This window comes from Flavobacterium rhamnosi (assembly GCF_048286515.1).
Taxonomy (GTDB): domain Bacteria; phylum Bacteroidota; class Bacteroidia; order Flavobacteriales; family Flavobacteriaceae; genus Flavobacterium.
Map to the genome: position 1 here is coordinate 57,672 of NZ_JBLVPS010000006.1, position 115,343 is coordinate 173,014.

Here is a 115,343-nt window from a genome sequence, read left to right on the forward strand (position 1 = left end):
TTTTATCAAAAATATAATTTTTTACTGAGGTTATTTCTTCCTTTGTACAAATATATACTAACAAGAAAGAGCTGTTGAAAAATCTCTATTAAAAAACGTACTTCTCTTTGACTTATTACATTAAATTTGTCAACTTTGGTCCACTAAACTTTATCACTATGAATATTAAAAAGCATGTTCCCAATAGTATCACTTTGCTTAATCTTTTTTGCGGTTGTATCGCTTTGGTTTTCGCATTTCATCGTAATTTTGAAATGGCTTTTTATTTCGTTAGTTTAGGGATATTTTTGGACTTTTTTGATGGCTTTTTTGCCCGTTTGTTTAAAGTTTCCAGCCCGCTTGGTTTGCAGCTGGATTCTTTGGCCGATATGGTTACCAGTGGTGCAGTGCCTGGTTTAGTGATGTATCAGATGATGGTGGACAATTCAACCGGTGGAGAGACTTATTTACAAGTCTTTCCTTATTTGGGTTTCCTAATCACCTTAGGTTCTTGTTACCGTTTGGCGAATTTTAATATCGATACCCGTCAGACTGATTCTTTTATTGGTTTGCCAACCCCTGCCAATGCCTTGTTTATTTTAAGTTTACCGTTGGTTTTAAGTTATTCCGATTCGCTGATTGTTCTTGAACTTTTGACAAATCAATGGGTGCTGTTGGTGATTGCTTTATTGAGCGCGTATATTTTGAATGCTGAAATCCCGCTATTTTCCTTAAAAATCAAAAAGTTTAATTTTGCTGACAATGCCCTTCAAATTAGCTTTCTGGTCCTTTCTCTTTTGTTATTGATTTTCTTCCACTATTTGGGAATTCCTTTACTGATCATCTCTTATGTTTTACTATCGGTCGTGAATAATAAATGGCTAAAAAAGTAAGTTTTTGAATGAAAAGAAAAACGGTTAGAAAAACCACAGCAGTTCGTAAGCCGAAAAAGAAAGCGTCTATTTTCTCGCGTACCTTCGTGAAGTATTCGATTGTTGCTTTTGTTGTTGTACTGCTTATTGCTCTTGGTTATCATTATCGGGAGGGTCTTGCCTATTATTTTAGTTTTAAATCAGATAAGGTTCTGAAAAAGGAGGCGGAAGCCAAACGCATTTCTGATGTTCGAAATTTTCAGGTTTTAGAAAAACACGAAGGAAAAAGTATCGGTGTGGATGTTTCGGAATACCAGGGAAGAATCCGATGGACGTATGTGGATACCTTAGAGGAAAAATATCCCTTAGATTTTGTGTTCATTCGTGCTACAGTAGGAAGAGACAGAAAAGACCGTCGGTTTGATCGAAACTGGCTTGGCGCCAAAGAAAATAAAATGATTCGTGGGGCCTACCATTATTACCGTCCCAATGAAAATTCGCTCGAACAAGCCGAACTTTTTATCAAAACCGTTACGCTGCAAAAAGGGGATTTACCTCCTGTTTTAGATATCGAAAAACTCCCTAGAAATCAATCGCTTGATAGTTTAAAAGTTGGGCTGAAAAGATGGTTGAAACGCGTAGAGCAGCATTATGGTGTAAAACCTATTATCTATACCGGTGAGCGATATTACGACGATTTTTTGAAAGAGGAATTCAGTGACTACCTTTTTTGGATTGCCAATTATAATTTTTATAGGGAGGAAATAAACGAAGACTGGTTGTTCTGGCAATTCACCGAAAAAGCATCGGTTCCGGGAATCAAAGGGAATGTAGATGTCAATATTTATAATGGCGATCTACAGCAGTTGCAATTTATAACCAAGGAATAAAATAAGTTAGAGGTCTTTTTTGATGATTGAGAAAACAACGAAAGCGAAAAATAAAAGAGATCCAATCAGAAAAAGAATTGATTTCGGATTGGCAAAATTTATCGTGACTCCTATCCCTGGAATTCTTTTAGGTGGTGTAATTCTTTTGTCTTCGGGGTTGAAATAGAAAACACCCCAAATCCAATTGTTAGGATCATTGATCCATTTTTCTTCCGTTTCTTTACTTGGATTCTTCATGATTCTTTAGATTATAATCAGGTAAATATAGTTTTTACAAAAGGGTGCTGCACAAAGTTTTTTTTCAGTTTTAAAACTCTAATTTCTTTTTACGCAATTCAAAGTTTTGACCCAAGTATACTCTTCGTACCATTTCATCTTCAACTAATTCTTCCGGGATTCCGGCTTTTAAGATTCCACCTTCAAACATAAGGTAGGTTTTGTCTGTAATTGCCAAGGTTTCCTGTACGTTGTGATCAGTGATAAGAATACCAATGTTTTTGTTTTTTAATTGCGCTACGATTCGCTGGATGTCTTCTACGGCAACGGGATCGACACCTGCAAAAGGTTCATCCAGTAAGATGAATTTTGGATCTGTGGCAAGACATCGTGCAATTTCGGTACGACGGCGTTCACCACCCGAAAGTAAGTCTCCGCGGTTGGTGCGAATGTGTTCCAGACTAAACTCTTCTATTAAACTTTCCATCTTCGCTTCTTGTTCCGCTTTGGATAGTTTTGTCAGTTGTAATACACTTAAGATATTATCTTCAATACTTAATTTTCTAAAAACAGAAGCTTCTTGTGCCAAATATCCAATTCCCTGCTGTGCTCTTTTGTACATAGGGTAATCGGTAATATTTAAATCATCTAAGAATATGTTGCCTGAATTTGGTTTAACCAATCCTACTATCATATAAAATGAAGTCGTTTTTCCAGCACCGTTCGGTCCTAAAAGTCCCACGATTTCGCCTTGATTCACTTCTACCGAAATGCCTTTTACAACACTGCGTCCTTTATAGGTTTTGATTAGATTTTCGGCTCTTAATTTCATATTCGGATTCTTATATTTTTAGATTCTTGGATTTTAGGCAAATAAACGAATAAACCGATAACCCAATCCTCCCTTTAACAATTATTTAGTTTCTTTCCCTATTCAGCTATGTGCCTAAAGGGAAAGGAATCGCTTTTTTTATTTGGTGTAAATGTTATTTTGAAGTGCCAGTTTCTTCCAGTGCTTCCCAGAATTCATAGGCTCTGCGCAAATGAGGTACTACAATAGTTCCTCCAACAAGCGTTGCTATTCCCATGGCTTCCATCATTTCTTCTTTGGTTACCCCTTCTTTGTAACTGGTTTCCAAATGGTATTTTACACAATCATCACAGCGCAATACTGCTGAAGCCACCAGTCCCAAAAGTTCTTTGGTTTTCACGTCTAGTACACCGGCAGCATAGGCATTGGTGTCCAGATTGAAAATTCGTTTTACAATTTTATTGTTGTCTGCCAATAATTTTTCGTTCATTTTAGAACGGTAGTCGTTGAATTCTTGAATGATATCAGCCATTTATCTTTTTTTGATTTTTTACTACAATTTTTGAAATTAGGATGCTTGCCTCGTAGATCAATAGCATCGGAATAGTTACAATTATTTGACTCACCACATCTGGTGGGGTAACAATTGCGGCAACGATAAGGATGATAATTACGGCATATTTCCAATATTTTCTTAAGAAAACAGGTGTTACTAGTCCTAATTTAGTCAAGAAATAGATAATGATAGGCAACTCAAAAAACAAGCCACAAGCAATCACACTTGTTTTTACCAAGCCAATGTAAGAGTCAATACTAAATTGGTTTTTTACCACCGCACTAATGGTGAAAGTAGCAAAAAAGTTAACCGACATGGGAACGATTACAAAGTAACCAAACAGTACTCCCAAAAAGAATAGCATTGAGGATGAAATCACGAAAAGTCTCGCGTGTTTTTTTTCTGTTTCATAGAGTGCCGGGCTGATGAATTTCCATACTTCCCACAATATGAAAGGGAATCCAAGGATAAATCCAGCGGTTATACAAGTCCAGATCAACACGTTGATCTGTCCTTCCATATTCGTGTTCTGGATGATGAAAGGCATCTCAGTTACGCAAATGCTTTCGGCAAAACCCAGGTGATTTGATAAATCACAAAAGAATCGGTACGTTATGAAATTAGCATTTGTTGGTCCAAAAATGATGACATCAAAAATGTAATCACTAACAAAAAAAGTAACCGTAGCAAGAATTAATATTGCCATTGTACTTCTAACCAATAACCATCTCAATTCTTCAAGATGATCTAAAAACGACATTTCGTTTAAGTTTTTCTTCGCCATTATACTATTCCCTCTTTTAAAATATCATGTAAATGTAATACTCCTTTGTACTCACCGTTGTCTACCACAACTAATTGTGTAATGGAGAAGTCTTCCAGGATGTTCAATGCGTCTGCAACCATGGCTGAAGAAGGTATTAATTTTGGATTTTTAGTCATAATATCTTTGGCGGTCAAATCAGTGAAAGAGTCTCTTTCGTTTAGCATTCTTCGGATGTCACCATCAGTAATGATTCCGACAACTTTATTTTCATCCACAACAGCAGTAACACCAAGGCGTTTCTCTGATATTTCGAAAATAACTTTTTTTATTGGTGTGTCCGGAGTGACCATTGGTTTCAAAGTGTGTTCCAGCATGTCTTTTACACGCAGTAATAACTTTTTGCCTAAAGCGCCACCTGGGTGGTATACCGCAAAATCTTCCGGTTTGAAATCCCGCATTTCCATCAGGCAAACGGCAATGGCATCTCCCATCACTAATTGTGCTGTGGTACTATTTGTTGGTGCCAGATTGTTTGGACAAGCCTCCGCATCTACCGTAGTGTTCAGAACAAAATCGGAACCTTTGGCAAGAAAAGAAGTCATGTTTCCGGTAATGGCAATTAAAGTATTGCCAAAACGTTTTAAAAGTGGTACCAAAACTTTTATTTCCGGGCTATTGCCACTTTTCGAAATGCAAATAATACTATCGTCATTTTGAATCATTCCTAAATCCCCATGAATCGCTTCTGATGCATGTAAAAATAAAGCGGGAGTTCCGGTAGAATTAAAGGTGGCTACCATTTTTTGAGCAATAATGGCGCTTTTTCCAATACCTGTCACCACTAATCTTCCTTTGGAATTATAGATGTTTTGTGTGGCTTCAATGAAATTTTCATCAAGAAATTCGGTTAGTTTGGCAATTGCTTCACTTTCAGATAAAATAGTTTTTTTGGCGCTAGCCAATATATTTTCTTTTGTTATCAAAACAGAATGGTTAAAATTTGTATGTTTAAAAGAATTTTGTATCTTTATGTGATGCAAATTTATACAAAATACCACATAATCAAGAATGAATTCAAACGAAATTGATATCCACAAAGAATTAAAAAAATATTTTGGCTTCAGTCAATTTAAGGGACTACAAGAACAAGTTATTAATAGTCTCCTTAGTAAGCAAAACACATTTGTGATTATGCCAACAGGAGGAGGAAAGTCACTCTGTTACCAATTGCCTGCTTTAATTCAGGAAGGAACTGCCATCGTAGTTTCTCCTTTGATCGCTTTGATGAAAAATCAAGTTGACGCCATTCGTAGTTTGTCTTCTGAAAATGGTGTAGCCCATGTTTTAAACTCTTCACTTACCAAAACCGAAATCACCCAGGTTAAAAAGGATATTACGTCCGGTTTAACCAAATTATTATATGTTGCCCCGGAATCTTTGACCAAAGAAGAGTATGTTGCTTTTCTTCAAACGGTGCCGATTTCCTTTGTGGCGATTGATGAGGCCCATTGTATTTCTGAGTGGGGTCATGATTTCAGGCCGGAATACCGGAATCTAAAGAACATCATTAAGCAATTGGGAGATGTACCAATTATAGGCCTGACCGCTACCGCTACGCCCAAAGTGCAGGAAGATATTCTGAAAAACTTAGACATGACGGATGCGACTACTTTTAAAGCATCATTCAACAGACCTAACTTATATTACGAAGTACGTACCAAAACTAAAAATATTGAATCGGATATTATCCGTTTTATAAAACAGCACAAAGGCAAATCAGGAATTATCTATTGCTTAAGTCGCAAAAAAGTGGAAGCTATTGCCGAAGTTTTGCAAGTAAACGGAATAAGCGCCGTCCCTTATCATGCGGGATTGGATGCTAAAACCCGTGCCAAACACCAGGATATGTTTCTTATGGAAGATGTCGATGTGGTGGTGGCAACCATCGCTTTCGGAATGGGGATTGACAAACCGGATGTTCGTTTTGTAATTCACCACGACATTCCTAAATCATTAGAAAGTTATTATCAGGAAACGGGTCGCGCAGGTCGTGACGGTGGTGAAGGACATTGTCTTGCTTACTATTCCTATAAAGATGTCGAGAAATTAGAAAAATTCATGTCGGGTAAGCCCGTTGCGGAACAGGAAATAGGTTTTGCATTGTTACAGGAGGTTGTGGCTTACGCCGAAACTTCGATGTCCAGAAGAAAATTTTTGCTCCACTATTTCGGAGAAGAATTTGATGATGTCAATGGTGAAGGAGCCGATATGGATGACAATATCAGAAACCCCAAAACAAAAGTAGAAGCCATTGATCAAGTGGTGAAACTATTGGAAGTGGTACGGGATACGAAGCATTTATACAAATCAAAAGAAGTTGTTTTTACGTTGATTGGCCGTGTCAATGCCGTCATAAAAGCGCACAGGACTGATACGCAGTCTTTTTTTGGATGTGGTTCAGATCACGATGAAAAATATTGGATGGCCTTATTGAGACAGGTTCTTGTGGCAGGGTATTTGTCCAAAGACATTGAAACGTATGGTATCGTCAAAATAACCGAAAAAGGATTGCATTTTATTAAAAATAGAGAATCCTTTATGATGTCTGAAGATCATGAATACAATGAATCTGAGGACGAAGCGATTGAAACTGCTGCGAAATCTACTGGAACTGCCGATGCATTATTGATGGGTATGTTGCGGGATTTACGTAAAAAAGTAGCCAAGAAATTAGGTGTTCCTCCATTTGTGGTTTTCCAAGATCCATCACTCGAAGACATGGCTTTGAAATATCCGGTTTCCCAGGACGAATTGATTAATATTCATGGAGTAGGGGAAGGGAAAGCAAAAAAATACGGAAAGGAATTTCTAGAATTAATAAGCCGATATGTAGAAGATAATGATATTATTCGCATAGAAGACCTAGTGGTAAAATCTACCGGAGTTAACTCGGTAAATAAGCTCTATATCATTCAAAATATCGACAGGAAATTATCGCTGGATGATATTGCTTCGGCCAAAGGAATTAACATGGATGCTTTAATTAAAGAAATGGAGCAAATTGTTTATTCCGGAACTAAGCTAAATATAAAATATTGGATTGATGATATGCTGGACGATGATCAGCAAGAAGAAATTCATGGTTATTTTATGGAATCCGAATCCGATAACATAGAAGATGCCCTAAAAGAATTTGATGGGGATTATGATCTTGACGAACTGCGCTTAATGCGAATTAAGTTTATTAGCGAAGTGGCAAATTAGCAGACTGTTCAGTAATCAGTGCTTTACTAGAGGCACTGATTGCTGCCAACTAAAATAACTCTCCTCGATGCGGTTTCAAAGCATCACGTACCTGAATCATGTGCTCGTCTGTCACTACCATAAAAGCGATGGCCTGCATTTCGCCATGAATTTCAAAACCCGTGATATTCAACGGTAATTTTTCAATTGCTATATATTCTTTCAAATGAATTTCGTGGTGCTCGGCAGTTTTTGCAGCAGCAGGTCCACGGAAATCCCAAATCAGTTTTATTCTTCTGGACATTTTTTAGTAGATGTAGTTGACAAATTTAAAGTGCCAAAGTTACAAAGTCTGATTTTAAAATTACCCTAATTTGAAAATTTGAAAATGGATTCTGTATTGAATCACTAATTTCACTTCAAAATACTATTTTTGTACTTTGTTTTTGTTTTTCGAATAAACGATTGAACAAAGCAAGTATTAAACAAGATAAAATGCCTCAAGAACTCCTATTACAAGTAACACCGGAAATCGCTGCGAATGAATCGCTGCTAAAAGAATATTTATCGAAACAGATCAAGGCTTCCGTAAATGAAATTCAGCATGTTTCTATTTTAAAGCGTTCTATTGATGCGCGTCAGAAAGCGATAAAAATCAATTTGAAAGTGGCTATTTATTTGAAAGGAGAACCTTTTCAGGAGCATAAATTCCAACTTCCCAATTATAGTAATGTGGCAACGGCTCAGGAAGTGATTATTGTTGGTGCCGGACCTGCAGGGCTTTTTGCAGCATTGCAACTGATAGAATTGGGTTTGAAACCAATAGTTGTCGAACGTGGAAAAGATGTTCGCGGCAGGAGAAGGGATTTAAAAGCCATCAATGTCGATCATCTGGTGAACGAAGATTCTAATTATTGTTTTGGCGAAGGCGGAGCGGGTACCTATTCGGACGGAAAATTATACACACGCTCTAAAAAAAGAGGTGATGTAACACGAATTCTGGAGCTATTGGTAGCTTTTGGTGCTTCGGAAGATATTTTAATTGAAGCGCATCCGCATATTGGAACCAATAAATTACCTCAGATTATTCAGGATATTCGCGAGAAAATCATCGAATGTGGCGGACAGGTTTTGTTTGAAACACGATTGACTGATATTTTAGTTAAAAACAATGAAGTACAGGGAATTGTTACTCAAAATGGAGACACTATTCTTGCTAACAAAATAATTTTGGCCACTGGACATTCTGCACGAGATATTTTCGAATTATTAGATCGAAAACAGATTTTTATCGAAGCCAAACCTTTTGCCTTGGGTGTAAGAGCCGAGCATCCACAATCGTTAATTGACAGTATTCAATACAGTTGTGATTATCGTGGGGAGCTTTTGCCTCCCGCACCGTATTCTATTGTGAAGCAAGTGGGGGGTAGAGGAATGTATTCGTTTTGTATGTGTCCCGGTGGTGTGATTGCACCATGTGCCACCAGTCCGGGTGAAGTGGTTACCAATGGCTGGTCGCCATCCAAAAGGGATCAGGCTACTGCCAATTCCGGAATTGTAATCGAGTTAAAATTGGAAGATTTTAAACCCTTTGCCAAATTCGGTGCTTTAGCCGGAATGGAATTCCAAAAAAGTATCGAGCAAAAAGCATGGCATTTGGCCGGGGAGACCCAAAAAGTTCCTGCACAACGCATGATCGATTTTACCCAAAATAAAGTATCCTCAGAAATCCCTAAAACATCCTATGTTCCCGGAACTACTTCCGTAGAAATGGGACAGGTGTTCCCTGGATTTTTAACCCAAATATTGCGAGAAGGTTTCTCTGAATTCGGGAAATCCATGCGCGGTTATTTGACTAACGAAGCGATACTTCATGCACCGGAGTCAAGAACTTCTTCGCCAGTGCGTATTCCCAGAGATCCATTAACCTATGAGCACGTCCAGATAAAAGGGCTGTATCCTTGTGGAGAAGGAGCCGGTTATGCCGGTGGAATTATCTCCGCTGCCATTGATGGAGAGAAATGCGCTTTGATGATAAAAGAGAGTATTGGAAAGTAATTTTTTTTTGATATTCCCGCTTTAAAAAAGGAAGCAGCCCGATACAGGCTGCTTCATTGTAATTTTTTGAATAAAAGCTGTTATTTTTTTTTCGGAGCAGGTTTTATTTCTGTCACCACAAGCTTTATTGTGTTCTTTCCAACGTTTTTGCCCTTATGGGTAACCGGAGTAAAATACAGGACATCTCCCATTTTAAATTTGGCAGTTGTCGCGGGTTTACCTTTTTCGGTAATTTCTATAGTCCCGTCAGTTAAAGCATAGACAGTGTGGTGTGGGTGACTGTGCGTAGGCATCATTTGGCCTGGTGCAAATTCAACGGACATGACTCTTACTTTATCATTGTTAAGAAGGATTTTTTTATACACTTTAGGACCTGCTGTCATAGGATCCTGTGCCTGCATCCCTGTACTCATGATCAGGAATAATCCAATAAGTACTGCCGTTGAAATCATTTTAATTGTTCTCATTTTATTTCATTTTTATTGATTAAACATAGGCTGGACAATGGTTAGATTGTCCATTTCTCACTATTATTTTGTTGCGTTTTTTATAAGGCAAATAAAATTTTGTTAATCGTAGAAAATTTAATTTTTAAACAAGTGAATGGTTCTCAATTTGTACAGCAAATAGGTGTTGTTTGAAAAAAACTGAATTGTGGCTTTTAAGTTTTGCTTTTCCAATTGATAAGCACTTAACTATTTGTTTTTATTCGTGTTGTCAACACAAAAACAATTTTTTGGGGACTACTAATGTACAAAAAAATAGTAAAAGGAATACATTTTATTTTCGGTATTTATTATGTAATCCGTTGTTTTGTAGTTTGTTGCGTATTATGTTGCTGCTGTTGTAAAATTAGATCTTCGATAAATATTCCTGAATTATATTTATAAAGAAAGAAAAACAAATAGGATATGCACTAGGCCAATGCAGGTCGCTATTACAAGGGCTACTGCCTTTTGCCCAGGTCATGCCAATAGAAATTGGTTGGGGTTTAGAAATGGAATATTGGTTTTATGGGATCAAGAGGATCTTCCCTGTACTTTTTCTGCTTTCTAAATAGTCATGTGCTTTTTTTCCTTCGGATAGTTTAAAGCGTGTTGGTGCCTGGATTGTAATTTGATTGTTGGTGATCCAGTCAAATAATTGCTGTGCTCTTTTGCTGCGTTCTTCTTTGGATGTCAAGTAGCTCCATAGGTCACCGCCGGTCAATGTTTTGGAAGTATCCATCAACATTCGTGGGTTTACAAAATCAGGATCTCCGCCTGCCATTCCAAAAAAGACTACTTGTCCACGATTTTTAGTCACTTCAAAACTATCGCTTAAAGTACTGCCGATGCTGTCGTAAACCACATCCACTCCATTGGGACATACCGATAAAACATGCGCTTTCCAATCCTCGGAATAAAGGAATACTTTGTCAGCACCATTCTTTAGTGCTGTTTTAGCTTTTTCTTTTGAGGACGTCAAGCCTATAACAGTGGCGCCTAATAATTTGCTTATCTGAGTGAGAAATTGTCCAACTCCTCCAGCCGAAGCATGAATGAGCACGGTTTCTCCAGTTTTTGTTTTATGACTGTCCGTGGCTAAATAATGCGCTGTTAATCCCTGCAACAGTATTGTTGCGGCTGTTTCAAAAGAAATGGTTTCGGGTAATGGAATAACATGCTGAACCGAAACGGCAACAAATTCCGCATTCGCAAAAGGAACATCTGCAAAGGCAACGCGGTCTCCTATTTTAAACGCAGTATGATTATTGGTTTTGACTACAACTCCCGCACCTTCATATCCTGCAATAAAAGGGGGATTCCCCTTCAGATGGTAATTCCCTTTTCGCCGGTATACATCGGCAAAGTTTAATCCTATAGCACGCATTTCGACCAATATTTCATCTTCTTTTAGGATTGGACGTGGAATATCAGTGTATTCCAAAACATCGGAGTTGCCAAAAGTAGAAAAGGTTAGTGCTTTCATTTTGTTATTTAATTTTATTAAAATCCTTTAAGCATTGATTGATTTTATGCTGTAGTAATTTTTCATCAATGGGCTTGGATACATAGTCATTCATCCCAACTGCCTTGCATTTTTCAAGATCCGCAGAAGTGACATCTGCTGTGAGTGCGATAATAGGGATGTTTGATTTCATTACATTGCGAATGTGTGCCGTAGCTTCAAAACCATTCATTTCCGGCATTTGTAAATCCATCAAAATAATATCATGCTTATTTTTTTCGAGCTGTTCAACACCAAGTTTGCCATTATCAGCAATGGTTACATCGTAACCGAAATCCAATAGTATTATTTTTATCAAAAGCTGATTCAGTGCCATATCTTCTACAACTAATACTTTTATGTTTTTAGCTGTTTTTTCTTCACAGGAGTTTTCTTGAATCAGATCTAATTCAGGTGTAGGCGTTATTTCGTTTTCTAGATTTCTTTTTTCAAAGGGTAATACAAAACCAAAAGAAGAACCTTTGCCTTCTATACTCTTAACTATAATTGTTCCTCCCTGAAGTTCTACCAATTGTTTTACAATGGCCAGTCCTAAGCCGGTTCCGCCAAATGAGCTACTAGTGCCTGCGGTGGCTTGTTCAAAATTATTAAAAACAGCAGCTAATTTATCCTCAGGTACTCCTATCCCTGTATCAGTTATCATGAATTCAATTGTTGCTTTTTCAGCATTGTCCTCCACTAAACGAACACGTATGCAAATTTTGCCAGCTGATGTGAACTTAACGGCATTACTCATCAGGTTTAGGATTATTTGACGCAAACGCATCGGATCACCCATCAAATTCGAAGGTATATTCGAATCGTATTCATTGATTAATTCTAAATTTTTTTCCTTCATTTTAGGTTCAAACAAATGTAACATGGTAGCAATGGAAACAGATAAGCTTAAGGGGAGTTTTTCAAAAGTCATCTTGCCCGAATCTACTTTGGCAATGTCAAGAATGTCATTTATTAAAACAATCAGTGCATCGCCTGATTCTTTAATTGCGCTGATGTATTCTTTTTGAGGATCATCTAGTTTTGTCTTTAGTACCACATTCGTAAACCCAATAATTCCATTCATGGGAGTTCTTATTTCGTGGCTCATATTCGACAAAAATTGCTGTTTCGATTTTACAGCTTCTTCCGCTATTTTTGTTTTTTGCTCGGCGTTAATTTTTGCATCAGTCAATTCTTTTTTTGCCATTACCTGAGCCGTGACATCGTAAGCAATAATGGTCACGCCAGAAATGGTTTCGTCAGCCTCCAGATACGGTTGGTATACAAAATTGAAATAGGTTTGCTCTAATTTTCCATTGCGAAACGTAGGGGCAAGAAGCGCATCCCCATAAAAAGCAATGCCTGTCGTGTACACTTCGTCAAGTAGTTTTGGAAACTGTAAATCTTTAAGCTCTGGTAAAATGGATGTGAATTTTTTTCCTTCAATGTTATCCCCTTTTCCCCATATCTCTTTAATACTATCATTAGCAAGTGAAACAATCATGTCTTTCCCTTTTAATATTGCTATCGCAAATGGAGAGGTCATGAGTAGCAGATTGTAGCGCTTTTCACTTTCTTCTATCTTTTTTAGTACTTTTTTTTCTATTTCCAGCTGCTTTTCTAAAGCCTTATTTTCTTTAGTTTTAATTTCAAGTGCTAATTTTCGAACCTCAGTAATATCTTTAATTGCCAGAAGTATTAGTTCTTCTCCATCTGTTTTTTTTAAAAAGCTACAGGCATTAAGTAACATTATTTTTTCACCAAGATTTGGGAATGTACGTTTCACCTCCAGATCTTGAATAGTAGTACTCTTGGCGTCGGCAGTGTTAAGTAATCCATGCAGTTCGGCAATATTCCACTGTCCATCTTCCAATTCAAACAAATGCTTTCCTTCTGTTTCCTTTTTGGTAAGACCGTGTTTCTTGTAAAACGACTTACTGGCAGATTTTACATAGAAGTCTTTGTTGAGTATCAGCATGGTTTCATGAATGGTACCAATGATTGCTTCGGAATATTCATAAGCTTCTGCCAACAATACATTGTTTTTTTTCAATATCTGATTGTTTGAAATAAGCTCTTCATTTTCAGTAATGTCCTCTACTTTTACAATGATAGATTTTACAGTATTGTCTGCATCAAATACGGGAGAATTGATGATTTTCCAAAATCTCAATTCAAAATTTCCGCCTTCGGATTCTGATTTTTTAATGTCGTATTTTTGAAGTGATAACGTATCGGTTACCTTGTTGCTGATGACACGATTTAAAGAAGCACGCATGTTTTTTTCTCCGTCAGCTTCAATGTCATTGGGATTGTCGGGGAATACATCGAAAATGTTTTTACCTAGAATAGCATCTCTTTCTGTCATAGTGACTTTTAAAAAGAAATCAGTAGCGGCAATTACAATAAGGTTTAGATCTATAACTAATAATAGTACCGGGGAGAGATTGAATAGATCTTTGTAATTGTTTTCAACCATAAATATGCTGTTTTAGTTAATAAATCTATTTTGGTTTTTGTAATATTTTGAAAGTATTACAAAAGCCAGTGCGCTTCTATGTTGGTGTTTTACTTTTAAAAGCCTGTATAGTTGAGCATTTCAAATTCAAAATATTCATGCTTTTTCTACTTATTATTTGATGTTAAAAAGATGAAATATAATAAATATTTTGTTATTTACGAATAAAATCATGATTTGGATTTTGTAAACCGGAAGTAACTGCTGCTATTTTCAATCGTTTCTAAAAAGAGTTGCGGATAATGTGGTCTCTATCTTATGAAATAATAACTCATTTTTGAAAATAAAGGATGCTTTTATGATTTCAAGTTGGTCGCTTTCATTGGAATTGATTTCACCGGATTCGATCACTTCTTTTAAATGTTTGATGATTATCTGGTGATCGTGCCATTCTCCTAGCAGTTCAGGTAGAATTTCTTTGCTTGAAGTCGGTTTGTTTTGGGGCTCATAATTAATACTGTTATGGCTGTACTGATATTCTTTAAACTGCTTGCGAAGGGGATGAAGATGTTTGTCTTTTAAAGGGTTTTTAGCAGTCAGTTTTTTAATTTCAGTTCTTTTTTTAGCCACATAACGGGTCGCTTTTTTGGTACTTGTCGCCGTAAGCAGGGGACCGATTTTTTGATACTTTTTGTTTAAAATTTGTGGTAGGTTGTTGCTTTTAATTATGAAAAAAAAATCCAGTTCTCCGGTTAGGAGCTTTTCCAAATGCTCCTTATAGTCCGGAAGTAAATCCAGAGCGAAATATTCTTCAAGTAGTGACTGCTCTATTTGAAGTTCTCTAACTTTTCCTGCCTGACGAAAAATACGTTTAAAGGGTTTGAAATTCTTTTTTTTCTTAAATCCTTTCGAACAGTAGTTTGCTAAATTAAATAGAGCATTCAGCCTTTTAATTTCTACTCGGAGAGTATGAATAGTCTCTGGGGTATAGTATTGTTGCGGTGTCTCCAAAAGACAGTTAATGGTGCATTCTCTTTTTTTTAAATATTTTTTAAGTGCTCTCATCTTTTAAAAATATCTAGTTGAATTTTAGTTAGAATTAAAATAAAAGACCTGGTATTCCAATTTTGGATGTGATCTGGCAGGTTGTCGCAAGGAAGGGCCATTCAGGATTGTTAACCGACATTTGAACAGCTGTATTTTAAATTTGCTTAAAAGAGCAATTCATTAGCAGGTACAAAAAAAGCTCATTTAAAAAGTTTTAAAGGAGCCTGTTCTTAAGAATTACTTTTGAGATTAATTTTCATCAAGAAATTTCTTCTTTTCTTCAAATTCTTCTTTCGTAATCTCTCCTTTGGCAAATCTTTTTTTTAGAATGTCCAATGGGCTTTCATTTTTTGTTCGCTGACCAGGTATGTTATAAGGAGTTGCAAATATCCATAGTATCAGGATCACCCAAAATACCCACCAGACTAAATGCATTCCCCAATAGTGATGTCCGTTATGCATGATATGTTATTAAAAGGGTTGTAAGTAACTATAAATATATGAATTTCAACGCATTAAATCAATTTTTGGCATTGGATTTTTATCTGGAAAGGCAAAAAAAAATCGTCTCAGTTCAGTTTGAGACGATTCCTTTAAGGACTGCTAGTTTTTTTTCTTCAGTCGATTTTTGAATATTTTTTCAAATTTTTCAATTTTGGGTTGAATTACCATTTGACAATAGGGTTGGTTTTTATTGTTTGCATAATAATTCTGATGGTATGACTCTGCTTTATAGAACCTAGTCAACGGTTCCAATGTTGTTACTATGGGACTGTCATACATTTTAGCTTTTTTCAGGTCATTAATAATAGTTTGAGCCGCTACTTTTTGCTGCGGATTTTTATAAAAAATTGCGGAACGGTATTGTGTTCCTACATCAGCACCCTGACGGTTTAGCGTAGTTGGATCGTGAACGGTAAAGAATACTTTGAAAATTTCATCCAGATTCGTCACAGTTTTGTCATACGTGATTTGCACCACTTCGGCATAACCCGATCTTCCGGTGGAAACGTCCTCATAAGTGGGATTTGGAATTTTACCACCGGCATAGCCTGATATTGCTGATTTTACTCCGTTTAGATTCTCATAAACCGCTTCAACGCACCAGTAACAACCACCGGCTAAAGTGATGGTTTCCAGGTTGGATTGTTTTGCGGCCTTGTCAGTAGTATTATTTTGTCCCAACATACTCAGTGTTGTCAGCATACAAATTAAAAATAAATTCTTCATCTTATTTAGTATCAGGTATAAAGTCAAGGGCTATAGAGTTCATGCAGTATCTTTTTCCGGTTGGTGCCGGTCCATCATCAAAAAGATGCCCTAAATGACCACCGCATCTCCCGCAAAGTGCTTCAATTCTTTCCATTCCAAGAGTGTTATCGGTTTTGTAAACCACACTGTTTTTGTTGTCTTGTTCAAAAAAACTCGGCCAGCCGCAATTGCTGGCAAATTTGGCGCCGGAGCGGAATAGCTTATTGCCACAAGAGGCACAATAATAAGTTCCTTTTTCATCCGTGTTCCAATATTTTCCGGTAAATGGTCTTTCGGTGTCCGCATGTCGCATTACAGCATACACATCTTCGGGTAATACCTTTTTCCATTCGGCATCCGTAAGGTTTAGTTTTGTCGTATCTGTATTGGAGTAATACGGATTTCCGGTTTTGTTGATTGGATTTTCCATACTAGTTGATTTTTCTGTACTGTTTTGTTTTTTTACATTTTGTCCGCAGGCAGTAAACATGAATAAAGGAAGCAAAAATAATAAGCTTAAAAAACGGGTTGTTGTTCTCATACGTTGATAGTATTTGTTTTTTATACTACAAATGTAAAGTGTTTTTGGACCATAAAATGCCGCCTACTTTACAAATTAATAGCGATTTAAGTAAGTTTTAACTATTACTATTTACGTAAAAAAATCACTTTTGGATTTGTGATTAATAAAAATGTAGTGCTATAAACCCATTCGCATGTTTAGCAGGTGTTTTTTGAATCCCACTTTTTCGTAGGCTTTTATTGCCGGACTGTTGTCGTCATAAACATCCAGTCGAAGTTCAAGTATTTCCTGAGAACGGCACCAATCCTTAAGCGCATCGATAATTCTGGCGTTTACCCCTTTTCCTCTGTGCTTTTCGGCTGTGTACATAAATCCTAAATAGGCGTACAGTTTATGATTCAAATAGGGCTTTGCGGCTTCTATTCGCGCATATCCGGAACCAATAATCTCCGAATCAATTTGAGCTACCACTACCTCAATATGCGGAGCTGAAATCATTTTTTCTATGTCGTAATAATGGATTTTTCCTTCTTTCAAAGTGGGGTCAAAAGGACGTTCGGCGGTAATGATTCCCTGTTCGAATTCAAGAAGTTTTTCTAAATCGTTCGGATGAGCTTTTCGAATAGTGATATTGTCCATTTTTGTGTTAGTGAGTATTAGTAGTGTAAAGAATGTCTCTTTTGGAAATTTATGAAAATTCTATTGTGTAGTTAATTGAGAGTTCAATTTTAGGGTAAGATTAAATGGTTTGTTAGGAACAGCTATTACTCTTTGTTTTCGGAAATCAATTTTAAAAAATCGGTATACACTTGTTCCATTTGTTTTTTGTTTTCAGGGGTGTTGTATTTCCTTGAGCCTAAATTTTCTGTTAGCTTTTTAGATATTTCAGAATAATCTTTTTTGGAATAGGTAGCAATCCAATGAATATAGGGATTGCCTGCAAGCCAATCGGGCGCTTTAACAGTATGCGCCAGCTTTTTAAGATGCACTAAAAGTTTTACATCATCAATACCGTCTATTAATGCAACCAGACCATAGTCCTGTACTGTAAGTTCGTCTAAACTTATAAAGCAATTGAAGAGGCGCTCTTTCTGACTTTTAGATAGTGATTTTCTATAATCTGTTAACTCCCTGTTTTTAGCATAGTCAAAGCTTTTTAACAGGTCGGCTGTTCCATCATACCTGGTTAAAGTATTTTCTGCGCATTTTACAAGCCACTCTGCTATTTCATAATCCTGGTTGGATCTATCGTTTAATGCTACAATTTTTGAAAATTCATTTATTCTTTTTTCATAGCATTTTTCTGCATCGTCTGAGGTAATTTTTTTTGATGCATAGGAAAGTCCGGGAGCGAAAAAACCACCCACAGTTGTATCACGATTAGCCTCTAAAAAACAGAGTACTTTTGTGTGTTTTTCATAATTGTCTGGCTCTGGACAAATCATACCTGAATCGAAATAAACATAAATATCTTTGGTAATGCTATGGCCTTTAAACGTTTTTAAAATTTTAATTTTAGCTCTGGTTAAAGTTATTGATGTCACTGGATGTTTTGTATACTCCACTTTGGTAACATAGCCTATCACAATATAGGAACTATTCGCTATTAATGACTTTAGCGTTTGTTCTGGAATTGGCCATGATAATGCGTCGGGTACGGATGCTATTAAAAATAGGATCAAAATAATTTTTTTCATAAACGGATAAATAGCATTGTCTTTACCAAAAATACCTAAATTTTATAGACCGTCAACGCGTATTGTGCTTTTGCAAATAGTTTACGGGACATAAAACAATTTCTTTTTTTGTATTTTTGTTCTATCTACACACTTATGAAAGAAGAAAACGTAATATTAGTTAACCAGAATGATGTGCAAATAGGATTGATGCCAAAGCTTGAAGCCCACGAGAAAGCCATTTTACACCGCGCTTTTTCGGTTTTTATTTTGAACAGTAAAAATGAGGTCATGCTGCAACAAAGAGCCCATCAAAAATACCATTCCCCTTTATTGTGGACCAATACCTGCTGCAGTCATCAACGGGAAGGAGAATCTAATATTGAGGCGGGAAGCCGAAGATTATATGAAGAAATGGGTTTTAAAACGGAACTCAAAGAGCTTTTTCATTTTATATACAAAGCCCCTTTTGATAATGGCTTGACCGAACACGAACTCGATCATGTTATGATAGGGTACTATAATGAAAGTCCGGAAATAAATACCGAAGAAGTAGAAGACTGGAAATGGATGAAAATTGAGGATGTAAAAATCGATATGGAAATTCATCCGGAACTGTATACCGTTTGGTTTAAAATAATTTTCGACGAATTTTATCATTTTCTGGAAGAACATAAAGCGTAAGATTGCAGTTATAAGATGTACGATTGCAGTATTCTGAAATGTAAATTAAAAATCTAATTGTCACCCGAAGCACAGCTAAAGGTTAATACCATAAATTAACATGAAAGTTACTATTTCACGAAAAGCCCATTTCAATGCGGCCCATAGACTATTTAGAAAAGACTGGACTCTCGAGCAAAACGATGCTGTTTTTGGTAAATGCAATAATCCGAATTATCATGGACACAACTACGAATTGATTGTTGGTGTAACCGGAGAAATTGATCCCGAAACGGGATTCGTTATGGATGTGAAATTTCTGAGTGAAATCATTAAAGAAGAAGTTGAAGATCGATTCGATCATAAAAATCTTAATCTTGATGTTTTGGAGTTTCAGGATTTGAATCCAACAGCTGAAAATATTGTCGTGGTCATTTGGGACAGAATCAGAAAAAGAATCAAGCCACAATTTGAACTGGAAGTTGTTCTTTACGAAACGCCTCGCAATTTTGTAACTTATAGAGGGGAATAATGGAACTACAAGTAGGAGATAAAATCCCAAATTTCAAAGCGAAAGATGCCAACGGTAATGATTTTGACAGCCAAAATATAATAGGACATAAACCGCTTGTTATTTATTTCTATCCAAAAGACAATACGCCTGGTTGTACTGCTGAAGCCTGTAGTTTTAGAGATCAATACGAAGATTTCAAGGATCTGGGTGCTGAAGTGATAGGTATTAGTAGCGACAGTGTCGCTTCACATCAAAAATTTGCCGAACACTATAAACTGCCTTTCATTCTTTTGTCCGACAGTGACAAAAAAATCAAAAAGCTTTTTGGTGTTTCTTCCGGACTTTTTGGATTGCTTCCGGGACGTGTTACCTATGTAACAGATAAAAACGGAGTTATACAGTTGATTTTCGATAGTATGTGGGCTACTAAGCACATTCCTAAAGCACTGGAAGCTGTTAAGAAATTAGTATCATAGATTGACAAAATTGCAGTAGACATTTCTTTTATTTTTATATTAATTTGCGTCTTGTCTATGCTAAGCTTTGTTAAAAATATTTAAATGCATTTAATTATAATTAGTTGAACAGAAAGCAAGTTTGTTGAAAATAACAATAGACTATGCGAATTTGAAACACAAAGAATATAAAATGAAATTTTATCCATTACAATTTGAGCCCATTTTGAAAGAAAGGATTTGGGGAGGTGAAAAACTAAAAACAGTACTTAACAAACCAATTACATCAAATATAACTGGTGAAAGCTGGGAGCTATCCACAGTAGAAGGTGATGTTAGTGTTGTAGCTAACGGCCAGTGGAAAGGACAGTCCCTGACTGCCTTAATTAATGAAAGCCCAAACGAGATTTTAGGAACGGAAGTTTATGCGAGATTTGGTAAGCAATTCCCACTGCTTTTCAAATATTTAGATGCTCGTGAAGATTTATCCATCCAAGTACACCCTAACGATGCATTAGCCAAAGAACGCCATAATTCTTTTGGTAAGACTGAAATGTGGTACATCATGCAAGCCGATGATGATGCCCGTATCATTGTGGGATTCAAAGAAAAATCAAATGCTGAGGACTATTTAGAGAGTTTAAAAAACAAAACGTTACTTTCTATTCTTGATGATGTAAAAGTGGAATCAGGTGATGTTTTCTTCTTGGAAACAGGGACGGTTCACGCTATTGGTGCAGGATTAGTTGTTGCTGAGATTCAGCAAACATCTGATATTACGTATCGATTGTATGATTTTGACAGGGTAGATGCTAATGGAAATACCAGAGAATTACATGTCGATCAGGCGCTGGATGCTATTAACTATAATAGAGTAGAAACTAAAAAGGAATATGACAAAAATGTAAACGTTTCCAATGGAATTGTGGATTGTCCTTATTTTACGACTAATTTCCTTCCGTTAGATGGTAAAATTACCGTTTCTAAATCAGGAAAAACCTTTACTGTTTATATGTGTGTAGAAGGAACATTTGAAATAGAGTACGACAATTCAAAAACGCAATATAAAAAAGGGGATACCGTTTTGATCCCTGCTGCAATGAATACATTCATTCTCAATGGAAAAGCTTCAATTTTAGAAATTTACATTTCATAGTCGGTAATAGAAAGATTATGTGTACTTTTGCAGACGCAAATTGAAATTCAAATTTTAAAAAAATAAAAATGGCAAACGTTAAGAATTTAAAGAAAGACATCAACTACGTTTTAGGAGATATTATTGAAGCAGTTTACTTGTTCGAAATTTCTACAACAGGAAAACCAACCACAGAAACGAATGCTTTAATTGACGAAGCTATCGCTGCTTTTGACGGCTTAATCACAAAAGTGAATGCAAAAAAGGTTGAAGATAAAAAAGCTCATTTCAAACAAATCAATGTTGAATTGGAACAAACTGCTAATCAATTGATTGCTAAAATCAACGAATTGTAGTTAAAAAAAAAGCAAAAAAAGTTTGAATTTGTTTTGGAAAATAGAAATTCAGACTTATATTTGCACCCGTAATGAGTCGCCAGCGTAGCTCAGTTGGCTAGAGCAGCTGATTTGTAATCAGCAGGTCGTGGGTTCGAGTCCCTCCGCCGGCTCTTAATAAAACCATCTAATACTCTTAGATGGTTTTTTGTTTTTATTTAAAAAGGCGACATTAAATTTAATTCAAGGTTAAAAAAAACCGTCACGATTTCAATCGCGACGGTTTTTCTGTTTTAGAGTAAAAAGGGACTGATCCATATTCTTCTGATAAAAGTTTCTTAAAAGCACATCAAGAGTTAATGACCGGATTAATCAACAGTGCAGGAAAATATAGAAAGCAGGGAGTTGGAATTGTTAAAGGTACAAAATTGGAACATATTGCGCCACCACATGAAAATGTTCCTTATCTCATGAAAGATTTATTCGAGTATGTTAAGGATTCTGATGAATTGACACTCATCAAAAGTTGTGTGTTTCACTATGAGATGGAGTTCATTCATCCATTTCTTGATGGTAATGGAAGGATGGGAAGATTATGGCAAACTTTGATTCTTATTAATGAATATCCGGTTTTCGAATTTTTGCCATTTGAAACTTTAATTAATCAAACTCAAGATGAATATTATAAATCTCTAGCGTTGAGTGACAAATCAGGAAAGTCAACTCATTTTATTGAGTATATGCTTGGTGTGATTGACAAGTCATTAGGAAGTTTACTAGACTATAATAATAGAGTTTTGAAAGACGTTGATAGGCTGGACTATTTTTTAAAACTAGGTGTAAAAGAATTTACAAGGAAAGATTATATGAATTTATTCAAAGATTTGTCTTCAGCAACTGCCAGCAGAGATTTAAAAAAAGGAATCGAATTGAATCTATTTGAGAGTATTGGAAGTCATAACAAAACAAAGTATATAATTAGGGTAATGTAACTCTTTTTAACATGGATATGCGTTTTGCAGCACAGTTCGAAACCAAAATTGGAAGATATAAACACAAAAAAATTAGGTTAAGGACTATGGAATGAAACATATAAAAATTCAAATAAGTTCTTTAAAATTGACACTATCCCGTAAAGTGTGCTGAAATATTTAAAAGAAGATTTGTTAGAAATAAAATTGAACCTAAAAGGTAATGTTTTCAAAAACCAACGTTTCTATCAGGGGTATTTTTGAGTAAAAATGTATGCAGAACTAGTGTCTAATATTTTTCCAGGTCCCCATTATTACTCCTTACAATATCATCTAAATTAATTTTCCCAGTTTCTGAATCAATTGAAACAACATCTCCAAAAGCTAAGTTGTAAATATTTGTATCCCCTTGAATTTGATATTTGATTACTTTAGGAACAAAAAACCATTGGTACCATTACTTACAAATTCAAAAACAAGGCTATCTGTACTAGCAGATAATTCATATTTTGGATACTCCATTCGCAGATTATTTTTTGGTCCGCAAAATACTATTTATTTCTTAAAGTGTATAGCTTTTAAAAGTGCTTTATTAAAATCTGACAATTCTTCTTTGTATGCTAAACATGTATTAAATCAAATCCATAATTGTAATTGATTTTATTTTTACCTCTCTCATTTTCTATCCAAGCCTTTTCTTTGTGACTAATATCCTTAATTTGAGTTGCGTTACATTGTGCAAACTTAACTGCAATCGTTTTTAATGACTCTAATTCAGTTTCATTAAATAAATCTTGATTAAATGATTTTGTTGGTGGTAAAACAAATTTTTCCCCAACGTAATCACCAAAAGTTTCAATTTGAGTATCAACCATCCTTTTGTTTGTTATATAATCAAATAAGCCACTAAATCTAACAGGAACAGGACCATAATTATGAGCCATGTATCTCGCTCCACTTATAGAATATGCTGATTTCTTATAATTCAAAAAGTCTGCATAAAACAATAACTTATTCATTGTAGTTACTGTTGGTTGCAATTTTTCAGAAAAATAAACTACCATTTCAGAAAACTTCTGAATATTTGGCTTTCTATATCCTGAAAAAGCATCTGGTAACATATTTCCAAATAGCATGCTAACATATTTATTCTCATCTGAATAAGCATGCTCAATGTCTATTGCGGTATCAACTTTAGCCAGTACTTTAGCTTTCTCGCCATCTTCTAAATCAGTACTTCTAAGAACCAAATTTCTAAACACATTTGAGTCTTCCGATATTGCTTGAATCAAATTAGCATTAGCCATACTAGGAACTTCTCCATTCTCATAATTTCTATAACTATTAGCTCCAAAACCTAATATTTGAGACATTTTGCTAGCTGAAAGCCCATATTTCTCTTTAGTACTTTTTATTTCATCTGGAAATACAATATTATGATTACTCCTATACTGATTGTAAACTTGATTTAAATTAAACTCGTCAAGTTCCGTAGTCGTGAGTGATTCTCCACTATCTTCACAATAATAACTCAAATGAACATATTTAAACTCCTCTTTACGGAAAACCACTGTACTCTCATTGGTTTGCAAGGTCATTTCCTTACCTGTAATTGGACTTTTCATGATTTCTCTTCTGTTTGTTCTTCTGTTTGTTCTTTAAAAGGAAATTTCATCGGATGTTCAGCTCTATGAAAAGAAATACAAATAGCTCCACCTGTAATATTCGAAATAGTCAGTTTGATGTAAATTTCCTGTTTTTTGATTATTTTTCCAAAAACCCATAATTCTCTTCCATTGAATTGGGTTTCAGGTTGGGGTCCTTCAGAATAGTCTTCAACTTCTAGCTGAGCGACTATATCTTTTCTTGAATTTGCTGTTATTCCTATATCAGCTAAATCTTGAACATTGTTCTTGGGTCTGTTTATAAAGAATATTTCCCATGTCTTTATTATTTGCTTAAGTTCTTGTAAAAAAGACTTGACAGTTGATTTATCGGACATAATTCTGATTTAACGACTGCGCAAAAGTATTTATTTACAATCAAATATACAACTTTAAAGTGAATCATTTTTATTTAATCAAAAATTATACCACTTTAAAGTAGTATTTGACCAATTAAACAGCTCCTTTAGATGATTGTTTTTCAACTTCATTTTCAAAACATCGATACTTTCCGAATCATACCATCTAACACTGATTGCAAATCAATAAACTCCCAAATGTTGGGCTCGTCAACTAACAAATTTACTAGAAAGCAAAAAACCTAGTACCAGAATCGATCCCATATTAGGTTTTATTTTTTTTCGATATTCGGAATAGGATTAGATATTATCTCATTTCTCATTCGATTGTCATCATCATTTCTTTCTTTACTTACCAAGCCCATGTCTTGAAGTTTACTTGTCCTACGTCCAACCATCTGATGCGTTGTGTCAATTAATGCAGAAATTTCTCCCGCACGCTTTTTTTTATCTTCTTCATTAAGTTGTGCTTATGATCTCTAATTCAATAGGATCAAGCATAATATCTTTATTTAAACGCTCAAATTCATCTTTAAATTCGTCCGAAACATTAACTACAGAACAGCGTCCATCAGAACATTCTCTGCACTTCCAATGATAAAACTCAATAGTTTCTTTATTTTTCAGGGGGATAAACAGTAACCACATGAATTGCATTTGATGGATCAAGTGCAAAAGTTGGGGATTAGGCAAAAAGATTAGATAATCCGAACAGAAAAAATCTATGTTCCTCACTCCTCTAAATTGAGATCTAAATGCTTTTATTTTTGCGTTAAAAGATTCTGCGGAAGCATTTGTACTTCTATTATCAAAATAGTTTAATATTGACGGATAATTAAAAGTGATAGTATTGAGTAGATATTAAATTTTTTAAAACCTGATTCCTCTACGTTTCTAACAAAAACCAACAAAATCGATGTTTATTAAAATCAGTCCTTTTATGATGGGGATTAACTATTGTTTTTTATCTAAAGCAAATGATAATCCAAAAGTACCCGAAATCATGTGTCCACTTGAGTTATTACTTACTTCGGAATGTTTACCATTCCAGGTCAAGTTTTGTCCGTAATTACTAAAGGAACTAAAGTTAAAGTACAAGGAAGTTTTTTTTGAAATTTGTAATGTTGGTGAAATGCCTAAAACAAATCCACCATAACTATCACCGTTACTAACTACTGGACTATAATCAGTTTCTATGGGTTTTAACATTGCAAGATGTAATCCAGCATTAAAGAAAAGATTAAATTTAGACAGCTCATTTTTGGGGGTGATTAAGCTATTGAGGTTAAAGATTGCCTGAATAGAAGTTCTGTATTGAGCAACTTCAAAGGGTTTACTACGACCTTCTTTGTTATTAGTAAACCTGTCAAAAGCAAGATCCATTTTTAAACCTATAATTTTAGAAAAATTATACTTAGCTCCAACGATGAAACAATTTAATTTAAAATCATTGAATAAGTTATTATTATCACTAGAAAAATAGTCCTTAGTATAAGGTCTGGTTCCATTACTAATTCCAGTTCCTATTTCAATTGACCATTTATTGAGTTTTACTTTTGTAAGTGTTGAATCGATTTTTTCTTGTGAAAAAACAGTATTTAATGCGAATAGAAATAGAATAATAAGTTTGTTGCTCGTCATAAAAAAAGATATCAGTTGTAACTATTTCGCAAATGTATTTAATAAATCCCTCAATAAATACGGTACATAGAATATATAACAATTTCAAAACATTCTATAAATTCCCGCTTGTTTTTCATGTTGAGATGAAGGTTTATTTACTCTAAAAACCATGTATTTTTTAATTTAAAATTCTGTTAATAAGTAAGTTGTATTTGTTTTTTGCTTCAAATGACTGTAGGAGAACTTAAATCATAAATTGTTAATTTTAAGTTAACCTTGATTCTTGGTTTTTGCATTTATTTTGCGATTATAATTAAAAAATAGAACATGAAGTTTTTTTACGCCTTTGTTATTTTAATGATTTCGCATTCTTTTTTTGGTCAAAATAGTACTATAAGTGGATCTGTTTTGGATGATTCTAATGGTAGAACTCTGCCTGGAGTAAATGTTATTATTAAAGATTTAAAATTGAGTGTTTCTACAGATTCGGACGGAAAATTTATTTTTAGAAATATTGCTACAGGAATTTATGAAGTTGAACTTTCTTATATAGGATACAAGTCAAAAATTATTTCTGAGGTAGTTACAACAAAAAATGAAATCACTTATTTAAACACAACCCTTGTAGAAAACAAAAATGAACTTAATGAGGTTGTTATTACTAAAACTAGGGCTAAGACAGAATCTGTAAAATCGCTATTGGTGCTGCAAAAAAATAGTGTTAGCGTATCAGACGGTATTTCAGCAGAAACCATTAAAAGAACCCCAGACAAAACCACTTCGGATGTTTTGAAACGTATAAGCGGTGCCAGTATACAAGACAATAAATTTGTTATTATCAGAGGTCTAAATGATAGATATAATGCCGCATTTTTGAATGGCGCTCCTTTACCGAGTTCAGAACCAGATAGAAAAGCATTTTCTTTCGATGTCTTTCCGTCTAATATGTTGGATAATTTAATTATCACAAAAACGGCATCCCCTGATTTACCTGGAGATTTTGCAGGAGGAGTTATCCAAATCAATACAAAAGCAGTTCCAGATAAAAATTTTCAATCCATAACAATTGGTTCAGGATACAATACAATTACTACTTTTAAAGATAAAAAAAGTTATGAAGGCGGTAAAACCGATTGGTTAGGGCTTGATGATGGAACAAGAGCGATAGCATCGACAATTCCTAGTATGGAAGATTTTAATAGTTTAACGCCCCAAGATAAAGCAAAAGTTGCTCAAACTTTCGAGACAGATTGGAAGATTAATGATGAAAAGTTTTTGCCTAATTTGAATTTTCAATACACCTTAGGGCATCATTTTGATTTTAAGGAGAAAGTTTTAGGAGTATTATTTTCGGTTTCCAATAACCAAACCTTTAATTATACTGAAACCACCAGAAATGATTGGGATAATCCAGACCCAAAGGTGCCTTCTGTATTGACAGCAAAATTTTCTGATGATAACTACAGTCAACAGGTGTTAACATCCGCATTGGCAAATTTTTCATTCAAGTTTAACGATAATCATGCTGTAACTTTTAAAAATATTTTTAGTATCAATTCAACCGATTTGGTTGTGGATAGATATGGACAAAAAGATGTCAATGATACAAGGTATATAAGTGCTAACGTTAGATGGTTTACCAGCAATAAAATTTATTCAGGACAATTAAATGGAGAGCATTATTTTTCTAAACCTAAAATTAAATTCAATTGGACTGGATTTTATAGTGATATCAATAGATCGATTCCAAACTTAAGAAGAAATATTTATTCTATTACGGATCCAAACAGTTCTGTTCCTAGTGAGACAATTCCCGTGGCGGAGATTGCTAATGGAAATGGTGGTGCTGATTATGGTGGAGGAATGTTTTTTTCTGAAAATAAAGAATCTATTTCTGGAGGTAAATTTGATATAGCTAAAAAATTTAATATAGGTGAAAAATCGATAAATGAACTAAAAACAGGGTTTTTTTTTCAGAGGAGAGATAGAGATTTTTTTGCTCGTCAATTGCAATATAACACTTATACATTAGGAGGAAATTTTGATTATTCTTTGTTAGAACTCCCTGATGCCACTATTTTTGATCAAGCTAACATGGGGGTTATTTCTCCGGCAGGAGTAACACCTGTTGTAAATGGATTTACATTATATGATGCTTCAAAGTATACGGATGCGTATCAGGCAGGTTCCGATTTGCGTGCAGCATATTTGATGCTAGACAACAGATATATGAGTTTTAGATTGGTTTGGGGAGTTAGGGTAGAAGATTATAATCAAACTTTAGATTTTAAAGATAACAATGGTAAGCCTTCTAAATTGAATAATAAGCAAAAAGATTTTTTACCTTCCGTTAATTTGATTTACTCCATCGATAAAAAACAAAATCTTAGATTTAGCTATTCTAAAACATTGAACCGACCAGAATTTAGAGAATTGGCTCCGTTTGGTTTTTATGATTTTACGAGTCAATTTTTTACGCAAGGTGATTCTTTGAAAATTGCAGAAATACAAAATTTAGATTTTAGATATGAACTGTATCCAGGAAAAGGACAGGTACTTTCATTTTCCTATTTCAATAAAAAATTTAAAAACCCAATCGAAATTATACAAGGCGTAAATAATAAAACAATTACGTATAAAAATGCAATGAGTGCTAAAAATAGTGGTATAGAGCTTGAATTTAGGTTTTTATTGAGTTCTATTTTTAAATCTGAAAACACAACTGTTCTCGATGATATCACTTTGTTTTCAAATGTTGCAGTCATAAAATCTGAAGTGGATGTTTCCAATCTGAAATCTGGAAATCTAGAAAAATCAAGACCATTACAGGGACAATCTCCTTACATTTTTAATGCGGGATTGCAGTATTTGAATGTAGAAAATGGCTGGGCTTTTTCGGCAAATAGTAACAGAGCAGGAAACAGGATTGCGTATGCATCTAGTGAAATAAAGCCCGCAATATGGGAAAAAGGAAGGACTTTTTTAGATATGCAAGTAGCCAAATCATTTTTGAAGAACAAATTAGAATTAAAGTTTAATATTCAAAATATACTGGCTCAGGATTTGATTTTTTATCAAAATAATTATAGAAATAGTGTTGATTATGGTGCATTAGAAACGCTAGCTAACCAAGTCTTTACTGGAGATTATCATTATGAAGATGGCTATAATGCTGCAGACGATGATATTATTTGGGATACCAAATTTGGAAGAAGCTTTTCATTATCTGCGACTTATAATTTTTAAATTATTCATGAATTAAAATGATTGTAGATAATTCAAATAAGAGTTCATTAATGTTTCAGGCATATGATTTTGGCGATAACTTTCTCTGGGGCATGTCTTCGGGTGAAAATCCAGTAGTGAAAAAGGCAGAAGACACCGTTTTTTTAAACACAAAACATCAATTTTCAACTATTGATGTTTCTTTTTATAAGATAGAACTAGAAAAATATAAACAAGATATTGATTTAATAAAGCAATTAGGAATTTCTAATTTTAAGTTTTCTTTATCTTGGTCCAAAATACTTCCCGATGGAGTTGGAAGAATAAATAAGGAAGCCATTAATTTTTATAATGATGTACTTGATATTTGTAAAGAAAATGGAGTCGAATCCTTTGTAACACTGCATGACTCTTGTTTGCCATTAGCCCTCGAGAAAAAAGGCGGCTGGTCTAATCGTGAAATCTTAGATTGGTTTGAAAATTATGTAACTATTTGTGTAACTGCATTTAAAAATAAAGTTAATTATTGGATTGTTTTAAATGAACCTTCCTTTTTTACTGGAGCAGGTCATTTTTTAGGTATAGATTCTTCGGGAAAGAAAGGTTCTAATAATTTTTTACCCGCTTTGCACCATACTTTACTATGTCAATCTGTGGGTTTTAAGACTATAAAAAAAATTACTGCCGAGACTACTCAGGTAGGAACTTTTTTTTCATGTCATTATATTATTTCAAATACTTATAGTGATAAAAATATGAAAGCCGTTGAGCGAATTGATGCGTTGTTAAATCGAATTTTTATTGAGCCTTCGTTGGGATTGGGTTATCCAATAGAATCATTGCCTTTTTTGAAAGGCATAGCTAAATATAAAAGCATTGGCGACGATGATTTAATTCAAGTTGATTTTGATTTTATTGGTCTGCAAAATTGTACTAGAGAAATAGTATCTCACGATTCATTCGTTCCTTATTTGAATGCTAAAATTATAAAAGATGACAAAGCAAGAGTCAAAAAAAATTATTTAAGTTTTCAAATCTATCATGAGTTAATTTACCTTATTATAAAAAAGTATAGTAAATATGAGGGTGTGAAAAAAATATTCATCGTGGAGAATGTAGCTCTGCCTTTTGAAGAAGTAGACTTAGATCCTTCTATAGGTGTTCAAAAAACAAATAACATGCAATCTTTTTTGAATCAAATGTTAAATGCAAAATTAAGCGGAGGCAAAGTTAATGGTTATTTTGTTTCAAGATTAAAAGAATTTGACATCTAAATAGTAAGCCTTTCAAATTTTCCTAAAGAGGTTTACTTTCTCCTATCCTGGTTTAAATAATAATAATATTTTATTTCTTTAAAGGGATTCTATATTACTCTGTATTTACTTAAAAAATATTTTTGCAAGGTGTTTTATAGTAGAGAAATTACCTTTTTTACTTAAAATGAGTTATTTACAATTCGTTAAATTTGATAACAATCAATTTACTCAAATGTTTTGTTTATTTAATTTTTAGTTGGCATTCAGTTTTTTAGTTAAATATAGATTTGTCCTGTTTAACAAAAAAACAAGAAAAATGAAAAAAAACTATTTAATTGCAATTTTGCTGCTTATCGTGAATATGGTAAGTGCTCAAATTGAACAAACCTCTTACAGAGGTGCTTTTGCTCCAGCTCCCACAGCCATGTGGACAGATAGTTGGACAAATTATGATCCGCAGAATACGGTTTATCCGACTGCAACTGTAACTGTTAGTGCTGATATCACGGCTAACACTACTTGGACTGCAGGTAATACTTATTCATTATCGGGTCTTATTAATGTGAGAAACAACGCTATTTTAACGATTCAACCAGGTGTTGTTGTTAGAGGTGCTGGTGCTGGTGCAGCTTTGGTGATTACTAAAGGGGCTAAAATTAATGCTATTGGTACTGCTGCCAGTCCAATTGTATTTACTTCAAACCAAGCTACTGGTTTAAGAAACAAAGGAGATTGGGGAGGAATTATTCTTTTAGGAAAAGGGGCTTTCAACTTGAACAGTGGTGTGAATAATATAGAAGGTCTGACAGCCTCCGTTTATACCGAATATGGTGGAGGATTAACTCCGGATAACAATGACAGTTCGGGTACTTTAAAGTATGTTAGAATTGAATTTGGTGGGTATGTTTATGCTCCAAACAGCGAAATTAACGGATTAACAATGGGTGCCGTTGGTAAAGGAACTACAATTGATTATGTTCAAGTATCTTTCGCTAATGATGATGCTTTCGAATGGTTTGGTGGTTCAGTAAACTGTAAGCACTTAGTGTCTTACAGAAACTTAGATGATGATTTTGATACAGATAATGGGTATAGTGGAACTGTACAATATGCTTTAGCAATTAGAGATCCACAAATTGCTGATAATCCATCTGTCTCTACTTCCGAAGGGTTTGAGTCTGATAATAATGCGGCCGGTTCTACTGTAACTCCTGCAACAAGTGCTATTTTTACAAATTGCACTTTAATAGGTCCATCTTATCGTACAACTTTGACAAACGGAGGTGCTTTAGCTACTGGATATAAAAAAGTAGCTAGAATTAGAAGAGCTTCACAATTGAAAATTTTCAACTCTTTGTTTATGGATTTTTTAGAAGGGCTTCATATTGATGGAGTAGCTGCTGAAAATAATGCTGTTGCAGGAACATTGAAATTCAAAAACAACATTTTGGCCGGTATCGTTACTGCTTCAAAAGTGATACAAGTAACTGCTCCTGGTACTATTACTACAGGTAATAATACTGCCTTCAACATGACGAACTGGTATACTGCGAATTCAAATTCAACAGTGGCTTCAAACTCAGGTTTGTTGACTGCTGCTTATGCTTCTGATGCTACTACTTATACAGGATTGGATTATAGACCAGCTTCTGGATCTATTGTTGAAACAGGTGCGGATTTTTCTGATGCTGTTTTTTCAGGTTTATTATCGGCTACCCCAGTTGTTGTTGGTGAGATAGAGTTTACTTCATACAGAGGTGCTTTTGCTCCCGCTCCTGCAGCAATGTGGACAAACAATTGGACAAACTATGACCCACAAAATGCTGTGTATTCTGCAACTGGAATCACTGTAAGTGGAGAAATCACTGCGAATACTACTTGGACAACAGGTAATACGTACCTTTTACAAGGATTAACGTATGTGAAAAACGGTGCGACTTTAACTATTCAGCCAGGTGTAACTATTAGAGGTGCTGGTGCTGGTTCTGCTTTGATTATTACTAAAGGATCTAAAATAAATGCTGTTGGTACCGCTACAAGTCCAATTGTATTTACTTCTAATAATCCCATTGGTTCAAGAAGTAAAGGAGACTGGGGAGGAATTATCCTTCTTGGAAATGGTTCATTCAACTTGAACAGTGGTGTAAACAATATTGAAGGTATTACTGCTTCAGCAGATACGCAATATGGAGGAGGATTAACTCCAATTGATACAGATAATTCAGGTACATTGAAATACGTTAGAATAGAATTTGGAGGATATGTTTATGCTCCAAATAGTGAAATCAATGGATTAACAATGGGAGCTGTTGGTAGTGGAACTACAATTGATTATGTTCAAGTGTCTTTCGCTAATGACGATGCTTTCGAATGGTTTGGTGGTTCAGTAAACTGTAAACACTTGGTTTCTTACAGAAATTTAGATGACGATTTTGATACGGATAATGGATTTAGCGGTAAAGTGCAATACGCTTTAGCGATTAGAGATCCACAAATTGCTGATGTTCCTGCAGTTTCTACTTCAGAAGGTTTTGAGTCTGATAATAATGCAGGTGGAACAACAGTCTCTCCTTACACAAGTGCAATTTTTACAAACTGTACTTTAATCGGACCATCTTATCGTACAACTTTGACAAACGGTGGTACTTTAGCTTCTGGATATAAAAGAATTGCCAGAATAAGAAGAGCTTCTAAATTGAGTATTTACAATTCAATCTTTATGGATTTCCTGGAAGGACTTCATATTGATGGTGTTGCCGCTGAAAATAATGCTGTAGCAGATGAATTAAGATTCAAAAACAACATTTTAGCAGGTATCGTTACTACTTCAAAATATATACAAGTAACTGCTCCTGGTACTATTACTACAGGTAATAATACTGCCTTCAACATGACATCATGGTTTGCTGCCAATGGTAATACAAATCAAACTGCAAGTGCTGGTTTATTAACTTTGCCATACAACACTTCTGATGCTACTGTATATACAGGATTAGATTACAGACCTGGAACAGGTTCACCTGCATTTTCTGGTTCAAACTTTACAGGTTTGGTTTCTAAAGTGGCTCCAACTGTTGTTACTCCTGTTAATGTATGTAAAGGAACTCTTGCTACTGCTTTAACGGCTACTTTAAATGGTGGTGTTTCTTTAAAATGGTATTCTACTGCAACTATTGCTACTGCTTTAACTGTTGCTCCAGCACCTGCAACTTCAACAGCACCTTCAACAAAATCGTATTTTGTTGCTCAAGTTTATGCTGATGGTACAGTAGGTCCAAGAGCTGAAATTGTTGTTAATGTAAATCCCATATTAGCTACACCAGGTGCAATAACAGGAACTGCTGCCCAAGGTCCTTTAGTGGGAACTACAACTACAGCGACTTATTCTATTGTAGATGTGGCAGGTGCCGTTTCTTACCTTTGGACTGCGCCACTAGGAGTGAATATCATTTCTGGTCAAGGTTCAAATACGGTAACTGTTAATTTCAACAATGTTCCTGCAGCGGCTGGATCAATAGGTACTCTTTCAGTGGTTGCTGTAAATGCTGCTGGTTGTAATAGTCTTGCTAAAACTTTAGTACTTACTAAAGCTTTGCCTGCTGCACCTACTACTATAAAAATGACCGATGCTTTATTGCCATTGCCTCTTACTGGAATACCTACTGCTGTTACAAGTTTTGCTAAATACATGGGGCAACCTACGGTATTAACCATAACTGCAGCTCCTGTTGCAACAGCTACATCTTATGTTTGGGAATTGCCTACTGGTGTTACCTTATTATCAGGTGCTACTACTACATCGGGTGTTACTTCAGGTACTTCAAATGTAATCACGGTTAATTTTGCAGGTGTGACTAATTTGAATAGTTACAATTACAATTCAGTAAATCCTGTATCAGCTGTCGTTACCCCAACAAATGTATTAAGAATAGGTGTAAAAGCTAAAAATGGTACAGGTTCTTCTGTAACTGCCAACACAGCTTTATTAGACCCTACAACTATTTCTACTGCTAAATTGTTGACATTAAAAGCTGTTTTACCGGCTGCTCCGTCAGCAATAAAAGTAACAAATGATGCTGTTAGTACAACTACAGCTGTAACCGTTATCAGTAAATTTATTGGTACAGGAACTGTATTCACATTGACAGCGACTCCTTCATTACTTGCGTCCTCTTACGCATGGGAATTGCCAACTGGTGTTAATCAATTATCTGGTGGTACATCTAATGTAATCACGGTTAATTTTGCAGGTGTTGCTGCTGGTACAACTTCTTTATACTTAGGTGTAAAAGCTGTAAATGGCATGGGTGCTTCTGTAACTAGTACTAATGGTACACTTGTTCCTGCAACTTCATCTACGGCTAAATTGTTGAAATTAACTTCAACCGTTCCTGCTGCTATTACTGCGCTTGCAGGCCAAATAGCTGGTGTATGTGGTAATAGTACTTACGATTATACAATCACTCCTTCTTTACTGGCAAATTCTTATGTAATTACTGCTCCAGCAGGGTCAGTTGTAACATCTGTAAGCAACGCATCTAATGCTACTAATGTATTGGCGACTGCTGACTTGACATTTACAGTTGCTTATCCTGCTGGTTTTGTTGCCACTCTTGCTGCTCCTAAATCTATTGCTGTTGCATCAGTAAACGGAGTTGGATCTAGTCTTACAAACAAATCACTTGCTTTATCAACTTTGATGCCTGCAATAGGTATTGCTACAGGTGGTACTACATTCCAAAGATGTGCTAATCAAACATTTACTATTCCTGCTGTTCTTGGAGCTATAAACTATGTTTGGACGGTAGCTGATGGTGCGGTAATTGTTTCTGGTCAAGGTACAAACTCGGTTGAAATTAATTTTGCTGCGGTTTCGACATTAAAAACTACAAATAAATTAACAGTTGCTGCTGTAAATGCTTGTGGTGTTTCTAGCGCTATTAAGTCAATTACATTAGCTACTACTTCTTGTCCTACTGCTAGAATGTCTTCAACTACTAAAGAGGCTCTTACTGTTAGTACTACCGAGGTTTATCCTAATCCAGCTTCTAGTGATTTCAATATTGACATAACTGCTTCAAAAGCAGGTGTTCTTGAAATTGCAATTTATTCTTTAGATGGTACAATTATGGTTAGTCCTAGGTCAGTACAATTGCAAGAAGGTACTAACACATTCAGCGAAAATATTTCTTCTTTAAATAGTGGAATTTATATCGTTCAATTAGTTAACTCTTCAAACAATGAAGTGATAACTAAAAAATTAATTAAAGAATAATTCAAGTTTTTCTTAAGTTATATTCAGGTCGCCAATTTTGGCGGCCTTTTTATTTAAAAAATTTATTCTTGACGTGTAGTTGATTATGATTTAATGGCTTCTATTACTGGGTTTTTTAGCTGATTTATAGAGTGTTATTAAATGATTAACTTTAAGTTTTACATAATTTTTTTATAAGTATTTATATATTTTTACAGCATCAATTTATTGATGATTTTTTTTTAAAAAATACCATAAATTATTCAAGTTGAAGGATAGAAAAAAAATATATTTATCTTCTCCACATATGAGAGGTAATGAACAAAAGTATATTAGAGAGGCTTTTGATTCTAATTGGGTTGCACCCATGGGTACCAACGTAGATTTATTTGAAAGAGATTTAACAACATATTTAAATAATGTTCATGTGACTACATTATCTTCCGGAACCGCAGCAATTCATTTGGGATTGATACTTCTGGGTGTGAATGCAGGAGATGAAGTTATTTGCCAGTCATTAACATTTGCAGCTTCTGCTAATCCTATTTTATATTTGAAAGCTATTCCTGTTTTTATTGATAGTGAAGAGGATACTTGGAATCTTTGCCCGATAGCACTGGAAGAAGCGATTATTGATAGAATTAAATTAGGTAAAAAGCCAAAGGCTATAATTACAGTCCACTTATATGGTAATCCATATAAAATTGAAATGATACGATCAATTGCCGATAAATATCAAATTCCAATACTTGAAGACGCTGCAGAAGCTTTAGGAAGTTCCTACAAGGGTCAAAAATGTGGTGTTTTTGGAGACATAAGTGTTTTGTCATTTAATGGCAATAAAATTATTACCACTTCTGGTGGTGGCGCTCTGGTAAGTCATTCAGAAGATATTAAGTCTAAAGCCATTTTCTTGGCAACACAATCTAAAGACAATGCAATTCATTATGAACATTCGGAAGTCGGTTATAATTATCGATTGAGTAATATTAGTGCGTCGATAGGTCGTGGCCAAATGGAAGTTTTAGACGAGTTTGTAAATTTGAGAAGAAAAATGCAAGTCTTTTATAAGCAACTATTTGAAGATGTCCCAGGTGTTTATGTATATGACGTGCAAAATAAGGATTGCTTTTCTAATCATTGGCTGTCGGTAATAACAATTAATCCAGCTGAAACTAATGGAATAGATTGTAATGATTTGCGGTTGGCATTTGCGGCTGAAAACATAGATTCCAGACCACTTTGGAAGCCCCTGCATTTGCAACCCTTACACCAAGATTTTCCTTATTATGGCGGCAACGTTGCCGAAAGTTTATTTGCAAAAGGACTATGCCTACCATCTGGATCGAATACTACTGAAGAAGAAAAAGCAAGAATCAAAAATGTTATTGATTGTGTTTTTAAGAAAAAGAAAAAGAAAATTAAAATTAAGTCTCTTTTTTCCAAAAAGAAAAGTCTATTCGAGGACAATCTACTTGTTAATTTTTTTGCAAGAAACAGATTGGAAACCACCTAAATCATTTTTATTGATATATAATTCAATTTCTGATTTGTAAGGTAATTCTTTTTTTAACTGATTAATCCATAGGTTGCTTTGATTAAAATTGGTGTCCAAATGGGACTTACTCAAGCGAAGCAATTTTATGTAACAGACAAAATGAGTTCTTTTTGCAATAAGAAGGAAGTTTTTTTAATTAAGTCTTTTACCATTAATCAGAAATGATAGTTATTACAAACTGCTTATGGGCACAAAAGAATATTTATAGTATTGATTCCCATTATGAATAAAAAAATACTGGTTTTAGGGCTTGGACAAAATAATTTTCTGTCTTTTTTATATGCCTCGTTAAAAAAGTTTGATGCTGAATTTAGTATTACTGCACCGTTTTATGTTGAAATAAATAAAGAATCCAACAATGATTCCTGGATGTATGACAATAAAAATAGTGTCACAAAAATTTCGGCTATATCAATGTTACAGTCCTTTTTCTATTGCTTGTTTTCCAGACATTTTTATGCAACATATTTTTTTATTCTTTTTGTAGAAGGTAAATTTCCAAAAGCATTTCATTTTGTTGTCAAACAGATTCAAGCCAAAGCATTTTTTCTTCAAAATAAAAATTTTAAAGAATTTGACACCTTTCATTTTCATTTTATGCAATACAGTTATTTACGAGAATTATTCTTGGTTCCCAAAAATAAAAAAATAGTATGCTCCTTTTGGGGATCCGATTTGTTGCGAACAACTGATATCCTGAATTTTTATTTTGTAAAAAAAGCACTCCACAAAGCCACCACGATTACTTGTCAATCAATAGAATTAAGAGAAATTATCTTGTCCAAATTTGGAAGAAATCTGTACGATAAAATTCAAATTTTGATGTTTCCAATCGAAGAAAGAATCTATGCTCAAATGGATTTGAATGAGCAAAATGAGCAAAAAACAACTCTTTTTAAAGAAAAATATGGCTATGCATCCGATAAAATAAATGTGTTGATAGGACACAGCGGAAGCCCTTTTAACAATCATTTAAAAATAATTACTGCTTTACAAAATTGCATTCATAAAGACAAATTACATTTAATTATCAACTTAAATTACGCTATAACCGAAACCGGAAAGAAGAAATATAGAAAAGAACTAAACGAAGCTTTACTTGCAATTGGATGTTCTTTTGTGATTTTAGAAAAGTTTTTTGTAAATGAAGAATTAGCCGTTTCTAGATTGGCATCTGACATTTTTATCCATGCTCCCGTTTCGGATGCCTTGAGTAGTACTATGTTGGAATTGTTATACGCTTCAAATGTTGTAATTGCGGGTTCTTGGTTGCCCTACAAAACATTTAGAAAAGCAAAGCTGAAGTATCATGAAATTAATGATTTTTTAGAATTAAAAATTAAATTGGACTTTCTAATTGAAAACCTTCGATCAGAAAAAGAGTTTGCAAAAGAGAATAAATCCCTAATTCAATTTTATTTTTTTAATGATGCTATTATAAAAAAATGGTCTCACATCCTGAATTAATACACTTTTTTTAACGCCTCGAAAAATAGCAATGACTTTAAAGAACAAAGTGAAAAACGGATTGAAATGGACTTTTATAGATCAGATTTTATCGCAAATTATTTTTTTAATTTTTGGTATTTTTTTGGCCAGAATACTGAGCCCGGCTGTTTTTGGTGTAGTTGGAATGATTACAATTTTCTCCAATTTTGCAGTGTTATTTATTGATTTAGGCTTTAGCGCAGCATTAATTCAAAAAGAAAAGATTACCAATGCTCATTATTCCTCCGTATTTTGGCTCAATTTAGGAATTGGATTCCTGATGTATTTGCTTTTTTATTTATGCGCACCATATATTAGTTTGTTTTACAAGCAAGCTGAGTTAACGGCTTTGATTAGGGTTATTAGTTTGTCTTTTATCATAACTTCAGTGGCATCGGTCCAGTCTAATTTACTTATAAAAAACCTGCAGTTCAAGAAAAAAGTAATCATTAATTGGATTGCCATGATTGTGGGCTATGCTATTGCATTTGTAATGGCTTATCGAGGATACGGTGCTTGGGCATTGGTTTGGATGACGCTAGCCACAGCAATTGTGAACACTCTTTTGTATTGGATTACTGCATCCTGGGTACCATTACTTATGTTTGACTGGAATAAAATAAAAGAGTTGTCTCATTTTGGATTGAATTTTCTAGGCGATACCAGCGTAAATTATTGGTCCAGAAATTATGACAATTTTATAATTGGGAAAGTGTTGGGAAGTTATGATTTAGGCTTGTATTCTAGGGCTTATTCCTTAATGCTATTACCGCTTCGAAATGTTACCACAATTGTTACCAAAGTCATGTTTCCTGCATTTTCACAAAAACAAAGTGATTTAGCGTTGTTAAAAAAATATTATTTAAGCATCATTAAATACATAGCACTTCTTACTTTTCCTATGATGATTGGACTTTCATTGGTGGCCAAAGAATTTGTATTACTTTTTTTTGGTAAACAATGGTCAGCTATGATTCCGATACTTTCAATCTTGAGCGGATTGGGCGCATTGCAATCTATTGTTTCTTTAAACGGTTTGATATATAACTCGTTAGGGAAAGTGGCGATTGCTTTTAAAGTGTCTTTATTTACAAATATTATTTTGATTATCGCCTTTACCATTGGTGTCAATTATGGGTTAAAAGGCGTTTCTTGGAGTTATTTAATTGCCAGTTTACTATTGTTTGGACCTATTTATAACACGGCAATAAAACAACTTAATATTACGCTAATCGAAGTTTTTAGGTACTTAAAAGGAGTATTATTCGCCACAGCAGCAATGACTCTTAGTTTGATAATTTTAAATAGTTTTTGCACTATGTCTTTGCTATTTAGTTTGTTGCTGAAAATAGGTTTGGGGAGTAGTGTTTATTTTCTAGTATTAGTGGTATTAGAAAAAAAAATAGTACTGAATTTGAAACAAAAGGTTCTTAATTTAATCTAAAGTATGCCATCATCTATTCAAAAAATTTACGCATCAAATATTCATTTATTAAAGTTTAGAACACTTTTAATAAATGTAAGAACCAAAGGAATTAGAAGCAATATGAGCCGTATTCTCTTATTCGGGAAGTGTAGTTTTTCTATTCACAAAACCGCAAAAATTAATTTGAATTTGGGACATTTAGCGATCAACAGATATATTACCAAAAAAGACCCTTTTATTGGTAATATTGAAATGTATGAAAACTCAGAAATTAATGTTCAAAACACTTTTTTCTTTCATAGTGGTTGTGATATTATGATTTTCAAAAATGCCAAACTTAATTTAGGCAGTGGTTATATCAATAGGTACGCTAAAATAAGGTGCTACGGCGAGTTAACGATTGGACAAGGTGTGGCCATTTCCGAAAATGTTACCATTTGGGATAGTGATACCCACGCTATTGTTGGCAAAGAGCATTTAATGACGCAACCCATTACAATAGGAAACCAAGTTTGGATCGGGGCCAATGTTACTATTCTTAAAGGAGTATCTATTGGCAATGGAGCTATTATTGCTGCCGGTTCCGTAGTTACAACAGCTATTCCTCCCAATTGTTTGGCTGCGGGAATTCCAGCAAAAGTGATAAAAGAAAGTGTCCAATGGAAATAAATTAATGCATAAACAAATCAATACATGTTTTCTGTAATCATTCCATATTATAATAAATCAAAATACATTCAGCGTTGTTTGGATGCTGTTTTGAATCAAACATTTCAAGAATTTGAAATCATTTTGGTCAATGATGGTTCAACCGATAATGGTTTGCATTTTATTTTGGATAATTATCCGAATACTATAACGGTAATCAATCAAGAAAATAAAGGCGTTTCTGCGGCACGAAATACTGGAATCCAACAGGCAAAATATCCTTTTATAGCTTTCCTGGATGCAGACGACTGTTGGCACAATCAATTTCTTGAAAAAATAAAAACAGTCATTGATGCCGAAAAAGACATCAAGATAATCGGTACACATTACTCCAGAAATAAGAAATTTCTAACAATGGATTCGGGTACTTTGGATTATTTTAAATTCGAAAATTATTTTAAATCTGCACTCAAAAACACCTATTTCTCATCCTCTTCTACCATTATCACCACCGACTTTTTTACAAAAGATGTGGGGTTTAACACCTATTTAAAAAAAGGAGAAGATATTGATATTTGGATTCGAGCGGTTCAAAGTGGAGGCAATGCTTTTTATATCAAAAATACTTTAGTTTATTATTCGGATGAAGATGCCAATCAGGCAACTAATTCTAAAGGAAGTCTTCAAACTACTTTGGTGGGAGCCATAAATGAAAAGTATCAAAATTTGCTAAAATCTAGCGAAGACGAGCACTTTAACCGATTTGTGAGTGTTTATGTTTACTTTAATTTATATCCCTATTATTACGGTTCCGAGTCGCATTTGTTTGCTAAAGCAGCGCTCATAAAGAACGAATATCAGTTTTTTTTATTGAATTTGGTTTACACGTTACCATTGCGGGTTGGTATTGTGTTACTGAAATCAAATAGATTTAGCAAATGGATTCGATTGTATATGAAATTTGTAATTCGTTTTATTCTTAATTAATATGAAAATAATACGACTGACAACTTTTCTCGATTTTGGTGGAATTGAATCTAAAATGGCAAATTTAGCCACTTTTTCCGATGCTAATGAATGGCTGTTTTGTGCTATTGGCAAGGGAGGTATTGCCGAAAAAAAGATACTGTCAAATGGTAAACAAGCGGTTTGTTTTCATCTTTCTCATAAAATACCGTCTTTAAAAACAATTTGGAAACTTTATTTTTATTTCAAAAAACAAAAGCCAGACGTAGTACATTCATCCGGTGCAGAAGCCAATTTTCATGGTGTTATAGCAGCAAGACTAGCAAGAATTCCTGTAATTATATCGGAAGAAATAGGTATTCCGAAGCATGGAAAAAAAGCAAAAATACTATTTAGTTATATTTATAAATTATCCGATTATGTAATGGGTGAATCACAAAGTGTGATTGATAATTTAAAAAACAATTACAAAATTGATTCCCATAAATTAAAAGTGGTGTCTAATTTCGCTCTTTTTCCTAAGCTTGAAACGTCAAAAAAGGTTTCTAAAAATAGTACATTCAAATTGTTGTCAGTATCAAGACTTGAACCTGTAAAAAATATTGAAGGAATCATTCGAGTGGTGCTGCGATTAAAAAAAGAGCAATTCAAAATAAAATATACGATTGTTGGTGACGGAAGTTCAAAAGGCAGTTTACTAGCTTTAATCAAAAAATTAGCGCTTCAAAACGAAGTAGATTTGGTAGGTTTTCAGGAGCATACAGCTCATTATTTTTTTCAAACCGATTTGTATGTTTTGAATTCTCTTTCCGAAGGATTTTCTAATTCCCTTCTTGAGGCAATGTATATGCAAAAACCATCGATAACTACCTGTGTCGGCGCAGCACAAGAACTCATTCAAGACGGCGAAAATGGTTGGATAATTAGCATTAATAAGGAAGAAGATTTGTTCGAAAAAATAAAAGAATGTTACTTGTTAGACCAGAATTCAAGAGTTATAATGGGCAAAAAAGCAAATCAAACCGTTATTCAAAAATATTCTTTACAAACACACACAAAGTCTTTAGTAACACTATACCAATCTAAATTATGATTAGAGTATTACACATTATAGACGCAATGGCATCAGGAGGCGTAGAACGTAGGCGGTTATCCTTAGCAAAATTGTTAGATAAATCTAAATTTGAACTCAAAATAATTTGTACCAATGCCGCTGGTCCTTTTCCTGGCGAAGTACGTAAAGAAGGTATTGAAGTTATTGCTATTGGAGATTTAGGTTCTTTTATGGATTATAAACAACATTTAAAAGTGATGGAAATCATTGACGTGTTTAAACCTCATATCATACACGGTGCTGTTTTTGAAGGCGTTACTATGGCGGCAATTAATGGTTATTTGAAGGGTGTTCCTGTAATCATTCTCGAGGAAACTTCCGATCCCCAAAACCGAAGATGGAAAGGCAATCTACTCCTGAAAATTTTGAGTTTTGCTGCCGATAAAGTGGTTGGTGTATCACCCGCGGCTACTGATTATCTTAAAAATAAATTGCACCTTCCTGCTCATAAAGTGCTATTAATTACCAATGGTGTTGCTGTTCCAAAAGCAGTGTCTCAAGCTGTTGTTCAAAATTTAAAAGAAAAATACCAGATTAAGCCAGATGAAATTGTCATAGGCTCCGTGGGACGAATGTCTTCGGATGCGCACAAAAGATTTTCGGATTTAATACGAGCCTTTGCAGTTCTCATCAAAAAAAATCATAAAGCTAAATTAGTTTTAGTAGGTGACGGACACCAAAAAGCAAGTTATGTGCAATTAGTTGCCGAACTTCAAATTCAAGATCAGGTGATTTTTGCAGGTTATCAAAATCAAATTGGGGATTATTATGCGCTGTTTGATGTCTTCTGCTTGGTATCGGCTTATGAGGCATTTGGATTGGTTTTGGCGGAAGCCATGTTCCATAAATTGCCCGTTGTGGCAACAAGAGTAGGTGGGATGCAATATATTGTTGATGATAATAAGACGGGGTTTTTAGTTGATAAATTTGATGTAAAAGCTATTTCAGAAAAACTTGAAATCGTAGGTCTCAATCCTGATTTGCGCGTATTGTTTGGTAAAAATGGTTTTGATAAAGCCATAAAGAACTACACCGAAGAACGCTATGTCAAAGATGTAGCGAACTTATATTTAGAATTGATACAGAAAAAGAAAGTTAAATTAAATAAGCTGAATTTAGGTGACAGATAGAATTTATTTACCAGGATTAAATGGGTTGAGAGCTATTGCTGCTTTGGCGGTTGTAATTACCCATATAAATAACAGATTGGATTATTATGGTTTACCTAAGGCTCAATTGTTGGATTTAGCCAGCTACGGTGTTACCATTTTTTTTACGTTGAGTGGGTTTTTAATTACTTATTTATTACTGAAGGAATTTGAGATAACTGGCACAATAAATATGAAAAAATTCTATATGAGAAGGATTTTGCGTATTTGGCCTTTGTATTACTTGTATTTGTTTATTGTGATTTTATTGAATGGTATTTCGAATATTCAATGGCCCATTTTGTTTTATCTTTTTATCGTTCCAAATTTCAAAAATTCATTTGTAGGGCTAATAAATACAAGTGCGGGTAGTAAAATAATGACTTTTATGATTGGGCATTATTGGTCATTAGGTGTAGAAGAACAATTTTACGCCTTTTGGCCGTGGATTGTTAAAAAGAGCAAAAACGTATTCAAATTTTTAATGGTATTTCCAATTTTATTCGTTTTACTGAAATTGATTCTCAGGATTTTTTATGCACCATACAACATTCTGGTTTTTGTAAATTACACTCGATTTGGTTGTCTTGTAATAGGAGGATTAGGTGCTTATTTGTATTTTAAAAATAGTCATAAACTGGAAATTTTCAATAAGCGTTGGGTTGAGTTATTAGCTTGGGTGTTTTTTGCTATTGTAGCCTTCAATAAATTTCATATTACTTCTATAATTGATCACGAGATAATTGCTGTTTTTACCTTAATTATTATTTTTAATCAAATTAATAATCCTGATAAATGGATTTCTTTAGAAAATAAATTATTTGATTATTTAGGAAAAATTTCCTTCGGGTTGTATGTCTATAACCCTTTAGTAATTTACTTAATGGCGTTTGTTTTTAATTATTACGTAATTGAAAATAAAAGGATAAGACTGTTATTGATTTATCTTTTGGTTATTCCAGGTATCATTATGGTGGCTCACCTATCTTATCACTATTTCGAAAAACGATTTTTAAAATTGAAAAGCAATTATACTACTATTCAAAGCGCAGCAAGTAAATCTGAAATTTAATTATGAAAAACATACTCTTTATCACTTGGGATGGACCGCAGACCAATTATATGGAAGGATTATTTATGCCTATTTTAAGCCAAGTTCAAATGCAATCAGAATATATTTTTCATATCGTACAATTTACTTGGAGTGCACCTGAAAAAATAATGATTACGCAAAAAATAGCCCAAGATTTTCATCTTGTTTATTCTTCAAGAACGATTGATAGAAAGCCCATTGCGGTTTTAGGTAATTTATTTACAGTATACAAAGGCATACAATTCTTGAAAAAGTACATCAAAAATAACAACATCAGTATTGTAATGCCAAGAAGTACAATGCCGGCCATAATGATCAATCGAATACCAAAACGTAATTTCAAAGTGGTATTTGATGCTGATGGATTACCAATAGAAGAGCGGGCTGATTTTTCGGGTTTGTCCCGAAACAGCAAGCAATATCAATTTTTTAAGAAGGAAGAATTTAAAATGTTGTTGAAGGCTGATGTTGTGCTAACACGTTCTCATGAAGCTATAAATATCCATTCTCAAACATTAGAGAATACTAATTTAAATAAATTTTCGGTAGTGCTTAACGGAAGGAATACTGATTTCTTTAAACCGAATCCGTCCGAAAGACAAAAAATACGAAAGGAGTTGTCTCTTTCGGATCAAGCCAAACTTTTGATCTATTGCGGTTCATTGGGGCCACAATATGGCTGGGATGAAATGATGGCTATTTTTAGAAAGTATCAGGAAAAAAATCCGTCTGCACTGTTTTTGATTCTAACCGGAAATGTTGCATTTGCCAATGAAAGAATTTCACCGGCATTTAAGAAAAGTATAATTGTATTGAAAGTCCCTTTTGCTGTTGTTCCCAATTATCTGTCGGTTGCTGATGTGGCATTTGCGATTAGAGAACCCAAATTCAGTATGCAGGGCGTAGCTCCAATCAAGCTTGGCGAATACTTGTTGATGGGAATTCCAACCATTGCATCGGTAGGAATTGGTGATACTGAACAAATTCTCAATGGTGTTCCGAATTGTTTTTTATACCACCATCAAAATCCCAATCGTGTTGATGATGCAGTTTTGTTTATTGACGGTTTAGGCAAAACGAACTTTGAGGAAATACGAAAGTATGCCATTCCTTTTTGTTCGATAGAAAAAAGTGCAGAGAGTTATTGCAACGCTTTAGATAAATTAAGATGAAAGTACTTTATTTAACAAAATACAGTAGAAACGGAGCTAGCAGCAGGTTACGAAGTTACCAATACTTCCCGTTTTTGGAAGCAAAAGGAATCTCTGTTAGTGTTAGTCCTTTTTTTGATGAGGACTATTTAAGTAATCTGTATTCTGGTAAGCGAATAGCAAAACGTAAGCTCCTGAAATTTTATCTAACTCGATTTTTCAAGCTGTTTTCTATTTATAAATACGATAGAATCGTTATCGAAAAAGAACTTTTTCCTTATTTTTTTAGTTGGTTTGAAAAGGTTTTATATCTATTAAAGGTAGAATATATAGTTGATTATGATGATGCTATCTTTCATAATTATGATTTAAGTACCAACAAATTAATCTCGTTTTTATTTAAAAATAAGATTAATAATGTTATGAAATATAGTGGTTGTGTAATAGCGGGAAATAGTTATTTGCGCGTAAGAGCCAAAGAGTCTGGTGCTAAAAAGATAGTAATACTTCCAACAGTAATTGATGTTGATGTGTACAAAGCCAAAAGTAATTATGCCAATTCTAAAATTATTATAGGGTGGATAGGTTCTCCATCAACTTTCAAATATGTAAAAAATAATAAATCTGTTTTCTCGAAATTATTCCAAAAATACAATGCTGAATTGCATATAATAGGTGCAACAGAAGATCTTGGGCTAGGCACGAATGTAAAATACTTGAAATGGACAGAAGAAAGCGAAGTGGATTTGATTTCACAATTTGATATAGGAATCATGCCACTAGAAAATACTCCTTGGGAATTAGGAAAATGTGCCTACAAATTAATTCAATATATGGGCTGTGGTGTTCCTGTAGTTGCTTCATCAGTTGGAATGAATAAGATAGTTGTTGATGAGGGTATTAGTGGTTTTTTGGTACGAGTAGAAGAACAATGGCTGGATAAATTAAGCCAGTTAATTGAAGATAGGGCACTGAGAGAATCGTTAGGGAAAAAAGGCAGAATTAAAGTAGAGTCAGCGTTCAGTATTCAAAATAAACAGGCTGTACTACTATCAGTTTTAGCAAATGAATAGCGCACCTAAAAGTCAATATCTCGATGTTTTACAACTATTTAGAGGAATGGCCGCTTTGATGGTGGTGCTGCATCATACTATTGGCTCCATAAGATATTATCATAAAATGGAATATCCTTTTCTTGATTATGTCGCGTTTATTGGGAAATTTGGGGTTGACTTCTTTTTTGTGCTGTCGGGATTTATAATCACGTATTCGGCTTTTTACAATTATAATGAACCAAATTCATTTAGTAATTATATAAAAAACAGACTCATACGAATTTATGTTCCCTATCTTCCCATAGGGATACTCATGTTAGTTGTCTATACGCTTTTACCTAGTTTTTCTAATGGAAGTAGAGCCATTAGTACACTAACTTCATTAAGTTTAATTCCTCACGGAAATCCAGCGTTATCCGTAGCTTGGACACTTTCTTTTGAACTCTGTTTCTATCTTTTGTTTAGTATTTCTTTTTTTTCAAAAAGAGTTTGGAATTATTTCATTTTGGTATGGTTTACATCCATAATCATCTTTACATATTCGCCATCTTCTTCCTTGCATTTTTTGGATAATCCTGTTGTTAAAATCCTGTTTTCAATCTATAATATCGAATTTATTTTAGGTTTCTTGTTGGCATTAGTGATTGTTAGAAAAATAAAAATAAATATAATTTTAGCATTTTTAATACTTATTTCATCACTTATACCATTCTTGTATTGTACATTTAACCATTTAAAAATCTTTAAATTTGACGTAAACTTGTTGTTTTCTATTGCAGCATTTTTAATTATTTACATAGCTATTAATTATTATAATTTCAAAATTAATGCTACCGCATTGATGATGTTGATAGGTAATGCCACTTATTCTATTTATTTAATTCACAATCCTTTGCAAATGATTTTGGTTCGATTGTTTCCTAAAATAACTTCTGTTGTAAGTTTGATTGCTGCATTGGTGTTGGTATTGATTCTTTCTTGTGTTGTAGGGTATGTGTATTATTATATTTTTGAAAAAAAGGCTATGCAAATTATAAAATCTAAATTGATAAAATAAATATGGATTTCTTTATTACTGTCTTAATTTTTGTATTAGGGTATTCATTCATTCAAAGTTTTGCAGCAAAACTTTCAGAAGAAAATTTGAGTACGCTAAAAAAAATGTTTCTGTTTCATATACTATTCGGAGCTTACTTTTGTTTTTTTGTTCAAGGCGATGCGGTAGGATATTGGAAACAAGCTAAGTTTATGTCTTACGCAGATTTTATCTATTCGTTAACCGAAGATCAAGGGACTTATTTTATACTGGCGTTAAATTATTATCCTTCTAATGTTTTAGACTTGTCTTATTTTACCGGGACTATGCTATATAGTTTAATTGGTTTTATTGGATTGACATATTTTTACGTAATGGCGGTAGAATTGATTCCAAATGACCCGAAATTTAAAGGGTATTATTTATTTCCGCTTTTGTTTTTTCTGCCTAATTTGCATTTTTGGAGTTGTGCTGTGGGTAAAGATGCTTTATTGTTTTTTTGTATTGCTATCTTTACTTATGGTTTAATGCAGCCCATCAAGCGGATGCCCATGATTATTTTGGGATTGTTATTGGCCTATTTTATTAGGCCCCACATAACTCTGTTTATGCTTTTAGGATTCGGAATGGCTTATTTTTCAGGACGAAATATTTCGGTAGTACAGCGAGTGTTATTTTTCGGGGTAATGATTGGAGTTTCGATTGTCATATTACCAATGGTAATGGAATTTGCCAAAATAGAAGAAGCTTCTGTTGATAGTTTTGATAAATTTTCAGTAGGAAAGGCAGCTTTATTGAGTAGATCTCACACGGGTTCTGCCGTTGATATTTCTTCCTATCCCTTTCCTCTAAAGGTTTTTACTTTTCTGTATCGCCCATTCTTTTTTGATATCAATGGAATCCCATCCGTTTTGGCATCATTTGAAAATTTGCTTTTATTGGTATTGTCCTTTACGGTACTTAAAAACAACCCCTTGCAAACTTTTAAAAACGCACCATTTGTTATTCAAGGAATGGTTTATTTTTTAGTCATTGGTACGCTTGCATTTTCACAAACTTTAGGAAATGTTGGTATAATGATTCGGATGCGAAATATGTTTTTACCGGGGTTGATTGTATTTATTTTTTGGCATTTTTCATACCGGCAATCGTTAGAATCCGAGGTGTAATTCATTTGTTGTTTCTTAACAATTTATACGGTTATTAATAGCATAATCCTTCTCCATTTTAAATTATTGTAAAGGTTTTAATTGATTTCACATAGATCAAATTTTGATATTATTTTTATTCAAAAAAGGAGCTATTAATCTTTTTTTTCAGATAAAAATAATAATTTTCTTTAGTTTTTTTAAATCTTATTTAGGTTTAATTCAAGGCAAAGGAGAAAGACGACTATGAATTGGTATGAAAACAATTGAAAATAAATTAATCCGAATCACAACTGTTCCTCTCTCATTAGATAAATTATTGTCGGGTCAATTGAATTACATGAATTCCTTTTACGAAGTAACCGCAGTAGCTTCAGAAGATGAATATTTAAAAAAAATTGGAATCAAAGAAAAGGTAAAAACATTTGCTATAGAAATGTCCCGAAAAATTACCCCAATACATGATTTAGTGGCTGTTGTAAAATTGTTTTTATTTCTAAAAAAAGAAAATCCGTTAATTGTCCATTCACACACGCCAAAAGCTGGAATAGTGGCAATGATTGCGTCAAAATGTGCCGGTGTTCCAATCAGGTTACATACAGTTGCCGGATTACCGCTAATGGAAACAAAAGGGTTGAAACGCATTGTATTAGAAAGTGTTGAAAAACTTACGTATTCTTGTGCCACTACGGTTTATCCAAACTCAAAAGGGTTGTATGATTTTATTTTGGCAAATAAATTTACGGAACATAGAAAATTAAAAATCATTGGTAATGGCAGTTCAAACGGAATCAATACAAAACATTTTTCTTCAGAAGAAGTTTTACAATCCCAACAGCAAAGCTTGAAAACAGAGTTGGGAATTGAAGCAGAAGATTTTGTTTTTGTTTTTGTCGGGCGTTTAGTTGGGGATAAAGGAATTAATGAAGTGGTATTGGCTTTTAAAAAATTAATAAAACAAAATTCGAGTGTAAAATTACTTTTGGTTGGAATGGAAGAAAAGGATTTAGATCCGCTTGATGACTTGACTCAAGAAGAGATAAAAGAAAACAAAAATATTCTTTTTACAGGTTTTAAAGAAGATATTAGACCCTATCTGGCCATTAGTAAAGTATTAGTTTTTGCCAGTTATAGGGAAGGATTTCCAAATGTTGTTTTACAAGCTGGTGCAATGGGGTTGCCGTCAATTGTGAGTGATATAAATGGTTGCAACGAAATTATAATAGATGGGAAAAACGGGATTATTATTCCTGTAAAAAATAGTGAAGCAATTGGAAAAGCTGTTTTGAGAATGATTGATGAAAAAGATTTTTTTCTTTCTCTACAATCGAATGCTAGAAAAATGATAACCTCTCGATATGAACAACAAGTGATTTGGGACTGTATTTTAGAGGAATACAAACAAGCAGAGTACCTATTAGCAAAACCTAAAATGGAATATGTATAAAAAGTGTTTCAAACCTTTTTTGGATTTTAGTTTCGCCTTTTTTGGATTGATTGTTTTGAGTCCACTATTTTGTATCGTTGCTTTGGGGCTGTTTTTTGTTAATAATGGCAACATTTTTTTCTTGCAAAAACGTCCAGGAATTGAAGGGAAATTATTTACCATATTCAAGTTCAAAACGATGAACGATAAAAAAGATGCAGTAGGAAATTTATTGCCAGATGCTGAAAGACTGACGGTAATAGGTAAATGGATTCGCAAGGCTTCAATAGATGAACTTCCACAATTGGTAAATGTATTAAAAGGCGATATGAGCATTGTGGGACCAAGACCTTTATTACCTGAATATTTGGATTTATATTCTGATTTTGAAAAAATAAGGCATAAGATAAAACCAGGTATAACTGGATGGGCACAAATTAATGGTAGGAATGCAATAGATTGGGAAACTAAATTTAGATATGATGTTTGGTATGTTAAACATCTATCTTTTAGGTTAGACTTTAGAATTATTTTTAAAACCCTTCTAAAATTGTTGAAAGTTGAAGATATTAATGCTGCAAACAGCGCAACAATAGAACGATTTGATGGAAAATAGAAAGCTGTATATTTTTGGAGCGAGTGGTCATGGGAAAGTTGTTGCAGAATTGGTAGCAAGTACTTATTCTAAAATAGAAGCAATGATTGACGATGCTCCCAAAACTGCTAGTTTTGGACAATTACCTATTCTCAACACTATGTCGATGCTACCACCTAAATCTGATGTCGCCATGATTATTGCCATTGGGAATAATTTAATAAGAAAAAAAGTTAGCTCGAGATTTAGTAGTTATAATTTTTTTACCAGTATACATAAGACAGCTTTTGTTTCTCCGTCAGCAACTGTGGGGCTAGGAACCGTCGTTATGGTACATGCGATTATTAATTCTGATGCAAAAATAGGAAATCACGTGATTATTAATACTGCAGCTCTAGTAGAACACGATTGCAGTATTGCGGATTTTGTACACATTTCGCCAAAAGTAACATTGTCAGGTAACGTTAGCATTGGTTTAGGCTCTCATATAGGCTCGGGAGTCATTGTAATCCCTGGGGTAAAAATTGGGAAATGGTGCACAGTTGGAGCTGGTTCCGTGGTCATAAACGATATTCCGGACGGAGTGACTGTTGTGGGTAATCCAGGGAAAATTATTGAGAATACTACCGTTCTGGAACCATCAGTAACATGTGAAAAGATTTTTAAAAAGAAGAAAGTAATCAAGATAAATAGCGATTACAGGAAATTTAATATTTACAAAGGCATAAAGTAAGTTGTTTTATTAGCATGAAATATAATGGAGAACACTTCATCTTTAGTTAAGGACTAACCACAGATTTCTTAGAAATCGTTTTGAATTTAATTAAAAAAAGCAACTAATAGTCTTTACTTTTTTCGTTTAATGAATTTAGTTATTTTTTAAATACATTTTTATACCACTTCTTAATTTTATATTGGAATGACGTGTTGGTAACCGGATCATTATCATAGCCGTAACCATATCCGTAGTTATAGGAATAACTATATCCATACCCTTTATTTTGGCCTACATTATTTAAAATAATGCCCATGTTTTTAATAGTGTTTAACGTCTTTAAATTAGAGATAAATTTGAGTAGTCTTTTTTCAGTAAAATTCGCACGAGTAACATAAAGTACAGTATCGGCCAGATGTGTAATTAGAGTTGTATCTGCAACCAATAAGGTGGGAGCAGTATCAACAATAATATAATCATAATCATTTTTTATTTCATTCAATAATAATTCAAATCTACCATTTGATAATAATTCAGAAGGATTTGGGGGAATAGTACCTGAAAAAATGATGTCAAAATTTAAATTGGTATCGGTTAAATGTTTCGCTTTTATATCATCAATTTTTATACTTGTGTCGTATAAATAATTCGTAATTCCTTTTAAGTTAGGTCTTTCTAGGTCAAGTTTTCGGTGTAATTGCGGATTTCTTAAGTCGGCACCTATTAAAATTACTTTTTTACCAAGAGTAGAAAGTGTTATTGCTAAATTCAAAGAAACAAACGTCTTTCCTTCTCCTTTTATGGTTGAAGTAACAAACAAAATGGAGCCTCGCTCTTTTTTTGGGTTAATGTAATTGATGTTATTTCGTAGAATTCTAAACGACTCCGATAATATGGAGCGGTCTAAGAACTGGATCGTCTTACTTTCTGTTTCAATAAAAGGGATCTCTGCTATTACGGGAACATCTGGTATTAATGACTCCAAATCTTCTTTGCTATTTATTTTATTATCAAATAAAAAATAAAAATAAAGTATTCCAATAGGAAATAATATACCCAAAAGCAGTGCTGCCATAAATATTACGTTTCGCTCCGGGGCTATTGGGTGAGCCGGAAAAATAGCATAATCTACTACTTTGATAGATGGATTTGTTATGGCTAAATTAATGGCAGCCTCTTCTCTTTTTTGCAATAGTAAAATGTACAACGATTCTTTTATTGATTGTTGCCTTTCAATTGAGCGAACCCCTTTTTCGTTATAGGGCACTTTGCTGTATGCTACATTATCTAAATTGCTAATTTTGCTTATTTCATTTCTGTTGAATTCTAGTACGTTTTGATATCCAATGATGGAAGCCCTTATGTTATTTTTTATTTGCAAAGCAAGTGCTGCCGTTTCTTTAACCATAGGATTTGATTCTCCTCCACCAGATAACATCAATTTATTGCGTTTTAAAATTTGTTCGTTGTAATTGGCAACTAATCCGTTTACTTCCCCATTTTCAATTCCAATATTTGAAGGTAATAGTTCAAGCCCTTTACTGGTGTTTAGGGCACTCATCATAAGTTTTGTTAATGCTAATTGAGTATTCGCAGTTTCTAATTTTGATTTTGATTCATAGTTGTTTTGCATTAAAACACTGGCATCGGCTTCAACAAAACTTAACCCTTTAGTCCTTTTGAAATTCGCCTTTGAAATCTCGATAGAATCTAATTCGTTAAAAAGAAATTTAAATCGATCATCAACAAATTCGATAGTTTTCTTGGAAACAAGTTGTCGGTCTTGAATACCGTCTTGGTTGAATACTTCAATTAATGTATTGACAATATCATTAATTTTTTCTTGATTAAAACCATTTAAAGTGAGGCTTAAAATGTCACTTTGTTTTACAACATAATCAATGACAATTCTATTTGAAATAGATTGCACGACACTTTTTCTTGTTTTTAAAATTATTTGATATTCATTGCCATTTACTTTCTTTAAAAATTGCTTGTTTTTAATGATTATTTTGAATGGAACAGCAGTGTTAAAATTTGTTTCGCCAAATTTATATTCTTTATTATTTCCTTTAACCTTGTATCCATTTTTTGTCAATTCAATTTGAAAAGAGGTCTGTTGAGTGGTCAAAGAATCCTTTTCTTTTGCCCAAATGACCGTAAATGGGGTGTTTTTCCATAATTCAATAGATTTTATTCTTCCTACACCATAGATTTCAGTAGTTAGATTTAAACTATCCACTACAGCACCTATTATTCGGGAAGATTTCATAATTACGATTTCATTCCCTTTGCTGATCTCATTATTTCCGAAAATGGAAACATTGTCAGTGGGTAATTTAAAGGCCGTATTTGTATTGTCCAGGATTTTAATTTTGGCACTGGTTTGATACACATCACCGGCATATCTCAAATAAAAAAAGCAAATAATCAGCGCAATTGTTACGGACAAAACAATCCATTTCCAATAGGATAGGTATTTTAATATCTCTTGTTTAATATTGAAATTATTTTTTTTACTTTCCAATTGTTTTGGCTATTTTGTTACTAATAAGATTGTTGTAATGGCAATTGAAACTATTGCTAATAAATTACCCAAACTAGGTACGTAGCCTGATGATGTTACTTTTGAACCATTTGGATTGACATAAATCACATCATTTGGCTTGATATAATAAGAAGGAGAATCAAACCACTTTTTTGATGTCAAATCAATAGTCGTATAGGTTCTTTTATGGTCTTCTTCTCTAATTATTAAGATGTTTTGCCTTTTTCCATGAATAGTCAAATCACCTGCGTAGCCTAATGCTTGAAGAATGCTGATGTTTTGTTCATTAAAAGTATAGGTGCCGGGACTTTTTACTTCGCCAAGAATTGTAAACTTTGCATTGGTTAACCTTACAGTAACAATTGGATTTATAAGATGATTTCCATCAATCAATTTTTTGACTAAAAAATTCTCTAATTCAATATTTGTTAAGTCTTTAACTTCTATTTTTCCTAAAACTGGAAGAGTAACAGTATGATCCATTGTAACCAAATAGCCATTAATGGCGGAAGAAGTAGGCTGGTTTGAATTGTACATTGAAGCTAAATCTGCAGAACTTGAAGATACAATTATGCTTAAAATATCATTTGCTTGAATTTTACATTCCGAAAAATTAGTTTTATCTTGTTCATTTAAATTGACATCATTAAAGTATATCAAATCTTTTTTTGAAGCACAGGAGCTGATAATTAAAATTCCTAAAATAAGAAGCAGGATTTTTTTTTGATGTTTAATCATTTTAATGAAATTGTCTTTACGGGTTGCTTTGATTCTAATTAAAATTTAACGTTCAGTAGTCTTATTAAAAATTAATCTGGTTCTTTTTTAAGAGCCATTTCCCCTTTTGTATCAGGAATTAATAGAGGTTTGTTTTGCAAAATATAGCATAGGAGCTTAATTAACTGAGCGAAAAATAAATTTTGTTTTTGTTTGAAATAATCAAAATCCATTTTCTTTAACTTCGGAGGTCTTGTATAAAATGCTTTTGTCTAAACGCGTGGCAATTGTATTGTCCAATTTTTTAAGGGCCAATTTTTTTATAAAGGAGGGGTAAAAAGGATTATACACTTTGTAAAAACCTATTTTATATTTTTGCATTCTGAGAATTCCATATTCAATGTCGTGTAAGGATAAAAGACAATGTGAAAATTTAATCCTTTTTAGTTTAAAAATTTTTTTATTTTGTATTTGCTCATTTACCATAATTAGGAGGTAGGCATTATATATATTTACCCAAAAATTTTTCTTTAATTCATCAGTGTTTATTTTGGATTCTAAACTGCCAATCCTTATATAAAACAATTCTTTTCTAAGGGAAGTGGAATCTTCTTCCAATTTTGCTTTTACGAAAAGACGTTCAGATAAATCGATGTAATAGTTAAACATAGTAAATTTTCTAATCTTTGTTCTTAATAATTAGCATTAATTTTAATCTATTGTCTCTTGAAATTCTATATAATTATTTCAAGGCAAATATTCAATCTTTATTTGTTTTTAATTAGTGTGTATTGTTAATTTTCTCTTCTCAAAATTAAATTTATGTTAACTTAAACTCATAATTGTACTTGACTTTTCTTTGCATAAATATACCCTTAAAGGGTGTCTGACTTTTTTTAGGGAGCAGACCAAATAAGGATTTATCTGATTTTTATTTTGAAATTATTCCTTTATGAATTTAGAAGTTGTACTCCCTTTATCTGAATTTATTTTGATAAAATAAATGCCGGTTTTAAGTTGTGAAACATCTATTACTGTCATATTATTATCAGTATTTATAAAAGTTTGGACTAATTGTCCAAGCGTGTTGTAAATAGTTATAGAACTAATTTCGAGTTGCTTTTTATCCACAATATTCAAAATATTTTTTACTGGGTTAGGATAAATTGTAAAAAAATCTAAAAAAACATAGTTTTGTATTTGCAACGCCTGAATACTTGTTGTTGCTATGTTTGTTGTAACGGGTTGGGAATAATCGAAATAAATACTTGCTGAGTTTGTTAGTTCATCTCCATTTACAAGGGCGGGTACTGTTTTGATTTTGAATGTAATATAACCGTTATTATTGCCTGCGTCAAAAGGTAAATTGATGTTTTGGAAAATAAATTCCACCGTATTATTGGTGATTTTTGTGGTAAATGGATGGCTTCCGTTTAGAGGCACAAGTGTTGTAATATCAAATTTAGAGGTGTTAATGAGGTCTTTTAGTACTATGTTTTGTGCTGTGGCTGAACCAGAATTTTCAAAACGAATCATATAATGCAAATAGTCTCCCACTTTTGTAGGTGAAATGGAACTGCCTTCTAAACATATTTTGTCATTTGAATTTAAGTAAGTCTCTACAATTTGATTTAAATCTGTACTATTGTCATTGGGTGTTTCATCCGCGGTGTTCGTTATGGCTGCGTTATAATGTAATAGATGTCCATTATTTACAGAGGGCTTAACTTTTAAGGTTACTAAAATACTTCGCGTTTCTTGCGGCAGTAAATTTGTAAAATTCCAATTCAAATTACTGGTGCTTTGAGAGGAAACGGGAGGATTCGCAGTTGCTAAATTTAAAGCATTTGCATCTAAACTTAGATTTACTATTCCGGATTGTGTTACTGTTCCTTTGTTTTTGTAGATAATTTTATACGTACTGGCAAAATTGGTTCTAGCGTTGTCTAATGGTAAAAAAGTAATTTCTAAATCAGTGTGACTGCCATTTGGAATAATACAAAAAGAAGCATTAAAAGGACTTGTGACATCAGGGAAGGTAACTGCGCTGCTTGCTGGAGAAATAGTATAATAAGCTGGATTTTCAAGTACAGGCGATATGATGTAAGTTCCTTCTTTTACTCCATGGGAATAAGTGCCTGTCAAATCAGGAACTAAACTTACTGTAGTTGTATCATCAGTAATGGTCAATTTAAGATTTGGAAAGTTACCGTCCAAAGCATCGCAACCATTATTGTTGTAGTCCTGTTTGTTTTTGCCCTCAATAGTGCAATAAATTCCACCTGGAACAAAGGAACAATAGCTATTTACAAAACAATTAGTGTAGCCATTATTGGAAATTTCATTCTGAACATACTCCATTTCCGATTCATCGGCACAGATATAATTTAGATTTGAATTTCCTGAAAGTAGTAGGGAACCCTCATTACTGCCATTTTTTATAAACAGATTGTTGAGTAGATTGTCTGCAACAAATAAAAATTGCAATCCTGTTTGGTTACTTGCATCTAGCGTGACAAGTTTGTTATTGGTGCAATATAAATATTGAAGATTTTTCAATCCGTTGATGTCTAACGTTGCAATTTGATTATTGGTAAAATCTAAAACCTTTAGGTTCATCAGACCATTTACGAGTAATGATTGCAAGCTGTTGGTGTTACAATACAAATAGGTAATAGCTGTCAAACTGGCTGTATTTAAGGTAGTGAGTTGATTATGATTGCAATTTAAACTAGAAAGGTTTGCCAATCCATCAATTGTTAAGGATGCTAATTGATTATTAGTACAGTTTAAGCTGGAGAGATTTGGCAAAGTACTTACATCTAAAGACGAAAGTTGGTTAAAATTGCAATTTAAACTTGTAATATTGGTTAACTTGCTTAAATCAAGTGAAGTAAGTATGTTTCTGCTACATTCAAGTGTTAGCAGACTAATTAAATCATCTAAATATAATGAAGAAATGGTATTGCTATTGCAAGTTAAAGATTGAAGATTATTCAGATTGTTTAAATTTACCGAAGTAAGTTTATTGTCGCTACAATCTATCGTTAGTAGATTTGTTAAATCATTTGCATTTAGAATAGTAAGTTGATTTGATTGACAATATAAATTTTGAAGATTGGTTGCTCCATTTATAGTGAGAGTATTTATTATATTACCATTGCAAATCAAATCCGTTAATATTGTTAAATTACTAATATTCAAATTGCTAATCTGATTGTTACTGCATTGTAAAGAAACAAGATTTGTAAAGTTTTCAATTCCAATTAAGGAGCTTATGGAGGAGCTTTCCAGGTCTAAAATGCTTACTTGTAATGCCTCGGCAATTTCTATTTCTCCATTTTTATTAACATCAATTGCAAAATAATCGTCAGATAAATTTCTTGCAATAGTATTACTAGTATCGGATTGTAATAATTTTGCTTTAAAAACAGCATCAGGAAAAGTTATTGTTTGTGCTGTTAAAGTGCTGCTTACAAGGGCTATAATTAATATAAAGTATTGTTTTATCATCTCTTAAATTTCTAATTTTCAAAGATAAAATTACATATCTGAAGACCTTTTTTTAGATGTTATATAAAGGTTATGTTTTTATACCAAAGACTTTGAAATAAATAAAAAATGTTTTGAATTATGGATAGTAGGAGATATATTCACTAATTCTCTTTTGAATAGCTGTACCTTTATTAACGAATGTTATTAAAAAAATTACTGATTTTTTATCTAAATACCCAATCTTGCCAAATCCTAGCTGGTGCACGAAGAGTATTTAGATACGTTTTTTGAAAACAAAAAAACCGATTTGCAGTCGGGTTTTTATGGTACAATATCAATCGAAGAAGCTGTTTTTTCAACAATAGATGATGCAATAGAGTTGGAAGCAAAAATTAGAAAAATTGCAAAAAATGGAAAATTTAAATCAAAAAATTCATTACAACATTTAGTTTTTTATCCATTACTTAAAATCTGAACTACAATTTTCAATTAATTCAGAAAATAGTGTTGTTGCATGTAGAATGAAATTTCAATTTCTTCATGAAAATCAGACAATCGTTGTATTAACGGTAGTTTGCAATTTTGATATTGAAGAAAATTCCTGGAATAAGAATATAGTTTCAAACAAGAAAATTACTTTACCAAAACATTTTTTAGAGCACATTTGTGTAATTACAGTAGGTACTTCAAGAGGAATATTACATGCAAAAACAGAAAATACTTTTTTCAATAGATTTATTATTCCTACTTTAAATGTGAGTAGTTAGTAGAAAAAGATGTAGTTTTTGAAATAAAATAAATTAAAAAAAGTGATAAATTTCAATCTAGTTTTGATAGATTTTTTTCTTAGGTTTCTCGCAACGTTCCCTTGCTACAATTGATTTCGAATTAAAATAAGCCTATTTTTTGGATTTGCCAAAACAACGGATCAGTCCCAAAACCTCATTTTTGGAATCTTGCATAAAATGGTTCGTAAATATTTCCGGTCAGACTCTTTTTTATGACCCAACCAACAAGCTACTGAGCCAATGCAATTTTCATTTCTTGAACAGCCTTTTCACCTTCTTTAGTAATGCCCATTATTTCCGTAAAAACGCCAATCTCTTTTCGCGTGTCGAAAAAGACAATTTTAGCTATTGTTGTGTCAAAGCTGCTTATTACGGTAAAGCCTTTATTCTCAAATTCTGAAATTACTTTGTCAAGTTTTGCAATGGGCGTGCTGTATGCAATATGTTGAACCCCGCCTGTTGGATTATTGTCTATATAATCCTTAAAAATACTTTTCCCTGTGATTGGTTGAATGAGTTCAATAAACGTTCCACCCGAATAAGCCATTGTAACTAAATTTTCTGCATTAGATGGTTCTCCATAATAGGTTCCGTCATACTCTTCTAAGTGAGTGGTGACTGTCGGGCTAAAATTGGTAACGCCAAGCATTTCCTGAAAAAAAGCTTTTGATTTCACTATATCTTTCACCACCCATGCAATTTGAGTGGGCGTTAATCCAGATCTGTCTTTCTTATTTGCCTTGTCCATAGCTTGAATTTTATTAATAAATTTTGAGAAAAGGTTAACCGGCTTAAGCTCCAATAGTACCTGTCTTGACTTTTCCGGCCCGCTTGTAATTGGCAATAATCACTCCGCTTGGTGTTGCCAAACACTCTGTTAAAGTGAATGCTGCCGGAATCGTGCCATTGTCAAACAACTTTTTTCCATTACCAAGAGTCAGCGGGAAAATTTTTAGCCAGAGTTCGTCAACTAAATCATTTTCAAGCAGTGTCTGGATTAGTTTGCTGCTGCCCCACACTTGAATGTCCGACCCTTTTGAATTTTTGAGTTTTTTAATGTCTGCTAAGCTTTTGAGGAAAACTGAGTTTTTCCAATCTGACTTTTTCATGGTCCTGGACATGATGTATTTTGTAACATCATTAATACCCGGCCATCCTTTTTCATGCTGTGGCCAGTAGTTTTCAAAAATCTCAAATGTTTTTCTGCCCAAAAGAAGATCTGCGGGTTGCATCTGTTTTTCCAATACCTTAGCAAAAACTTCGTCACCATAAGATGCAGTCCAACCGCCATATTTAAAACCGCCTGATGTATCTTCCTCAGGTCCGCCAGGTGCTTGCATTACCCCATCTAAGGTAATGAATGATAAAACAATTATTTTTCTCATTTAATTACAGTTTTTTAATAGTTAGTAATTATTGTTTGAATTAAAATTGAAATCGTATTTGGGTATATGGCAAAATGCAATGAGGCATGTCAAAAATAAAGAATGTTTGTACTGTCCACTGTCAAATTTGAAAGTTGGACTGTGTCATCATACGGTTGGAGGCAAGGTCCCACAGGCTTTAAGCAGTGTCAGATGATGTGTCACTGACGTATACAAATATACCGAAAAGTTGGCAATAGTAATTCTCGAAAAATAGAAGAAATACAGAGACCGGTGCTTTCAAATGCACCTAGTCCTCTAGTGCTTAAAACCGATGTGCTTATTGCAGTGTTAGATTTCATGGTGAGTCGATCGGCCTGCCATACTGCCATCTGCAGATTTCAGACCCTTCTCATGCGTTCTTGTATAGTTCGCTTGATTTACTAGCGGTTGTGTGTTACAGGCAACTGCTAAGAAATGAAATTACGGTTTTAGATTTTGTATAGTCCAGTAATTAAAAAAAAGTTAATTTTGTATAGTTCAGCAAGCAAAAAAATCATTTATTTGTATTCTTAATTAGGCATTATGGAAGAGTTATTTCAGAAATATCAGAGAAAATTACAAAATACGTCTACTCAATTTGTGCGAGGTTTTATTAATGATGTCAATTGGGATGCCCGATTAATTGGGATTAAAGGAGCGAGAGGCGTAGGAAAAACGACTTTGCTTTTGCAGTATATGAAACTCAACTTTAGTAAGGAATTAGAAAGATCATTGTATGTAAGTTTAGATTCTATAGCATTTAACAATAGGACTTTAGTTGATTTGGCAGATGAGTTTGTGAAAAAGGGCGGTAAATATTTGTTTTTGGACGAGGTTCATAAATATGCCAATTGGGCACAGGAACTCAAAAATATTTATGATGATTATCCAGAACTGAAAGTAGTTTTTACAGGTTCATCTCTTTTGGAAATTTTCAACGCTCGATTTGATTTGAGTAGAAGGGCTATTGTATATCATCTTCAAGGACTTTCTTTTAGAGAATATATTTCTTTAGAAACAGGAATACATTTTGAACGGTTGACTTTAGAAAATATTTTGGAAAATCATCTAGCGGAAGCGACTTTGATTAATGCGAGAATTAAACCTTTTCAATATTTTGAAGCCTATTTGAAGAATGGTTATTATCCTTTCTATAAAGAACAGCCTGAATTGTATTGGCAGCGATTGGAAGAAGTTATCAATATGATGCTCGAAATTGAATTGCCTTTGTTGCGAGGTGTTGATTTGGGCTATATTCATAAAATAAAACAGCTGTTGGCTATTATTTCTGAATCCGTTCCGTTTATTCCTAATGTGAGTAATTTGAGTGCTAAAATGGGAATAAACCGAGCGACTTTGATGAACTATTTGCATTACTTAGAGGAAATTGGACTGACAATAAATCTATATAAAGAAGCTAGAGGCAGTAGTAAATTACAAAAGCCAGCTAAAATATATTTAGAAAATACCAATTTGATGTTTGTGCTAGCCTCTTCCAAATTCAATGTTGGGAATGTCAGGGAAACTTTTTTTTCCAATCAATTGGGTTACCATAACAATTTAAAGTACCATGAAGCTACTGATTTTTTAGTAAATGAAAAATATGCTTTTGAGATAGGAGGAAAGGACAAGTCGGGGAAGCAAATCAAGAACTTGGAAAATGCTTTTATTGCAACTGATGATATTGAATATGGGTTTCAAAATAAAATACCATTGTGGATGTTTGGTTTTTTGTATTAAAGTAGTGGAACGATCAGATGCCTAAAAGGAGGTATTTATAATCGTAGATTTAATATCCAGATTAATGTCATTTATTACCAAAGAAATGGCTGGTATAATGATGTCAAACCACTACCTGACGTTGAGTCTCAACTCTGGTTACAAGTGCTAATGTTTTCTTGAGTAAAATTTTAATTATGGAACTACGTGTGCTTAAACCTGTTTACTTTATTGATAAGATTTATGGCTTTGATAAATTAATTAGGAGAGCATTAAAAGCATCCATTCTAAAAAAAAGCATTTAAATGTGATTTTTTCACTACATTTGTATAAAATAAACAAAATATCATGCTACTTAGATTCACATTAGAGAATTTTTTGTCGTTTAGAGACAGGCAAATTTTTTCCTTACTGCCAGGAAAAGGGACTTTAAAATCTCATCATAAATCAAAACCAGTTAAAGGGACATCGGCATTAAAAACGGCTGTTATTTATGGCGCTAATGCTTCTGGTAAATCAAATTTAATTAAGGCGATAGAGTTTGGGAAGAATTTAGTTTTAAAAGGAACAAATACCGAGCAACCTATAAAATATAGTGGTTTTAAACTAGACAAAAATCTTCTAAAGCAAAATTCTCGAATAGAATATGAGATCCAGCATAAAAATAAAAATTATGCGTATGGCTTTATTTTTAATAGCAAAGAAATAGTTGAAGAATGGTTATATGAAATTTCAAAAAAATCAGAAAATAAAATATTTATAAGAAATAAGAATTCTGAAAAAGAATTTGACCTAGAGCAATTATTAAATAAGAATAAAAGCAAAGATGAGAAGCAGTTTCTGGAGTTTACTGCCAAAGGCACGCAAAAAAATCAATTATTTCTTACAGAAATAAGAAATAGAAAAGTAAAGGATAATGTTTCAAACATTGATGATTTAATAAACGTCATTGACTGGTTTCAAAATTCTTTGACAGTTATTTATCCTAATTCGAAAAATATTGGTAAAAAATTTGAATTATTAGAGGATACTAATCTAATTCAATTATTTACTGAAATGCTTAGCTATTTTGATACCGGAATTGATGGGATTGAATTTGAAGATGTTGAAATTGATAAGATTGATATTCCAAATGAAATTTTAAAAGATATTGAGGTTGATTTACTTAGTGAAAAGTCAGAAAAAACTAATGCTTTTTTGTCAAATGTAAAAGACGACAAATACTACATTATATCAATAAATAAAGAGCGTTTATTGGAAGCTAAAGTGCTTAAAACAAAACATAAAATAATAAATGGTGATTATGAATTATTTGATTTAAAAGATGAATCAGATGGAACTAGAAGAATAATGGACTTAATCCCTTTAATAATAGATTTCTTTAAAGGAGGTAATGTATTTATTATAGATGAAATGGAAAGAAGTCTTCACCCAAATTTGATTTACGATTTATTTGATTTCTTTTTGTCTAAGTGTGAAAATACAGATAGCCAATTCATAGTTGCTAGTCATGAATCTACATTATTGACACAGAAACTACTAAGAAAAGATGAAATCTGGTTTGTTCTAAAAGACAAAGTTGGAGCAAGTAAATTGCATTCTTTAGAGGATTATACTATTAGATTCGATAAAGAAGTTAGAAGAGATTATTTGCTTGGCAGGTACAAAGGAGTTCCTAAATTTGGGAATAGAGACAATTTGACCGTTTTACCAACCAGTAAATTAAAGTAAGATGCCCAGAGAACCCATACCATTAATAAGAGTTGGAGGATTTTTAGAAGCAGAAAAGCTTTATATTTTATCGTATGAAGGCGAGAAAACAGAAGTCAACTATTTTAATAATCTACGAGAATCAGAACTATTTAACGATAGTGGGATTATTGAAATAATTCCACTAATTAGAGAGCCAAATACAGGTACAGATCCGCTAAGTGTAAAAAAATTATTAAAAAAGGCAAAAGACAATTATCCTTTCAAAAAAACAGATGAATTTTGGCTGATTGTCGATAGAGACCATTGGGAAACCATACATAAAATTAACTTTGACCAATTAGTAATTGATTGTAATAAAGAGAAAAATTTTTTCTTAGCAATGAGCAATCCTTGTTTTGAAATATGGTTGATTTTACACTTAAAAGATGTTAATAATTATACGATTGGAGAACGCTTAAAAATTCTAGAGAATAAATCAGTCAGCAATAAAAAAAACCACATAGATGTAGTTTTGGGTGATTTACAAGGAGCTGGATATAGTAAAAACCCAAATCCAGAGATATTCCTACCATTAACTAGAACTGCAGTTGCAAGAGCTAAAGGATTAGATATTCTAAATGATGATTATCCTAAAGATTTAGGATCTCACTTATATAAGCTTATTGAGAAACTAATTAAAGACTAATCGCACAGTAAAGATTTTGTTGAGAATCCAATGAAATCCGCTGCTTTTCATATGCTTCTTATAAAAAATGGGTTACATACTCTTCAAATATATTTGCAATATACCACGTAATAGCTTAGAATAAAAGGAATGTGGGGACAACAAAATAAAAAATCCTTTAAACGTTTCAATAAACGATTAAAGGATTCTTAAAGTGCGAATAATAGTTTACGATTTATTTTTGTTTTTTGATATCGGAAACATATTTGGTCAATTTTTTTCCATAAAGTGATTGTGCTACTTTTGGAGACATTGATTTTTGAATCGTATCTAAGTATTTAATATTGATATCGTAGATCTCTGACAAGGCAATATAAGGCGCTATCTCGTAGTTTTTGTTGTTTATGGCAAAGTTGGTAGCAAATAAATACTTTCGTTTTATATTGGACTCCTGTTTTGCACCTATACTGTCAATCGCTTTTAGGTTGTTGCTTTTAATAGCATTGAATTTCTTTTCAATTAAAGTAAGTTCTTCATCTCTGAAACGGGAATTTATTTTTTTGTACTCTTCATACAAATCATTGTTCTTTGATCCCGTAATTTTTGCACCGGAAAGGTATCCGTCTAAACTGGTCTCAATATTTATGTTTCCAGGTTCAGCAAAAAATAAAATATTAGTATCTAATGAATTGCTTACGCCTCTGTCCAGAAATAAATAAAGCATTTCAGGAGATTTTAATTCTAAATCACTTTCAAATGTAGAACTGCCATCGATGTTTATAGTGTCAATAGCTACTAAAGTAGTGTCAACTACTCTTTGAATGTATAAGGTTCCTTTTTTTAATCCTTTAATATTTCCAGTAATATGTAAGTTTGTTTTTGATTCCTTTTCAGTACATGATGACAAAATTAAAAGGGAAACCAATGCAATAATAGATTTTTTCATTTGTGTTTATATTTTGGCGCAAAATAAAGAAAATTGTTGGAATGATTTGGGAACGCATTCAAATTTTACAAAAAAAAATCCCAATCTATTTCTAAATTGGGACTTTGCTAATTGTTTTTCAGATTATCCTTTCAACCAAGCTTCTTTTACTTTGTTTGCGGAAGAATTGATTGCTTTAAGACCATCTGTATCTGTGTAAGGAAATTTTACTTTTCCTTTCAGTAGTTGGTCTTTACCGTCGCGTTTTATTTTGATAGTAATAGCATCATTTTCTTTCCAGCTTTGACTTTCTGTAATCATTTCAATTATATTGTCAAGATTGTACGGTTTTTCGTTAATTGCCACTATGACATCACCTCCTCTAAGATCTACGTTTTTGTAAAATTCAATCAGTTCCATATTTGGAAGAACAATAATTTCTTTGGTTTGAGGATTTACCGTGATGTAAGGTACCTGTTCTTTTAAGAAAACATTCCCTGGCGTTTTTTCGGTAGATTTTGTAACCCCGACTTTTGCTAAATAAGTTTCATATGGGATTGGAGTTGATCCCGATACATATGTAGTTAAAAAAGCACCTACTTCCGGATAGGTTAAACTTGTGATTTTTGCGAAAAGTTCTTCGTCATTGAATGGTTTTGTCGGACCGTATTCATTCGATAGTTTTTGCATCAAATCAAGAATTCCTTTTTCACCATTACTTTTTTCTCGAATTATGATGTCCAGACACATTCCAATAAGTGCTCCTTTTTCATATACATTCAAGTATTGATCTTTGTAAGGCGGTGTCAGTACATTAGCACTCATGGTTGTAAACGGCATCGTGTCATTCATGGTGTTGGCACGCGTTATTTTTTGCGCCATACGCGTGTAAAATTCTTTCTCATCAATTAAACCTTGATTGACTTGAAAAAGGTTGGCGAAATATTCTGTTACACCTTCATACATCCATAAGTGTTGCGACATTTTTGGAGCATTGTAGTCAAAATATTGAATTTCTTTAGAATGAATGGATAAAGGAGTTACAATATGGAAGAACTCATGCGAAACTACATCTTTCATCGCTGTTATTAATTCTTCTTTTGGCATCATCTCCGGAAAGACTACCGTCGTTGCCGTAGGATGCTCTAAAGCACCAAATCCTTTTGCATCATCTTCTGTCATGCTTGACATATACAACAAGATCGTATATTTTTTAGTGGCATTTATGGTGCCTAAAAAGTTCTTTTGGGCTGTCATCATCGTTTTCATTTCCCCAGTGATGCTTTCAGCAGTAACTTTTCCAGTTGGAGAATATACTCCAATCAATATTTCCATACCGTCAACGGTAAAAGTAGTGTAGTCGGGCTTAGCATACATGATAGGGTTTTCTACCAAATCAGCATAATGTGGTGTTATGAATTTATCAGCTGTATTGCTTGCATCCAGATCCGTCATTGAAGTAGCTCCCCAAAGTGCTGCAGGATGTGTTATAGTAACGTCGTATGGCAGTTCTTTCTTGTCTTGAAAATAGCCCACAAAACCATGCATGTTTAGCATAAAGTTTTTGTTGGCATCAATATTTGTACCCGCTGGCGAAAAAATTTCATGTGTTTTTTCGATATCAAAAGTGTCATTTACCAGATAGGTTATTTTTACTAATGATTTTGCATTTTTGATTTTCCACGTGTTATCATCAGTCTTAGAAACAGGAAGCAGATTTCCTTTTGCATCGTATGCTTTTAAATCGTCGATGTATTTTCCGTAATCATCAACAGAGTAAGTTCCGGGAACAGTTTTAGGAATGCTGTAGGTCACTTCATCAGTGAGGATTTTTGGTGATAGAATGGTAACAGGGACTTTGTCCTCTTTTACAGCATCCAGGTTGATAATAACCTGAACATTTTGTTTTGCAGTGGCAGTAACTGAGGGACTGGTGGTTTTGCAGCTCCAAAGAATAGAGGCAAAGGCCAGTGAAAAAAATATTCTTTTCATTTTAGTGTTTTTATTTTTGGTATAAGTCCTTTGGTGCCTGAAAATGTTACAGTTTTTGATTTAAAAAAACAGCTTTTTCTGCTACGGATGGAAAAAAGGAAAGGACGCTATGTAATTTGGGTATTTAGCAGCTGCAGGGTTGCTTCTGGATTTTCAACTTCAATAATTAGTTTTTTGTACTATTGATTTTCCAATTCTACAATTATAGCCTTGTTTTTGTGGATCACATCCCAAAAATTCCTTCCTTTTTTATAAAATGTTCCTGCGGCTATCAAGCCAGGAATTTCTGTTCCAGGCATTCTGAAACCTTTCCAAAACGTAAATTCTTCTTGGTTTTGACAGGCTCTGATAATTCTTGCTTTGGAAACAACAATTGTACTTCTCATTGCCCAAATTTTGTGGAGCCCTTTAATTTCAAAAATAGAGGTGTCGTCTTTTGATGCTACTGAAACCATAATTTTAGATTTATAAATGCTTGTTTTTAAAAACAAAAAAACTCCCGAATATCAGGAGTTTCATTTTTAATCCAATTTGTTTTTTATGTAATATTTACCATCCAAGTCTTCATCAAAATCATCTATTTTAACAGGTTTTGGTTTTGGTTTATTTGCAGTAGCTTTCTTTTTCCACATTTCAAATTTTTCTGCTGGCATCTTCTTTTTCATGATCTCAAGAACCTCTTTTTCAGCCAGACCAAATTCTTTTTTGATAATTTCAAAAGGATTTTTTTCCTCTAAGGCCAGTGTAACAAGTTTTTCTGTTTGTTCCCAGTTCAATTCTTTGCGGTTACTCTTTTTCATCACGTGAAAATTAATTCAAATAAGTTGTTAATGATTAATAAATGTCATTTCTAATTATATTCCAATATTAAGAAAAAAAATAATTACTTCTTACCAAAAGATCATTTTTTTTATTCTTTTTTAGTTGTTTTCCGTTGAACGGGGTTTTTGAAACGGTATTTTAAGTAAATTCTTAAGTTGGTTGTGTTCTTCGGGCTTTGTATGGGTATCGATGCCGTAAATAATTTCTTCTTTTGGTAACGCCATAAATGTACCAAAAAGGCGATCCCAAATCGAAAAGATATTCCCATAATTGCTATCCGTATAGGGTAACACATGATGATGGTGCACTTTGTGCATATCAGGTGAGACGATTATATAGCTCAAAAAGGTATCTAGTTTTTTTGGAAGCGAAATGTTAGCGTGATTGAATTGTGTAGCGACAACTGATAAAGTTTGGTATAGGAAAACCATCCACATGGGGCTTCCCACAATTAAAACACCAAGAGTGGTAAATACAAATCGGATTAGACTTTCTCCTGGATGATGTCTGTTCGCTGATGTGGTGTCAATCCAGGTATCTGTATGATGTATCAGGTGAAAACGCCATAGCCATTTTGTTTTATGTTCTACTAAATGCACCAGATAAGCGCCTATTAAGTCCAGTAAAAGCAATCCAAGAAGTGCGTAAAGTCCTAAAGGCATTTGTGGAAGCCATTGTAAAATTCCAAAATCGTTTGCGATGGCCCAATCGGCTGATTTTAATAAAATAAAAGCAAGGCAGAAATTGACAACTATAGTCGTAAAGGTCAGAAAAATATTAATACTCGCATGCTGCCATTTTTTATAGGTGAAATTAAAAAGTGGAAAAGCATTTTCTATTAACCAAAAAATGGTGATCCCGCCAACAAGGATTAAACTCCTGTGCGAAGAGGGAATAGTAGAAAAATAAGCAATAATTTCATTCATAATTATAGTATTTATTTCAAATCTAATACTTTTTTTAGAAATATCTATTTGATTACCCGAAAGGTAAGATTTATTCGGGGCCCTGTTGGCTTAGTGGTTTTTGGAATCTGATGTTTCCAGAAGTGCTGTGTGGTTCCTTTCATCAGCAATAAACTCCCGTGTTCCAGAACGATACTTTTTTTCTGGTCTTTATCGGTATTGTGCTTCAGTTGAAAGGTGCGTTCGGCACCAAAACTCACCGAGGCAATTATCGGGTTTGTTCCCAATTCTTTTTCATTATCGGCGTGCCAGCCGTTACTGTCTCTTCCATCACGATAGTAATTTAGTAAAACGGTGGTGAAATCCGTATCAGAAACACTTTCGATTTTTGATTTTATCTTTTGTAAAAGCAAGTTCCAAGGATGCGGCTGCATTTTTATGTTGGAATAAGAATACGCTTTTCCCTGGTTTCCAAACAAAGCCGTCAATCGAGGCTGCGGATGAATTTTACCAAAAACCCGAATTTCATCCTGTTGCCATGGAATTTTATCTACCAGTTCAGCATAAATGCTGTCGGCTTCTTCTTTGTCAAAAAAAGCAGGATAGTAAACAATGGCTGCATCCGGCAAATGGAAATTTATAGGTTCCGATTGAAATAGTGAATTCATAGTACAAAAATAAAGAGAAAAACGGAACGCTGCGGCTTCATTTTTCTCTTTGGATTAAATATAATTTTGATAACTATCCTTCTGACTTGTCCTGCAATAGATTTTTATAAATAAATCCTGCTGCAACAGCACCTAATAGTGGTGCAGCCCAAAACAACCATACTTGCAAAAAAGGTTCTCCTCCTGCAAATAACGCTTGAGACAACGATCGTGCCGGATTTACGGAAGTATTGGTGATAGGGATACTAATTAAGTGAATTAAGGTTAATGCCAGACCGATAGCAATTCCTGCAAATCTTCCATTTGCAAATTTATCGGTTGCCCCGAGAATGACCAATACGAAAAACAAGGTCAAGACGAATTCGGCTAGAAATGCACCTTGCATTGAATAGCCATCTGGTGAAAAAGCGCCAAATCCATTCGAAGCAAAAGCACCTGCCTTAGTGTTGTCGATCCTAAAACCTGCTTTGGTGGAAGCAATTGTGTATAGTGTACCTGCTGCGGTAATAGCGCCAAAACATTGTGCAATGATATACGGCAGTAATTCTTTGGCAGCAAATCGACCACCCGCCCATAATCCAAGGGAAACCGCGGGATTAAAATGGCCGCCTGAAATATGACCTACAGCGTACGCCATAGTCAAAACCGTCAAGCCAAAAGCGAGAGAAACACCCACAAATCCAATCCCTAAATCAGGAATTCCGGCTGCAAAAAGTGCGCTGCCACAACCTCCAAAAACCAACCAGTACGTTCCAAAAAATTCTGCAAATAGTTTTTTCATGATAGATTTAATTTAAAATTAAAGTTAATTGTTGAAAAAGGTATATTGAAAGGCCCAGTAGATCAGGCCAAACTGCAAAGGTATTCGTAAAAGTAAAATCCATTTGGGCAGACCCATAGCTGCTTTTTCATTGGTATACATATAAATATTTGCTGGAAAAACAGCAAGTAGCAGGCCGATAATTCCCCATGCAGCAAGTTTTGAAATGGGAGCAATGCAGAGCAATATTCCCAATAGTATTTCAGCAAAACCGCTTGCGTAATTTAATAGTTTTGGATTTGGAAAATAAGGAGGAATGATTTTTAGATAGAGGCGGGGGTTTCTGAAATGATTTAATCCTGCTAAAATATAAACAAAAGCCATTGCGTATAAATGCCAGGGTAAATTCATAATGAGTTGTTTTATACGAATTTAATGAAATTATTAATCTAATTAATACAATTGTAATACTAATTTTGGCTTATTGGGAAATTATGCTTTTTTCTTGAAGTTTACATTCATAAGAACAATAGCCAAAATAATTAAAACAATTCCAAACCATTGAAGTGTGTTTACCTTTTCACTCAAAAGAAAATAAGCCATTAGTACGGAAACCGGAAGCTCCAGTGCCGAAACAATACTTCCCAGTCCAATTCCGGTAAGTGGGAAACCAGCATTAAACAATAAGGGCGGAATGATTGTGCCGAAAAGAGCCAGTACAATTCCCCATTTCATGAAGATCGCAAAATTAAAAGCGGTAGTTTGTGTTGCAACGGCAAAACCAAAAACAATTATGGCTCCGCCAAATAACATGAACAGGCTGCGTTGCGCTGACGAAACATTCGTCGCCACTCGATTCGCGGTAAACATTGTTAGCGTAAAGGAAGTTGCTGATAAAAGTCCAAAAACGACGCCTCTCCAATCCAATTCTACTTTGCTCTGAATTAGATTAGTAGCAAGGGCGGTTCCAATTAATACAATAATTACAGCTATAATTTTTTGTCTGGAAGGTCTCTTCTTTTCTAAAACCATTTCGAATAAAACGCCCATCCAAACGGTTTGCATCAGCAAAATAATAGCAATGGAAACAGGGATGTATCTGATGGCCAAATAATAAAAAACACTGGTCATTCCAAGAGAAGTTCCGGCAAGCATCAGTTGAAAAATGTTTTTCTTTGAAGCTTTTACAACAGCGTCTCTTTTTTTAGCTTTTTGAAAGATATTGATAATCAGCATTCCTAAAATTCCATATGTAAACTGGGCAATTGTTACTTCGGGAGTGGTAAAACCTTCTCCATACGCTATTTTTACAAACGTAGCTAACATTCCATAGCTCGTTGCACCAAGGCCCACTAAGAAAACTCCTTTTAATACACTATTCTTTATCATTTATTCCAGTTTAAAAAGCGGGCAAAGATAGGGTTTAATGCCAGCTATGAATTACAAATTGCTAAGATTTGAATCTTCGATTTTTTTTTTTAAGGATACTGTAAAAGTTTCCTGCAAGAGTACGTGCTTAATAGGTCATTTTGTCTCCTTATCGACCAGGTCACTCAAATGCAACCGCAGTGCATCAACTGAAATATTTATTTCCCAAAATGATAATCCCAATGAAATAAGCAAACCTAGTAAGCTCAATCCGAAAAAATAAATACCAAATAATTGTTGTTCCAAAAATAACATCATCATGGCAAAAACGGATAGGAATAAGCTCATGACTCCTGACATTTGCATATAACGAATGAGTGTTAAGCGTAAGTTTAGGTTTTTGATTTCCAATAGAATCATTTTATTTTCTTTCTCCTTGTATGTTTTTTTTAATCCTCTAACTATGGTTGCTACTGTCAAAAACCGGTTTGTGTAAGCCAGTAAAATTAAGGAAGTTGCTGAAAAAAGCAAGGCAGGAGTTTCTATGTGTAACGTCATTTTTTAGTATATTAAAATTGATTTTAAAAAATTCATTGCTTTAAAGAAGCAATAATCAAATAGGGATTGTATGCTGAATATTGTTGAACAAAAGTAAATAACATGCCAGTAATAAAAGGCTACTAATCCATAAACTTTTAATAATCGATTTAAGTAAGATCGTGGTCGATTTTTATAGAAAATAGCCATGATAAAGTATATGAAAATAGTAATTGGAAATCAAGATTAAAATTATAGGCCTATAATGAAGGATTCCAACTTGCAATATTTGCTGCAAAAGCGTTAATCTTAAATCTTTTTTAATACTTAAGATTTAGGAATATTAAAATTTAGATGAGGGAGCGAAGTCAGAGATATTCGTACCGTATTTCACAAGAAATCTTCGCACAGCGAAGTTTTGTTATTTGAAAAATTCATCATAACTTTCTTTTTTTGATTTTTGATACTTTTCAATATATGCATCTAAAAAACCACTTTGTTTTAGAAATTGCATTGGTTCTTTTATATTTAGTATTTCTTCAATTGCTTTTTGTTTGTCTATCTGTTTATTGAAATAAGATTCTGTTATTTTATAGCCAATCCAATATCCTAAATCATTTGGTCTGTCATCTTTCTTAGAAGTTCCATATAACCAATCTTGATAATCAGTATTTTTTAATCTCGTTACAAATTCCTGACATAATTTGTCAAGGTTTTGCTCTCCATATTTGTATGAAAATTGATTTAGTGATTCTCCTGAAATAAGTTCACCGATAAAGTCTGCACCTCCTTCAAGCAAACACCATTTCAACAGCATATTTTGACCTGTTATATTTTGTTGATAGTGAATAAGTTCATGTGCAACTAAACCTGAAACTCCATCCAGATTTTTAAGCATTTCAGTTCCAATAATAATTCCATCAGAAGAAGAAGTTCCCCCTGAATTAAATCTTCCGTAAACAAAATAAACTGGAGGAAATTTTGCATTTGGATACCAATATTTTAATGCACTATAAATTGCTCTAACTCTCTTTTCCTTAAAAGAAATACCGTCCAAAACATTTCTTGAAAGTTCATAATCTGCTTTTCTTTTCTTCACAACAGCAAAAAGAGAGTCTGCATTGATTATTCTATTTTCAGTAAAGCCTTTAATACCGAGGGTACCTTTTTGCATATATTCAATAAATGGATTTTGTTTTGATTTTTCCATTTTGTCAAATGCTTCCCAAAAATTTTTTGAATCTTTTGTTTCCAAAACAGCATCTAAAGGATTGTCCGAGAAATTACTTTGTGCAAAAAGGGAATTAGAAAAAACAATAAAAAATGTTGTGACAATAAGGTTCAACTTCATATCTGATAATTTTTAAAGCATTTTTTTTAGTTAGATTGTGGGAAAATTGACTTTCCTTTAAGCGAATATAAGAAATTTTTGTAATACAATTTATTAGCCTTTTCAAGATAAAATAGGAAATATTCTTCATCCTTCTCTTATTGAAATTTTCTTTAAATCATGAAAAAAAATGTTCGTAGAAAGTTCGTGAGGACCACGAAAATCAATAATTAAATGGAGGTCCTTACGGACCTGTTTACGAACCATTTTATGCATGATCTAAAAAAGCTTGCCACAAAGTAATTACTTAAAATTGCAGTAATGCGCTCTCGAAATAAAATCGAAATTCATTTCCCAATACGGGAACTTTTATTTATCTTTGTCAAAAAAAATAAACCTTGAGAGTAATTGCGAAGAAAATATTGCGGGATTTTTGGGAAGCTCATGCTGATTCTGAGCAACAATTAAAATCATGGTTCCAGGAAACTAGTAAAGCCGAATGGAAAAATCCAAATAAAATAAAACAAGAATATCCAAGCGCAAGTATTTTGACTGACAATCGTGTTGTATTTAATGTCAAAGGAAATAATTACAGGTTGATAGTGAAAATAAATTATGATTATCAAATGGTTTGGATTCGATTTATTGGAACGCATGCAGAATATGATAAGATTAACGCTAATAAAATTTAATCATTATGGAAATTAAACCTATAAAAACAGAAAAAGATTATAATCAAGCTCTCGAAAGACTTGAAAAAATATTTGATGCAAAAAATGGTTCGCCTGAAGGCGATGAACTTGAAGTGCTTGGGATTTTAATTAACCAATACGAAAATGAACACTTCCCTATCGGTTTGCCTGACCCAATTGAAGCAATTAAATTCAGAATGGAACAAATGGGTTATAATCAAACTGACCTTGCAAATATTGTAGGTTTGAAAAGTCGAGCAAGTGAAATATTGAATCGTAAAAGAAAACTTTCACTGGAAATGATTCGTCAATTACATGATAAATTAAATATTCCTACTGATGTACTTGTCCAAATATATTAAGTATTACCACTAATAGAAGCTAATTCCATAGCTAGTTCTTCGGTGATTTTTGTTCCAACGCTACAGTTTGAATTATTAAAAGTAAATCAATCTGGTTTCAAATCCTTAATACTATCTGACGATCTATAGTGAATCGGTATCAAACTATTTTGAACTATTTTAATAATAGAAGTACGTATCTTCTGTAGAATCCTTCAATGCCAAAATAAAAGAATTTAGAGCACAATTTAGAGGCGTTAGAAATGTTGCATTTTTCCTTTTTAGGCTGACCAATATTTATGCTTAATTTTTGCTCCTCCACAGGTTTTGGGATAGATCCCCTATTTGTGTTAAATTTACCTATTAGAAATTTAAATTATGGTACGAAAACTGCGACATCAGATCAAAAATATATTTGAACATCAGGTAAAATATGTAGCAACATTTACCAGTGGTCTTTTTGCGTTTATTATTGGCTCCGTTTTACTGACTGTTGATTATTATATTGATTTTGGATTAAAATTTAAAATCAATGAAGTTGAAATTTTCAATCGGTTGATTTCTGTTTCCAATGTTTTAATCTCTATTCTTATTGGGATTTCGCTAACTACTTTTTCAGTTGTTTTTGTTGTGATGCAACTGGCATCTTCTCAGTTTTCACCGCGAATTTTGAGACATTTTTTAGTAAATGATAGTAAAATGCAAAAATTTATCGGATTATTCGTTGGCACAATTTCATTGTGTCTATTACCACAATTAGCATCCGTTTTTTTTTACCAGACATCTTTTCTTTTGACACTTTCTGTAGGTTCTTTTTTTGCTTTTTATTGTTTGATATGGTCTTATCCTAATATGATTACCTATTTAAGTGTAAACATGAATGTCTCCTCCATAACTAACCGAATAAAAACGGAAATGATTGAAGAGATAAGGGAGTTGTATCAGGAAAATTGGAGTATTGGAAAAAATTTGCTTTATAAACGATCAAAAATAAACCCGGATAAATTTCAAATAAAAATTATAAGTCGATTTGAGACCGGTTATCTGGATAGTGTGAATTACAAAAAACTAGGTGAATTAACGGAATATATTAATAATTCGAAGATTGGATTGTTTTTTGAAAATGCGTACCAAAAGCCTATTGTAGGGGAGTTTATTATGAAAGATACCACCGTGCTTTTGGGATTAGTTTTTAGTGAAGAAGTCACCCAGGAGTATATAAATAGTTTAAAGGAAAAATTAGAAGAGATCGTCAAAAATTCTTTTAAAGTTAAGCAGTTCAGAAGTCATACTCAAGATATTAATTTTGGCGTGAGAAAACTGGTAGATATTGCGATAAAAGCCATCTCACCTGCGGTTAATGATCCCACAACATGTTTGAACTGTATAGACCAAATTGGAGAAATAGCAAAAGAACTCGCATTGCGAGAATTTCCCTCTACTGATTCAAGAACTTTAGGGGCAAAAAAAATTCAAATAAATGAATTTAATTTTGATGAATTTATTGACTTTTGTTTTGATCAGATTTTTCAGTGGGGGAAAGAAGATCCTACTGTGGTTAAAAGAATCATCAGATCTATTAGGGCGATTCTGCCGTTAGTTGAGAACCCTTTCAATTTAAAAATTTTAATACAACAAGTGGAAGAGATGGATTTACTTGAAATTTATAACTTGTCGCAATACAAAAACGGAAAGCTGAAAATATCTAAAGAAAAATTAAGTACTGTCGAAAAGGAGTTATCTAAGTTCAGACAAAAAGCAAAATTGCAAATTAAAACGCTAGCGCTAAAAGGAGTCCTTGATCATTATGAAACGAATCATTACTCCGATAATTTAGAAATTATAGGTGATGAAACAGAAGCAATTAAGTATCTTAAAACGTATGCGATTTCTAATAAATTGCTATAGGAAAATGGAAATGAAATACTATAAGAAACCCTGCAAGTTTTGCACTCGCAGGGTTACTATAAAAAAGGTTGTATCGTAATAGTCTACTGAGCTATTTTATCATGTCAAAACTTCTTTTAACGAAAGCCGTTAGCGCCTCTCCTTTTAATAGGTTTTGTGAAAGTTTAGCTAAGTCCAGTGCTTGTTTTACCAAACTTTCCTGAGCTGATTTGTCTTCGGTAGCCAGAATGGTTGTAGCCAAATCTGAATTGGTATTTACCACCAAATTGTACATTTCTGGCATATTACCCATTCCGAACATTCCACCACCGCCAGACTGACTCATTTCTTTCATTCTACGCATGAATTCTGGTTGCGTAATAATGAATGGAGCCGCTTGACTGTCCATTGCCTCCAATTGTACAGAATAGTTTTGTTTAGGAACTATAGTCTCTAAAACTGTTTTCAAATTGGTTTGTTCTTCTTCAGATAATTTAGAAATGGTTGCTTCCTCTTTCTTGATTAAATTGTCAATATGATCTGAATCCACGCGTACGAAAGTCATGCCGCTATTGTCACCTTCGATTTTCTGAATTAAATGAGAGATAATCGGTGAATCAAGTAATAAAACCTCATATCCTTTGTCTTTCGCAATTTCGATATAAGAGTGTTGCGCTTCTTTATTTCCAGCATACAAAACAACCAATTTTCCGTCTTTATCGGTTTGATTGGCAGCCAGTTTTTCTTTTAGTTCTTCAAGGGTGTAGTACTTGTCATCAACGCTAGGGTACAGCACAAAAGTGCCTGCTTTTTCATAGAACTTATCCTCAGAAAGCATTCCGTATTCTAAAACGATTTTAATGTCGTTCCATTTTTTTTCGAAATCTTCACGGTTTTCGTTGAATAAAGATTTTAGTTTATCGGCAACTTTACGGGTGATGTAATTCGATATTTTTTTAACGGCAGCATCAGCTTGTAATCCCGAACGCGATACATTCAATGGGATATCCGGTGAATCAATTACACCTTTAAGCATTGTCAAAAATTCAGGTACAATTCCTTCTACATTATCCGTTACGTAGACCTGATTTTGGTACAATTGAATTTTATCTTTCTGAATTTGTAAATCAGAACCCAGTTTTGGGAAGTATAAAATACCGGTTAAATTAAATGGGTAGTCAACATTTAAATGAATGTGAAATAACGGCTCTTCAAATTGCATTGGATACAATTCATGGTAAAAGTTTTTATAATCCTCATCCGATAATTCCGTTGGCTGTTTTGTCCAGGCTGGAGTAGGGTTGTTGATAATGTTGTCAACTTCTACTTCCGTAAAAACTTCTTCTTTGTTTTCAGATTCAACAAACTCACCCTTTTTTTGTTCAATTTTCTCCGTTTTAGTTCCAAATTTAATTGGAATAGGCATGAACTTATTGTACTTGTTTAATAACTGATTGATTTTAGAATCTTCTAAAAACTCTAAAGAATCTTCCGCTATATGTAAAATAATTTCGGTTCCACGAGAGGTCTTGTCAGCAGGCTCTAATGTGAACTCAGGACTTCCGTCGCAAGTCCAGTGTGCAGCAGGCTCATCTTTGAAAGATTTAGTGATAATTTCCACTTTTTCAGCAACCATAAAGGCAGAATAGAAACCAAGACCAAAATGACCGATAATACCAGAATCTTTTGCAGAATCTTTGTATTTGTCTAAAAATTCTTCAGCACCAGAAAAAGCTACCTGATTGATGTATTTTTCTACTTCATCGGCTGTCATTCCTAAACCCTGATCGATAATGTGCAGTTTTTTACCTTCTTTGTCGATTTTTACTTCGATAATGGGGTTGCCATATTCTACTTTGGCTTCGCCAATGCTTGTTAAATGTTTTAATTTTAAAGTAGCGTCAGTCCCATTTGAAATCAATTCACGCAAGAAAATTTCGTGATCACTGTATAAGAATTTCTTGATTAGGGGAAAGATGTTTTCTACCGAAACATTAATTTTTCCAGTTGTCATATTTTGAATTTTTAAGTTTGAATTTGGAACTAGTTAGTCAAATAAGATACCAATTAAGAGAGAAGTGACAAATTGTCGGAACTGTTAATTTTGAAATAAAATAATTTAATTCTGAAACAAATTTGGCTTGTTTGCTTTGTATCTTTGTGTAAGTATTAATTCATTAAATTTTAGAAAATGAAAAAAGTTATTTTAATATGCATATTAGCTGTTTCGATGTTTGCCTGTAAGTCAAAATCGGTAACAGGTACAAATACAGATAACAAAGCGCAAGTTGCAATGAAAGGAAACTGGGAAATCAGCTCTGTGACTTATCCAGGTTCACAATATATTAAAGTGAATTCTTTTCAAATTGCCGATTCAGAATGTTTTGTTGGAAGTACATGGAAATTTGTTTCAAATAATAACAAAGGAAATATGGCTTTGACAAGAGCAAATTGTACTGCATTTAACTCACCAATTACTTGGTTTGTAAATAAAGATGGTCAGTTTATTCTAAAAGTGCTGTACGCCGGAGAAAAAGCCAGAAAAGTTAGAGAAGGTTACATCCTTACCGTTGCAAACCAAACAGAGTCTTCTTTTCAATTGATCGATAAAATTGATGTAGGTGGAAAAATGACCAATGTTGTTTACCAATTTAATAAAGTTAACTAATAATAAAGACAGATATGAAAAAGATTTCAATAGTTGCAATAGCAGCAATAATGATTATAGGTTCAATGTTTACAAGTTGTGAAGCATTAAAAAACACCAATAAAACGCAAAGAGGAGCTGCAATAGGAGCTGCTGGTGGAGCAGTATTAGGAGGAATTCTAGGGAATAACCTAGGAAAAGGAGGAAAAGGTGCACTTGGAGCGGTATTAGGAGGAGTTGTTGGTGGAGTTGCCGGTGGAGTTATTGGTAACAAAATGGATAAACAAGCAAGAGAAATCGATGCTGCGCTTCCAGGAGCTGAAGTAGTTCGTGTAGGAGAAGGTATCAAATTAGTTTTGAATGAAAATGCAGTGCGTTTTGATACAAATAAATCTTCTTTGACTACCCAGGCTAAAACAAACTTAGATAAGTTGGTTCCTGTTTTTGCAGAGTATCCTGATACAAATATTACTATTTACGGGTATACAGATATTACTGGTACAGCGAAATATAATTTAAAACTTTCTGGAGAGAGAGCGGCATCTGTTAGAAATTATTTAGTGAACAAAGGTGTTTCTTCAAGCAGATTTCAAGTTACCGGTTTAGGTATAGCTGATCCAGTTGCTTCAAATGATACAGCGGAAGGTAGAAGCCAAAACCGTCGTGTTGAATTTGCTATTACTGCAAATGAAAAAATGATTAAAGAGGCAGAAGCTGAAGTGAAAAACTAAGCATCGCAATACTATATATAATGGGCTGTTTCTTCACGAAGCAGCCTTTTTTTGTGTCCGAATTTGTAAACTTGGGGCAAAGACTATTTTAGGACACTATAATAATTTACAGCGTATCAGATTTAGGCCCGTTGAGTTGAAATATCCTTTTTTGCTTCCCACATTACTTCAATCCTAAACTTCCTGGTATGTCATTCGGATCATCTGTTATTTATACTTTTAGATTTTCCGCTTTTGTAATCGGCTTCTCTATTTTTTTATCATTTCAACAAACTCAGCTGTAGAACTTAAGTTCCACTTATTGTTCTTATGGCTGATACAAATACTTTAAATAATGTCCCATACACATCATCCCTCTATAAAACGATGGTCTTGTTCAATTTCGAGATGTCATAAACATATTTTTTTTTTTTCATTTTAGGTTAATATTGTGTTTAATTTTTACTCCTCCACAGATGGACTTAATCCCTAAACATTGTAAATTTGCGCTCTTAAATAAAAATGATGCTCGAGATAAAAAACATATCCTTTACCTATATCGACAAACCCGTTATTGAAGCTGTTAGTTTTACCATTGCCAAAGGTCACAATACGGCTATTATTGGTGAAAGTGGCTGCGGTAAAAGCACTTTATTGAAATTGATATACGGATTATACGATTTGGATGAAGGAGAAATAACCTATAACAATAAACACATACTTGGCCCGAAACACAATCTTATTCCAGGTGAAGAGTACATTAAATATTTAGCTCAGGATTTCGATTTAATGCCTTACATAAGCGTTGAAGAAAATGTAGGGAAGTTTTTGTCTAATATTTATAAAGATAAAAAAAGGGCTAGAGTTCAGGAGCTTTTGGAAATGGTCGAAATGACAGAATTTGCAAAAGTAAAAGCCAAATACCTAAGTGGCGGGCAGCAACAAAGAGTCGCTTTGGCAAGAGTGTTGGCACTGGAGCCAGAAATAATTTTGCTGGATGAACCATTTAGTCAAATTGATTCGTTTAGGAAAAATTCCTTGCGCAGGAATTTGTTCAGTTACTTAAAACAAAAAGGAATTACCTGTATTATTGCCACGCATGACAGTACTGATGCTTTGTCTTTTTCAGATGAAACGATTGTGATTCAAAATGGGAAGGTGGTTGCAAAAGGAAACTCAAAAGAGTTATATGAATATCCCGTCAATAAATATATTGCCTCTCTTTTTGGGGAAGTAAATGAATTGAAATTATCGCAATTAATTGATATTGAAGATGATGATGACGAACTCCTTTTGTTATATCCACATCAATTGAAAATGGTCGATAACGGAATGATGCAAGTGGTTGTGAAACAATGTTATTTTAAAGGAAGTCATTATTTGATTAAAGCGGCATTTGAAAGAAGGGCTATTTTCTTTGAACACGATTCAGAATTAGAATTGAATCAGGAAGTGACATTAATGCTGGCGTGATAGAGCGATTCGACGAAACAAATGCTGTTTTTTTAGTAGGAATCCTTAGGTTTTGCGGAAACAAAATTCTTTTGCTATCGTTTTTATAAGAACAAAAAGCATAGCCTGCGACTGGAAATCACTTCTGAAAAATATAAATTGCATATTACTAAAAAAGTAGTAATTTGGGACCTAGTATTTAACGTATCGTTAGATTTATATCCTTGATTTTAATAAAATATCAAAACTATGTATCATTCAAAAATAGCAGGATTAGGATTTTATGTTCCTTCCAATATTGTTACCAATGACGATTTGTCGAAAATTATAGACACGAATGATGAGTGGATTCAAGAGCGAACAGGTATTCAGGAAAGAAGGCATATTGTCAGAGGGGAAGATACCACGACTTCAATGGGAGTAAAAGCGGCTGAGATAGCTATAGAGCGCTCTGGTCTTGCTAAGGAAGATATTGATTTTGTAGTTTTTGCGACCTTAAGTCCTGATTACTATTTTCCAGGTCCAGGAGTTTTGGTGCAACGGGATTTAGGTCTTAGAACTGTAGGGGCATTAGATGTCAGAAATCAATGTTCCGGTTTTATTTATGCTATGTCAGTTGCCGATCAATATATCAAAACAGGAATGTATAAAAATGTTTTGGTGATTGGTTCTGAAGTACATTCGGCCGGCTTGGATATGACGACTCGAGGCAGAGGAGTTTCGGTTATTTTTGGAGATGGAGCAGGAGCTGCTATTTTGAGCAGAGAAGAAGATCTGACCAAAGGAATTTTATCGACTCACTTGCATTCCGAAGGGCAGCACGCAGAGGAATTAATTGTAAAAGCACCAGGAATGGGAGGTCGTTGGGTTACGGATATTTTGGCAGATAATGACCCGGATGATGAAAGTTATTTCCCTTATATGAACGGACAGTTTGTGTTCAAAAATGCAGTGGTTCGTTTTTCAGAAGTTATTAACGAAGGTTTGCAAGCTAATAATCTGCAGGTTTCGGATATCGATATGCTAATCCCGCATCAGGCGAATTTGAGAATTTCTCAATTTATCCAAAAGAAATTCGGTTTGACAGACGATCAGGTGTACAATAATATTCAAAAATATGGTAATACAACAGCGGCTTCTATTCCAATTGCTTTGACCGAAGCATGGGAAAAAGGAAAAATAAAAGCAGGAGATACTGTCGTTTTAGCTGCTTTTGGTAGCGGATTTACCTGGGGAAGCGCTATTATAAAATGGTAATCACTTTGTACGATTAGTTGCAAGCGTATTAATTAAAATCAAAAAACCCGAAGTTGGCATACTCCGGGTTTTTCTTTGTGCAACAAACTATTAAAACTAAAATCTATAAAAGCCCACCACTACCTTGGGTTTCATTTTTGTCACGTTGTTTTCGTTGAATGGCTTTGTTTTTTCCTGTGCCAAAGCGATAATTGAATCCAACATATGCTGATTGACTTTCCCAATTGAATTGTCCTTCTTGTCTTTTTGGTTTAGTACCGTCGAAAGCAAAATTCATAGTATTGAATACATCACTGAATCGGGCTGTTATGGTTCCGCTTCCTTTTAAAATTGTATAGCTCGACCCTAAATCTATTTTATACATGGGCTGTCTTTCAAATTGCAAACCTAAATCACGTCCCCTGTACATTCCTGATAACTGAAGACGAAGGTTTTTAGAAGGTTTAAACGTATTGCTGATTCGGGTGTTAAAAGTAGTCACATCTACTTCTATAAATTCATCAGCAACAACCCCTTTTGTTTTTTTATTATACGCATCAAAACTGATGTTGGCACTCCACCATTTTTTAAAATCTAAATTTCCGGATATTTCAAAACCATACGCATTATTGTCATTCAGGTTGGCATAGGATAGAATTTGTTTTGAAGGATCAGTCGGGCTTTCGTAAAGTGTTCTTGTAATTTCATCGTTTATTCTTCTGTAAAATACACCGGTTGTAATGGAGCCTATTTTTGTTTTTCGCGTGTAATTCAATTCATATGAATTAGTGAACTGCGGGAAAAGTTCCGGATTTCCTTCGGAATCAACCTGAGGAGTACTCCATTCACGAATAGGATTTACCTGGTTGATGCTTGGTCTGTCCACACGTCTGGAAACACTCAGGTTAAAAGAGTTTTTTTCACTAGGGGAGTAGTTGATATATCCGGAAGGATAAAGTGTGAATAAATCATCTTCGAAAGTGGCATCATTCTCATTTACCTTCCTGAACAGGGCGCTTGCATTGTATTTTTCAAATCGGGTCCCTGCTTGTGCACTCCATTTTCCCCATTGTTTTGAATAGGTTGCATAGGCAGAATATATATTTCTATCATAAGCGAAATCGGAATTGTAGGCATTGTCTAAAAGAAACTTATTTCGGGTATCTTCAATTCTGGTTTCTAATCCCAATTCTAATTTAGCAGTCTCTGATATTGGGTCTGTATAATCTAAATTAATTAAGGTGTTATTGCCGACATTGGTAATGTAATTGGTTGCAGGAGTGTTAAAAACACCGAGTTCCTTGTTGTTGTTAGTGTTGTAGTTGACTTCGAGTTCTATATAATGGCCTTCTTTTTTGAAGTTCTTTTTATAATCTAAGTTATAGGTCTGGGAATAATTATCCTTTTCATTGTTGAACAATTGTGTAATGTCTTCTTTTGCAGGATTGACAAAATCAACTGTGGTTTTAGAATCGCCACTGCCATTGAAAATGTTATGGTTTGTATAGAAGGAAATAGTATTTTTTTCATTCAAATAAAAGTCAAATCCTATTTTTGCTAAATGAGAAGTATTGTTGTTTACAAAAGTAAATTTTTGAAAATCTTCCTCACCAGGCTCTAATGTGTTAATAAATCCACGATTGGACTGCTTGCCGGTATTCAATCCGTAATTTCCATAAATATTGAACTTTCCGGTTCTGTAATTCATATCTACTGAAGAGTTTAATTTTGGTGTTTTTCCAAAGGTTACGCCATTATTGATACTTCCGTTAAAACCAATTTTACTGTTTTTGTTCAATACAATATTGATAATTCCACTCATTCCTTCCGGATTGTATTTAGCAGAAGGATTGGTGATCAATTCAATTTGCTTGATGGAGGTAGAAGGGATTTGTTGGAGCAGTTGTGAAGCATCAATATTAGTAGGCTTTCCGTCAATTAATATTCGGACATTTGAATTGCCGCGAAGGCTTATCGCATTGGTTTGCGGATCAACACTTACCGAAGGAATGTTGTTCATGATTTCTGCAGCAGTAGCTCCTGCAGATAATAAGTCTTTACCAACGTTGATTACTTTTCTATCAATCTTTTGTTCAATCGTAGAGCGTTCATTTACCACTTCGACTCCTTCTAATTGGATAGCATCTTCCTCTAAAGAGATTGTTTTTAAGTCCGCTGTCTTTCCTTTTGCAGTTAGTGAAATTGTTTTGTAAACGGTTTTGTAGCCTATAAACTGTATTTCTACTGTGTAGCTTTTTAAATCGAGATTTTTGATAAGGAACGTTCCCTTGTCTGAAGTTATGCCTCCGGTAACTATTTTGTTTTCTTCTTTAACTATAATATTTACATAAGGTAGTGGTTCGTTGGTTTTCTTGTCAATAACCTTTCCGGAAATAGTTCCTGGATTTTCGAGAAGAATTGGTTTGACCGAAGTTTGGCCTTGTATCGGAAGCACCGCTCCCAATAAACAAAGTGCTATTAATTTGAGATTCATGATTTTTGATTTTTGATTAAAATTGATTTGATGATGATGCTGCAAAGGTATATATTTATTTTAAATAACATGTATTACATAGTACTATTTTATGCAATATAATTTTTATTTAAATTGAATATTTGAAAAGTTATCTAATAGACTCTTTAATGTTTAAATTGTTACAGCTATTTTAAAAAAAAGAGCTGAACTGTAAAAAGTAAATGATTATACCATGTTATGCGTAGGAAATTATATTGTTTTCCAATTTTCAAATTGATGCATTATAACTATCTTTGCAACCTTAAAATAAATACATAAAATGACATTATCACAAATTCTTACGCCTTCTATTGAAAAAGCGGTTCTCGCTTTATTTGACATTGCTATTGACAAAGTTGAATTTCAAACCACTCGGAAGGAATTTGAGGGTGATATTACTATGGTGATTTTTCCATTGTTAAAAGTTATAAAAAGTAATCCTGTAGAATTAGGTACTAAAATTGGTAACTATTTGGTGGAAAATGTAACCGAAGTGAGTCGTTTTAACGTCGTTTCTGGATTTTTAAACATTGTCATCTCCGATGAATATTATTTGGATTTCTTCAATGGAATCAGAGACAATACAAAATTTGGTTTCGTTACGCCAAATCCGGAAGATAAAGCTGTAATGGTGGAATATTCTTCACCAAACACGAATAAACCGTTGCATTTAGGTCACGTTCGTAATAATCTTTTAGGATATGCTGTTGCTGAAATTATAAAAGCTTCAGGTAAGAAAGTCTATAAAACTCAAATCATCAACGATAGAGGAATTCATATTTGTAAATCTATGTTGGCCTGGCAAAAATTCGGAAACGGACAAACACCAGAATCCACAGGCTTAAAAGGAGATAAATTAGTCGGAAATTTTTATGTTGCTTTTGATAAGGCGTATAAAGAAGAAATTGCCCAATTAATGAGTGCCGGAAAAACGGAAGAAGAGGCGAAAAAACAAGCGCCGATTATTCTGGAAGCACAGGAAATGCTGTTGAAATGGGAAGCTGGCGATACAGAAGTGATTGATCTTTGGAAAACAATGAACCAGTGGGTTTATGATGGTTTTGCCATTACGTATAAAAACTTAGGGGTTGATTTTGATTGTTTTTATTATGAAAGCAATACCTATTTGTTAGGTAAGGATGTCGTTCAGATAGGTCTTGAGAAAGGTGTGTTCGAAAAAGATCCTGATGGTTCAGTTTGGATAGATTTAACCGATGAGGGTTTAGATAGAAAAATTGTACTTCGCTCTGACGGAACTGCAGTTTATATGACCCAGGATATTGGAACAGCGATCCAGCGTGTAAAAGATTATCCAGATGTTGGAGGAATGGTGTATACAGTAGGGAACGAACAGGATTATCATTTTAAAGTATTGTTTCTTATCCTGAAAAAATTAGGTTTTGACTGGTCAGAAAATCTATTTCATTTGTCTTATGGAATGGTAGATTTACCTTCCGGAAAAATGAAAAGCCGTGAGGGAACTGTTGTCGATGCCGATGATTTGATGCAGGAAATGACCGATACAGCACAGAAAATTGCTGAAGATTTAGGTAAATTAGATACCTATTCTGCTGAAGAAAAAGCAAAATTATACAATACGATAGGTTTGGGTGCTTTGAAATATTATATTTTGAAAGTAGATCCAAAAAAACGAATCCTTTTCAATCCGGAAGAATCAGTAGATTTTGCAGGGAATACAGGGCCGTTTATTCAATATACGTATGCCAGAATTCAATCTATTATTCGCAAGGCTAATTTCGATTTTTCTGATGTGTCACAAATGGTGACCTTGCACGAAAAAGAGAAAGAATTATTGAAACAATTGGAGTTGTTTCCTGAGGTAATTCAGAATGCCGCCCATAATCATAGTCCTGCTTTATTGGCAAACTTCACCTACGATTTGGTGCGCGAATACAATTCATTCTATCAGGCTGTTCCAATTCTTGGAGAAGAAGATTTACAGAAAAAAATATTCAGAGTGCAATTGTCTAAAAAAGTGGCTGATACCATCGCTGCTTCTTTCCGATTGTTAGGAATTAGTGTTCCGGAAAGAATGTAATAAAATAGAATTATTCAAATACAAAGCGACTTCAAATTGAGGTCGCTTTTTTGGTAAAATTAATTGAAATTCACTTTATCAATTATCTAATTATCTGATTGCCTAATTATCTAATTAGTTTATCTTTGCACTTCAATAAAATAAAAAATCATGTTCGATAATTTAAGCGATAAACTAGACAAAGCCTTTCACATACTAAAAGGTCACGGAAAAATCACCGAGGTAAACGTAGCTGAAACATTAAAAGAGGTTCGTAGAGCTTTACTTGATGCCGATGTTAACTTTAAAATCGCTAAAGATTTTACCACCAAAGTAAAAGAAAAAGCAATTGGTCAAGACGTATTAACCACGCTTCAACCTGGACAATTATTGGTAAAGCTGGTCAAAGACGAGCTTACTGAATTAATGGGCGGGGATGTTGCCGGAATCAATCTTTCTGGTACTCCAACGGTTATTTTAATGTCGGGTTTACAAGGGTCTGGTAAAACTACTTTTTCAGGAAAATTAGCGAATTATTTGTTGACCAAAAAGAATAAGAAACCATTATTGGTAGCTTGTGATATCTATCGTCCTGCCGCTATTCAACAATTGTATGTTGTCGGAGATTCGATAGGAGTAGAGGTGTATTCTGAACCAGAGAATAAAAATCCTGTAGAAATTGCTCAAAATGCAATCAAACACGCAAAAGCCAATGGTTTCAACGTAGTGATTGTCGATACAGCAGGTCGTTTGGCCGTGGATGAGGAAATGATGAATGAGATCGAACGTGTTCACAAAGCAATTCAGCCTCATGAAACCTTATTTGTTGTTGATGCCATGACGGGTCAGGATGCTGTAAATACTGCAAAAACCTTCAACGAAAGATTGAATTTCGATGGAGTTATCCTTACTAAATTAGATGGAGATACTCGTGGTGGAGCTGCAATTTCAATTAAATCAGTTGTTAATAAACCAATTAAATTTGTAGGTACAGGGGAGAAAATGGATGCTATTGATGTATTCTATCCTGTTCGTATGGCTGAACGTATCCTTGGAATGGGAGATGTTGTGTCTTTGGTAGAAAGAGCTCAAGAGCAATTTGATGAAGAAGAAGCAAGAAAAATCCAAAAGAAAATCGCTAAAAACGAATTTGGTTTTGATGATTTCTTGTCTCAAATCCAACAAGTGAAGAAAATGGGTAATATGAAAGATTTGGTTGGAATGATACCAGGTGCTTCAAAAGCCATGAAGGATGTTGAAATTGAAGATGACGCTTTCAAGCACATTGAAGCAATCATTCATTCGATGACGCCTAAAGAAAGAAGTAAGCCAGCTCTAATTGACGTAAAAAGAAAAGCTAGAATCGCAAAAGGTTCCGGAACAAAAATAGAGCAAGTCAATCAATTGATGAAGCAGTTCGAGCAAATGAGTAAGATGATGAAAATGATGCAAGGACCTGGAGGGAAAAATCTAATGAAAATGATGAGTGGCATGCAAGGCGGTATGCCGGGAATGCGCTAATTATTTATTGGAGGTTTAAAAGTTCATTTTTTGAATTTTTGAACCTTAACTTTTTTATAAAATAAATCACTACTAAACCTTAAAGTTTCTGGTTTTCAAAACTTTAAACTTTAACCTTTAAACAATTTTAAAAATGCAACTACTAGACGGAAAAAAAACAGCAGAAGATATTAAAAGTGAAATCGCTGCCGAAGTACAAAAGATAAAAAACAATGGGGAAAAAGTGCCTCATTTAGCTGCAGTAATTGTAGGTAATGATGGTGCCAGTTTAACCTATGTTGGAAGTAAGGTTAAAGCATGCGAACGAGTAGGATTTGAGTCGACTTTGGTAAAAATGCCAAGTACTACAACTGAAATTGAATTGCTGAATAAGATTAAAGAGTTGAATGAAGATGATAACATTGATGGATTTATCGTTCAGTTGCCGCTTCCGGAACAAATCGATGAGCAAAAAGTATTGATGGCAGTGGATCCAAGTAAAGATGTTGATGGATTTCATCCGGAGAATTTTGGAAAAATGGCATTGGATATGACTACTTTTATTCCTGCAACGCCTTTCGGAATTCTCGAATTGTTAGAAAGATATGGCGTGGAGACTAAAGGGAAACATACCGTAGTTATTGGACGCAGTCATATTGTAGGTCGTCCGATGAGTATTTTGATGGGAAGAAAAGGTTTTCCGGGGAACTCAACGGTAACCTTGACGCATAGCTACACTAAAAACATTGAAGAAATTACTATTCAGGCCGATATCATTATCACCGCTCTTGGTGTTCCCAATTATCTAAAAGCGGATATGGTGAAAGACGGAGTTGTTGTAATTGACGTTGGTATTACGCGTGTTCCTGATGAAAAAAATGACAAAGGGTATGTAATTACCGGTGATGTTGATTTTGAACATGTAAGCAAAAAAGCATCTTTTATTACTCCGGTTCCCGGTGGAGTAGGACCTATGACAATTGCGATGTTATTGAAAAATACACTTTTGGCAAGAGAAATGAGAATTGCTAAATCGTAAAATAGTTTACTATACTCTATAGAGCCTTAAGCGAAAGTTTAAGGCTTTTTTTCTTAAAAAACGCTTAATATTCTGCGGATTGATTACGGTAACAAGTTATAAAGAATACTTTTGCAGCACAAAAAAAAACAGACCTTTAAAATGGACGATTATTATTCGGAAATGTTAAATTAATATAGCACTTGACAGATCATTCAAAATGCTATAAATAAACCTATATGATTTTGAAATGAGAGCTTTTTACAAAAACAATGTCGGATTAATTGCCACTGAAGAATGGTCCCCAAACTGTTGGATAAATATTGAATGTCCAACCGAACCAGAAAAAAAATATGTACTGGAGGAATTGCAAATCCCCGAAGCATTTTATAATGATATTGAAGATATTGACGAAAGACCAAGAATAGAAATTGAGAATGGCTGGACTTTGATTATCATGCGAATTCCGGTGAAGAGTAATGATATCAAATTGCCTTTTCATACAATTCCTGTCGGGGTTATTTTTAAAGGGGAAGTCTGTATCACTATAAGTTTCCAAAAAACTGAAATGCTTACCGATTTTGTAACGTACACCAAACGCAAGAATATTAATATAAAAGATAACTTTGATCTCGTATTGAAATTGCTGCTGTCTTCGAGTGTGTGGTATTTAAAATACCTTAAACAGGTCAATCAAAAAATTAAGTTGGCAGAAGACAATCTGGAAAAATCAATTAAAAATGAAGAGTTGCAAGCCTTACTTCAAATAGAAAAATGTCTGGTATTCTTCATGACTTCCCTGAAAGGGAATGATATCCTCTTGCACAGAATCAAGAATATAAAATCCCAAAAAGAAAATTTTGATTTAGAATTGTTGGAAGATGTTGAAATTGAATTGCGTCAGGCACAGGAAACCACGAATATTTACAGCGACATCTTAACAGGGACAATGGATGCGTATGCTTCGGTGATTTCTAATAATATGAATACTATTATGAAGCAGATGACTTCCATTTCTATTATTCTGATGATTCCAACGCTAATGGCCAGTTTGTATGGAATGAACGTACCTAATGATTTAGAAGATAATCGATATGGAATATGGATTGTCATTTTCATCTCCGTTTTGTTATCTGCTTTAGGGGTGTTTTTATTCAAGAGAAAAAGATGGTTTTGATTAATGGGTTTATTAGTTAGATCTGGAACTGCTTTTGTTTAGCAATTATTTCTTCCAGGTTTTTTAAAACAACCGGTTTAGTGATAAAATCATCCATTCCTTTTGAGATTGCTGATACTTTATCTTCATCAAATGCACTTGCTGTTACAGCAATGATTGGTATCGCGTTTATCTGATATTTAAGAGAGGACTGTATTCTTTTTGTTGCTTCAAACCCATCCATTTCAGGCATGTGCAAGTCCATAAAAATGATGTCGTAATCATTTTCAGTGTACATAGAAACGGCTTCTATTCCATTAACTGCAATATCAGAAGGGATATTCAGTTTATTCAAAAGTTTGTACAATACTTTCTGATTTATTAAATTGTCTTCAACAATTAATGCTTTAGTAATGAGCGTTTCTTTCTGATTGTTAAATTGAGTTGCGATGTTGTTTTCAATAGGAATTATAGTGGTATTTATTTTGAACGGTATTTCGAAACTAAAACTGGATCCGCCACTTTCTAAAGCTTTAATATTTAATTTAGTTCCTCCCATTAGTTGTACTAACTGGTTAGCAATTGTTAAACCTAATCCCGTACCACCGTATTTTCGGGTGGTTGTTAAGTCGGCTTGCTCAAATGCTAAAAGCATCTGTTCCGTTTTATCAGCATCTATGCCGATGCCGGAATCCATGATGTTAAAATTTAAATACTGTAAATCATCTGTTTGATTCAATAAATTCACTTCGAGTTTAACATAGCCATGTGTTGTAAACTTAATTGCATTGTCAATTAGATTAATCAATACTTGCTGCAGTCTTAGATTATCTCCAAGGATGCTATTGACGATTTTGTTGTCGTAAATAAAATGCAATTTTATGTTTTTATCATTTATTCGGTATTCAAATAAACGGATGAGTTTGGTGAGTTCTTTTTTAAGGTTGATGGGATATTGTTCTACCTTCATTTTACCGGCCTCCATTTTGGAATGATCTAAAATCATATTTACAATACCCAAAAGGTGTTCGGCACTGTGTTCGGCAATTTCAATATATTCCGTTTGTTCAGTATTTAATGTACTTGTTTTAAGCATGTTTAGCATTCCGATAACACCATTAAGAGGCGAACGAATTTCGTGGCTCATATTGGCGAGAAATTGCGTTTTGAAGGTTGCTATTTTATTCGCCTGCTCTGTTTTCTTTTCTAAAAAAATAATATTTTCAGATAGCTTCTCTTTCAATATTCCATAACTCATTAATAAGAAATCAACTTCCCTAATTGATGATTTATGGTGTAAATTGGATACCGGTTCTTTGAAATTGGATTTTATATAATTTGAAATATCTAATGAAAGTAGTTTAATGTCTTTTGTGAAATATTTAGAGATGTAGATGCACAATACTAAAGCAATTAGTGTCATGAGCAGTGTTTGGCATAATTGAGAATAGAATAAGGTTTCTTCTAATTCATTTTTTCTTTTTTTGTTATGAGCTATAATCTGGACAAAGGAATTTTCAACAGCCTCATTCATTTTGTTTATTTTTCCATATAAACCCTGATCTTGAGAAACGCCCAGTTTTGAACTCAATTTCACGAAAGAATCAAAGTTATTTTTATAGGCTGTAAGAACTTGCCTGGTTACTGAATCAATGTTCTTTTCTTTTAAAGTTGCATAATACAAATCTTTAAATTTTTGGATGGAGGCATCGTCTGAACGTAACATATAGTCTTTCTCGTGTCTGCGAAGCTGCAGTAAAGTAATTTTGTCTAGTGAAGACTTTTTTTCTAAAAAATGGGCTTTATTTCTCATCTCACCTTCTATTCCGTGATCTTTAAATCCGCGGATTAGTGCTGTTGCTTTAAACTGATTTGCAATAGTATAGAGCATATCTATTTCGTTAGAAAGATGTGTCATAGCGGGATTGTTTCCGATGTTCAGTTCTTTGGATTCTTTGAAAATCAGATCAACTTCCTTTCTTTGGTTTTTTAAATTGTCGATGTATAGTTTAAGATCTTTTTGGCTATGATTCAGATAAAAGTCTTTTTCCTTATATCCAAACAACAAAAAGGTTTGAAAATTTCTGATGTTAGCGGTAAACTCTTGTGAAACCCGGTACGATCTGTAAGTGAAGTTATTCAGATAATCTACTTTGCGGTCGATATGCAGGTACAACATGAACCAAACAATTATCAAAACGATCATTGATGAAAAAGATAAAAATATTTGTGTTCTGAAGTACCGAAAAGTGTGGAGGAAAAATTTCAAATATTATTTTTTAGATGACTAACAAATGTAGGGCGTCCATTAAATAAACAGATTAAAATACTTCAAACAAAAGGTTAAGTTATTGTATGGTGACTAAAATAATCAGTGACATGCAGGCGATTTGAAGGTGTGAAATAGTTAGATACAGTAGCGGGCAATTGGATAAGAAAAGAAAGGGAATTTATACGGTGAAAAATGGAAACAAAAAGAAACCAAAATAAAATCAGTTTCTATTTTGTAATTTGAAAATAATAAATAACTTTGTAATTCAAAGTACTTTATTTATGGATCAAAAACATCAAGAAGATTTATCGCATATTCGTTCCATGATGGAACGCTCTTCAAGATTTATTTCGTTAAGTGGCCTTTCTGGAGTATTTGCCGGGGTATTTGCATTAGCTGGAGCAATTTATGTGCATCAGTTGTTTGAAAATAATGGTATTGACTATTTTGACGCTAGGCAGAAGCCATTTAGTTGTGATGTAATTGTAGAAATTACTTTCGTTGCTCTGGCAATTTTAATTTTAGCATTGCTGTCTGGTGTTTTTTTTAGCTGGAGAAAAAGTAAAAAGTTTAATTTACCGGTGTGGACTAATACCACTAAAAAGATGTTAGTCAATTTAGCAATCCCTTTATTTGTAGGAGGAGTATTTTGTGTAGCGCTTTTATACCATCAGCTATATGCGCTGATTGCACCCACAACTTTATTGTTCTATGGCCTGGCACTTATTAATGCTGAAAAATATACTTTTTCAGATATTAAATATTTAGGTATATGTGAGATTATTTTAGGATGTATCTCCCTCTTTTATGTTGGATATGGACTCGTTTTTTGGGCGATAGGATTTGGAATTTTACATATCCTATACGGATTAATTGTGTTCAAAAAATACAAATAGAAATGGGAATCATTGATAAATTAAATAAAGACTTCGAAAGCCGGGTCAGACTTGGCATTATGTCTGTTCTGATGGTAAATGAGTGGATTGACTTTACCGAGATGAAATCTTTATTGGATATTACCGATGGTAATTTAGCCAGTCATTCTTCAGCATTGGAGAAAGCGGGATACATACAAGTGAAGAAAGAGTTTGTCGGTAAAAAGCCGAAAACTTCGTATAGCGTTACAGACGCAGGTAGAGCCGCTTTTGTTTCGCACCTGAACAGCCTTGAAAAATTAATCAAATCTAAATAACACCCTTTTTTTAATCTAATACTTTGAAATGCAAAGTACTTTTAAATTTTTTATTATGAAAAAATATCATTTAATTTTAGCTTGTAGTCTGATTTTTATCTGGCTTTTTTACAACGAAACTATAGGGGTTAACGCGTCTGTTTTTGGACTTGTCCTAACAGGATTAATTTGTTATTTATCTCAAAAACGATTTTTAGATAAATCGAATCTAATTTTGATACTGACCAGCGTGGTGTCGTGTTTCGCTTTTGCCTGGTATGGTGATTTTATTTCTTTTGTGGCCATGGGTTCTTCTTTGATTTTTTTGCGGTTCAGCATTCAGGATCCTAAACTGAAGATTGTACAATCCATTCCGCTTGTATTTATAAATCTGTTTGCCACATCTGTGAGAATATTTCAATTTAGCCAATGGCTACCCCAAAGAAAGGTAGAGAATCAGTTGGTTAAAAAGCTAATTGCTTATTTTGCAATACCAGCCCTATTTCTGACGCTTTTTTTTAGTATCTATTCTTTTGGAAGTGCTCACTTTTCAGGATTATTTTCTAATTATACCTTGGATCTGGATTTAGAGCAAGTACTCTTGATTGGAGTTGTAGGTTTTTATTTTTCATTCAGCTTCTGGAATTATTGGGTACCCCAATATTGTTATGATGCTAATTCAAAATTAGATGATGATTTTAGCAGGGAAGGTAGAATGGTGCAGCAGCAGACTTTTTCATTTCTGGATCTAGATTTTGAAAGGAAGAGCGGTGAAATTACATTAGTGCTTTTAAATTGTATGATTTTGATTTTTATAGGAACCTATAATTACGAGCAATTTTTTGAAGAACAGGCTTTGGTATCTTTAAGTGAGGCAACACATGAAAGGGTAAATGCCGTTATTTTTTCAATACTTATGGCGGTCGGGGTGATGCTGTTCTATTTTAAAAGTGGATTTAATTTTGACAAGAAAGCTTCTAAACTTAAATTATTATCCAAAATTTGGATCGCACTGAATGGCATTTTAATTAGTAGTACAATTATAAAAAACGTTGAATATGTTTCTGCTTTTGGTTTAACTTATAAAAGATTGGGTGTTTTTGCATTCTTGTTACTGGCAAGTATTGGTTTGGCACTTACTTTTTGGAAAATTTATAAACAGAAAACCAATGCTTATCTTTTCAATCAAATGATTTGGTATTTTTATGGTACGGTACTTTTATGCAGTTTTATAAATTGGGGGAATGTAATTACACGATACAATATTAGAGTAAATAAAGGTGTTGAACTCCATTTTTTGGAAAGCTTAGATTTTAACGATGTACTGTATTGGGAGTACAGCGCTTCACATACTGATGCAATTACTAAAAAAACCACTGCGGTAGAGGATCCTGTTCAATTGAATCAAAAGAAAAGCGTTCTTTCAAAGGTATTATATTATGAAACTTTAAAAAAGGAATAAAGCTACTGTAAGAAAGAAGCCGTATCATAACTATTGAGCCAGTTTTTATTCTTGTTTGGTTAATTTTTTAAAGGAATTTAGAAAACGGGTAAATTGCCTTCAAGCGACAATTTTCTTTCTAAAGGTCTAAGTTGCCAACTTGTCTAAAATGGAACAGTGAAATTGTAAGGGTGAAAAAAGTGAGCGTCATGAAAACTTTTTTCCTAAATTTGAGCATGATTCTAATAGAAAGAAATATTGATGGTCTAAAAAAGCTTTGTTCTACATACAATGTGGACAAAATGTATCTTTTTTGGATCAGCTCTAAATTCAAACTTTAGTGATAAAAGTGATATTGATTTTTTAGTCAAATTTAAAGCTATTGAATTGGCTCAATACTTTGAGAATTATATAAATTTAAAAGAGAATTTGAAGATATTGTTTGGTCGTGAGGTAGATTTACTGGAAGAACAAACACTTAAAAATCCAATTCTTATTAACTCCATAAATAAATCTAAAGAGCTTATTTATGGATGAGAGAATCCTAAAATGGTTATTCGATATTAAAATGACTATTGATGAAATTGATGGTTATTTTATAAACAAACAAACGGATTTTTTGAAATATCGAGATAACTTGATGTTAAAAAGAGTAAAAAATCTTAGGATCCACCAAAAAACCGTCTAATTTAGACTTCTTCTCTATTGTTTAAGTATACAGTAAAAAAACAGGCTGATTAATAGTCCCCTCTTCCCTTAAATCTCGGATCATCTCGTTTGATAAATTCCGTTCTTCTTTTTGGTGTTTCTGTTTTGGGTAAACTGGCTTCTTCGGTTTTACTGGAAGGCTCGATGAGTTCATTTAGTTCTTTGATTTCAGCATCAGTTAAATCTCTGTAGCGTCCCACGGGAACATCCAGTGAAATGTTGATGATTCGGATGCGTTTTAGAGCTGTAACGTCATACCCTAGATATTCTGTCATTCTACGAATTTGACGGTTTAAACCTTGCGTAAGTATAATTTTGAAAGTGAATTTACTGATTTGTTCCACCTTACATTTTCGCGTTACGGTATCTAAAATAGGAACTCCATTACCCATTCTTTCAATAAATCGATCCGTTATAGGTTTGTTTACCGTTACGGTATATTCTTTTTCGTGATTGTTTCGGGCGCGTAATATTTTGTTGACGATGTCGCCATCATTGGTCATGAAAATTAAACCTTCACTGGCTTTGTCCAATCTTCCGATCGGAAAAATACGTTTGGGGTAATTGATGTAATCCACAATGTTGTTGCGAACATCCAGGTTTGTGGTACATTCAATTCCTACAGGCTTATAGAAAGCAAGATAAACTGGTTTCTCGTTTTTCTCACGGATTAATTTACCGTCAATACGCACTTCATCATCAGGCGAAACTTTTGTTCCCAATTCCGGAACGATTCCATTGATGGTAACACGACCTTCTTCAATGATTTTATCGGCTTCCCGGCGGGAGCAATACCCGGTTTCTCCTATGAATTTATTGAGGCGTTTTAGATTTTCTTCCATGATGCAAAAGTAGTACTAAATTGTTTAAGCGTTTATGTGGTTGTTTGTTTATTTGAATATTAGGAGGTCCCTATGCGATTTTACTGATGTCTTTTTTAAATTACTCCGTTTCAAATAAAAATCGAGTGACTTTTTCATATAGTTCATCGTCATGCATGCTGTGCCCCAGACCCTTAGTTTCAATGAAAACGACGTTTTTCCATGTGCTGGCAATTTTTTTTCCTTCTTCGAATAAAACTACCGTATCGTCAACATCGTGGGCAAGCAGTCCTTTGATGCTTAATTTTGAAGCAAACAGTTTGCCTGAAAATTGTTCCAGTGTAAGTTTGAAATTAGTTAAATAGTGGTCTTCCAAAGATTTTGAAATTTTAGAATTCAAACTCAATAGTGCAATGTAATTGTGCAGGATAATGCTGAAATCACTTGGTGCACCTAGAATCACCATTTTTTTAAGCAGGTTGTTTTGATATACCGACTGGTAATACAGGCACGTTTTGCCACCAATAGAATGACCAACAAGGTATTGTGGCTGGTATTTTTCAACAGCGATATGAATGAATTCAGCATATTTAGGAATACTAAATTCTTTTCCGCTGGATAATCCATGAGCTGGACCATCAATTGCAATAACAGTGCTTCCGGATTTTTTTAGATAGGGTAGGAAGTTCTCCCAACGAGAAGCATTGCTTTCCCATCCATGCACTAAAAGAATTATGGTATCATTTCCTTTCCAGGTATACGTTTGAAAGGAATGTTCTCCCTGTTGAAACGTTTCGGTTAGTGCCTCTTGTAGAATTTCAGGCAGCTTATCTTTAGATAATTTACCTTCTCTGGGTTCACTGAAAAAGGCATACGCGAGTTGCGATGCTTTCTTTGGAAATACAAAACTCAAAAGGTTTATGTACAATCCAATGGATTTCGTGAATATAAAAAAAAATATTTTTTTCATAATAAAAAAGCCTCCGTTTAGGAGGCTTAAATATAGTTAGAATTTAGAAAATAATTTTTCCATTTTTTCTTTTTCTTCGTCAGCTAATACACTGTCGACTAATATTCTTCCTGAATGCTCATCAGTAATAATTTTCTTTCTTGAAGCAATTTCCACTTGTGTTTGTGGTGGAATTGTAAAGAATGATCCTGCAGATGCTCCTCTTTCGATAGAAACAACAGCTAAACCATTGCGTACACTTGTTCTGATTCTAGTGTAAGCAGCTAGCAATCTGTCTTCAATTAAACTTTGATATTCAGCTGATTTCTCAGATAAAAAAGCTTCTTCTTTAGCAGTTTCAGACATAATAGCGTCTAATTCTGATTTTTTATGTTTCAAGTGATTAGATTTTGCTTCTAATCTTTCTTTTGAGTTTGAAATTACTTCTTTCTTATGCTCGATAGAAGCTTTCATTTCTTTAATTTGTTTTTCAGACAATTGAATTTCTAATTCTTGAAATTCAATCTCTTTCGTCAACGAATTAAATTCTCTGTTGTTACGAACAGTTTCTTGCTGTTTAGTATATTTTTTGATAGCCTCTTTGTGCTCATCAATTGCATTCTTTTTTACCTTAATCAGGTCCTCAATAACGTCGAGTTCCCCTTTTAATTTTTCGGAACGTGTGCTTAAACCAGCAACTTCATCTTCTAAATCCTCTACTTCAAGAGGAAGTTCACCTCTTACATTTCTGATTTCGTCAATTCTTGAGTCAATAAGTTGTAAATCGTAAATTGCTCTTAACTTGTCCTCAACACTTAATTCTTTCGTATTCGCCATATTCTATAAGTACTTAACTGGATTTGAATTTTCTTCTGATAAAATAACTGCAAAATTAAGGATTTTTTTCCGAAGATACTCAACAATATAATTTTTTGTATAGCGTTCGCTTTCAAAATGTCCAATATCGGCTAATAGCAACTGATTTTCGGCTTCATAAAACTGATGATACTTCAAATCTGCCGTTAAATAGGCATCAGCTCCAGCCTGAATCGCATTTTTTATCGCAAAACTTCCGGCGCCGCCAAGAACAGCTACTTTTCTGATTTCCTTTCGTGTAAAGTTAGAATGTCGAATCCCGTCACTTTGCATTTTTTCTTTTACAAAAAGCAAAAACGCTTTTTCTTTCATTGGATTTTTAAATTCGCCAATCATTCCCAAACCAATATTCTGATGCTGGTTTTGCAAATCATAAAGCTCATAAGCGATTTCCTCATAAGCATGACTTCTGAATAAGGCTTTGAGAATTTTATTTTCTAGATATTTTTCGAAAGTGACTTCGATTTTAATTTCATCACCCTGCACAAACTCAAAGCGCTCTCCAACCTGAGGATTGCTGCGCTCATTGCCCATATAGGTTCCAATCCCTTTTGAATTAAAACTGCAGTTTTCATAATTGCCGATGTTTCCGGCTCCGGCATCAAAAAGTGCGTTTCGTACTTCTTCTGCGTTTTCAGGAATTGTATAGGTTACTAATTTCCGAATGAAATTTTGTTTTGGAATCAGTATTTTAGTGTTTGTTAATCCCAATGCATCGCAAAAGATTTTGTTCACACCATCTTGATGATTGTCCAGTGCAGTATGGACGGCAAAAATGGCAATATCATTTTTTATGGCTTTAATTACAGCTCGTTCTACATAGTTTTTACCTGTTATTTTTTTTAAGCCAGAAAATAATATAGGATGAAAACAAACTACCAGATTGCATTTTTTTGCAATCGCTTCGTCAATTATAATTTCCAGGGCATCATGGCAAACTAGAATACCTGTCGCTTCTGATTCTTGATCTCCAACCAATAAACCCACATTGTCAAAATCTTCAGCGTAAGCGAGTGGTGCCATTTCTTCGAGTACGGATATTATCTCTTTGATTTTAGTCATCGTTCAGTTTTTTTGTGTTCGTGAATCTTCGATTTCATGATTTGTAGTGTAAAGTTTGCTGTTTAAAGATTGAGGTTCATTAACTTTAAATTGCAAACAGAAGCAACAAAATTTTAAATCAAAGATAATTTATTCTACTTTCGTATAATGAATTTACTGCGAAAATTACTGTTCCCGTTTGCCATTTTATATGGTGTGATAACGAGTATTCGTAATTTTCTTTTCGATACAGGTATTTTAAAATCGTATTCTTTTGATTTACCTATTATTGCTGTTGGTAATTTAAGTGTTGGCGGAACCGGAAAAACGCCTCAGATCGAATATTTGATTCGGTTGCTTTCTGATAAATATAAAATTGCCACCTTGAGTCGTGGCTACAAAAGGCAATCAGAAGGGTTCGTGTTGGCGGATGCTGCTTCGAATGCTGCTATTCTTGGAGACGAGCCTTTTCAGTTTTTTCAGAAATTCAGGAACATTCAGGTCGCTGTTGATGCTGATCGAAAAAATGGTATTGAACAATTGCTTGCTCAATCTGAAAAACCGGAAGTAATCTTGCTGGATGATGCTTTTCAGCATCGAAAAGTAAAAGCAGGATTTTATATTTTGCTAACTGCCTATGATGATTTGTTTTCGGATGATTTTATGCTTCCGACAGGTAATTTGCGCGAGAGCAGGAGTGGGGCAAAAAGAGCCAATATAATTATCGTTACAAAATGTCCTGCTGTGCTTTCATCCGAAGAACAGAATGAAATCAGAAACAAATTGAAACCTGGGGTGCATCAGGAATTGTATTTTACGTATATTGATTATGATGATTGTATTTATGGTGAAGATCGAAAGCTAAAAGTCGACGAAGTTAAAGTAGCTGCGAAGGTATTAGTGGCAGGAATCGCAAAACCCGAATCGTTTTTCTCGTATTTGAAGAACATAAATGATGTGTGTTTGACTTTTCCGGACCATCATAATTTTACCGAGAAAGATATTTTAGAAATTAAGAATAGTGCTCAGAACAACATTATTATTACTACCGAGAAAGATTATGTTAGATTGAAAGGAAGTTTACCTGCGGAGCAACTTTTTTATTTACCCATAAAAAGTTCTTTTGTGTCGGGAAGTGAAGATTTTGATAAAAACAGTATTAATTATGTGGAAAGAAGTACAGCAAACCGTAAGTTATATTAAAGAAAGAATCTATTTTACTCCAGAATATGGTGTTATTTTAGGGTCAGGTTTAGGGAGTTTTACCAACGAGATGAAGATAGAATTTACCTTGCCCTATAATGAAATTCCAAATTTTCCTGTTGCAACGGTTCAAGGGCATAAAGGAGCGTTAGTTTTTGGGACAATTGGCGGTAAGAAAGTCGTTGCCATGCAGGGGAGGTTTCATTTTTATGAAGGGTATTCGATGAAAGAAGTGACTTTTCCGGTGCGTGTGATGAAGTTTTTGGGTGTTGATAAATTAATTGTTTCCAACGCATCCGGAGGTGTAAATCCAAAGTATAAAGTAGGTTCTATTGTCCTGATTACGGATCATATCAATATGGCTCCGGAGCATCCTTTGCGGGGTAAAAATGACGAACGCTTCGGGCCCCGTTTTGTAAACATGAGCGAACCGTATTCCAGAAAAATGATTGCTAAGGTCAAAGAATTGGCACAAGAGCTAAAGATAGAAGTTCAGGAAGGGATTTACCTTGGTTTACAAGGGCCTACCTTTGAAACCTTGGCGGAGTATCGGATGGTAAAGATTCTTGGTGCTGACTGCGTAGGAATGTCAACAGTTCCCGAAGTGATTGTCGCCCGTCATATGGATTTGGAAACATTTGGAATTTCTGTAATTACCGATATGGGAAATGAAGAAAGTATAGGGACCATTTCTCATGATGAAGTTTTGCAAGCTGCTAAAAATGCAGAACCAAAAGTGAGAAGCCTAATTAAAGAATTGATTTTAAAATATTAAGGAGCTATACATTTTTAGCAATGATAGCATAGAATTCTTCCGGGATGAATGGTTTTGTAACAACATCATTCATACCATAGGATAAAAGCATTTCTCGATTTTCATCTAACGAAATTGCCGTAAGTGCAATTATAGGTGTTTCAGTATCAAATTTTCTGATTTCTTCTGTAGCGATGGTTCCGTTTATGCCCGGCAGATGAACATCCATTAGGATTAAATCAAATTTATTCTTTTTTGCTATTTCTATCGCATCTTCACCATTGTCAATTATTTCGCAGGATATTCCTTTATTGCGAAGCATTTTTTCGGTAATCATTTGATTGATTTTATTGTCTTCTACTAAAAGCACTTTTTTGTTTTTTAAAGAAGTGTCGTCATATGTTTTAGTCTTTTGTCCCACCACTGGTATTGGTGAGCCTATCTTATATTGCAATTCAAACGAAAAAGAAGATCCTTTTCCTACAACACTGCTTAAATTTATTTTTCCTCCCAGAATTTTAATTAATTTTTTTACTATTGTCAATCCTAAGCCAGTTCCTCCGTATTTTCGATTGATCTCTATTGAACCCTGTGAGAAGCTATCAAAAACGCTTTGCAATTTGTCTGCAGGTATTCCAATTCCGGTATCGATTACTTCAAAATGTAAATTTGCATTTTGATTCTCTAGCGAATGCAGTTTAACAATTACACTTACGGTACCATTTTTAGTGAATTTCAGTGCATTGTTAATCAGATTCAAAATGATTTGCGATAATTTTGTGGGATCGCCAATCAAATAATCAGGAATGGACCGATCAATTTCAAGCGTAAAATTATTGTTGTTGATACGTGCTAATTCTTTTAAAGAGTTCTTGATGTCCTCTAATAGCTGTTTAAGATTAAAGCTGATGTATTCCAGTTCAATTTTATTAGAATCAATTTTGTTGATTTCCAGAATTTCATTTATAAATTTGGTCAGATAATCTCCAGAAAATTTTAAGGAAGACAAATAGTTCATTTGAGATTTTTTCGGCTGCTCTTCCAATAATAAGTGGGCTATTCCATTTATGGCATTTAAAGGCGTGCGAAGCTCATGGCTCACGGTCGATAAAAATTCTGATCTGGCATTGGAAGCTCTTTCCGCTTTCTCTTTGGCAATTTCCAACTCTTTATTTTTTTCTTTCAACATTAGATTTGACTGCGTTCTAATAATGTTGTTTTTATACAAAGACAAGCTTAATAGTGATAAAATAGAAATTAATGCAATAGCCAGTATGCTGATTAATTTAGAAAATTTAGTGGTTTTCTCCTGCTGCTTGGTATCCCTGTCAATTTGTGCCAGTTCCTTTAAACGTTCCGTTTCTTTGAATTTATCGTAATCATCAATTCCCAGCCTTTCGTTGTTTAAAATAGAAATGCTTTCTTTTAGATTGAGGTGTTGTTTTAAATAGGAATAGGCGTTGTTTTTGTCCAGTGTTTTTTCATGAACCGTACTTAGGGCAAGTAAAATATTTGATTTTTTTTCTAGATTATCCTCTGTTTCATTTAGCTTCAGTGCTTTGTTAAGATAGTTTAAGGCTAAATTAAATCTGTCTTTTGAGGCTTCAATTGTTCCTATCTGGTACAATGCCTCTACCTTCGAATTTAATAGTTCCGGGCTGTCAGGTTTTGCAATGATGGTTTTGAAAATTGCTGACGCTTGCTCGGAATTTCCTTTTGACTTGCTTATTATTCCTCTTTGAAGTGCTAGTATTTCTGCAGTATCAGTGATTTTTAGTTCTTCAAATAGGGATTGAGTTTCTTTAAAACAAATTTCGGCATCAGCAAAATTTGATTTTTCCATGTACGCTAAACCAAGATAGTAATAGCAGTAGGCGTAGGATGTGTTTGGATTTAAGTTTTTATATAACGTGATGCTTCTGTGGAAGTTTTCGATAGCATCATTGTATTTTTTAGAGTCAAAATAGATTTTGCCCAGGTTATAGGTTTGATTGGCCTGAGCTTGAGCATTACGTATTGCCTTAGAATAGTTTATTGCCTTTTGCGTGTAATAAAGCGCATTTTTGTATTTGTTGTTTACAATATTTGTGCTGCTTAAAGTACTGTAATACGCAATGCTATCTGTTTTCTCATTGGTTTGAGAATACAGAAACGAATGTAAAAAAAAGATAAAAATAAAGAGATACTTCATGTACACCTGAATTTTTTCATATTTATTTATTTTTATTTTCAATCAAAAGAATTAAATCAATAATTCGAGATGAATAGCCTATTTCATTATCATACCAACCTACCACTTTCACCATTTTATCAATTACCGAGGTTAGTTGGGCGTCAAAAAGACAAGAATTTGTGTTTCCAATTATATCAACAGAAACAATAGGGTCCTCTGTATAATCGAGAATTCCTTTTAAGTTCGTTTCTGCGGCGATTTTGAAAGCAGCATTTATCTCATTTATAGTGACAGCTCGTTTTACATTGAACGTAATATCGGTCAGCGAACCGTCCGGAACAGGAACCCTGATACCGCATCCGCCAATTTTCCCCTGCAATTTAGTGAAAATTTTTGTTAAAGCTTTAGCTGCACCAGTTGTTGTTGGAACAATTGATTGACTGGCCCCACGAGCTCTGCGCAAATCCTTATGGGGTTGATCGTGTAAACTTTGGTCCGTAGTATAGGAGTGAATAGTAGTAATATAAGCCTGCTCAATGCCACAAAGTTCATCAATAACTTTCATCATTGGTGCCGCATTATTGGTTGTACAACTGGCGTTGGATATAATGGTTTCCGTACCGTCAAGAATACTTTCGTTTACCCCCAAAACAACCGTTTTTATGCTGTCAACTTCTGAAGGTGCAGACAGAATTACTTTCCTGGCACCAGCCAAAATATGGGCATTTATATCATCAAAAGTGCAGTACTTTCCAGTTGACTCAATTACGTAATCGATGTCTAAGCTTTTCCAGTCCAGTTTTGAGATGCTTTTTTCGTGAAAGAACAAAAAATGTTTCGCAGCAACGAAAAAACCTTTTTCATCATGACTAACGGGAAATGGCAACACACCATGAATACTATCGTATTTCACTAAATGGGCCATTGTTTTTGTATCTGCAATATCATTGATGGCAACCACTTCAATAGTGGGATGGTTTAAAAGTAAACGAAATAAATTTCGACCAATTCTTCCAAAACCATTAATGGCAATTCTTGTTTTCAAATGTTTCATTTATTCGTTTATTTGCCTGATCGACTGCCCGATTGAACCAATAAACTTTTTATAAAATATGTTTTTGTGCTTTGTAGGAAGAACGAACTAATGGTCCGCTTTCAACATGACGGAAACCCAATTCCAAACCAAATTTCTCATATATTGCAAATTGATCCGGAGTTATAAACTCCTTTACCGGTAAATGTTTTTTACTGGGTTGCAAGTACTGGCCTATCGTAACAATATCAACATTTGCTTCTCGCAAATCTCGCATCGTTTGAAACACTTCTTCTTCTTTTTCACCAAGACCAAGCATGATGCCCGATTTTGTTCTGTTAATTCCTTTTTCTTTCAAATAGCGCAATACTTCCAGACTTCGGTCGTATTTGGCCTGAATGCGAACCTCACGGGTCAGTCTGCGAACGGTTTCAACGTTGTGTGAAACCACTTCAGGATTAGCCGCTACGATTCTATCGATATTTCTTTCGATACCTTGAAAATCCGGAATCAGCGTTTCAAGGGTTGTGTTTGGGTTCATTCTGCGAATGGCTTTTACGGTTTCGATCCAAATGATAGATCCGCCATCTTTCAAGTCATCTCTGTCAACACTTGTAATAACAGCGTGTTTGATATTCATGATTTTGATAGAACGCGCCACTTTTTCCGGCTCATCCCAATCCACAGTTTCGGGCCTTCCGGTTTTTACACCACAAAAACCACAAGAACGCGTGCATACGTTTCCTAAAATCATGAATGTAGCCGTTCCTTCGCCCCAGCATTCACCCATGTTTGGGCAGCTACCAGAGGTACAAATTGTGTTCAGACTATATTTGTCAACTAAGCCGCGAAGCTCCGTATATTTTTGGCCAATTGGTAGTTTTACCTTCAACCATTTCGGTTTTCCAATCGGTAAAGTATTTTCTAAAACAGTTTCCATATGTCAATTTTCAAAGGACAAAGATAAGGAAATGTAGTTTAGTTGTGGATTCGTTTATTTGTTTATTTGAAACAAGAAAAATCGAGACTGTAGGAACACAGTATTTACGTTTTATAGGAAATAATGGATCAATCCTAAAAGTTGTGGGAAAATATTAAAAAAGGGATATTTACATTTTTAAATAACTACGCATGCCAGATTAATTTAGCGAACTTATTGAATTACTATTGAGAAATTATAGTTAACTACTTCGAGTTAACCTTGTATAAAAAAGGAGAAGAAATACGTCATCTTTATCTAAAAGAGGTCAATTCCATTCCCAAAGAATATCGTTAGCATAAATTAAGTTCCAAAGGATTCTTTGGTGAGATAGCGGTTCAGGATTTTCCAATTCGCAGACATCCGGTATCTAAGCTACTACCAAAGGTTTAGCTCAACGGCTGTTACTGGTGATTTGGGTAATTGGCTTAATTTGAGATTGGTTTGTATTTGTGAGAAATTGCTTAATCCGAAAATAAGACTTAAGTTGATCCCAAACAACTTGTAGCAAGGGAATGTTGGTGAAAATAACTCCTTACTTCACTAAAAAATAATACCTTAAAAATAAAATTTAACAATACGAATTATATTTGTATCTTTATATGGAAACAAAAATAAATTAAATGAATAAATTTGATGTTATTTTTTTGACAGAGGCTAGAGAATTCCTTCTTGAATTAGACGAAAAAAGTCGAGACAAGATTTTTTCTACTTAGACAAATCAAAAATTAAAAACGATAAGGAACTGTTTAAAAAACTAAAAGGAGAAATTTGGGAATTTAGAACCTTGTATAACAAAACTTATTTCAGAATTTTTGCATTTTGGGACAAAACCGAAAAAATTAAGACTTTAGTTCTAGCAACACACGGAATAATCAAGAAAACAGGCAAGACTCCGGAAAAAGAAATTGAAAAAGCGGAAAGCATAAGGTTAAAATACTTTGAATTTAAAATTAAGCGAAATGAAAAATAAAGAAAAAGAATTAGAAATGTTCACTTTTGACCAAATTAAAAATGAATTTATTGGTGAAACTGGAAGCGTAAAAAGAACGCTTTACGAACAAGAACTTCAAATGGAAATTATCGGAGACTTAATCAAAAAAATTCGTCTTGAAAGAAATATGACTCAAGATGAATTGGGTAAATTAATTGGCGTGCAAAGAGCCCAGATTTCAAAACTTGAAAACAATACTACTAATGTGACTGTTGAAACAATACTAAGAGTTTTCAGTGCTTTGAAAGCAAAAGTAAATTTCAATGTAGAATTCTAAACAGTACTATAAAGATTGCGTAAAAAAGCGACTCCCACCACCTAGAGTTTCGTTGCGTGCGTAGCACAAACAATGAAACTCGTGTTGAACGGAAGTGCTCTACATTCAAAATCTGGGATACCCTAATCCCTGAAAATAAAGCTTGCCCCGTTCGAAATAATTATCCTATTTTTCTTTATGTCCATGCAAGTAAAAAAGCGTGGGATGCAACCGCAATCAGGACTGAAAAGTACTTTCGGCTGTTTGACGATAAAATAGTAAAGAAAAAGTAGCGGCAGTATTCAAAAAAAGCTTCATTTGATTTGAAGCTTTTTTTGTTTTTATACTAATTCATCTGCACCGTTATAGGGAGATTATAAGCAGTTCGTACCGGTTTGGAGCCAATCATTCCTGGCGACCATTTTGTTCTTAAGGATTTCAAAACTCTAACTGCTTCTTTGCCTAAGCCATAGCCTGGATCTCGCTGTACATGAATATCAGTCATGGTTCCGTCTTTTTCGATTACAAAAGACACATAAACTTTGATCGTACCACCGCTGTCGAGATCTGGACTTTCAAAATTATTTCCTACATAGGTGTAGAATTTATTGATTCCTCCCGGGAATTCAGGAAGTTTGTCCAGCGTTGCACTGGCTACAATTGTATTCCCAGGGTCAATAGTACCTTCAGTTTCTGTTCCTGTTCCAGTGGAAGCCGATGGATTGATACCAATAGTGGCAGTTCCTTCCGTACTGACAGGTGCAGCGGTCGTATTATCGGTATTCTTTGGTATGTCTTGATTGGCAAGTTGTGCCTGAACAATTTCAGGATTTACCAATTGGTCACTTTGAATTGCGGCTTCGGAATTTGGTGCTTTCACTTGGGGAAGAGCTGGTTTTTCTATTTCCGTCAGCTGATTGGGTATAATATCAGTGATATGTACTAAAGTATTTGTCAGTTCCGGTAGCGTTAGCCCGGTTCCAGGATTGAAATAATTCAGAATTACAGGAATGCTCAAAGCAGAAGTTAAAAGTGATATTCCCATGAAAAGTGCTATTAATGAAGTTTTAGTACTTTCACGGCGCAACTGATACGCTCCATATTCTTTGTTTCTGTATTGAAAAACAAGGTCAATCCAACTGGTCTGGTAAATGCTTAATTTTGACATAATTTATGGATTTAAAGGTTAAGTATCAGTTAAATCATAAGCAGGTGTTGTTTTATTTAACAACGTAAATAACAAGAAATTTAGTATATAAAATGGAACTTATTTTTTTAGGATATTGGTTTACTTTAGCAATCGGTTCCCAAAGAACCTAATAATTCAAAAACTACCTTTTATTCTGAATGATTTCGGCCAGAAGTTTTTTGGCGCGAAGCAATTTAATTTTGACATTACTCAGCGGTTCATCAATTTTGTTGGCAATTTCCTGATAGCTCATTTCCTGAAAATAACGTAATTGAATGACTTCCTGATAATGCGGTTTTAATTCTTTGATGAATTGCAATAATTGCGACAGATTTTGTTCTGTAATCAATTCGTCTTCTGCCGATGGGGTTGTGTCGGCAATATTGTACGCTTGCTGGTCTTCTTCTTCTGTGATTTCGACAAAAAGACTTGATTTCTTTTTACGTAACAAATCAATGTGAACATTTTTTGCAATAGCGATAAGCCAAGTATTAAACTGAAATTCGGAGTTGTACGTCGCTATCTTGTCAAAAGCTTTGGAGAAAGTTTCAATCGTAATGTCTTCGGCATTGGTTTCATTTTCCGTACGCTTTAGCATAAAGCCATATACCTCGTTCCAATAATAGTCCAATAGAAAAGTAAAGGCAACCTGATCGCCCTGTTTTGCTTTTTCTATTTGTTTGTTTATTTCCAATGTACCGGTTTTGAGAATATATTAGTTATAAAGATATTGATTTGTGTGAATATAAGTGCTATCTCAACTAAAGGAAACCAGAACTTAATATCATTTTCTTTTAATTTTCCCGCAGAAAATCCAACAATAGTCCAAGTGACAACATAGCGGAGCACAATTAAACTCAGCACTAAGATCCATTGAAATTGAAAAGATAACAACAGAACAGGTAAGACAATAAATAGCAACTGTGAACAATAAAAAGCGCCTAATTGTAATTTATCTAATGGATTGTAATAATTTGCCGTCGCTACATGTCTTCTTTTTTGGGTAAACCAGTCTTTAAATGTTGTTTTTGGTTTTGAAAGTGTAAAACTCTCTGGGGTGTAGGCAATGGTCGTGTTTTTTGCATTTGCCGCCTGATTGACAAATAAATCATCATCACCTGAACGAATTTGCATGTGTTCAATAAAGCCATTTACATTAAAAAATGTTTCTTTTTTGTAGGCTAAATTTCTACCCACACCCATATATGGATGTCCTATTTTTGCCCAGGAAAAATATTGAATTGCCGTAAGCAACGTTTCAAAACGAATTAGTTTATTCAGAAATGAATTCGGGATTTTTTCATATTTACCGTAACCCAGAATAATTGTTTTTTGCATCGTAAACTGAGAACTCATTGCAAGTATCCAATCTTTTGAAGTGGGATGGCAATCCGCATCAGTGAATAATAAATATTCTTTTTTTGCCGCTTTTATTCCTAAAGTCAATGCGTATTTTTTATTGCCCCAAAAGGCTTCGTTGTTTTTTACTTTTACCAAACGCACATTTGGATATTGTTTTTCAAACTCTTCGAAGATGGCCAAAGTGTTATCGCTTGAAGCATCGTCAATCAAGACAATTTCAAAGTCAGGATAGTTTTGTTCAGCAAGTAAGGGGATGTAACTCGCTACATTTTCTTCTTCGTTTTTGGCGCAAACAATAACCGATATCGGTATTCTTTTGGGCGTTATCTTTTGTGCTTTGGCGAAAGCAAATTTCCCAAAAACACCAAGATAATACGAAATTTGAACAATAACAATAAAAATAAAAAAGTAAAGAATTAGTATAAGCATCAGCGTTTAGTGAGTTTTTAAATCGATGCAAAGGTATGAATAGAATTGTGAATTGTTGAGAACAATGTGTGAATTTCGAAAGAATTTATCTGGGACATTTCTTCATTTCAGCAGCAACAGCAATCTCTTGAACCCCTTTTGTTTTTTCTAATTCGGAAATGATGTTTTGATAATTTTTATCATCTCGGTTCTGTGACATTTTTTTGGTGCATTGAATGTCTGTAATTTCAATTTCAAAAGCTACAATACCTCGTGTTTGCAGCATCGTTTTCTTAGATAGGTTTTCCACACGAACCGGGTTTTCAGATTTCTGTTCGTATTTATCAACGAGCTTTTTTAGGGAATCCAGTACGGCTTCTCCTTCGATAATTTTGATTTTCCCATAAACATGCACTGCAATATAGTTCCAGGTCGGTACATTTTCATGATCATACCAGGAGGAAGAAATATAGGCATGTGGTCCGGAGAAGATAGCTAAGATTTGGTCGTTATCGCTAAAACCTTTCCATTGCGGGTTTTCTCTGGAAATATGTCCCTGTAAAATTTGATTTCCGTCCGTATTCGTTTCAAGCTCTAATGGAATATGTGTTGCACACAATTTTCCATTGGTTTGATTGACAAGAATGCCAAAGCTGTTTTCCTGAAGAAATTTTTTGATTTCTTCTTGATTTTCATTTTTGTAGCTTTCTGGTGTGTACATATTTGATACAATTGGTTAGCATCTGATTTAATACCCAAATTAATACGTTTCGAATCAAATCTAAAGTTTTACGCTTTTATTAAATGACATTTACTTCGGCCTCAATGTGAATGCCGAATGATTTAAAAATCGTTTCCTGAATGTCCTTTGAAATTGCCAGAATTTCCTGCCCTGTGGCATTTCCATAATTTACCAAAACCAAGGCTTGGTTTTTATGGATTCCGGCATCGCCAAAACGTTTTCCTTTGAAACCCGCTTGCTCAATAAGCCATCCTGCAGGAACTTTTACTTCCGTTTCTGAAACGTCGTAGTATTTCATTTCAGGAAATCTCAGTTGTATTTTCTCAAAATCAGATTTTAATAGAATAGGGTTTTTAAAGAAACTGCCACTGTTTCCAAGCTCTTTTGGGTCGGGTAACTTGCTTTGACGAATCGCAATTACAGCATCACTGACGTTTTTTAAAGTAGGAGTGGTGATGTTGTTTTTCTCTAATTCCGAAATAATATCGCCATAAGAAGTGTTGATTTTATGATTGCGTTTTGTCAATTTAAAAACAACTGCTGTGATGACATATTGGTCTTTCGCTTCATTCTTGAAAATACTTTCCCGGTAGCCAAAGTGACATTCGTCTTTTGTGAATGTTTTAATTTCCTGATCTTTTAGTGTCATCGCTTGACAGCTAACAAAAGTATCTTTTATCTCAGTGCCATACGCACCAATATTTTGTACTGGAGTGGTTCCCACATTTCCAGGAATCAGTGACATGTTTTCTAAACCACCAAAATTTTGGTCAATGGTCCAAAGCACAAATTCATGCCAGTTTTCTCCAGCCTGACTTTCGACCCATACGAAATCATCATTTTCAGCTACGATTTTTCTGCCTTTCAAATCAATATGAATCACAAGTGCATCAATGTCTTTTGTCAAAAGCATATTGCTGCCGCCACCCAGAATGAATTTTTTGTGCGCTTTGTTTTCTTGTAAAATAGTTTTTAGATCTGCTGCAGAATGTACGGCAACAAATTGTTTTGCTTTGGCTTCAATACCAAATGTATTGTGTTTTTTTAAAGAGAAATTATGTAGTATTTCCATAAAAGAAAGTGCTTTTTTGTATAGTTTAATCCGAGTCAAAAGTAAGAATTAAAATTTAGTTGGATACGTTTTCATCCAGATATGCATCATAAACAAAGGCATGATATAAGGCGTTATTCTGGTGTCGCCTTTCTGTAAGTTCTGAACGAGTTTTTGAATGTTTATGTGTTCAAAATACGGAATCTGGAACAAATCACTTTTGGAAAAAGAGTCTAGCTCTTCTTTAAAGGCAGGACTTTTTGTGATGTAATCACCCCAAGGAACGCTTAGTCCTACTTTTCTGAATTTTAGAATTTCATCAGGCAAACGTTTTTCCATGGCCGATTTCAGAATGAATTTCCACTTTTTCCCTGCAAATAACCATTTGTCTTCCAAGGAGCCTAATCCAACAATTAATCTTGGATCTAAAAAAGGTTCCCGACATTCAATAGAGGTGCCCATCGTACAACGGTCGTTTCTGTCCAAAAGAGAACATAGGTAGGTATGCTGGTCAAAATAAAGTGCCTGTCGGCGTAAATTATCCGGGTACAGCGATTTTGCTTCTTTGTAAATTTGCTTTCTGTATTCGTTTTTAGGCGGCGTATTAATTCCGAAAGTTTCCGCTATGTCATTGGGATAAATGTTGCAGCCATTGTAGATGACTAACTCAGATTTTTTGCTGATTTTGGCGTAGCGGGTTAACTTCTCATAGCGTGGTTTTTTTGTAAAAACATCTAAAGTGCCTATGGTGGCAATAGAATTCAATAGGGATGGATATTGTAAGGCTTTGTAACGCACATAACCGCCCATTAACTCGTCAGCACCCTCACCGGAAAGGAGTACTTTTACCGATGGCTTCGCCATTTGTGAAACGGCCAAAAGATGCGGCTCGCTCAAATGCATAATAGGTTCGTCCTGAAAATAAGTGGAGCGTATTAAGTTGTCATAAAGATTGGTATCCTCCAGCTGCATCGTATGAAATCCATAGCTGAATTTCTCCGCCATCATTTTTGCCAAGTGGGATTCGTTGTGTTCTTTTTCTTTGAATCCAATATTGAAAGTTTGTATGTCTTTGTAATTTTGGTGGTGTAGTGATGCTAAAATAGAAGAAGAATCCAGTCCTCCACTCAATAGTACACCAACAGGAACGTCGCTGACCATTCGCAGTTTTATCGAATCGTCAAAAGTTTCGCGGAACCATTCTACCGGATTTTCTATTGCGGGCTGATTTTGAATCTCCTTTTTTAAATCCCACCATTTTTCGGTAGTGGTTTTTCCACCTTCTTCAGTGGTCATGATATGCCCGGGCAATACTTTTTTTACATTTTGATACAAGGTGTTTTCACCCGCTACAAACCGGTTAAAAATATATTCTTCGATCCCGTCTTGTGCCATTTTGAGAGGAACTCCAGCCGTGAAAAGTGCCTTTTGTTCCGATGCGAAATAAAAGGTCTCGTTGTGAAATGAATAATATAAAGGTTTAACGCCCATTCTGTCCCGAACAACAGTGAGCTTTTTTGTAGCTTTATCCCAAATAGCAAAAGCAAACATTCCGTTGAGACGGTTGAGCATTTTTAAACCATGCAGTTGAAATAATTTTATCAAAACCTCAGTGTCCGAAGTGGTTCTAATGTCAAATCCATTGCTTTTTAACTCTGGATAAAATTCTTTAAAATTATAGATTTCACCATTATAGACCATAACAAAACGTCCGTCATCTGACAGAAATGGCTGGTGTCCCGCCGAGGAAACATCCAGAATCGAAAGTCTTCTGTGGCCAAAACCGATATTATTCTCTATATATAAGCCTTTGTCATCTGGTCCGCGATGTTCCAACGAATCGCGCATCTTAGTAAGAATACGTTCGTCTACTTTTTTTTGTACTTGTAAATGTAAGATTCCATTAATTCCACACATAGTTAGTTGGGGCTGTTTGTGTTGATTAATTCGTGGTATTTAGTGGCAATAATTCTCATGTTGGTATTGTAATCAGCATTTTGTTCTATAAATTTTCT

Annotated in this window: 103 protein-coding genes, 1 tRNA gene and 3 pseudogenes (1 of these 107 only partly in view); 52 read left to right on the plus strand and 55 right to left on the minus strand. The window is 33.9% G+C overall.

The genetic code is table 11. The features are described from left to right. Positions 1–158 precede the first annotated feature (158 nt). Positions 159–872 (plus strand): CDP-alcohol phosphatidyltransferase family protein, encoded by a 714-nt coding sequence (locus ACNQGN_RS06890; RefSeq protein WP_417987106.1) that lies wholly within the window; start codon positions 159–161, stop codon positions 870–872. Positions 873–880: 8 nt separating this feature from the next. Further along, positions 881–1,741: a glycoside hydrolase family 25 protein gene (locus ACNQGN_RS06895; protein ID WP_417987107.1), complete on the plus strand. Its 861-nt coding sequence runs from the start codon at positions 881–883 to the stop codon at positions 1,739–1,741. 6 nt (positions 1,742–1,747) lie between these two features. On the opposite strand, the gene ACNQGN_RS06900 is transcribed toward ACNQGN_RS06895, so the two are convergent. The 5 genes from ACNQGN_RS06900 to ACNQGN_RS06920 form a co-directional block, all read right to left on the minus strand. Then, positions 1,748–1,978, minus strand: coding sequence for a DUF5808 domain-containing protein (locus ACNQGN_RS06900; RefSeq protein WP_417987108.1), 231 nt, complete (start codon positions 1,976–1,978; stop codon positions 1,748–1,750). Positions 1,979–2,048: 70 nt separating this feature from the next. Further along, positions 2,049–2,789 carry an LPS export ABC transporter ATP-binding protein gene (gene lptB / locus ACNQGN_RS06905; RefSeq protein ID WP_035667905.1) on the minus strand — a complete coding sequence of 247 codons (741 nt, stop codon included), beginning with the start codon at positions 2,787–2,789 and terminating at the stop codon, positions 2,049–2,051. Positions 2,790–2,943: 154 nt separating this feature from the next. After that, positions 2,944–3,300, minus strand: a complete 357-nt coding sequence (locus ACNQGN_RS06910; RefSeq protein WP_417987109.1) for a carboxymuconolactone decarboxylase family protein — start codon at positions 3,298–3,300, stop codon at positions 2,944–2,946. After that, positions 3,293–4,108: a twin-arginine translocase subunit TatC gene (gene tatC / locus ACNQGN_RS06915; protein ID WP_417987110.1), complete on the minus strand. Its 816-nt coding sequence runs from the start codon at positions 4,106–4,108 to the stop codon at positions 3,293–3,295. The genes ACNQGN_RS06910 and tatC overlap by 8 nt, the downstream gene beginning before the upstream one ends. Continuing rightward, on the minus strand, positions 4,108–5,073 hold the full coding sequence (locus ACNQGN_RS06920) for a KpsF/GutQ family sugar-phosphate isomerase (RefSeq protein WP_417987111.1): 966 nt from the start codon (positions 5,071–5,073) through the stop codon (positions 4,108–4,110). The genes tatC and ACNQGN_RS06920 overlap by 1 nt, the downstream gene beginning before the upstream one ends. Positions 5,074–5,158: 85 nt before the next feature. On the opposite strand from ACNQGN_RS06920, the gene recQ reads away from it, so the two are divergent. Further along, complete coding sequence (gene recQ, locus ACNQGN_RS06925) at positions 5,159–7,354, plus strand: DNA helicase RecQ (protein WP_417987112.1); 2,196 nt, start codon at positions 5,159–5,161, stop codon at positions 7,352–7,354. Between the two features lie 49 nt (positions 7,355–7,403). Here the strand turns inward: recQ and ACNQGN_RS06930 are convergent, their stop codons facing one another. Next, positions 7,404–7,637, minus strand: a complete 234-nt coding sequence (locus tag ACNQGN_RS06930) for a hypothetical protein (protein WP_417987113.1) — start codon at positions 7,635–7,637, stop codon at positions 7,404–7,406. A 191-nt stretch (positions 7,638–7,828) separates the two neighbouring features. On the opposite strand from ACNQGN_RS06930, the gene ACNQGN_RS06935 reads away from it, so the two are divergent. Next, positions 7,829–9,391, plus strand: coding sequence for an NAD(P)/FAD-dependent oxidoreductase (locus ACNQGN_RS06935; protein WP_417987114.1), 1,563 nt, complete (start codon positions 7,829–7,831; stop codon positions 9,389–9,391). An 80-nt stretch (positions 9,392–9,471) separates the two neighbouring features. Here ACNQGN_RS06935 and ACNQGN_RS06940 read toward each other — a convergent pair whose 3' ends face one another. The 9 genes from ACNQGN_RS06940 to ACNQGN_RS06980 all read right to left on the minus strand — a co-directional run bounded on the left by ACNQGN_RS06940 (position 9,472) and on the right by ACNQGN_RS06980 (position 18,356). Then, positions 9,472–9,858, minus strand: a complete 387-nt coding sequence (locus tag ACNQGN_RS06940; RefSeq protein ID WP_417987115.1) for a cupin domain-containing protein — start codon at positions 9,856–9,858, stop codon at positions 9,472–9,474. 544 nt (positions 9,859–10,402) lie between these two features. Next, positions 10,403–11,362, minus strand: a complete 960-nt coding sequence (locus ACNQGN_RS06945) for a quinone oxidoreductase family protein (RefSeq protein WP_417987116.1) — start codon at positions 11,360–11,362, stop codon at positions 10,403–10,405. Between the two features lie 4 nt (positions 11,363–11,366). Next, positions 11,367–13,859, minus strand: a complete 2,493-nt coding sequence (locus ACNQGN_RS06950) for an ATP-binding protein (RefSeq protein WP_417987117.1) — start codon at positions 13,857–13,859, stop codon at positions 11,367–11,369. Between the two features lie 252 nt (positions 13,860–14,111). After that, entirely contained in the window at positions 14,112–14,903 is a 792-nt protein-coding gene (locus ACNQGN_RS06955) for a CHAD domain-containing protein (RefSeq protein WP_417987118.1), read from the minus strand. A 231-nt stretch (positions 14,904–15,134) separates the two neighbouring features. Continuing rightward, a complete protein-coding gene (locus ACNQGN_RS06960; protein WP_417987119.1) occupies positions 15,135–15,347 on the minus strand; it encodes an SHOCT domain-containing protein in 213 nt (70 codons plus the stop codon). A gap of 141 nt (positions 15,348–15,488) precedes the next feature. Beyond that, positions 15,489–16,115, minus strand: a complete 627-nt coding sequence (gene msrA, locus ACNQGN_RS06965; protein ID WP_417987120.1) for a peptide-methionine (S)-S-oxide reductase MsrA — start codon at positions 16,113–16,115, stop codon at positions 15,489–15,491. Between the two features lies 1 nt (position 16,116). Further along, positions 16,117–16,677, minus strand: coding sequence for a peptide-methionine (R)-S-oxide reductase MsrB (gene msrB, locus ACNQGN_RS06970; protein ID WP_417987121.1), 561 nt, complete (start codon positions 16,675–16,677; stop codon positions 16,117–16,119). Positions 16,678–16,836: 159 nt separating this feature from the next. Continuing rightward, positions 16,837–17,298 carry a GNAT family N-acetyltransferase gene (locus ACNQGN_RS06975; protein WP_417987122.1) on the minus strand — a complete coding sequence of 154 codons (462 nt, stop codon included), beginning with the start codon at positions 17,296–17,298 and terminating at the stop codon, positions 16,837–16,839. Positions 17,299–17,423: 125 nt separating this feature from the next. Beyond that, entirely contained in the window at positions 17,424–18,356 is a 933-nt protein-coding gene (locus ACNQGN_RS06980; protein ID WP_417987123.1) for a hypothetical protein, read from the minus strand. A 135-nt stretch (positions 18,357–18,491) separates the two neighbouring features. On the opposite strand from ACNQGN_RS06980, the gene idi reads away from it, so the two are divergent. From idi to ACNQGN_RS07015, 7 genes and pseudogenes are all read left to right on the plus strand, one after another. Further along, a complete protein-coding gene (gene idi, locus ACNQGN_RS06985; protein ID WP_417987124.1) occupies positions 18,492–19,019 on the plus strand; it encodes an isopentenyl-diphosphate Delta-isomerase in 528 nt (175 codons plus the stop codon). Between the two features lie 100 nt (positions 19,020–19,119). Continuing rightward, entirely contained in the window at positions 19,120–19,530 is a 411-nt protein-coding gene (locus tag ACNQGN_RS06990) for a 6-pyruvoyl trahydropterin synthase family protein (RefSeq protein ID WP_417987125.1), read from the plus strand. Next, a complete protein-coding gene (locus ACNQGN_RS06995; RefSeq protein WP_417987126.1) occupies positions 19,530–19,988 on the plus strand; it encodes a peroxiredoxin in 459 nt (152 codons plus the stop codon). Before ACNQGN_RS06990 ends, ACNQGN_RS06995 begins: the two co-directional genes overlap by 1 nt. 172 nt (positions 19,989–20,160) lie before the next feature. Further along, positions 20,161–21,123, plus strand: a complete 963-nt coding sequence (locus ACNQGN_RS07000) for a type I phosphomannose isomerase catalytic subunit (RefSeq protein WP_417987229.1) — start codon at positions 20,161–20,163, stop codon at positions 21,121–21,123. A gap of 68 nt (positions 21,124–21,191) precedes the next feature. After that, positions 21,192–21,458, plus strand: a complete 267-nt coding sequence (locus tag ACNQGN_RS07005) for a hypothetical protein (RefSeq protein ID WP_196849283.1) — start codon at positions 21,192–21,194, stop codon at positions 21,456–21,458. A gap of 78 nt (positions 21,459–21,536) precedes the next feature. Beyond that, positions 21,537–21,610: transfer RNA gene (locus tag ACNQGN_RS07010), tRNA-Thr, on the plus strand. Positions 21,611–21,757: 147 nt separating this feature from the next. Further along, positions 21,758–22,429, plus strand: a pseudogene (locus ACNQGN_RS07015) (Fic family protein); the annotation flags it as partial. Between the two features lie 268 nt (positions 22,430–22,697). Here ACNQGN_RS07015 and ACNQGN_RS07020 read toward each other — a convergent pair. The 6 genes and pseudogenes from ACNQGN_RS07020 to ACNQGN_RS07045 form a co-directional block, all read right to left on the minus strand. Beyond that, a complete protein-coding gene (locus ACNQGN_RS07020) occupies positions 22,698–22,835 on the minus strand; it encodes a hypothetical protein (RefSeq protein WP_417987230.1) in 138 nt (45 codons plus the stop codon). 193 nt (positions 22,836–23,028) lie between these two features. After that, the gene (locus ACNQGN_RS07025) at positions 23,029–24,033 is read right to left on the minus strand and encodes a type II toxin-antitoxin system antitoxin SocA domain-containing protein (protein WP_417987127.1); all 1,005 of its coding nucleotides are present in this window, start codon (positions 24,031–24,033) and stop codon (positions 23,029–23,031) included. After that, on the minus strand, positions 24,030–24,410 hold the full coding sequence (locus ACNQGN_RS07030; protein ID WP_417987128.1) for a type II toxin-antitoxin system MqsR family toxin: 381 nt from the start codon (positions 24,408–24,410) through the stop codon (positions 24,030–24,032). The genes ACNQGN_RS07025 and ACNQGN_RS07030 overlap by 4 nt, the downstream gene beginning before the upstream one ends. 480 nt (positions 24,411–24,890) lie before the next feature. Continuing rightward, complete coding sequence (locus ACNQGN_RS07035; protein WP_417987129.1) at positions 24,891–25,088, minus strand: hypothetical protein; 198 nt, start codon at positions 25,086–25,088, stop codon at positions 24,891–24,893. A 114-nt stretch (positions 25,089–25,202) separates the two neighbouring features. Further along, positions 25,203–25,277: pseudogene (locus tag ACNQGN_RS18925) on the minus strand (transposase); the annotation flags it as partial. A gap of 108 nt (positions 25,278–25,385) precedes the next feature. Beyond that, the gene (locus ACNQGN_RS07045; protein ID WP_417987130.1) at positions 25,386–26,072 is read right to left on the minus strand and encodes a hypothetical protein; all 687 of its coding nucleotides are present in this window, start codon (positions 26,070–26,072) and stop codon (positions 25,386–25,388) included. A gap of 309 nt (positions 26,073–26,381) precedes the next feature. On the opposite strand from ACNQGN_RS07045, the gene ACNQGN_RS07050 reads away from it, so the two are divergent. The 18 genes and pseudogenes from ACNQGN_RS07050 (at position 26,382) to ACNQGN_RS07135 (ending at position 52,374) form a co-directional block, all read left to right on the plus strand. Then, on the plus strand, positions 26,382–29,300 hold the full coding sequence (locus tag ACNQGN_RS07050) for a TonB-dependent receptor (RefSeq protein WP_417987131.1): 2,919 nt from the start codon (positions 26,382–26,384) through the stop codon (positions 29,298–29,300). 17 nt (positions 29,301–29,317) lie between these two features. After that, entirely contained in the window at positions 29,318–30,553 is a 1,236-nt protein-coding gene (locus ACNQGN_RS07055; RefSeq protein WP_417987132.1) for a glycoside hydrolase family 1 protein, read from the plus strand. Positions 30,554–30,851: 298 nt separating this feature from the next. Next, on the plus strand, positions 30,852–35,810 hold the full coding sequence (locus ACNQGN_RS07060) for a T9SS type A sorting domain-containing protein (RefSeq protein ID WP_417987133.1): 4,959 nt from the start codon (positions 30,852–30,854) through the stop codon (positions 35,808–35,810). A gap of 286 nt (positions 35,811–36,096) precedes the next feature. Next, positions 36,097–37,305, plus strand: a complete 1,209-nt coding sequence (locus ACNQGN_RS07065; protein WP_417987134.1) for a DegT/DnrJ/EryC1/StrS family aminotransferase — start codon at positions 36,097–36,099, stop codon at positions 37,303–37,305. A gap of 264 nt (positions 37,306–37,569) precedes the next feature. Next, positions 37,570–38,814: a hypothetical protein gene (locus ACNQGN_RS07070; protein ID WP_417987135.1), complete on the plus strand. Its 1,245-nt coding sequence runs from the start codon at positions 37,570–37,572 to the stop codon at positions 38,812–38,814. A 31-nt stretch (positions 38,815–38,845) separates the two neighbouring features. Then, a complete protein-coding gene (locus ACNQGN_RS07075; RefSeq protein WP_417987136.1) occupies positions 38,846–40,279 on the plus strand; it encodes an MOP flippase family protein in 1,434 nt (477 codons plus the stop codon). Positions 40,280–40,759: 480 nt separating this feature from the next. Then, a pseudogene (locus ACNQGN_RS07080) lies at positions 40,760–40,909 on the plus strand (DapH/DapD/GlmU-related protein); the annotation flags it as partial. A gap of 45 nt (positions 40,910–40,954) precedes the next feature. Beyond that, positions 40,955–41,896, plus strand: coding sequence for a glycosyltransferase family 2 protein (locus tag ACNQGN_RS07085; RefSeq protein ID WP_417987137.1), 942 nt, complete (start codon positions 40,955–40,957; stop codon positions 41,894–41,896). A 1-nt stretch (position 41,897) separates the two neighbouring features. Then, entirely contained in the window at positions 41,898–42,968 is a 1,071-nt protein-coding gene (locus ACNQGN_RS07090; RefSeq protein WP_417987138.1) for a glycosyltransferase, read from the plus strand. Then, positions 42,965–44,119 (plus strand): glycosyltransferase, encoded by a 1,155-nt coding sequence (locus tag ACNQGN_RS07095; RefSeq protein ID WP_417987139.1) that lies wholly within the window; start codon positions 42,965–42,967, stop codon positions 44,117–44,119. Before ACNQGN_RS07090 ends, ACNQGN_RS07095 begins: the two co-directional genes overlap by 4 nt. Further along, complete coding sequence (locus ACNQGN_RS07100) at positions 44,109–45,209, plus strand: acyltransferase family protein (RefSeq protein ID WP_417987140.1); 1,101 nt, start codon at positions 44,109–44,111, stop codon at positions 45,207–45,209. The genes ACNQGN_RS07095 and ACNQGN_RS07100 overlap by 11 nt, the downstream gene beginning before the upstream one ends. A gap of 2 nt (positions 45,210–45,211) precedes the next feature. Next, positions 45,212–46,402 (plus strand): glycosyltransferase family protein, encoded by a 1,191-nt coding sequence (locus ACNQGN_RS07105; RefSeq protein ID WP_417987141.1) that lies wholly within the window; start codon positions 45,212–45,214, stop codon positions 46,400–46,402. Continuing rightward, positions 46,399–47,454, plus strand: coding sequence for a glycosyltransferase family 4 protein (locus tag ACNQGN_RS07110; protein ID WP_417987142.1), 1,056 nt, complete (start codon positions 46,399–46,401; stop codon positions 47,452–47,454). Before ACNQGN_RS07105 ends, ACNQGN_RS07110 begins: the two co-directional genes overlap by 4 nt. After that, the gene (locus ACNQGN_RS07115; protein ID WP_417987143.1) at positions 47,447–48,493 is read left to right on the plus strand and encodes an acyltransferase family protein; all 1,047 of its coding nucleotides are present in this window, start codon (positions 47,447–47,449) and stop codon (positions 48,491–48,493) included. The genes ACNQGN_RS07110 and ACNQGN_RS07115 overlap by 8 nt, the downstream gene beginning before the upstream one ends. A gap of 2 nt (positions 48,494–48,495) precedes the next feature. Beyond that, a complete protein-coding gene (locus tag ACNQGN_RS07120) occupies positions 48,496–49,641 on the plus strand; it encodes a hypothetical protein (RefSeq protein WP_417987144.1) in 1,146 nt (381 codons plus the stop codon). Between the two features lie 235 nt (positions 49,642–49,876). After that, a complete protein-coding gene (locus ACNQGN_RS07125) occupies positions 49,877–51,067 on the plus strand; it encodes a glycosyltransferase family 4 protein (protein ID WP_417987145.1) in 1,191 nt (396 codons plus the stop codon). After that, complete coding sequence (locus ACNQGN_RS07130) at positions 51,060–51,662, plus strand: sugar transferase (RefSeq protein ID WP_417987146.1); 603 nt, start codon at positions 51,060–51,062, stop codon at positions 51,660–51,662. Before ACNQGN_RS07125 ends, ACNQGN_RS07130 begins: the two co-directional genes overlap by 8 nt. Continuing rightward, positions 51,652–52,374, plus strand: coding sequence for an acetyltransferase (locus tag ACNQGN_RS07135; RefSeq protein WP_417987147.1), 723 nt, complete (start codon positions 51,652–51,654; stop codon positions 52,372–52,374). Before ACNQGN_RS07130 ends, ACNQGN_RS07135 begins: the two co-directional genes overlap by 11 nt. Positions 52,375–52,513: 139 nt before the next feature. Here ACNQGN_RS07135 and ACNQGN_RS07140 read toward each other — a convergent pair whose 3' ends face one another. The 4 genes from ACNQGN_RS07140 to ACNQGN_RS07155 form a co-directional block, all read right to left on the minus strand. After that, on the minus strand, positions 52,514–54,883 hold the full coding sequence (locus tag ACNQGN_RS07140; protein ID WP_417987148.1) for a GumC family protein: 2,370 nt from the start codon (positions 54,881–54,883) through the stop codon (positions 52,514–52,516). A 9-nt stretch (positions 54,884–54,892) separates the two neighbouring features. Further along, on the minus strand, positions 54,893–55,642 hold the full coding sequence (locus tag ACNQGN_RS07145; protein ID WP_417987149.1) for a polysaccharide biosynthesis/export family protein: 750 nt from the start codon (positions 55,640–55,642) through the stop codon (positions 54,893–54,895). 201 nt (positions 55,643–55,843) lie between these two features. After that, complete coding sequence (locus tag ACNQGN_RS07150; RefSeq protein ID WP_417987150.1) at positions 55,844–56,290, minus strand: DUF547 domain-containing protein; 447 nt, start codon at positions 56,288–56,290, stop codon at positions 55,844–55,846. 273 nt (positions 56,291–56,563) lie between these two features. After that, positions 56,564–59,134: a DUF7619 domain-containing protein gene (locus ACNQGN_RS07155; RefSeq protein WP_417987151.1), complete on the minus strand. Its 2,571-nt coding sequence runs from the start codon at positions 59,132–59,134 to the stop codon at positions 56,564–56,566. A gap of 503 nt (positions 59,135–59,637) precedes the next feature. On the opposite strand from ACNQGN_RS07155, the gene ACNQGN_RS07160 reads away from it, so the two are divergent. After that, positions 59,638–59,883, plus strand: coding sequence for a hypothetical protein (locus ACNQGN_RS07160; protein ID WP_417987152.1), 246 nt, complete (start codon positions 59,638–59,640; stop codon positions 59,881–59,883). A 250-nt stretch (positions 59,884–60,133) separates the two neighbouring features. On the opposite strand, the gene ACNQGN_RS07165 is transcribed toward ACNQGN_RS07160, so the two are convergent. Further along, positions 60,134–60,652 (minus strand): VOC family protein, encoded by a 519-nt coding sequence (locus ACNQGN_RS07165; RefSeq protein WP_417987153.1) that lies wholly within the window; start codon positions 60,650–60,652, stop codon positions 60,134–60,136. Between the two features lie 43 nt (positions 60,653–60,695). Further along, a complete protein-coding gene (locus ACNQGN_RS07170; protein WP_417987154.1) occupies positions 60,696–61,289 on the minus strand; it encodes a dihydrofolate reductase family protein in 594 nt (197 codons plus the stop codon). A 564-nt stretch (positions 61,290–61,853) separates the two neighbouring features. Between ACNQGN_RS07170 and ACNQGN_RS07175 the strand changes: the two genes are divergently transcribed. From ACNQGN_RS07175 to ACNQGN_RS07185, 3 genes are all read left to right on the plus strand, one after another. Further along, positions 61,854–63,050 carry an ATP-binding protein gene (locus ACNQGN_RS07175; protein WP_417987155.1) on the plus strand — a complete coding sequence of 399 codons (1,197 nt, stop codon included), beginning with the start codon at positions 61,854–61,856 and terminating at the stop codon, positions 63,048–63,050. A gap of 357 nt (positions 63,051–63,407) precedes the next feature. Next, the gene (locus tag ACNQGN_RS07180; protein ID WP_417987156.1) at positions 63,408–64,760 is read left to right on the plus strand and encodes an AAA family ATPase; all 1,353 of its coding nucleotides are present in this window, start codon (positions 63,408–63,410) and stop codon (positions 64,758–64,760) included. A gap of 1 nt (position 64,761) precedes the next feature. Next, on the plus strand, positions 64,762–65,427 hold the full coding sequence (locus tag ACNQGN_RS07185) for an RloB family protein (protein ID WP_417987157.1): 666 nt from the start codon (positions 64,762–64,764) through the stop codon (positions 65,425–65,427). A 214-nt stretch (positions 65,428–65,641) separates the two neighbouring features. On the opposite strand, the gene ACNQGN_RS07190 is transcribed toward ACNQGN_RS07185, so the two are convergent. The 11 genes from ACNQGN_RS07190 to ACNQGN_RS07240 form a co-directional block, all read right to left on the minus strand. Further along, a complete protein-coding gene (locus ACNQGN_RS07190; protein ID WP_417987158.1) occupies positions 65,642–66,352 on the minus strand; it encodes a DUF4369 domain-containing protein in 711 nt (236 codons plus the stop codon). A gap of 123 nt (positions 66,353–66,475) precedes the next feature. Then, a complete protein-coding gene (locus ACNQGN_RS07195; RefSeq protein ID WP_417987159.1) occupies positions 66,476–68,323 on the minus strand; it encodes a M61 family metallopeptidase in 1,848 nt (615 codons plus the stop codon). Between the two features lie 179 nt (positions 68,324–68,502). After that, entirely contained in the window at positions 68,503–68,778 is a 276-nt protein-coding gene (locus ACNQGN_RS07200; RefSeq protein ID WP_417987160.1) for a hypothetical protein, read from the minus strand. A gap of 66 nt (positions 68,779–68,844) precedes the next feature. Further along, positions 68,845–69,123 carry a DUF2805 domain-containing protein gene (locus ACNQGN_RS07205; RefSeq protein ID WP_035670363.1) on the minus strand — a complete coding sequence of 93 codons (279 nt, stop codon included), beginning with the start codon at positions 69,121–69,123 and terminating at the stop codon, positions 68,845–68,847. A 120-nt stretch (positions 69,124–69,243) separates the two neighbouring features. Next, on the minus strand, positions 69,244–70,071 hold the full coding sequence (locus ACNQGN_RS07210; protein WP_417987161.1) for a sterol desaturase family protein: 828 nt from the start codon (positions 70,069–70,071) through the stop codon (positions 69,244–69,246). Between the two features lie 44 nt (positions 70,072–70,115). Beyond that, positions 70,116–70,718, minus strand: coding sequence for an alpha-ketoglutarate-dependent dioxygenase AlkB family protein (locus ACNQGN_RS07215; protein WP_417987162.1), 603 nt, complete (start codon positions 70,716–70,718; stop codon positions 70,116–70,118). 73 nt (positions 70,719–70,791) lie between these two features. Continuing rightward, positions 70,792–71,499 carry an aquaporin Z gene (aqpZ, locus tag ACNQGN_RS07220; protein WP_417987163.1) on the minus strand — a complete coding sequence of 236 codons (708 nt, stop codon included), beginning with the start codon at positions 71,497–71,499 and terminating at the stop codon, positions 70,792–70,794. Positions 71,500–71,523: 24 nt separating this feature from the next. Beyond that, positions 71,524–71,889 (minus strand): DoxX family protein, encoded by a 366-nt coding sequence (locus ACNQGN_RS07225; RefSeq protein ID WP_417987164.1) that lies wholly within the window; start codon positions 71,887–71,889, stop codon positions 71,524–71,526. An 81-nt stretch (positions 71,890–71,970) separates the two neighbouring features. Continuing rightward, the gene (locus tag ACNQGN_RS07230; protein ID WP_417987165.1) at positions 71,971–72,867 is read right to left on the minus strand and encodes an EamA family transporter; all 897 of its coding nucleotides are present in this window, start codon (positions 72,865–72,867) and stop codon (positions 71,971–71,973) included. A gap of 135 nt (positions 72,868–73,002) precedes the next feature. Further along, positions 73,003–73,404, minus strand: a complete 402-nt coding sequence (locus ACNQGN_RS07235) for a DUF2721 domain-containing protein (RefSeq protein ID WP_417987166.1) — start codon at positions 73,402–73,404, stop codon at positions 73,003–73,005. 400 nt (positions 73,405–73,804) lie between these two features. Then, positions 73,805–74,593, minus strand: coding sequence for a DUF2268 domain-containing putative Zn-dependent protease (locus ACNQGN_RS07240; protein WP_417987167.1), 789 nt, complete (start codon positions 74,591–74,593; stop codon positions 73,805–73,807). Positions 74,594–75,111: 518 nt separating this feature from the next. Here ACNQGN_RS07240 and ACNQGN_RS07245 point away from each other — a divergent pair. The 3 genes from ACNQGN_RS07245 to ACNQGN_RS07260 all read left to right on the plus strand — a co-directional run bounded on the left by ACNQGN_RS07245 (position 75,112) and on the right by ACNQGN_RS07260 (position 77,654). Then, positions 75,112–75,405, plus strand: coding sequence for a type II toxin-antitoxin system HigB family toxin (locus tag ACNQGN_RS07245; protein WP_417987168.1), 294 nt, complete (start codon positions 75,112–75,114; stop codon positions 75,403–75,405). Between the two features lie 5 nt (positions 75,406–75,410). Further along, the gene (locus tag ACNQGN_RS07250) at positions 75,411–75,767 is read left to right on the plus strand and encodes a helix-turn-helix domain-containing protein (protein WP_417987169.1); all 357 of its coding nucleotides are present in this window, start codon (positions 75,411–75,413) and stop codon (positions 75,765–75,767) included. 357 nt (positions 75,768–76,124) lie between these two features. Then, positions 76,125–77,654, plus strand: a complete 1,530-nt coding sequence (locus ACNQGN_RS07260) for a DUF2254 family protein (protein ID WP_417987170.1) — start codon at positions 76,125–76,127, stop codon at positions 77,652–77,654. A gap of 91 nt (positions 77,655–77,745) precedes the next feature. Here the strand turns inward: ACNQGN_RS07260 and htpG are convergent, their stop codons facing one another. Then, a complete protein-coding gene (gene htpG / locus ACNQGN_RS07265; RefSeq protein ID WP_417987171.1) occupies positions 77,746–79,647 on the minus strand; it encodes a molecular chaperone HtpG in 1,902 nt (633 codons plus the stop codon). Positions 79,648–79,824: 177 nt separating this feature from the next. Between htpG and ACNQGN_RS07270 the strand changes: the two genes are divergently transcribed. The 4 genes from ACNQGN_RS07270 (at position 79,825) to ACNQGN_RS07285 (ending at position 83,699) form a co-directional block, all read left to right on the plus strand. Beyond that, entirely contained in the window at positions 79,825–80,301 is a 477-nt protein-coding gene (locus ACNQGN_RS07270) for a lipocalin family protein (protein ID WP_417987172.1), read from the plus strand. 14 nt (positions 80,302–80,315) lie between these two features. After that, positions 80,316–81,011 (plus strand): YiaD family glycine zipper/OmpA-like lipoprotein, encoded by a 696-nt coding sequence (locus tag ACNQGN_RS07275; protein ID WP_417987173.1) that lies wholly within the window; start codon positions 80,316–80,318, stop codon positions 81,009–81,011. Between the two features lie 504 nt (positions 81,012–81,515). After that, positions 81,516–82,463, plus strand: a complete 948-nt coding sequence (locus ACNQGN_RS07280; RefSeq protein WP_417987231.1) for an ABC transporter ATP-binding protein — start codon at positions 81,516–81,518, stop codon at positions 82,461–82,463. Positions 82,464–82,691: 228 nt separating this feature from the next. Continuing rightward, positions 82,692–83,699, plus strand: coding sequence for a 3-oxoacyl-ACP synthase III family protein (locus tag ACNQGN_RS07285; protein ID WP_417987174.1), 1,008 nt, complete (start codon positions 82,692–82,694; stop codon positions 83,697–83,699). Between the two features lie 103 nt (positions 83,700–83,802). Here ACNQGN_RS07285 and ACNQGN_RS07290 read toward each other — a convergent pair whose 3' ends face one another. Beyond that, positions 83,803–86,172 (minus strand): TonB-dependent receptor, encoded by a 2,370-nt coding sequence (locus tag ACNQGN_RS07290; RefSeq protein WP_417987175.1) that lies wholly within the window; start codon positions 86,170–86,172, stop codon positions 83,803–83,805. Between the two features lie 301 nt (positions 86,173–86,473). Here ACNQGN_RS07290 and argS point away from each other — a divergent pair, with 301 nt between their 5' ends. The 4 genes from argS to ACNQGN_RS07310 all read left to right on the plus strand — a co-directional run bounded on the left by argS (position 86,474) and on the right by ACNQGN_RS07310 (position 91,926). Further along, a complete protein-coding gene (gene argS, locus ACNQGN_RS07295; RefSeq protein WP_417987176.1) occupies positions 86,474–88,252 on the plus strand; it encodes an arginine--tRNA ligase in 1,779 nt (592 codons plus the stop codon). A gap of 150 nt (positions 88,253–88,402) precedes the next feature. Then, the gene (gene ffh, locus ACNQGN_RS07300) at positions 88,403–89,752 is read left to right on the plus strand and encodes a signal recognition particle protein (protein WP_417987177.1); all 1,350 of its coding nucleotides are present in this window, start codon (positions 88,403–88,405) and stop codon (positions 89,750–89,752) included. 133 nt (positions 89,753–89,885) lie between these two features. Next, the gene (locus ACNQGN_RS07305; RefSeq protein WP_417987178.1) at positions 89,886–90,770 is read left to right on the plus strand and encodes a bifunctional 5,10-methylenetetrahydrofolate dehydrogenase/5,10-methenyltetrahydrofolate cyclohydrolase; all 885 of its coding nucleotides are present in this window, start codon (positions 89,886–89,888) and stop codon (positions 90,768–90,770) included. A 229-nt stretch (positions 90,771–90,999) separates the two neighbouring features. Then, on the plus strand, positions 91,000–91,926 hold the full coding sequence (locus ACNQGN_RS07310) for a magnesium transporter CorA family protein (RefSeq protein WP_417987179.1): 927 nt from the start codon (positions 91,000–91,002) through the stop codon (positions 91,924–91,926). A gap of 16 nt (positions 91,927–91,942) precedes the next feature. Here ACNQGN_RS07310 and ACNQGN_RS07315 read toward each other — a convergent pair whose 3' ends face one another. Beyond that, the gene (locus ACNQGN_RS07315; protein ID WP_417987180.1) at positions 91,943–94,111 is read right to left on the minus strand and encodes an ATP-binding protein; all 2,169 of its coding nucleotides are present in this window, start codon (positions 94,109–94,111) and stop codon (positions 91,943–91,945) included. Positions 94,112–94,458: 347 nt separating this feature from the next. Here ACNQGN_RS07315 and ACNQGN_RS07320 point away from each other — a divergent pair, with 347 nt between their 5' ends. The 4 genes from ACNQGN_RS07320 to ACNQGN_RS07335 all read left to right on the plus strand — a co-directional run bounded on the left by ACNQGN_RS07320 (position 94,459) and on the right by ACNQGN_RS07335 (position 97,326). Then, the gene (locus ACNQGN_RS07320; protein ID WP_417987181.1) at positions 94,459–95,073 is read left to right on the plus strand and encodes a hypothetical protein; all 615 of its coding nucleotides are present in this window, start codon (positions 94,459–94,461) and stop codon (positions 95,071–95,073) included. Between the two features lie 2 nt (positions 95,074–95,075). Further along, positions 95,076–95,369 carry a winged helix-turn-helix domain-containing protein gene (locus tag ACNQGN_RS07325; RefSeq protein ID WP_417987182.1) on the plus strand — a complete coding sequence of 98 codons (294 nt, stop codon included), beginning with the start codon at positions 95,076–95,078 and terminating at the stop codon, positions 95,367–95,369. 55 nt (positions 95,370–95,424) lie between these two features. Beyond that, entirely contained in the window at positions 95,425–96,810 is a 1,386-nt protein-coding gene (locus tag ACNQGN_RS07330; protein ID WP_417987183.1) for a DUF4153 domain-containing protein, read from the plus strand. A gap of 270 nt (positions 96,811–97,080) precedes the next feature. After that, entirely contained in the window at positions 97,081–97,326 is a 246-nt protein-coding gene (locus ACNQGN_RS07335) for a nucleotidyltransferase family protein (RefSeq protein ID WP_417987184.1), read from the plus strand. Positions 97,327–97,526: 200 nt separating this feature from the next. Here ACNQGN_RS07335 and rluF read toward each other — a convergent pair whose 3' ends face one another. The 4 genes from rluF to ACNQGN_RS07355 form a co-directional block, all read right to left on the minus strand. Further along, complete coding sequence (gene rluF / locus ACNQGN_RS07340) at positions 97,527–98,339, minus strand: 23S rRNA pseudouridine(2604) synthase RluF (RefSeq protein ID WP_417987185.1); 813 nt, start codon at positions 98,337–98,339, stop codon at positions 97,527–97,529. A gap of 100 nt (positions 98,340–98,439) precedes the next feature. Next, positions 98,440–99,288 carry an alpha/beta fold hydrolase gene (locus ACNQGN_RS07345; RefSeq protein WP_417987186.1) on the minus strand — a complete coding sequence of 283 codons (849 nt, stop codon included), beginning with the start codon at positions 99,286–99,288 and terminating at the stop codon, positions 98,440–98,442. Between the two features lie 36 nt (positions 99,289–99,324). Beyond that, entirely contained in the window at positions 99,325–100,104 is a 780-nt protein-coding gene (locus ACNQGN_RS07350; protein ID WP_417987187.1) for a zinc ribbon domain-containing protein, read from the minus strand. A 3-nt stretch (positions 100,105–100,107) separates the two neighbouring features. Further along, entirely contained in the window at positions 100,108–101,205 is a 1,098-nt protein-coding gene (locus ACNQGN_RS07355; RefSeq protein WP_417987188.1) for a Nif3-like dinuclear metal center hexameric protein, read from the minus strand. 147 nt (positions 101,206–101,352) lie between these two features. On the opposite strand from ACNQGN_RS07355, the gene lpxK reads away from it, so the two are divergent. Further along, the gene (lpxK, locus tag ACNQGN_RS07360; RefSeq protein WP_417987189.1) at positions 101,353–102,387 is read left to right on the plus strand and encodes a tetraacyldisaccharide 4'-kinase; all 1,035 of its coding nucleotides are present in this window, start codon (positions 101,353–101,355) and stop codon (positions 102,385–102,387) included. Then, the gene (locus tag ACNQGN_RS07365) at positions 102,350–103,162 is read left to right on the plus strand and encodes a purine-nucleoside phosphorylase (protein ID WP_417987190.1); all 813 of its coding nucleotides are present in this window, start codon (positions 102,350–102,352) and stop codon (positions 103,160–103,162) included. Before lpxK ends, ACNQGN_RS07365 begins: the two co-directional genes overlap by 38 nt. A 4-nt stretch (positions 103,163–103,166) precedes the next feature. On the opposite strand, the gene ACNQGN_RS07370 is transcribed toward ACNQGN_RS07365, so the two are convergent. The 3 genes from ACNQGN_RS07370 to lipA are packed head-to-tail and all read right to left on the minus strand — an operon-like array spanning position 103,167 to position 107,287. Continuing rightward, positions 103,167–105,332 (minus strand): tetratricopeptide repeat-containing hybrid sensor histidine kinase/response regulator, encoded by a 2,166-nt coding sequence (locus tag ACNQGN_RS07370; protein WP_417987191.1) that lies wholly within the window; start codon positions 105,330–105,332, stop codon positions 103,167–103,169. A 22-nt stretch (positions 105,333–105,354) separates the two neighbouring features. Beyond that, entirely contained in the window at positions 105,355–106,359 is a 1,005-nt protein-coding gene (gene gap / locus ACNQGN_RS07375) for a type I glyceraldehyde-3-phosphate dehydrogenase (protein WP_417987232.1), read from the minus strand. A gap of 58 nt (positions 106,360–106,417) precedes the next feature. After that, positions 106,418–107,287, minus strand: a complete 870-nt coding sequence (lipA, locus tag ACNQGN_RS07380; RefSeq protein WP_417987192.1) for a lipoyl synthase — start codon at positions 107,285–107,287, stop codon at positions 106,418–106,420. 784 nt (positions 107,288–108,071) lie between these two features. On the opposite strand from lipA, the gene ACNQGN_RS07385 reads away from it, so the two are divergent. Further along, the gene (locus ACNQGN_RS07385) at positions 108,072–108,299 is read left to right on the plus strand and encodes a type II toxin-antitoxin system RelE/ParE family toxin (protein WP_417987233.1); all 228 of its coding nucleotides are present in this window, start codon (positions 108,072–108,074) and stop codon (positions 108,297–108,299) included. Continuing rightward, a complete protein-coding gene (locus ACNQGN_RS07390; RefSeq protein ID WP_417987193.1) occupies positions 108,289–108,597 on the plus strand; it encodes a helix-turn-helix domain-containing protein in 309 nt (102 codons plus the stop codon). Before ACNQGN_RS07385 ends, ACNQGN_RS07390 begins: the two co-directional genes overlap by 11 nt. 325 nt (positions 108,598–108,922) lie before the next feature. Here ACNQGN_RS07390 and ACNQGN_RS07395 read toward each other — a convergent pair whose 3' ends face one another. From ACNQGN_RS07395 to ACNQGN_RS07425, 7 genes are all read right to left on the minus strand, one after another. Beyond that, entirely contained in the window at positions 108,923–109,744 is an 822-nt protein-coding gene (locus ACNQGN_RS07395) for an energy transducer TonB (RefSeq protein ID WP_417987194.1), read from the minus strand. A gap of 163 nt (positions 109,745–109,907) precedes the next feature. Beyond that, positions 109,908–110,459: an RNA polymerase sigma factor gene (locus ACNQGN_RS07400; protein ID WP_039110079.1), complete on the minus strand. Its 552-nt coding sequence runs from the start codon at positions 110,457–110,459 to the stop codon at positions 109,908–109,910. Continuing rightward, the gene (locus ACNQGN_RS07405; protein WP_417987195.1) at positions 110,450–111,556 is read right to left on the minus strand and encodes a glycosyltransferase; all 1,107 of its coding nucleotides are present in this window, start codon (positions 111,554–111,556) and stop codon (positions 110,450–110,452) included. The genes ACNQGN_RS07400 and ACNQGN_RS07405 overlap by 10 nt, the downstream gene beginning before the upstream one ends. A gap of 85 nt (positions 111,557–111,641) precedes the next feature. Then, positions 111,642–112,256 (minus strand): FMN-binding negative transcriptional regulator, encoded by a 615-nt coding sequence (locus ACNQGN_RS07410; RefSeq protein ID WP_417987196.1) that lies wholly within the window; start codon positions 112,254–112,256, stop codon positions 111,642–111,644. Between the two features lie 79 nt (positions 112,257–112,335). Beyond that, positions 112,336–113,349 carry a UDP-N-acetylmuramate dehydrogenase gene (murB, locus tag ACNQGN_RS07415; protein ID WP_417987197.1) on the minus strand — a complete coding sequence of 338 codons (1,014 nt, stop codon included), beginning with the start codon at positions 113,347–113,349 and terminating at the stop codon, positions 112,336–112,338. Positions 113,350–113,397: 48 nt separating this feature from the next. Further along, entirely contained in the window at positions 113,398–115,245 is a 1,848-nt protein-coding gene (gene asnB, locus ACNQGN_RS07420) for an asparagine synthase (glutamine-hydrolyzing) (protein ID WP_417987198.1), read from the minus strand. Between the two features lie 2 nt (positions 115,246–115,247). Then, on the minus strand, positions 115,248–115,343 hold the end of the coding sequence (locus tag ACNQGN_RS07425) for a glycosyltransferase (RefSeq protein WP_417987199.1). It continues 972 nt past the right edge of the window; the window shows 96 of its 1,068 coding nt (coding positions 973–1,068); its start codon lies beyond the right edge, outside the window; its stop codon occupies positions 115,248–115,250.

What these genes read in the sequence shown, in the direction of transcription:
- ACNQGN_RS06980 (WP_417987123.1), bottom strand. Translation starts at nt 18,356, where the DNA reads ATGAAAAAAATTATTTTGATCCTATTTTTAATAGCATCCGTACCCGAC.
- ACNQGN_RS07165 (WP_417987153.1), bottom strand. Translation starts at nt 60,652, where the DNA reads ATGGACAAGGCAAATAAGAAAGACAGATCTGGATTAACGCCCACTCAA.
- ACNQGN_RS07195 (WP_417987159.1), bottom strand. Translation starts at nt 68,323, where the DNA reads ATGAAAAGAATATTTTTTTCACTGGCCTTTGCCTCTATTCTTTGGAGC.
- ACNQGN_RS06990 (WP_417987125.1), top strand. Translation starts at nt 19,120, where the DNA reads ATGAAAGTTACTATTTCACGAAAAGCCCATTTCAATGCGGCCCATAGA.
- ACNQGN_RS07235 (WP_417987166.1), bottom strand. Translation starts at nt 73,404, where the DNA reads ATGACGTTACACATAGAAACTCCTGCCTTGCTTTTTTCAGCAACTTCC.
- ACNQGN_RS07210 (WP_417987161.1), bottom strand. Translation starts at nt 70,071, where the DNA reads ATGAATGAAATTATTGCTTATTTTTCTACTATTCCCTCTTCGCACAGG.
- ACNQGN_RS07355 (WP_417987188.1), bottom strand. Translation starts at nt 101,205, where the DNA reads ATGACTAAAATCAAAGAGATAATATCCGTACTCGAAGAAATGGCACCA.
- ACNQGN_RS07170 (WP_417987154.1), bottom strand. Translation starts at nt 61,289, where the DNA reads ATGAGAAAAATAATTGTTTTATCATTCATTACCTTAGATGGGGTAATG.
- ACNQGN_RS07085 (WP_417987137.1), top strand. Translation starts at nt 40,955, where the DNA reads ATGTTTTCTGTAATCATTCCATATTATAATAAATCAAAATACATTCAG.
- ACNQGN_RS06975 (WP_417987122.1), bottom strand. Translation starts at nt 17,298, where the DNA reads ATGGACAATATCACTATTCGAAAAGCTCATCCGAACGATTTAGAAAAA.
- ACNQGN_RS07205 (WP_035670363.1), bottom strand. Translation starts at nt 69,123, where the DNA reads ATGAAAAAGAGTAACCGCAAAGAATTGAACTGGGAACAAACAGAAAAA.
- ACNQGN_RS07155 (WP_417987151.1), bottom strand. Translation starts at nt 59,134, where the DNA reads ATGATAAAACAATACTTTATATTAATTATAGCCCTTGTAAGCAGCACT.
- ACNQGN_RS06930 (WP_417987113.1), bottom strand. Translation starts at nt 7,637, where the DNA reads ATGTCCAGAAGAATAAAACTGATTTGGGATTTCCGTGGACCTGCTGCT.
- ACNQGN_RS07305 (WP_417987178.1), top strand. Translation starts at nt 89,886, where the DNA reads ATGCAACTACTAGACGGAAAAAAAACAGCAGAAGATATTAAAAGTGAA.
- ACNQGN_RS07325 (WP_417987182.1), top strand. Translation starts at nt 95,076, where the DNA reads ATGGGAATCATTGATAAATTAAATAAAGACTTCGAAAGCCGGGTCAGA.
- ACNQGN_RS06995 (WP_417987126.1), top strand. Translation starts at nt 19,530, where the DNA reads ATGGAACTACAAGTAGGAGATAAAATCCCAAATTTCAAAGCGAAAGAT.
- ACNQGN_RS07405 (WP_417987195.1), bottom strand. Translation starts at nt 111,556, where the DNA reads ATGCTTATACTAATTCTTTACTTTTTTATTTTTATTGTTATTGTTCAA.
- ACNQGN_RS07095 (WP_417987139.1), top strand. Translation starts at nt 42,965, where the DNA reads ATGATTAGAGTATTACACATTATAGACGCAATGGCATCAGGAGGCGTA.
- ACNQGN_RS07105 (WP_417987141.1), top strand. Translation starts at nt 45,212, where the DNA reads ATGAAAAACATACTCTTTATCACTTGGGATGGACCGCAGACCAATTAT.
- ACNQGN_RS07005 (WP_196849283.1), top strand. Translation starts at nt 21,192, where the DNA reads ATGGCAAACGTTAAGAATTTAAAGAAAGACATCAACTACGTTTTAGGA.
- lpxK (WP_417987189.1), top strand. Translation starts at nt 101,353, where the DNA reads ATGAATTTACTGCGAAAATTACTGTTCCCGTTTGCCATTTTATATGGT.
- idi (WP_417987124.1), top strand. Translation starts at nt 18,492, where the DNA reads ATGAAAGAAGAAAACGTAATATTAGTTAACCAGAATGATGTGCAAATA.
- ACNQGN_RS07120 (WP_417987144.1), top strand. Translation starts at nt 48,496, where the DNA reads ATGGATTTCTTTATTACTGTCTTAATTTTTGTATTAGGGTATTCATTC.
- ACNQGN_RS07060 (WP_417987133.1), top strand. Translation starts at nt 30,852, where the DNA reads ATGAAAAAAAACTATTTAATTGCAATTTTGCTGCTTATCGTGAATATG.
- ACNQGN_RS07275 (WP_417987173.1), top strand. Translation starts at nt 80,316, where the DNA reads ATGAAAAAGATTTCAATAGTTGCAATAGCAGCAATAATGATTATAGGT.
- ACNQGN_RS07160 (WP_417987152.1), top strand. Translation starts at nt 59,638, where the DNA reads ATGAAATTTCAATTTCTTCATGAAAATCAGACAATCGTTGTATTAACG.
- ACNQGN_RS06895 (WP_417987107.1), top strand. Translation starts at nt 881, where the DNA reads ATGAAAAGAAAAACGGTTAGAAAAACCACAGCAGTTCGTAAGCCGAAA.
- ACNQGN_RS07330 (WP_417987183.1), top strand. Translation starts at nt 95,425, where the DNA reads ATGAAAAAATATCATTTAATTTTAGCTTGTAGTCTGATTTTTATCTGG.
- rluF (WP_417987185.1), bottom strand. Translation starts at nt 98,339, where the DNA reads ATGGAAGAAAATCTAAAACGCCTCAATAAATTCATAGGAGAAACCGGG.
- ACNQGN_RS06935 (WP_417987114.1), top strand. Translation starts at nt 7,829, where the DNA reads ATGCCTCAAGAACTCCTATTACAAGTAACACCGGAAATCGCTGCGAAT.
- ACNQGN_RS06945 (WP_417987116.1), bottom strand. Translation starts at nt 11,362, where the DNA reads ATGAAAGCACTAACCTTTTCTACTTTTGGCAACTCCGATGTTTTGGAA.
- ACNQGN_RS07315 (WP_417987180.1), bottom strand. Translation starts at nt 94,111, where the DNA reads ATGATCGTTTTGATAATTGTTTGGTTCATGTTGTACCTGCATATCGAC.
- ACNQGN_RS07285 (WP_417987174.1), top strand. Translation starts at nt 82,692, where the DNA reads ATGTATCATTCAAAAATAGCAGGATTAGGATTTTATGTTCCTTCCAAT.
- ACNQGN_RS07045 (WP_417987130.1), bottom strand. Translation starts at nt 26,072, where the DNA reads ATGACGAGCAACAAACTTATTATTCTATTTCTATTCGCATTAAATACT.
- ACNQGN_RS07050 (WP_417987131.1), top strand. Translation starts at nt 26,382, where the DNA reads ATGAAGTTTTTTTACGCCTTTGTTATTTTAATGATTTCGCATTCTTTT.
- lptB (WP_035667905.1), bottom strand. Translation starts at nt 2,789, where the DNA reads ATGAAATTAAGAGCCGAAAATCTAATCAAAACCTATAAAGGACGCAGT.
- ACNQGN_RS07110 (WP_417987142.1), top strand. Translation starts at nt 46,399, where the DNA reads ATGAAAGTACTTTATTTAACAAAATACAGTAGAAACGGAGCTAGCAGC.
- ACNQGN_RS07135 (WP_417987147.1), top strand. Translation starts at nt 51,652, where the DNA reads ATGGAAAATAGAAAGCTGTATATTTTTGGAGCGAGTGGTCATGGGAAA.
- ACNQGN_RS07320 (WP_417987181.1), top strand. Translation starts at nt 94,459, where the DNA reads ATGGATCAAAAACATCAAGAAGATTTATCGCATATTCGTTCCATGATG.
- ACNQGN_RS07190 (WP_417987158.1), bottom strand. Translation starts at nt 66,352, where the DNA reads ATGAAAAAATCTATTATTGCATTGGTTTCCCTTTTAATTTTGTCATCA.
- ACNQGN_RS07240 (WP_417987167.1), bottom strand. Translation starts at nt 74,593, where the DNA reads ATGGAAAAATCAAAACAAAATCCATTTATTGAATATATGCAAAAAGGT.
- ACNQGN_RS07000 (WP_417987229.1), top strand. Translation starts at nt 20,161, where the DNA reads ATGAAATTTTATCCATTACAATTTGAGCCCATTTTGAAAGAAAGGATT.
- ACNQGN_RS07345 (WP_417987186.1), bottom strand. Translation starts at nt 99,288, where the DNA reads ATGAAAAAAATATTTTTTTTTATATTCACGAAATCCATTGGATTGTAC.
- ACNQGN_RS07395 (WP_417987194.1), bottom strand. Translation starts at nt 109,744, where the DNA reads ATGTCAAAATTAAGCATTTACCAGACCAGTTGGATTGACCTTGTTTTT.
- ACNQGN_RS07185 (WP_417987157.1), top strand. Translation starts at nt 64,762, where the DNA reads ATGCCCAGAGAACCCATACCATTAATAAGAGTTGGAGGATTTTTAGAA.
- ACNQGN_RS06950 (WP_417987117.1), bottom strand. Translation starts at nt 13,859, where the DNA reads ATGGTTGAAAACAATTACAAAGATCTATTCAATCTCTCCCCGGTACTA.
- ACNQGN_RS07350 (WP_417987187.1), bottom strand. Translation starts at nt 100,104, where the DNA reads ATGGCGAATACGAAAGAATTAAGTGTTGAGGACAAGTTAAGAGCAATT.
- ACNQGN_RS07410 (WP_417987196.1), bottom strand. Translation starts at nt 112,256, where the DNA reads ATGTACACACCAGAAAGCTACAAAAATGAAAATCAAGAAGAAATCAAA.
- ACNQGN_RS07270 (WP_417987172.1), top strand. Translation starts at nt 79,825, where the DNA reads ATGAAAAAAGTTATTTTAATATGCATATTAGCTGTTTCGATGTTTGCC.
- ACNQGN_RS06890 (WP_417987106.1), top strand. Translation starts at nt 159, where the DNA reads ATGAATATTAAAAAGCATGTTCCCAATAGTATCACTTTGCTTAATCTT.
- ACNQGN_RS07230 (WP_417987165.1), bottom strand. Translation starts at nt 72,867, where the DNA reads ATGATAAAGAATAGTGTATTAAAAGGAGTTTTCTTAGTGGGCCTTGGT.
- ACNQGN_RS07200 (WP_417987160.1), bottom strand. Translation starts at nt 68,778, where the DNA reads ATGGTTTCAGTAGCATCAAAAGACGACACCTCTATTTTTGAAATTAAA.
- murB (WP_417987197.1), bottom strand. Translation starts at nt 113,349, where the DNA reads ATGGAAATACTACATAATTTCTCTTTAAAAAAACACAATACATTTGGT.
- ACNQGN_RS06900 (WP_417987108.1), bottom strand. Translation starts at nt 1,978, where the DNA reads ATGAAGAATCCAAGTAAAGAAACGGAAGAAAAATGGATCAATGATCCT.
- ACNQGN_RS07035 (WP_417987129.1), bottom strand. Translation starts at nt 25,088, where the DNA reads ATGCAATTCATGTGGTTACTGTTTATCCCCCTGAAAAATAAAGAAACT.
- ACNQGN_RS06940 (WP_417987115.1), bottom strand. Translation starts at nt 9,858, where the DNA reads ATGAGAACAATTAAAATGATTTCAACGGCAGTACTTATTGGATTATTC.
- ACNQGN_RS07090 (WP_417987138.1), top strand. Translation starts at nt 41,898, where the DNA reads ATGAAAATAATACGACTGACAACTTTTCTCGATTTTGGTGGAATTGAA.
- ACNQGN_RS07030 (WP_417987128.1), bottom strand. Translation starts at nt 24,410, where the DNA reads ATGTCCGATAAATCAACTGTCAAGTCTTTTTTACAAGAACTTAAGCAA.
- ACNQGN_RS06910 (WP_417987109.1), bottom strand. Translation starts at nt 3,300, where the DNA reads ATGGCTGATATCATTCAAGAATTCAACGACTACCGTTCTAAAATGAAC.
- recQ (WP_417987112.1), top strand. Translation starts at nt 5,159, where the DNA reads ATGAATTCAAACGAAATTGATATCCACAAAGAATTAAAAAAATATTTT.
- argS (WP_417987176.1), top strand. Translation starts at nt 86,474, where the DNA reads ATGACATTATCACAAATTCTTACGCCTTCTATTGAAAAAGCGGTTCTC.
- ACNQGN_RS07365 (WP_417987190.1), top strand. Translation starts at nt 102,350, where the DNA reads ATGTGGAAAGAAGTACAGCAAACCGTAAGTTATATTAAAGAAAGAATC.
- ACNQGN_RS07115 (WP_417987143.1), top strand. Translation starts at nt 47,447, where the DNA reads ATGAATAGCGCACCTAAAAGTCAATATCTCGATGTTTTACAACTATTT.
- lipA (WP_417987192.1), bottom strand. Translation starts at nt 107,287, where the DNA reads ATGGAAACTGTTTTAGAAAATACTTTACCGATTGGAAAACCGAAATGG.
- ACNQGN_RS07215 (WP_417987162.1), bottom strand. Translation starts at nt 70,718, where the DNA reads ATGAATTCACTATTTCAATCGGAACCTATAAATTTCCATTTGCCGGAT.
- msrA (WP_417987120.1), bottom strand. Translation starts at nt 16,115, where the DNA reads ATGAAGAATTTATTTTTAATTTGTATGCTGACAACACTGAGTATGTTG.
- ACNQGN_RS07390 (WP_417987193.1), top strand. Translation starts at nt 108,289, where the DNA reads ATGAAAAATAAAGAAAAAGAATTAGAAATGTTCACTTTTGACCAAATT.
- ACNQGN_RS06955 (WP_417987118.1), bottom strand. Translation starts at nt 14,903, where the DNA reads ATGAGAGCACTTAAAAAATATTTAAAAAAAAGAGAATGCACCATTAAC.
- ACNQGN_RS07025 (WP_417987127.1), bottom strand. Translation starts at nt 24,033, where the DNA reads ATGAAAAGTCCAATTACAGGTAAGGAAATGACCTTGCAAACCAATGAG.
- ACNQGN_RS07290 (WP_417987175.1), bottom strand. Translation starts at nt 86,172, where the DNA reads ATGAATCTCAAATTAATAGCACTTTGTTTATTGGGAGCGGTGCTTCCG.
- ACNQGN_RS07370 (WP_417987191.1), bottom strand. Translation starts at nt 105,332, where the DNA reads ATGAAGTATCTCTTTATTTTTATCTTTTTTTTACATTCGTTTCTGTAT.
- tatC (WP_417987110.1), bottom strand. Translation starts at nt 4,108, where the DNA reads ATGGCGAAGAAAAACTTAAACGAAATGTCGTTTTTAGATCATCTTGAA.
- ACNQGN_RS07065 (WP_417987134.1), top strand. Translation starts at nt 36,097, where the DNA reads ATGAGAGGTAATGAACAAAAGTATATTAGAGAGGCTTTTGATTCTAAT.
- ACNQGN_RS07130 (WP_417987146.1), top strand. Translation starts at nt 51,060, where the DNA reads ATGTATAAAAAGTGTTTCAAACCTTTTTTGGATTTTAGTTTCGCCTTT.
- ACNQGN_RS07150 (WP_417987150.1), bottom strand. Translation starts at nt 56,290, where the DNA reads ATGTTTAACTATTACATCGATTTATCTGAACGTCTTTTCGTAAAAGCA.
- ACNQGN_RS07070 (WP_417987135.1), top strand. Translation starts at nt 37,570, where the DNA reads ATGAATAAAAAAATACTGGTTTTAGGGCTTGGACAAAATAATTTTCTG.
- ACNQGN_RS07250 (WP_417987169.1), top strand. Translation starts at nt 75,411, where the DNA reads ATGGAAATTAAACCTATAAAAACAGAAAAAGATTATAATCAAGCTCTC.
- msrB (WP_417987121.1), bottom strand. Translation starts at nt 16,677, where the DNA reads ATGAGAACAACAACCCGTTTTTTAAGCTTATTATTTTTGCTTCCTTTA.
- ACNQGN_RS07335 (WP_417987184.1), top strand. Translation starts at nt 97,081, where the DNA reads ATGTGGACAAAATGTATCTTTTTTGGATCAGCTCTAAATTCAAACTTT.
- ACNQGN_RS07055 (WP_417987132.1), top strand. Translation starts at nt 29,318, where the DNA reads ATGATTGTAGATAATTCAAATAAGAGTTCATTAATGTTTCAGGCATAT.
- ACNQGN_RS07260 (WP_417987170.1), top strand. Translation starts at nt 76,125, where the DNA reads ATGGTACGAAAACTGCGACATCAGATCAAAAATATATTTGAACATCAG.
- ACNQGN_RS07310 (WP_417987179.1), top strand. Translation starts at nt 91,000, where the DNA reads ATGAGAGCTTTTTACAAAAACAATGTCGGATTAATTGCCACTGAAGAA.
- ACNQGN_RS07125 (WP_417987145.1), top strand. Translation starts at nt 49,877, where the DNA reads ATGAAAACAATTGAAAATAAATTAATCCGAATCACAACTGTTCCTCTC.
- ACNQGN_RS07145 (WP_417987149.1), bottom strand. Translation starts at nt 55,642, where the DNA reads ATGATTAAACATCAAAAAAAAATCCTGCTTCTTATTTTAGGAATTTTA.
- asnB (WP_417987198.1), bottom strand. Translation starts at nt 115,245, where the DNA reads ATGTGTGGAATTAATGGAATCTTACATTTACAAGTACAAAAAAAAGTA.
- ACNQGN_RS07280 (WP_417987231.1), top strand. Translation starts at nt 81,516, where the DNA reads ATGCTCGAGATAAAAAACATATCCTTTACCTATATCGACAAACCCGTT.
- ACNQGN_RS07225 (WP_417987164.1), bottom strand. Translation starts at nt 71,889, where the DNA reads ATGAATTTACCCTGGCATTTATACGCAATGGCTTTTGTTTATATTTTA.
- ffh (WP_417987177.1), top strand. Translation starts at nt 88,403, where the DNA reads ATGTTCGATAATTTAAGCGATAAACTAGACAAAGCCTTTCACATACTA.
- ACNQGN_RS07075 (WP_417987136.1), top strand. Translation starts at nt 38,846, where the DNA reads ATGACTTTAAAGAACAAAGTGAAAAACGGATTGAAATGGACTTTTATA.
- ACNQGN_RS07175 (WP_417987155.1), top strand. Translation starts at nt 61,854, where the DNA reads ATGGAAGAGTTATTTCAGAAATATCAGAGAAAATTACAAAATACGTCT.
- aqpZ (WP_417987163.1), bottom strand. Translation starts at nt 71,499, where the DNA reads ATGAAAAAACTATTTGCAGAATTTTTTGGAACGTACTGGTTGGTTTTT.
- htpG (WP_417987171.1), bottom strand. Translation starts at nt 79,647, where the DNA reads ATGACAACTGGAAAAATTAATGTTTCGGTAGAAAACATCTTTCCCCTA.
- ACNQGN_RS06960 (WP_417987119.1), bottom strand. Translation starts at nt 15,347, where the DNA reads ATGCATAACGGACATCACTATTGGGGAATGCATTTAGTCTGGTGGGTA.